The following is a 111,272-nucleotide window of genomic DNA, read 5'->3' as shown; positions in this document are numbered from 1 at the left end:
GGCCCTCTACGGGGCAGGGGCTGACGGCCGTCCGGGGCGGTCGGCCAGCGACCACCGGTACGGCTCAATCGTATAACCGTGCAACGGAAAAGAGCCGCCCTTTCGGACGGCTCAAACTGTAATGGGGCAGAAATAATCACTCTTCGAGCGCTTATTTCTATCCACCGTCCCGATAAAACCCTGATGCGATAGACCTCACTTGTAGAGGTAAGCGATGGCGGTGCCGGTGTGAACTTGGATCTTGGCCGTTTTTCTAACGACATTAGAGATGCCGGTGTCGGCCAACAGCCCCAGGGGGCTGTGATCTAGTTCCCACTCTAGTCCGTGTTCGCTTACCTCGGTGTTGGGGGCGATTGCGATTATGGAGAACGTCTTGCCTTCGGAGTCCTCGATGGTCCACGATTCGCCTGCGTGCAGGATGCGGGCCGTGGTCTCATCTTCAGCAATCCAGATAGAGGCATCCTCGTAGCCTGCGAGCAGGCCCAGTACGGAAAGCGCCATATCAGGACGGCCACCGGTGGCGCAGGTCGCAACCACTTCGGCACCCGGCCAGCGACGGCGGACGGAATCGAGCGCCAGCGCCAGATCGGTATAGTCCTTGTACGGGTCGTGGCGCTCAACTTCAAAGTCGGTGGCGGCATCGACCAGCGCGCGGCCCGCATCGCTTACCGTGTCGGCATCCCCAACATACACGTCGCAGCCCAGTCCCGCGCCCAGCAGTGCGTCGAGCCCGCGGTCCACGGCGATAATGTGGTCGCACTCCCCCGCTAGCCTACGCAACAGATCCGCGCTCGCCACCACGGGCGAGCCGCAGACTACAAGTACTTTGTAAGCCACGGCCCTCACCTAGCCCTCAAACGAAAGCACACAGTCAAGGTCCAGCTCCTCGTAGCTGTCGATAAAGATGTCGCAGTTGGCGCACACGTCATCGCGCTTCATGCGGCCGTGCGGGTCATAGATACCCACACGCTTAAAGCCTGCGGTGCCAGAGCTCTTTAGGCCAAAGACCGCGTCTTCGAACACCCATGCGCGCTCAAACTTGCACTCGTGGCGCTCTTCCAGGCGACGCAGCGCCAGCTCGTATACGTCGGGGAACTGTTTGGAGCGTCCCGCCTCGCCCGTCGTGGTAACAAACTCCATGTAAGCGTCGAGCCCGGCTCCCGCAAGCGCAGACCCAACAAGCTCGGCCGGCGTGGAAGTGGCAACGCACATGGCAATGCCCGCCGCCTTCGCCCGCTCCAAAAAAGCCAGGAGCCCCTCGCGCGGCGGCACCTTGGAGTACCCATCGATCAAAATCTCGCCCAGCTCGCGATACAACTCCTCGCCGTTCGCGCCAATGCCCCACGTGTCGTGGTAGGCCTGGCACTCGTCCTCCAGCGAAAGATGCTCAAACTGGGCAAAATCGTCGACAGTCACGTCGACACCGTGGCGGTGCAATAACTCGGGCTGGGCATAGGCCCAAACGGAGGTGCTATTAACCAGCGTGCCGTCGCAATCGAAAATAAAAGCAACCTTGGGAGCGGCGGTATGGGACATAAACGAACCTTTCGATATCAAATGGTAAACATCCTGCTAAAAACGTTTTACCAAACGTCAGCCTAACAATTTTGAAACCCAAATTGGTAAAACTGTCAAGAGTTTTACCACGGCAATTCTGCCAGTGGTATAAACATGTCGCTTACCGATTAAACGCCCCCGCAAATCCGCTTTCGTCCATAAAACTAACGCACAGGTGTTATCGTAGTTTCTGCCGAAAGTTCCACCGAGCACGCGAGGTGGAACGAATCACAGAAACTTCGCCGTCCCTTCGATTCGTGCAGCCTTGGACCTTTCGCATCTAGTCACCAAGGCAACACGCTGCCGCGTCATGATGGGATCAAACGTGAGCGATACAAAGCTAAAGCCAACGGCTAAAAAGCCCGCAACCCGCAAACCGGCTCCGCACGCACCGGAGCTCTCCAAGGACGATGTCTACCTGTTTGGCATTGGAATGTGGGAGCGCAGCTGGGAAAAGATGGGCGCGCATCCCGACACGCAGAACCGTACGCGCGGCTGGCGCTTTTGCGTTTGGGCGCCCGACGTAAAGAGTGTCCATGTCATTGGCGAATTTAACAATTGGGATGAAGAAGCCAACCCGCTGGTGCCCGTGCATACGAGCGCTATTTGGGAAGGCTTTATTCCTGGCGCCGAGCAGGGCCAGTTCTATAAATATCTCATCGAGACCAACGAGGGCGAGAAGCTCTATAAGGCCGATCCGTATGCCTTTAAGGCCGAGTGCCCTCCGGGTACCGCCAGTGTGCTGTGGACCCTCGATGGTTACAAGTGGAACGACGCCGCATGGCTCAAGCGCCGTGCCAGCCATAACCACATGTCGCAGCCCCTTAACATCTACGAGGTGCATATTGGCTCGTGGAAGCGCCACGGCGACGCGCCGCAGGGCGAGCCCGACGAGTACGGCAACTACCCCGGCCCCATGGATCCCTTCCCCGCGCAGCGAGGCGAGTTCTACACCTACGACGACCTGTCGGTGGAGCTCGTGGACTACGTGCGCGACATGGGCTATACGCATATCGAGGTCATGCCGCTTATGGAGCATCCCTTCGATGGCTCCTGGGGCTACCAGACGACCGGCTACTACGCCGCAACGTCGCGCTACGGCAACCCGCAGCAGCTCATGCACTTTATCGATGCATGCCACGAGGCAGGCATTGGCGTGATCATGGACTGGGTCCCCGGCGGTTTTTGCGCCGACTCCCACGGCCTTGCCACCTTTAACGGCCACATGCTGTTTGAGCACGAGATTCACCCCAACTGGGGCACGCACAAGTTTGACTTCGCCCGCGGCGAGGTCCGCTCTTTCCTGGTTTCCAACGTACTGTACTGGCTCGAGAACTTCCACGTGGACGGCATTCGCATGGACGGCGTGTCCAGCATGCTGTACCTCAACTTTGGCATCGACGATCCGGGCCAAAAGAAGTTCAACAAGTACGGTACCGAGGAGGACCTGGACGCCAGCGCGTTTATCCGTCAGGTCAACTGCGCTGTTGAGGCGCACTACCCCGACGTGATGATGATGGCCGAGGAGTCCACCGCGTGGCCGCTCGTGACCTACCCGCCGCAGGACGGCGGCCTGGGCTTCCACTACAAGTGGGATATGGGCTGGATGAACGACACCCTGCATTACATGCAGACCGATTTTCCGTGGCGCCCCGGCAACCACGGCCTGCTCACGTTCTCCATTATGTATGCCTTTACCGAGAACTTCATCTGCCCGCTGAGCCACGACGAGGTCGTGCACGGCAAGTGCTCGCTGATCGGCCGCATGCCGGGCGACTGGTGGCGCCAGTTTGCCGGCCTGCGCACGCTGGCCTTCTACCAGATGACGCACCCCGGTGCCAAGCTCAACTTTATGGGCAACGAGATCGGCCAGTTTATCGAGTGGCGCTACTACGAGTCCATTCAGTGGTTCCTGACAGAGGAATACGAGACTCACAAGCATCATCAGGCGTTTATCAAGGCGCTCAACCACCTGTACACCGCCGAGCCCGCCCTGTACGAGCGCGGCTACACCGACGACGGCTTTACCTGGATCGACGCAGATAACTCCAAGCAGTCCATCGTGAGCTTTGTGCGTCAGGGCGAGGACGTTGATGACGACCTGGTGATCCTGATCAACTTTGATCCGGCGAGTTACGAGAGCTTCCGCGTGGGCGTGCCCCGCGAGGGCGACTGGGAGGTCATCTTTGACTCCGACCGTCCCGAGTTTGGCGGCAGCGGATACGCCGGCGAGGAGCCCTATACCTGCTCGAGCGAACCCTATCCCTGGAACGGGCAGATGGACTCCATCGAGATGAAGGTGCCCGGCCTGGCAGGCGTGGTGCTTAAGCGCCGCGGTCCAAGTAGCTATAAGCCGCCGGTGATCGAGGAGCCCAAGAAGGCGACGCGCAAGCGCACGTCCTCGGTAAAGCCCAAGCCTGCGGCTGCTAAGAAGGCTCCGGCTAAGGCGAAGGCTGCCAAGGCTTCGGCCAAGTCCACCACGGCCAAGAAGGCAGCCACCAAAAAGGCTGCTCCCAAGGCCAAGGCAACTGCTGTTAAGGCTCCCGCCAAGAAAGCGTAACAAAGACGTTACCGCTGTAATCACCCGCCCCGCGGGGGCGTAGGATACATGTCATAACCGTTCCGGGAGAAACATCCCCGGGGGAAAGGAACGTATGAATAAGATCTTCGACAACAAGCAGGAGTTTACCGAGCTCTATCGCGATGCCGTCATGAGCATTAGCGGCAAGAGCATCGAGGCCGCCAGCGACCTTGACCGCTTTAACGCCCTGGCCAAGCTCGTGGCCGAGAAGGCACGCACCGTTGCCACCAAGAGTGACGCCCGCGTCACCGCTGAGGGCAAAAAGCGCGTGTACTACTTCTCGATCGAGTTTTTGATCGGCCGCCTGCTCGACAACTACCTGCTCAACTTTGGCGTGCGTGACATGGTCGCCGAGGCGCTCGACGACATGGGCTTTGACCTGTCCGTCATCGAGAATCAGGAGCCCGACCCGGCACTGGGCAACGGTGGCCTGGGCCGTCTGGCCGCGTGCTTCCTGGATTCCATGGCAGCCGAGGGCATTGCCGGATACGGCAACGGCATGCGCTACCGTTACGGCCTGTTTAAGCAGGAAATCGTCAACGGCAGCCAGGTCGAGGCCACCGACGAGTGGCTCACCCACGGCTATCCCTGGGAGGTTCGCCGTCAGGACAAGGCCGTGACCATTAAGTTTGGTGGCCGCGTCGAGGGCTTTGAGGAGAACGGCCGCACGTTCTACCGCACGGTGGACACGCAGGATATCCTGGCCGTCCCTTATGACATCCCCGTCGTGGGCTATGCCGGCGAGACCGTCAACAAGCTGCGTGTATGGGCCGCCGAGCCGGTCGAGGAGCACTTCGATCTGGAGGCCTTCAACCGCGGCGACTACGCCCTGGCAGACGCCGAGCGCGCCGAGGCCGAGGCCATCAGCGCCATCCTCTACCCCAATGACGCCGGCGAGCACGGCCGTCTTCTGCGCCTGAAGCAGGAGTACCTGTTTGTATCGGCAGGTATCTACAGCCTGCTTGACACCTTTGAGAAGGAGCACGGCGCTAACTGGGAGCTGCTGCCGCAGTTTGTGGCCATCCACACCAACGACACGCACCCTGCCATGTGCGGCCCCGAGCTCATGCGCATCCTCATCGACGAGAAGAAGCTCGAGTGGGATGACGCCTGGAGCATTGTGACGCAGGTCGTGAGCTACACCAACCACACCATCATGCCCGAGGCTCTGGAGAAGTGGCCCATCGGCACGTTCTCCAAGCTCCTCCCCCGCGTGTACCAGATCATCGACGAGATCAGCCGTCGTTGGCACGAGTCGTTCGACACCACGCAGGAAGGCTGGCAGGAGCGTCTGCGCCAGACCGCCATCCTGTGGGACGGCGAGATTCGCATGGCCAACCTGTCCGTGATCTGCAGCCACAGTGTCAACGGCGTGGCAAAGATCCACTCCGACATCATCAAGAACATCGTGCTCAAGGACTTCTACGCCCTGACGCCCGAGAAGTTCAACAACAAGACCAACGGCATCTCGCACCGTCGCTTCTTTGCCGAGGCCAACCCCACCTACGCCAAGCTCGTGACCGAGGCCATTGGCGACGGCTGGCTGAAGGACGCCTTTGAGCTGGAGAAGCTTAAAGGTTTCCAGAACGACACCGAGTTCCTGAAGGCCGTGGGTGCCTCCAAGCGCGCCAACAAGGAGCGTCTGGCCGCCTACGTTAAGGCCGAGACCGGGCTGGTCATTGACCCCAACACCGTCTTCGATGTTCAGGTTAAGCGCTTCCACGCCTACAAGCGCCAGCTCATGAACATCATGAAGGTAATGGACATCTACAACCGTCGCATCGCCGATCCCAACTTCCACGTGACGCCGACGACCTTCATCTTTAGCGGCAAGGCCGCCTCGAGCTACACCTTTGCCAAGGAGACCATCCGCCTCATTAACTCCGTGGCCGAAGTCATCAACAACGATGCCCGCGTCAACGAAGTCATGAAGGTCTGCTTTATCCCCAACTTCCGCGTGAGCAACGCCCAGCTCATCTATCCCGCCGCCGAGATCTCGGAGCAGATCTCTACAGCCGGCAAGGAGGCCTCGGGCACGTCCAACATGAAGCTCATGATGAACGGCGCCATTACGCTGGGTACCCTCGACGGCGCCAACATCGAGATCGCCGACCTCGCTGGCCGCGAGAACGAGGCCATCTTTGGCCTGACCGCTCCCGAGGTCGAGCAGCTCTGGGCATCCAACAGCTACTTTGCGTGGGATACCCTCAACGGCGACCGCGAGCGTCTGGGCCGCGTGATGGACGAGCTCAAGGACAACACGTTTGCCGGCCTTTCGGGCAACTTCGAGAGCATCTACAACGAGCTCATGAACAACAACGACCCCGACCTGGTCATGGCAGACTTCCGCAGCTACGTGGATGCGTGGGAGAAGCTCACAGGCAGCTATGGCGACCAGGGGACCTGGAACCGCAAGGCCCTGCTCAACACTGCCTCGAGCGGCTGGTTCTCGAGCGACCGCACCATTCGCGAGTACCGCGACGAGATCTGGCACGCATAAAGGCCGCGAGCTCCCCTATGCCAGCACGGCATTACTCGACGGGCGTGACGTTGCGCCACGCCCGTCGCTAATGGGTTTAGGAACATCGATGACAGAAGGAGAAATCGATGAGTAAGAAAGAATGCATCGCGATGCTCCTCGCAGGAGGACAGGGCAGCCGATTGGGGGCACTCACCCAAAAGATCGCTAAGCCGGCGGTTAGCTTTGGTGGCAAGTTCCGCATTATCGACTTTTCGCTCTCCAACTGCTCCAACTCGGGCATCGACACGGTGGGCGTTCTGACGCAGTATCGCCCCTACCTGCTGCATGCCTACGTGGGCTCCGGCGAGGCGTGGGATCTGGACAGCCGCGACGGCGGCGTGTCGATCCTGCCGCCGTACGAGACGCAGACCGGTGGCGCCTGGTATGCGGGCACAGCCGACGCCATTACGCAGAACCTCGACTACATCAAGGCCAACGACCCCAAGTATGTCCTGATTCTTTCGGGCGATCATCTGTATCGTATGGACTACCGCAAGATGCTCAAGACGCACATTGAGAACAACGCCGACCTCACGGTTAGCGTTATGCCCGTGCCGTGGGAGGAGGCCAGCCGTTTTGGCATCCTGACCACCGACCCCGAGGACGGCCGCATCACCAAGTTCACCGAGAAGCCCGATAAGCCCGATTCGAACCTCGCATCCATGGGCATCTACATCTTCTCGGCCGACGTCCTGATCGAGGCGCTCGAGCAGGACGCTCTGGACCAGCGTTCGAGCCACGACTTTGGCAAGGACATCATCCCCAAGCTGCTCGGCGAGGGCAAGCGCCTGTACAGCTACGAGTTCCACGGCTTTTGGAAGGACGTCGGCACCATCGCCAGCTTCCACGAGACCTCGATGGACCTGCTGGGCAACAACCCCGAGTTCGATCTGTTTGACAAGCACTTCCCCATCATGTCCAACATCACCACGCGTCCGCCGCACTACATTGGCCCGGACGGCCGCCTGGACGACTGCTTGGTCTCCAACGGCTGCAAGATCTACGGCACCGCTCGCCACTCGATCCTTTCGACCGATGTCATCATCGAGGAGCGCGCCGTGGTCGAGGACTCCGTGCTGCTGCCGGGTGCGCACGTTAAGAGCGGCGCGCACATCTGCCGCGCTATTTTGGGCGAGAACTCCACGGTCGAAGAGGGCGTGAAGCTCGGCTCTGTCGATACCACCAAGGATACGGCCGTCGTTGGAAATGACGTCGTTATCGGAAAGGGGGAATGATCCGATGATCAATCGCAAGGCCATCGGTTATATCACCGCTAACTACTCTTCGACCTACGGCAGCGTACTGCTCAAGGACCGCCCCATTGCGTCCGTTCCGTTTTTGGGCCGCTACCGCCTGATCGACTTCCCGCTGTCCAACATGATGAATGCCGGCATTAAGACCGTCGGCGTCGTCATGCCGGGCAACTACCGCTCGCTGATCGACCACGTGGGTTCGGGCAAGGACTGGGGCCTGGACCGCAAGAAGGGCGGCCTGTTCATGGTGCCCGGCAACGCGTATGGCACCACCAAGGGCGGCATGCGTTTCTTGCTGCGCGACATCATCTCCAACAAGACGCTGTTCCAGCGCTCGGACAAGCCCTATGTTGTGATGATGGGCACCAACATCATCTTTAACATGGACCTCAACACCATCATCGACGCGCACGAGAACTCCGGCGCCCAGATGACCGTGGTGTACTGCAAGGCCACGCGCAACGTCGATGACGAGACCAAGCTGCAGATCAACGAGAACGGCCGCCTGACGGGCGTGAGCGCCGGCGTCGTGTACGGCGACAACGCCTCTATGGACTGCTGCATCGTCAACCGCGAGACGCTGCTCGAGATCATCGACCACTACCAGGCCGCCGACTATCTGGACCTGCTCGAGGCGCTACAGGGCGACTTTGGCAACATCGACGTGTGCAGCTACGAGTACAAGGGCGAGATCGTGGGCGTGTTTAGCGAGAAGTCGCTGTATCGCCGCAGCATGGACCTGCTCGACCAGACCGTGGCCGACCAGCTCTTTGACCCCGAGCGCCCGATCCTGACCAAGGCTCACGACGTGCCGCCTTCGCGTTACGCGACCGGCAGCCACGCCTGCAACTCGATCATCTCGGCCGGCTGCATCATCAAGGGCACCGTGCGCAACTCGATCCTATCGCGCGGCGTTGTTGTTGAGGAAGGCGCCTCGGTGACCAACTCGATCATCAACCAGAGCTGCATCATCAAGAGCGGCGCCCGCGTTGAGAACGCCATCCTGGACAAGAACAACGTGGTTCCCACCAACACCGAGCTTCGCGGCACGCCCGAGAACATCCTGGTGTTGGGCAAGGCTCCGTTAACTTCCGATACCACGATCGTACGTTAACGTTGGCACCGCAACATCGCTCGTAACATGTAGAATAGCCGCCCGGTTTGCGCCAGGCGGCTATTCTCGAATAACAACATGGGAGACAATATGGCTGATTCCAGCAAAAAGATGCAGATCGTGTTTGCCTCGGCCGAGTGCGCACCGTTTGTGAAGACCGGTGGCCTGGGCGACGTGGCGGGCTCGCTGCCTGCGGCGCTTGTGCGCGCCGGCGCCGAGGTCATCGTGATGGTGCCCAAGTACGCCACCATCAAAGACGAGTACAAGGCGCAGATGGAGCACTTTTCCGACTTTTACGTGAGTCTGGGCTGGCGCAATGAGTACTGCGGGCTCGAGAAGCTCGAGCACGACGGCGTCACCTATATGTTCATCGACAACGAGCGCTACTTTGCGCGCGACTATCCGTACGGCTTCTTTGATGACGGCGAGCGCTTTGCGTTCTTCTCCAAGGCCATTACCGAGAGCCTGCAGCACCTGCCGGCCGGCTTTGAGTGCGACATCCTGCACTGCAATGACTGGCAGACGGCGCTGGCGCCCGTGTTTTTGCGCGAGTTCTACCAGGGCCTGCCGCTGTATGACCGCGTCAAGACCGTGTTCTCGATCCACAACGTGGCGTTCCAGGGCCAGTTTAGCGACACCGTGATGGAGGACATCCTGGGTGTGGCGCATATTCCCGCGGCCGCCTCGCAGCTGCGTTGCGACGCCTGCAGCATCAACTACATGCTGGGCGCCCTGCGCTATGCCGACGCCATCACTACGGTGAGCCCCACCTATGCCAACGAGATCCAGACGCCCGAGTTTGGCGAGGGCCTGGACGGCGTGCTGCGCGAGCGTTCGTACGCGCTGCAGGGCATTTTGAATGGCATCGACGTCGAGGGCTTTGACCCGGCAACCGACAAGCGCATTGCCGCCAACTACACCGTGGAGGACCGTTCTGGCAAGGCCGTGTGTAAGGCAAAGCTGCAGGAAGAGCTGGGTCTCGAGGTTCGCGACGACCGTCCGCTCATGGTGATGGTCACGCGTCTGACGCGCCAGAAGGGCATGGACCTGGTCATGTACGCGCTCGACCGCATCCTGGCCGGCGGCGTACAGGTGGCGGTGCTGGGCACCGGCGACCGCGACTATGAGGACGGCCTGCGCTACTTCCAGGACAAGTACCCCGGCACCATGGCCGCACGCATCGAGTTCGATCCGGCGCTGTCGCAGCGTATGTATGCTGCCGCCGACATGTTCCTGATGCCTTCGAAGTTTGAGCCCTGCGGCCTGTCGCAGATCATCGCCATGCGCTACGGTACCCTGCCCATCGTGCGCGAGACCGGCGGCCTGAAGGACACCGTGATCCCGTACAACGAGTTTACCGGCGAGGGCACGGGCTTCTCGTTTAGCAACTTTAACGGCGACGAGATGGGCGATGCGGTATTCCGCGCGGCGCGTCTGTTCTGGGATAACCGCGACGCATGGAACCAGCTGGTCACGCAGGCCATGAGCCAGGACTTTAGCTGGACGCGCTCGGCTGACAAGTATCTGGACCTGTACTTCTTTATGCACCCGGAGATTGAGAGGCCGGCGGCTGTTGTCGACGAGCCTGAGGCTGTTGCTGAGCCGGAGCCCAAGGCCGAGGAGAAGCCAGTTGAAGCTGAGCCCGTAAAGGCCGAGCTTGAGGTGAAGGCTGAGGCGGCTCCGGAGGCAAAGGCCGAAGTCAAGCCCGCTGCAAAGCCCGCAGTTAAGAAGACCACGACCCGCAAGACGACCGCTAAGAAGGCTACGACGACCAAGGCGGCGGCAACCAAAACCACCGCTACCAAGACAACGACCACGCGCAAGCGCACGACCGCCGCTGCCAAGAAGGCCGCCGAAGCCGAGGCTGCTCCCGAGGTAAAGGCCGAGGTCGCTGAGGCCAAGCCGGCCACCAAGGCTCCGGAAAAGACTACTGCAAAGAAGACGACCACGACCGCAAAGAAGACAACGGCAGCCAAGAAAACCACGGCAAGCAAGTCGACGACCACGAAGGCCGCCACGACCAAGTCAGCCGCAAAGCCCGCAGCCAAGGTCGAGGAGACGCCTGCAGAGCCCAAGGCGGAGGCAACCGTCGAGACCAAGCCCGCCGCCAAGACCGCCACGCGCAAGCGCACGACGACGGCCAAGAAGGCCACTACCAAAGCTGCAGCTCCCATGGCGGAAGCTAAGGTCGATGCCAAGCCTGCTGCCGCCAAAAAGGAGCCAAAGGCCGAGGTAAAGGCCAAGCCAGAACCCACCAAGGAGACTTCGGTCTCCCCCGCCGCTCCGGCAGAGAAAAAGGCCCCGTCCAAGAAGACGTCCGTCCGTAAGGCCACAGCCACTCGCAAGCGCCGCTAGCCCACAGGCGATCCAAAACCCAATCAAACCCTAAGTAAGGGGCGCTCCAATCGGGCGCCCCTTCTCTGTAGATAGTTGGTAAAACGATTTTCTAGGACAACCGTTCGCCGATGGTAAACGGATGTTGTTTATACAGCCTGTGTACAACAGATATACTTACATCCTGTGCGTAAAGCCCATGACCAGCAGGCCATGATTCTATTGAACTGGACCGTACTATGAGATTGATACACAACAGCCGTCTGCCGCAGTTTCGCACTCCGTTTGGCGCTGTGACCACAGGAACTACCCTTTCGCTCTCCGTGATTCTGGAGGATGCCGATCCCGCGCAGGCAACGCTTACGCTGCGCACCTGGGTCGATGAGATCGGTGAGTCTCGGTATCCCATGACGCACGAGGGCGATGGCATATTTACCGTAGAGCTTGAGTGCACTGAACCCTGTCTTATCTGGTACAGCTTTATCTGCAATATCGAGGGCCAGCCCGAGGTTCGCCTGGGCGCACCACAGGGCCGCACCGGCGGCGAAGGCGTAACCTACGATTACGCCGAGGTGCCGTCATTCCAGGTCACCGTCTACAAGCACCGCGAAGTTCGACCCGAGTGGTACGAGCGCGGTATGGTCTACCAGATCTTCCCCGATCGCTATGCCCGCGACGAGCACTGGCGCGAGCGCACGCTGGCTGAGGTCGAAAAACCGCGTAAGGGCATTCAGCGCCGCATGGTCGAGGACTGGAACGAGCCGCCTGTGTACGAGCGCGCCGAGGACGGCTCCATCAAGACCTGGGACTTTTACGGCGGATCGCTCAAGGGTATCCAGAATGACCTGCCTCGCATCGCCGAGCTGGGCTTTACAGCCATCTACCTCAACCCCATTTTTGAAGCCGCGAGCAACCATCGCTACGACACCGCCGATTACACCAAGATCGATCCGATTCTGGGCACCGAGCAGGACTTTACTGAGCTGTGCGAGGCGGCCGAGAAGCTGGGCATTTCCATCATTCTGGACGGCGTGTTCAACCACACGGGCGACGATTCGATCTACTTCAACCGCTACGGCAACTACCCCGGCGTGGGCGCGTGGCAAAGCGAAGATTCGCCGTGGCGCGATGCGTTTTATTTCCACGAGGACGGCTCGTACGACTGTTGGTGGGGCGTGGGCAATATGCCCGCCATCAATGAGAAGTCCGAGCTGGTGCGAGAGAAGCTCCTGGGCAAGGACGGCGTCATTCGTAAATGGCTGCGAGCCGGCGCTCACGGCTGGCGCCTGGATGTGGCCGACGAGCTTTCCGACGACTTCCTGGCCGAGATTAAAAAGGCCGTGCTCGCCGAGAAGCCCGACGCGCTGCTGCTCGGCGAGGTCTGGGAAGATGCCTCCAACAAGATCAGCTACGGCCATCTGCGTCGCTACCTGCAGGGCTCCGAGCTGGACTCTGCTATGGATTACCCCTTCCGCGACATGGTCATCGGCTTTTTGATGGGCTACAAAAACGCCTACCAAGCTGCCGAGGATATCGAGACCCTGCGCGAGAATTATCCGCGCGAGGCCCTGTCCTGCGCGCTCAACCTGCTGTCGAGCCACGACCGCCCGCGCATTATCTCGGTGCTCGGCGGTGGCCCCGACGAGTCGCAGCTGCCCGAGAGCGAGCGCAGCAAATGGCGCCTGGACGAGAACTCCATGGGCCTGGCCAAGAGCCGCTTTTGGCTGGCGACGCTCATGCAGATGACGTTCCCGGGCGTTCCCTCAATCTATTACGGTGACGAGTACGGCTTGGAGGGTCTCACCGATCCGGGAAATCGCCGCACCATGCCGACCAAGGAAAACCTGCACGACTTCGATACGTTCGCGATCGTCAAGAATGCCTCGGCCGTGCGCCGCGCGCTGCCGTTTATGATCGATGGCGAGATAAAGGCCTTCGCGCTCAATGACGAGGTGCTGGCCTACAACCGTACCGGTAAAGACGGCGAGTCCGCGACCGTCATCATCAACCGCAGCCTGCGCAATTCGCATCGTGTGACGATTCCGGCGCTCGGCGAATGCGCGAGCGATGTTATTAGCGGTCACGAGTGCGAGATCCACAACGGCACGGTCACGCTCGATCTTTATCCGCTGGGCTCGTCGATCATCTATCACCATGCCGAGCAGCGCCTGCAGGAGCCGCTCGATCACGGTGCGGGTGTTGTGTGTCATATCACATCGGTGCCGACCGACGACGGCAAGCCCGGTACAATCGGCGCGCCCACGCGTCGCTTTATCAATCATCTGGCCGCCATGGGCATGCGCTACTGGCAGGTTCTTCCCGTCAACCCCACGGACTTCTTCCGCTCCCCTTACGCTGGTCCTTCGGCCTTTGCAGGCAATATCGACCTGCTACCCGAGAGCCACGAGGAGCTGGCCGCCGACTTTAAGACCTGGAAGGCCCGCGGAGGCGAGGATGCCGATCCGCTGTACACCGCGTTTAAACATCGCAATGCCGATTGGCTCGAGAAATACTGCGTCTACATGGCCGTTAAGAAGTACTTTGAGGGCGAGTCGCGCCATGATTGGCCGGCAGATGTTGCGCGCTACAACGAGCATCTGATCGACGACAAGCGCTTCCACAACGAGGCCGAGCTTCAGGCGTACATGCAGTACCGCTTTGACCTGGCTTGGTGCGAGCTCATGAACTATGCGCACAAGAAGGGCATCGAGGTTATCGGCGATATTCCTATGTACGTGTCCGACGATTCGGCAGACGCGTGGAGCGAACCCGAGAACTTCTGGCTGTCCGATACCGGCAAGGCGATTGAGATTTCCGGTGCGCCGCCCGACAACTTTGCGCCCGAGGGCCAGGTGTGGGGCAACCCGACGTTCCGCTGGGACCACATGAAGCAGAACGGCTATAGCTGGTGGATGGATCGCCTGCGTCGCGCGTTCTCGCTTTACGACCGCGTGCGTCTGGATCACTTCCTGGGGTTCCACAGCTATTACAGCATTCCCGCGGGCAAGGCATGCGCCGACGGCCGCTGGCTGGCGGGCCCGGGCAAGGACCTGTTCCAGACCGCCTATGACGAGCTGGGTCCGCTCAACTTTATCGCTGAGGACTTGGGCTACCTGACGCCCGGTGTTCGCGCAATGGCTTCGACCTGCGGTTTCCCCGGCATGGACGTGCTGGAGTTTAGCGACTACGACGTTCGCTGCGGAATTCATCCCACACCGGGCAAGATCCTGTACACCTCGACGCACGACACCTCGACGCTTGCCGGCTGGTGCACGCACTCCTTTACGGGCGGCGACGCGCCGAGCGGCATTGAATTGGCAAACGAGCTCATGGGCAATGCCCTGGCAAGCGATGCTCCGCTCGTGATGATGCCGCTGCAGGACATACTGGGGCTGGGCGACGATGCACGTATGAACGTGCCGGGTGTGGCCACAGGCAACTGGACCTGGCAGGCTGACGAGGCGGACATTGCAGCCGCCGAGGGCAAAACCGCGCGGCTCCTGCGCAACAACCATAGATTCTGGGGCGAAGCGTGATAAAACCCCCGATATAGGGTACAGTTACAGACGTTTGAATTTTTGCGGGCAGAGTAATCTGCCCGCTTTGTGCTGAAAAGGAAGTATTTATGGCGCGCTACGATTACAAGTGCTCGAGCTGCGGCAACGTGTTTGAGGTTGAGCATCCCATGTCCGAGACCCCCGAGGTCGTGTGCCCCAGCTGCGGTGCCCCGGCGGCCAAGACGTTCTCGGCCAGCGGCATTAAATTTGAGGGCAGCGGTTTCTACAACACCGATCAACGAAGCGGCGGCTCCAGCACCAACGCCACGAGCGGCTGCTGCCCCAACTGCCCGCATAGCCACTAGAAACCAAACAGCCCCGCGATCAACGCCGATCGCGGGGCTGTTTCTTTAGCTACCCAGGTTTCCTTATGAGTTGCGGTGAAATAAGGACTGTTTGGCGGGCAGAAGCGGCTTTTTAATCCCTATTTCACCGCAACTTAGTCGTTACTTGCGGACCAGTCTGGCGCAGAAGTGGCCGTCGTAGGAATCGGCGTTTACGGGGACGCTTTGGAAGAGGCCTCGATCGTTTTGGCGTACGGATACGAGCTTCTTGGCCTGATCGAACTCAGGGAGTTGCAGAATCTGTGCCTCGGAAAGCGATGCCACGCTAAAGCCGGCGCCCTCAGGAGAAGCAAGGAAAGCATCCACCACCTGCGTGTTCTCCTCGTCGAAGACCGAGCACGTCGCATAGATGAGCTCGCCGCCGGCAGCCACGCGCGCGGCGGCTTCCTTGAGCATCGACAGCTGCAGTTTGGGCAGCTCAACCGTCACATCCTTTTCGGTCAGACGCCACGGGATCTCGGGATGACGACGCATGGTTCCGGTGCCTGAGCACGGCGCATCGATAAACACGGTATCGAACTTGACCCGCTCACCGCGCATGGCATCAAACGATGTGAGAACCTCATCGAGCTCGCAAGCATCACCCGAAACCGTACGAACGCCCTGAATACCGGCCTTATGCAGGCGAGCGAGATTCAGATCGCACTTGCGATCATGCAGGTCAAGCGCCGTATGCTGACGTTCATAGCCCGCACGCTTGGCCTGGCACATCATCACATAGGTCTTGGTGCCACGACCGGCACCAATCTCAAGGCAGCTTCCAGGGCGCGTGGCTGCCGTGGCGATAAGCTGCGCGTTGAGATCAGATGCCACCGCGGCAGCACGCTCAAACACACCCGAAGCAACGGTAACCTGGGCATCAACCGGGGCATGGCAGCCCGGGAAGACAGGCGCGACGAGCTGCGAGATATACGGATCGGGCTTGGTCGCAAAGGCGTTCTCATGCAGGGCCAGTGGCGCGGGGGCCAGATTGCCGGCAAAGTTAAGCGCACCCTCTGGCGTGTCGAACGATGCCATAATGCGAGCGCACAGCCAACGCGGCAGTCCCATCAGGCGCGACAGACGAACCAGGCGTCGCTCAGACTCATCTACATCGGACGCCGTGGCAAAGTCCTCAACGTTGTCCGCGACCTTATGCAGCACGGCATTGGCCAAACCGGCGGCAGACTTAGCTCCGCTGCGCACCAGCTCAACGCCCTGACTCACCGCAACGCGACCAGGCGTATGCAGATAGAGCATCTCGAAGGCCGAGATACGAAGCGCCATGCGAACACGCGGCGCAACCTTTTTAGGCTTATCGAGAAACTGATCGAGCAGTTCGTCCAAAATACCCTGCGTGGCGGCCACACCAAGCGCCAAGCGAGCTGCAAAAGCGGAATCGCGCTGGTCAATAGCCTTGGCCGATGCGCGAGAGGACAGCACGTCGCGCGCATACATGCCGCGGCGATCGGCCTCCATTAGCACATCGAGCGCAAGTTTGCGCGCGGGAGACAGCTTGCTCATGACAAAACACCCCATGCAAGATCGGCGCCTTGCAGCCCAGCAGCCCAAGCAGAAGCGGCCATGGCACGCTTGCCATCAGGCTTAACCTCGAGCAGTTCAACCGCACCATCGGAAAGGCCAAGGAAAACACGCTTATTCTTAACGTCAACGCCGCCCTTGCCAAGCGAAACATCGGCCAGCGCAGCATCGAGCACACGCACGGTCTTGCCGGCAATCACGCAACGAGCAGGCGCGGTATCGGACGAAGCGAGCACATGACGCACGCAATCGAGCGCAGCCATCTGCGGATCCAGACGCATCTCCAGCTTGGAAATCTTGGCAGCATGAGTGACGAGCGACTCATCCTGCTCAGTCCACACGGCGGTGCCATCGGCAAGAGAAGGAAGCGTATCGGCAAGCAGTTTGCCGCCAAGCTCACCAAGCTCCATGGTCAGCGCCTCAGCATGCTTACCGGCAACCGACGTGGAAGCCTGAGCACAATAAGCACCAGTATCCACGCCATGTCCAATGCGCATAATGGAAACGCCAGCAACCTCATCACCAGCAAGAATCGCACGCTGAATAGGAGCGGCGCCACGCCAACGAGGCAGCAAAGACGCATGAACATTCACAATACCAAGCGGCGCCATATGCAGCACCTCATCAGGCAAAATGCAGCCATAGGCAGCCACACAGAAAATGTCAGCCCGGGCAGCTTGGAGAGCCTCAACAACCTCGGCCGTTATACGATTAGCCTCAACAACCGGCAACCCCAGCTCAAGCGCCTTAGCCTTAACAGAAGACGGCTCCAGCTTCTTACCACGCCCACGAACAGCATCAGGACGAGTAACAACAAGCGCAATCTCATTCCCAGCCTCAACAAGCGAAGTCAGCGAAGGCACAGCAAAATCAGGCGTACCCATAAACACAATACGCATAAAGATCGTCTCCTCTCAACCAAAGCCGAGACGGCTACAAAGAACAGCGGAAAGCCAAGTACCAAGCCTATCCGCAAGAACAATTCAACAAGAACAAATATACCCAAAACCAAAGAAAGAGCCGCCATAAAAGCAGCTCTTTCAGTAAAGCACCTATCAGCGAAGACGCCCTTCCCTGGCCCGACGGCACCCGGGCGAACAGGAGCACGAAAACGCAGTCCCCTTCCGCCGCAGGGCTCAGGTTTTGCTCCACGCGCAGTTCCGCACGAGCCGAAGAGCACTTAATGTGCTCTTCGTGCGAGCAGGACTGTTTGAGCATGGAGCAAAACCTAAGCCCTGCGGCGGAAGGGGACGGTGGGACCTACTCCGTCTCGCCCGGTCGAGCGCCGCGGGCCAGGGCGTCCTGGTACTCCTTGACTGCTTTGATCCTCTGCATGGGCTTCAGTCGCTCGAACATGGTGTTGCCGTGCAAGTGATCGATCTCGTGCTGCAGGCACACGCAGAACAGATCGCCCGAGGCCTCGTAGCGAATCAGGTTAGCGTCCAAGTCGTACGCCTCGACGACGACATGGTCGGGACGCTCGATCTCGCAGCTAATGCCAGGGATGGACAGGCAGCCCTCGCTAAAGGGCACCAGATGGTCACTTTGCTCAACAATGACAGGGTTGATAAGCACGTACGGATCATAATCATTCTTGTCACTGTAGTCGCAGTCGATGGTGACGAGCTGAATGAGCTCGCCGATCTGCGGGGCAGCCAGGCCGCAACCGCCGTTCTCGAACATCATCTTCTTCATCTTCTCGGCAAGCGCCTCGATCGCCGGGGTGATCTCCTCGATGACGACGCACTCCTGGCGCAGACGAGGGTCGGGCGACAGTACGATTCCGTTGGCTTCCATGGCCATCCTTTCGGGTTGTTACATCAGGTCATAGGCGTCGACGTCAACGCTCACGCTCACGCCGCGCACGGAGCCCACCTCTTTGAGGCAGGCGTCGATATCATCAGAGACATGGTACCCCACGGGCGACTTCACAAGCAGATGGAAGCGGTAACGGTCCTTGGCTCTCTCGATTACACACGAAGCCGGGCCCAGCACCTGCGGCACGGCACTCCCCGCCCGCAAAAAGTCGGGCGCGGCGGCATGCCAGCGGCGCTTAAGAAGCTTTGCGATACGTCCGATGTAGTTCTGCGCGTCGTCTCGGTTCGCCGACCATACCAAGATGTTGACCAGGCGAACAAACGGCGGGTACAGCGCGTCGCGGCGCTGGTCCAGGTCGTAGTCGGTAAAGATCGAACGGTCATGCTCAGCGACGGCGCGAATGACCGGGTCCTCGGGCAGGTAGGTCTGGATGATCACCTCGCCGGGACGATCGCCGCGACCGGCACGGCCCGCCACCTGTTCCAGCAGATCGTAGGCGCGCTCCCCTGCGCGGAAGTCCGGCAGCTTAAGGGCGAAGTCGGCATTGACCACGCCTACCAGTGTGACCTCGGGAAAATCGAGACCCTTTGCGATCATTTGGGTGCCCAGCAACACGGCACAATCCGCCGCATCGAACTGCTCGAGCAACTTTTTGTGCGCGTCCTTGCCGCGCGTGGAATCGGCATCCATGCGAATAATGGCGACGTCGTCGGGCAGCATCTGGTGCAGCGCGTCCTCGATCTGCTGCGTACCCAGACCCATTTTTGCCAGGTAACGGCTGCCGCACTTGGGGCAGCGACTTGTGGGCGCCGGATAGGGCTGCACACGCCAGGAAGAACCACAGGTGTGGCACTGCAACGCATGGGTACGCTCGTGGTACGTAAGCGCCGTGGAGCAGTGGTTGCAGGTGGGGACGCAACCGCACTCGCGACACATCAAAAACGGCGCGAAGCCACGGCGGTTGTGCAACAGCACGGCCTTCTCGCGGCGCTCGACCACACGCTCCAAGCCCTCCATCAAGGGTTTTGAGAACATGCAGCGGCTGCCGTGCGAGAACTCGCGGCGCAGGTCGGCAATGCGGACTGTCGGCAGCACGGCGTGTCCCGGGCGCTCGGGCATCTCGACGCGCGTCCAGGTGGCACCGTTATACGTGCCACAGCGGCAGCGGTCGAGGGCCTCGGCCGAGGGCGTGGCGGAGCCCAACACGAGCGGGCAGCGGTAGCGCCGCGCCATCTCGGCCGCCACTTCACGCGCATGGTAGCGCGGGCTGGAACCCTGCTTGTAGCTGGTCTCGTGCTCCTCGTCGATGATGATGAGGCCCAAGTCGCTGAGCGGGCAAAAGAGCGCCGAGCGGGCGCCGACAACCACGCGGGCCGCACCGCTGGCGACCATATCCCACTGGTCCAGACGCTCGCCGGCCGAAAGGCGCGAATGGAACACGGCGACCGTCTCGCCAAAGCGCGAGCGGAAGCGGCCGACGGTCTGGGCCGTCAGCGAGATTTCGGGCACAAGCACGCACGCCGAGCGACCGGCCGCGAGCACGCGCTCGATGGCGGAGAGATAAACCTCGGTTTTGCCGGAGCCGGTGACGCCGTCGACCAGCACCACGTCGCCATGAGCGTCCAGACGGGCGCGCTCAATCTGCGCGAGCGCCTGCTGCTGACCGTTGGTGAGTGCGACCGGTGCCTTGCCGCTTGCCGAGGAGAGCGTGGTCTGTTCATTGCAGCCACGCCACGCACGGCGCTCCTCCACCACCACGACGCCGCGTTTTTCGAGCGCCTTGATGGTAGCCGACATGCTGTTATAGAGCAGGTTGAGGTCACGCGTCGTGACCGGGCCGCACCGCAGTGCCTCGATGAGCTGGCGCTGGCGGACCGCGGTCTTGGGCGGCGTATAGTCAAAGCCCTCGGGCGTGAGCATGACCCAGCGGTTTTGGATAGGCTTGACGGCGGGACGTTCAACCGTCCACACGCCGTCGTCGCCCTTGACCACGCGCGGGCTTCCACCCGGGGGCAAAAACAGGCGCAGGCACTCGGAAAGCGTCGCGACATACTCGCGGCTCATCCAGCGCGCGATACGGGCAGCCTCGGCGGTAAAGAGCGGTTTGCTGAGGATGGCTTCGACGGCTTTAATGCGCGCGGGGTCGAGCGCGCTATTGCCCTGCAGATCGCCCAGCTCGGGCGCAATGTCGACGATGTAGCCTGCGGCAGCACGGTTGCCAAAATGGACCAGGACCGTGGATCCGATCTGCGCGTCGCTAGCAAGGGGTTGAGGAATGCCATAGGCAAACGGCTCGGACAGCGCACGCGTCGGGATGTCGAGAACCACGCTCGCATAGGCGGCGATGGGCTCAGGTGCAGGCTTAGGCTGAGCCGAGGCAGCGGCAGACACTGGCTTCACCGGAACCTCCTCCGGTTCCGGCGAACCAAACAGCGACAGTTGCTCGGCCACGGCTCCAGCACCTCCTATCCCATACGTCTACAGAAACAAGAGCCCCGCTCGGGTGAACGGGGCTCGGATACATGCGTTTACACGGCTGCTACAGCGCCATCGTGCGGGCGCGGTCGATGCGCGCCAGGCAGTCGTCGCGGCCGACGAGCGCCATGGTCTCGCCCAGTGGAGGGCTCACCATGTTGCCGCAGACGGCGACGCGCACGGCCTGGAACACCACGCGCTTCTTAAGGTCCATCTGCTCGGGCAGCGGCTCAAGCGCGGCGTCGATGTTCGCGGCGGTCCACTCGTCCACGCCCTCGAGCGCGGCCTTGGCGGCATCCAGAATGGCGCCCATGCCTTCCTTGGCCAGGCCCTTGTTAACGGACCTCTCGTCATACTCGAGCGTCTTGGCCGTGGCAAAGATGGGAGCGGCGACGGTCACGGCGTCGGCCGGCATCTTGGTGCGCGGCTTGACGATGGCGGCAAGCGCATCGATCCAATCCTCGCCGTACTCGACATTACCCTCGATGAGACCCGCCTCGTGCAGCTCGGGGACCATGATCTCGTCGGCAAACTGAGCATCGGACATGCCGTTGATGTACTCGGCATTGACCCAATCGAGCTTCTTGGGGTCGAAGGTCGCCGGGTTCTTAGAGATGCGGTCGAGCGAGAACTTGCTGGCCAGGACATCGCGCGGGATGATCGTGGTCTCGCCGTCGAGCGACCAGCCGAGCAGCGCCAGGTAGTTGACGAAAGCGTCGGACAGGTAGCCGGCGTCGCGGTACTCCTCCACCGAGGTGGCGCCGTGACGCTTGGAGAGCTTCTTACCGTCGGCACCCAGGATCATGGAGATGTGGGCGAACGTGGGCACGGGCGCGCCGAGGGCCTCGTAGACCATGACCTGGCGCGGGGTGTTGGACAGGTGATCGTCGCCGCGGATGACGTGGGTGATCTTCATCATGGCGTCGTCGACGACGGTCGCGAAGTTGTACGTGGGCGTGCCGTCGGAGCGGAAGATAACAAAGTCGTCGAGCTCCTTGGCGTCGAAGGTTACCTCACCGTGGACGGCGTCGTGGATGACGACGTCGCCGCGGTCCTCAGGCACCTTGATGCGCAGGACGTAGGACTCGCCGGCCTCGATGCGACGGCGGGCCTCCTCGGGATCAAGATCGCGGCAACGGCGCTGATAGCCTTGGAAGGGGTGCTTGCGCTCCTGCGCGGCCTTGCGGTCGGCATCGAGCTGCTCCTTGGTGCAGAAGCAGGGATAGGCCTTGCCCTCATCCCAAAGCTTCTGGGCGGCCTGCTTGTACAGGTCCAGGCGCTCGGTCTGGGCGTAGGGGCCAAAATTGCCGCCCACCTCGGGACCCTCGTCCCAGTCCAGGCCCAGCCAACGCATGGCGCGCAGAATGATCTGTGTGTTCTCGTCGGTGGAGCGGGTGGGGTCGGTGTCGTCGATGCGCAGGATGAACGTGCCGCCGTTAGCACGGGCGAAAGCCCAGTTATAGATAGCGGTGCGGGCGCCGCCGATATGCAGCTTGCCCGTCGGTGAGGGTGCAAAGCGGACGCGAACGTCTGATGCCATGGAAATCTCCTCGATTGCAGGATGGATGTCTAACCGCACCAGTATAAAGCATCAAAGCAACCTCCGCACAAAGGGCACCGACCTACTCATTGGGGACAGACTTAAATGACCAGTCGTTGGAGACGTTCTTAGTTCAAGGCTGGTCATTTATGTCTGTCCCCAATGAGTAGGTGCGGAAAGGGTGTGAATGTTTGATTTACGCGCTATGATGTGCCCTTGCATAGAGAGCCCGGCGGAATGGTAACGGTCGCCGGGACACGTTTTTGAAAGGACAATCATGTCAGAAGAACTTCGTTCCATCCCGCCCCAACACGGGTCCTTTGTTTTTACGTCGGAGTCGGTGACCGAAGGTCATCCCGATAAGATCGCTGACCAGATCAGCGACGCCGTCCTCGACGCAATCCTCGCCAAAGAAATAGAGCTCCAGGAGCAGGGCTACATCGCCCCCAACGGCGTGCCTGCCAACGTGGAAAACGTCCGCTGCGCCTGCGAGACCCTCGTGACCACCGGCACCGTCATCGTCGCCGGCGAGATTCGCACCCAGGCCTACGTAGACGTTCAGGAAATCGCCCGTGGCGTTATCCGCCGCATTGGCTACAACCGTGCCAAGTTCGGTTTTGACTGCGACACCTGCGGCGTCATGAGCCTCATCCACGAGCAGTCGCCCGATATCGCCCAAGGCGTTGACGAGTCCTTCGAGACCCAGACCGGCGCTACCACCGACCCGATCGACCTGATCGGTGCCGGCGACCAGGGCATGATGTTCGGATATGCCTCCAACGAGACCAAGACCCTCATGCCCATGCCGCACTACCTGGCAAGCCGCCTGGCCGAGCGCCTGGCCGCCGTGCGCCACGACGGTACCCTCGCCTATCTGCGTCCCGACGGCAAGACCCAGGTCACCGTGCGCTACGAGGAAGGCAAGCCCGTCGAGGTCACGACCATCGTCATCTCCACGCAGCACGCTGCCGAGATCGAGGACATGGGCAAGATCAAGGCCGACCTCATCGAGCACGTCATCACTCCGGTCATGGCCACTGAGAACATGCCGTGGGATAACGCGGACATCTACGTGAACCCCACCGGTCGCTTTGTCGTGGGCGGCCCCATGGGCGACACGGGCCTCACCGGCCGCAAGATCATCGTCGACACCTACGGCGGCTACGGTCGTCACGGCGGCGGTGCCTTTAGCGGAAAGGACTGCACCAAGGTCGACCGCTCCGCCGCGTATGCCGCGCGCTGGGTCGCCAAGAACGTGGTCGCCGCCGGTCTGGCCGACCGCTGCGAAGTCGAGCTTGCCTACGCCATCGGCGTTTCCAAGCCCCTTTCAATCATGGTCGACACCTTCGGAACCGCCAAGGTTGCCGAGGACACGATCGTTGAGGCCGTAGAGAAGACCTTCGACCTGCGCCCGGGTGCAATCATCCGCGACCTAGACCTGCGTCGCCCCATCTACGAAAAGACGGCAGCCTACGGTCACTTCGGCCGCGAAGACCCCGACTTCACCTGGGAGAAAACCGACCGAGTCGAAGAACTCAAAGCAGCCTGCGGCCTGTAAGCTAACTCGAAAAGCTACAGCCAAATAACAACGCACCAAAAGAAGTACCGGCCCCAACCGGTACTTCTTTTTTATTTAAAGGTGGTGAAGATGAGCCTACCTGGGACATGGAATAAATCACAGGCCGATAAATTTTGCAGCAGAGCGACTCCAACCATGTATCCTAAGTTCCGAGGGCTTTAGTATTTGGTCGATCGCGAGTTCCGCACGAGCCGGAGGCCACTTAATGTGGCCTCCGTGGAGCAGGACTGTCCGAGCAGGCGACCAAATACTAAAGCCCTCTGAACGGTGGGACAGAGTATGCCCCGCCCCTCGGGACGACGGGATAGATAAGGAGCATCCATGGCAGGCAAGCCGCAAACACTAGCTACGACCTCGGCATTCGAGATCTTGGGCCCCGTCATGGTCGGCCCCAGCTCATCGCACACCGCCGGCGCCCTGCGCTGCGCCCAAGTTGCCGCCAGCCTGCTGGAAGGCCGCATCACCAAAGTCACCTTTGGCCTGTGGAACTCCTTCGCCCACACCTACCGCGGCCACGGCACAGACCGTGCGCTCGTCGCGGGCATACTGGGCCTCGACACCGATGACGAGAACATCAAGCAGGCCTTCGACCTCGCGCGCGAGCAGGGCCTCGAATATCACTTTGACATCAAGGGCGACGACGCCTCCATCCACCCCAACACCGTCGACATCGAAATGGTCGACGACACGGGCGCCACGGCACAGGTCCGCGGCGAGAGCCTGGGCGGCGGCAAGATGCGCATCAGCCGTATTAACGGCGTCGGCGTCGACATCTCGGGCATGTATTCCACGCTCTTCGTGGCGCACAAGGACGTCCCCGGCGTGCTCGCCGCGCTCACCAACCTGCTCGCCTACGCCCACGTGAACATCGCCTTCTGCCGCACCTACCGCACCGAAGTGGGCGGCCAGGCCTACTCCGTCTTTGAGACCGACGGCGCGCCCGACGACACCGTCGTCCCCATGCTGCGCAAGCTCGACAATGTCGATTACGCGACCTTTATCGAGCTCCCCGGTTCTGCCTCGTCGCTCTCTCCCGGCGTCTCGGCCAAGGAAATCTTCGACGACGGCGAGCAGCTGCTCGATGCGTGCGAGGAAATGGGGCTCAGCATCGGCGCCGTCATGGCCGTGCGCGAGGCGCGCCTGACCGGCGAGGCGCACGCCGTCGCCGCCATGCGCCGCGTGCTCGACGTCATGCGCGAGGAGACCACGGCCCCTATCGCCAATCCGCAGCGCTCGCTCGGCGGGCTTATCGGCGGCGAGGCGAAGCTCGTCGAAGCAACCCGCTGCAACGATTTGAGTGCAAGCCTGATGGGCGCCGTCCAGACCGACGCCGTTGCCCGCGCCATGGCCGTGCTCGAGCGCTCCGCTACCATGGGCGTGATTGTCGCCGCCCCCACGGCAGGCTCCGCGGGTGTTGTGCCCGGCTGCGTGCTGGCGCTCGCCGATCGCCTGCAGCTCGACGACGAGCAGGTCATGGACGCGCTCTACTGCGCAGCCGCAATCGGCCTCAACCTCACCACAAGCGCCTGTGTTGCCGGCGCCGAGGGCGGCTGCCAAGCGGAGGTGGGAAGCGCCGCTGCCATGGCAGCCGCCGCGTTGGTGCAGATGCTCGGCGGCACGCCCGAGCAGGCGCTCGACGCCAGTTCCATCGCGCTGAGTAACCTGCTGGGCCTCGTTTGTGACCCCGTCGGTGGCCTCGTGGAGGTGCCCTGCCAAAACCGCAACGCCATTGGCGTGGCAGCGGCCTTTAGCTCGGCACAACTCGCCCTCGCAGGCATTAAGAGCTTGGTGCCGTTTGACCAGATGGCACATGTCATGCTCTCGGTGGGCCACGCGTTGCCGGCCACGCTGCGCGAGACGGCAAAGGGCGGCATCGCGCAGGCTCCGGCCGCACTTTCGGCCTGTGCAAAATGCGGTGTGTGCGGATAGCGGCAAAGAACGACTCAAAGGTGGGACAAATGTCCCACCTCTTTTGAATGCCACCGTTTCCGTACCACAAACAGCAGGGCAATCGCTATAATGCAAGCCCAGTAAAAACACGATGAACCGCAAGGCGAAAATCGAAGGATATGCATACGATGTCGCAAAACGATCGAACTCAACTGATTCCCGATCCGCAGCAGCCGAGCAGGCACACCGGCGGCGTTCAGTCGCCGCGTCCTATCGCGCCGAGCCACGGTCAGCAGCGTAGTGCAGCAAACGCTTCCCAACGCCCGAACCAACAGCGACAGCAGCGTCAACAACGTCAGCAGCGCCGGGCAAACGGCAATGCGCCCAAGCAGCCCCCCACGCACGCTCGGGGCGATCGTGGCCCCGCGCGCAAACCCGCCGAGAACAAAAAGTCAGGCAAAAAGACGACGCTCTTTGTCGTCCTGGGTCTTATCGTCATTGTCTATATCGTAGGCATCGTAGCGTTTTCGCAGCTAGCATACCCCAACACCACCATCGCCGGCGTCGACGTCTCGTTCTCCAACGCTTCGTCTGCCGCCACCAAGGTCAACTCGGCATGGAAGCACTATAAGCTCACCGTGACAGGCGATGACTTTAGCTGGTCCTATCAGCCCGAGTCCGATGAACCCATTGTCGACGGCGAAGCTGCCTCAAAAGAGATCATCAGCCACAACGAGGCCTTTGTATGGCCGGTCCGCCTTGTGGAATCCTTAAGCGGCAAGACCAAAACAACTGCTACCTCCAACGAAGTCGATCTTGATCAAGACGTCGACCTGTCCATGCTCTCCGACACCTTTGACCAAAAGAAGTTTGAGAAGGATCTGGGCGCCGCCATCGACGAGTTTAACGAGGGCCGTTCGGGCACGTTCGAGGCCAATAGCTCCTATGACGAGCAGGCCGGCAAGTTTACCGTCGAGAAGGCGCGCTCCAACGAAAAACTCAACCGCGAGCATGTCATTAAGTATGCCGAGCTCGAGCTTGCCTCGCTGGCCGAGACCGTAGATCTCTCCAAGCTCGGCAACGATGCCTATGAGCCGCTCAATGGAACGCTGACCGATGATCAGATTCAGGCCGCATGTGATGCCGCCAACAACTTCCTGGGCGTCAACGTGACCCTCAAGCTCAACGGCGAGGACGCTGGCAAGGTTGATGGCAGCTCTGTGTTGCAGTGGATCAGCTTTGCCGATCCGGCCAACCCCACACTCGATACGTCGCAGATCAGTAGTTGGGCAGCCGAGCTCGCCAACGGCTTTAATACCGTGGGCTCCACTCGCTGGTGGACGCGCGCCGATGGCAAGCAGTGCGCCGTCGAAGGTGGCGACTTTGGTTGGTCCATCGACAGCAGCTCGCTCGCCAAGCAGGTCGAGGACGCCATTAACAACAAGCAGACCGGCGAGATCGAGATCAAGTACTCCCAGAAGGCCGACACCTTTACCGCAAAGGGAGAGCCCGACTGGAAGGCGTATATCGACGTCGACCTGTCCGAGCAGCACGCGCGCTACTATGACGAGAGCGGCAATATCGTGTGGGAGGCCAACTTTATTTCCGGCAAACCGGGCGAAGACGCCACCCCCGAGGGTGTGTGGCAGATCAACAGCAACGACGGCGGCAGCACCCTGATCGGAGCCAAGGACCCCGAGACCGGTAAACCCAAATATGAGAGCCCGGTGAGCTACTGGATGCCGTTTGAGGGCAACATGATCGGCTTCCACGACGCCACCTGGCAAAACGACAAGAGCTTCGATAACGCCGAGTCGTACAAGTGGTGCGGCAGCCACGGTTGCATCAACCTGCGCCTGGCCGACGCCAAGGCACTGCACGATTGCATCAAAGTCGGCCTGTGCGTGGTTGTCCACTCGTAGTGCAACGCGCGCATTCCTACAACGTGGAATCGCTGCGACCAATCTAACAGTTCCGAAAGAAACCATCCTATGCGCCCGCCCCAACCGGTGGGCGCATATAATTATCGAGGTTCTTTCTATAAAGGAGACGCTATGCCGAATGTCCCCACGATCACCCCGGGCCCAGATGATACCGAGCGCACGCCCGAAGGTGCCACCGAAACGTTTCCTCTGATTACAAACGTACATGCCGACAAGCAGAGCGGACGCGCGAACGATACGGCCGAGATTTCCGATGAAGAGGCATATGCCAAGCTCAAGGCAAAGCGTGCCGAACGTCGACGCAAAAAGCTGATTCGTCGCGGTATTGCCGCCGGCGTCGTGGGTGCCATCGCGCTCATTGCCATTGTCGCAACCCTGGTTATCAATGCGCAGCCACAGGGCGCTAGTGGGCCTGTGACTGACATGGTGACCGAGGGCACGTTTACCACAACGGTCGAGGCGAAAGGCCAGCTCAAACCCATTTCGTCCTCAGTGGTCTCCCCTTCTGTCGACGGCACGGTCGATTCTATCAACGTGCAGGCAGGCCAATCCGTCAACGAGGGCGACGTGCTTATGACCATTAAAAACGACGAGCTCGATCGCAACGTTGCCGAGGCGCAGCGTGCAGTTGCTGCCGCTCAAGAAGACCTCGCCAACGCGCAGAAAGCCGCAGCTGCCGCGCAGGCCACCCCAACGACGGACGTCGAGGGAGCTTCCGCAGCGGCTGGCGTCTCCGCCGCATCAGTAGACACGAACGCCGTATCGGCCGCGCAGCGCAGCCTCGCATCAGCCCAGGCAAACCTCGACCAGGCGAACGCCAAGGCCTCCAGTCGCACGGTCACGGCCCCGAGCTCGGGTAGCATCGTGGAGCTCAATGCCAAAGTGGGCGCCACGGTTACAGGCGGCATGATCATGGGCGAAAGCGATACGAGCGGCGGCAAGCAGTGCATGCAGATCGCCGACCTATCTAAGATGAAGGTGACCGTGCAGGTGGGCGAAAAGGACATCGCCAAGATCGCCGTTGGGCAGAGCGCCAACGTCACGTATCCCGCGTTTCCCGATATCGTGAGCCAGGGCACCGTCACGGCTATCGCGTCGGTGGCAAACTCCGACGCCGCCAACGGTGGCGGCGGCAGCGTAACCTTTAACGTCGACATTCTCATCGAGGCGCCCGACGCGCGCCTGAAGCCGGGCATGACGGCCGAGGTCTCGGTGGTGACCGAGCAGCTCGACGACGTGGTGATGGTGCCGACGATGGCGCTCATGACCGAAGACGGCGAACACTATTACGTCAACGTGGCGACTGATGAAGAGGGCAAGCAAACCCGTCGCGTGAAGGTGACCGTCGTGACGCAAAACGACAACGAAGCCGTAGTCGGCAAGACACAGGTCAAGCGCGACGACCAGGGCAACGAGATCAACCCCAACGTGCCGGTTACCAAGCTGCGCGATGGCGACACCCTCGTCATGGACACCGGAGCTGACGCAACAGCTGACGGCGGCTACAGCACGGATTCGGGCAGCATGTCTGACGACGAGGGCATGTAATGCGTCCCGTTATCGACATCCGCAACGTGCACCGCATCTTTGAGAGCGAGGCAGGTTGCGCCCACATCCTGCATAACGTGAGCCTGGCGGTAGATCCCGGCGAGTTCGTCGCCATTACCGGCCCTTCGGGCTCGGGCAAGTCAACGCTCATGAACATCCTGGGCTGCCTGGACAAACCGACGGCGGGCGACTATTACCTGCAAGGGCTCAACGTGGCCGAGCTCGATGATGACGAGCTCACCGAAGTCCGCGCCCTGAGCATTGGCTTTGTCTTTCAGAGCTTCAACCTGCTGCCGCGCCTGTCGGTTATCGAAAACGTCATGCTGCCGCTGGCCTACACCAATGTGCCCCGTAGCCAGCGCGAGATGCGCGCCGTGCACGCGCTGCAGGCCGTCACACTACCGGTCGACCACTGGGACCACCGCATATCCGAGCTCTCGGGCGGCCAGATGCAGCGTGTCGCCATCGCACGCGCCCTCGTCAATGACCCGCCCATCATTCTGGCCGATGAGCCAACGGGAAACCTAGACTCCGCCACTGGAGCGCTTGTGATGGAGACCTTCCATAGACTTCAGGAGCGCGGCAAAACCATCGTTCTTATCACACACGACCCCGGCATCGCCGCCGAAGCCGACCGTGCCGTGACCATCCGCGACGGTCGCATTCACGACGGCGCGTATATTCCACATGCACCGCGGACCCTGCGCAGCGCCGTAGATAGCCTGCCCATGATTTCCGCCTCCGCCAACCCGCCGAAAGGAGTGGTGGCATGAGCGCCCGCGATCTCATCCAGGAAGCCCTTCACTCGCTCGAGGCCAACAAGGGGCGCAGCCTGCTCACCATCCTGGGCATTGTCATCGGCATCGCCTCGGTTATTGCCATGACTTCGCTCATCGGCGGCATCCAAAATAGCTTGGTCAACAGCCTGGGCCTCAACGCAGCTCGTATGGTTCAGATCTATTCGTCCCAAGAACTCACCGATTCTGACGTTCAGAAGCTTCAAAAACTAGTGCCGCAGGTAGAGCAGATCGGAATTGTCGACAGCGCGTACACCGAGTACAAGACCGGCGATAAAAGCTATACCGTCATGGCACAGGGCGTCGATAGCGACATGCTCGACGCGGTGGGGGCCAGCAAGCTCGTTGCGGGGCGCACCTATTCCCAGGCCGAGTCTCAATCAGGCTCGCGTGTGGCGCTCATCAGTCGCGGCGGCGCCGATCAGCTTTACGGCAACGAACAGGACGCGGTGGGGAAAACCATCAAGGTGTCCAACGGCGAGGTGCAGATTGTAGGCGTGATTGATGGCGGCAACGACTCCATGGGCTCTCTCACGCTGTATATGCCACGCGAAACCATCTCAGGTCTGTTTGGCGACGAGAATCCCTCATTCCCCAGCGTGACGGCACTTGCCGCCGAGGGCACAGACATGGATGAGCTTTGTAAGACCATCGAGTCCAAGGTGCGCACGATGAAGGGCATCGCGGAGAATGATGAGTACGACAGTGTATCGGCGACCTCCATGAAAAGCGCCATCGATGCGCTCAACTCCTTTATGGGCGCGTTCTCACTCATCATGGGCTCTGTCGCCAGTATCTCGCTGCTTGTCGGCGGTATCGGCATTATGAATATGATGCTCACCAACGTGACTGAGCGCATCCGCGAGATCGGTATTCGCCGTGCCCTGGGCGCAAGTCGTCGCGATATCACCGCGCAGTTTTTGGCCGAGTCTTCGGCGCTGTGCGTCACCGGCGGACTGTTGGGTGTCCTGATTGGCTATCTGCTGGCCTGAGCTCTTGCGATGTTTGCCGCAGGATCAGGGGTTCTCGGCGAGCTCGGTGCCAGCGGGCAAATCACACCGAGCTTTTCAATCGCCACGGTATTGCTGGCCTTCGCCGTCTCCGTCGGCATCGGCGTAATCTTTGGCTTCTACCCCGCTCGCCGCGCGGCAAAGCTCGACCCGGTGGAGTGCCTACGCTACCAGTAAGCCACCACCAACAAGTTGCGGTGAATTAGGGACTGAATATGCTATCTAGTAGCAAAACAGACACTATTTCACCGCAACTTATTGAAGGGCTGCTTGCGCCAGTTCCGGGCGTCGTCCTCGAGCTATTGGCGGATGACGGGCTTGTACGGGTCGAGCTTGCTCGGGGCGCTCCTCCTCGCGGGCGGGAGGGCGCGCTAGGCGCGGCGAGCGCCTAGCGCGCGAACTCCCGTAAGAGCGCGTCTTCCACTTCCCGAAGCGAAAGGGCCCCGCCTCCCTCGGCGGGACGGGCGACCACGATACAGCGCGCTCCCACGTCGCGCGCGGAGGCGATCTTCTCGGCCGTGCCGCCTACGGTTCCCGAGTCCTTGGTCACAAGCCACTGGGCGCCCACCTGCCGAAGCATCGCCTCGTTGAGCTCGCGGGTGAAGGGCCCCTGCATGCCGATGACGTGCGACGGCGAAAACCCCGCGTCGATGCACTTCGTTATAGCACCGGGCAGCGGGAGCACACGCACGAAGAAGCGCTCCGCGTAATCGGCGACGCGCGTGTAGGGAGCAAGCTCCTTGCTCCCCGTCGTGAGAAGCGCGCGACCCGGGTTCTCGGAGAGAAAGCGCGCCGCGCAGGCGATCGACGCGACCGACACGACGCCTTTGGGAAGCGCCTCGACCGGGCGCGCAAGGCGCAGGAATCGTGTACCCACGGCGAGCGAAGCGGCCCGGATGTTGCCGCTTGCGAGCGTAGCGAAGGGATGCGTGGCGTCGACGACGATGCGCGCGCCGGAAAGTTCGCGCTCCATGTCGGCCTCGTCGAGCCTGCCCGCATGCACCTCGATGCCCGGAAGCTCGCCCAAAAGCTCGCCTCCGTACTCGGTTGCCGCGTAGGCACGGGCGGGGATGCCCACCCCGCTCGCCCATTCGCACAGAAGGCGGCCCTCGGTGGTGCCGGCGAAGATGCGCAGCGCCGGCGCGGATGCGGGCGCCGTCACTTCGGGCCGCCTGGGCGCGTGATCTGGTAGAGAAGCGCGTTCGTAATGGCGGCCGCCACGGTCGAGCCGCCCTTGCGACCCCTCGCGACGATGGCCGGCACGTGTCGCGCGAGTAGCTCCTCTTTCGCCTCGACCACGTTCACAAACCCGACCGGCACCCCAATGACGAGCGCGGGCGCGATCTTCCCCGCGTCCATGAGCTCGGCGAGGCGCAGAAGTGCTGTGGGAGCGTTGCCGACGGCCACGATGAGCGGACCCTCGATACCGCAAGCTTTGTCCATGCTCGCAACGGCGCGAGTCGTGCCCGCGGCGCGCGCAGCCGCGGCGACATCAGGGTCGGCCATGTAGCACACGGCCTTGCAGCCGAGCTTCGCGAGTGCGGGCTTGCTTATGCCTGCGAGCGCCATGTTCGTGTCGGTGAGCACCGTGGCCCCTGCGCGCAGTGCGTCGAGCGCACAGTGCGCGGCGTCATGGGTGAACACGAGGGAATCGGCGTACGAGAAGTCGGCAGTGGTGTGGATGACGCGCTTCACGACGGGCTCTTCGAGCGGCGGGAACGTGCGGCCGCCGAGCTCTTCGGTGATGATTTCAAAGCTGCGCCGCTCGATGTCGCCGGGCGCCATCTCCTTGGAATCCATCTAGTACTCCACTCCTTCCCTTGCACATATCCCCTGCTCGTAGGGGTGTTTCTCGCACCGCATCTCGGTTATGTAGTCGGCCTTCTCCACGATCTTGCGGGAAGGCGCGCGCCCGGTGAGCGCTACTTCGACGCCGCGCGCGGACATATCGAGCGCGCGGTCCACGAGCGCCTCGTCGACAAGCCCCTTCGAAAGCGCGTCGAGCGCCTCGTCGAGCACGAGCAGCCCCTCCTGCGCGCCCTCGAGCTCGGCGAGCGCGGAAGCGAGGTTCCCATCGTGCAACTCGCGCGTCGCGGCAAGTTCTTCCGACGTCATGGACCAGGTAAACTTGTCCGACGCCTTCCCCGCGAACACGGGCACGCCGAAATGCTCGGCGAGCAGGCGCGCCTCCCCGCTTTCGCCGTCTTTCAGGAACTGCACGACGACGACGCAGCGGCCTGCGGCGAGCATGCGAAGGGCGAGCCCCATCGCCGCCGTGGTCTTGCCTTTGCCGTCGCCATGATACACGTGGATCATACGCCCTCCTCGATAATGCGGTAGACATACTCCATGTCGAGCGCCCCGCGCACGGAGTCGGCCAGGCGGTCGAACTCGCGCGCACGGTGATCGGCCGCGGACACCGCGCCCTCAGCACCCACGACGCTCTCGGGCAGGCCGCGCATGCGCGCGAGCGAGCGCGCGAGGGCGAGTGCCACCCCCGGTTCGTCGAACAGGCCGTGGAGATAGGTTCCGAACACGTTTCCGCAGGCCGCGCCTTCTGGTTTGCCGCCAATCGTGCCCGCAGGGGCGCAGGAGACGGTCGTTTCGCCGTCGTGAATCTCGTACCCGCGCGCCGTCATGCCGTTCCACACCGAGAACGCGCCTTGGGCGCCCGTGATGCGCAGCTCCGACTGGGCGAGGCGCTTTTCCTCCTTGAACACCGTACTTGCAGGGATGAGCCCGAGCCCGCGCGCGGTGCCAGCGCCTTCCCTGCCGTGCGGGTCGGAAAGCTCGTCTCCCAAAAGCTGGTAGCCTCCGCATATGCCGAGCACCGGCGTGCCCGCGCCCGAAAGCGCGCGTACACAGGCTCCGATGCCGCTAGCCGCAAGCCAGCGCGCGTCGTCGACCGTGGACTTCGAGCCGGGAAGCACCACCAGGTCGGGTCGGCCCAGATCGGTCGTCGAGGAAACGTAGCGCACGCCCATGCCGGGCACGCGCGAAAGCGGGTCGAAGTCGGTGAAGTTCGAAAGATGCGGAAGGCGCACGACGGCGACGTCGATGACGCCGCGCGCATCGCGGGCAGATAGGCGCGGCGCGAGCGAGTCCTCGTCGTCCAGGTCGAGCGTAAGATACGGCACGACCCCCACGACGGGAACCCCGCACATCTTCTCGAGCGGAGCCAAACCCGGGCGCAGGATTTCCACATCGCCGCGGAACTTGTTCACCACAAGCCCCCGCAAAAGCGCGCGATCCTCGGGCGCAAAGAGCGCGACCGTGCCGTAGAGCTGGGCAAACACCCCGCCTGGGTCGATGTCGCCCGCGAGCAGCACGGGGGAGGACACGGCGCGCGCGAGCCCCATGTTGACGATGTCGTTTTCGGCAAGGTTGATTTCGACGGGGCTGCCGGCGCCCTCGATGACGATAACGTCGTTTTCCTCCGCGAGGGAATCGAACGCCTCCAAAATCTGCGGCATGAGCGCCTTCTTTCGCGCGAAGTAGTCCCTCGCAGCGAAGGCTCCCTGCGCCTTGCCGGCCACGATGAGCTGGCTTCGGTGGTCGCTTTCGGGCTTGAGCAGGATGGGGTTCATGCGCACGTCGGGCGCGATGCCGCACGCCTCGGCCTGCATGATCTGGGCGCGCCCCATCTCGAGCCCGTCGGCCGTGACACCGCTGTTGAGCGCCATGTTCTGGCTCTTGAAGGGAGCCACGCGCAGGCCGTCCTGCGAAAGCACACGGCACAGCCCCGCCGCAAGCAGGCTCTTCCCCGCGTTCGACATGGTGCCCTGGATCATGATGGGCTTCGCCCTACCCACGGGTATCGACCTCCTTCTCCGAGCCTCGGCCATCCGCGCCCGCCATAGCGCCGCTGCAAGAAGCGCCGCCCCGTTCGTCGGGTTCGCCTTCGCCCGATGCGCCTTCCGCCCGAAGCGCGCGACTGAACGCCATCGCAAGCCGGGCATTCTCCTTGTGCGTGCGCACGGCGACGCGGCACCAGAAACGGGACAGTATCGAAAACGAGTCGCACGTGCGGACCAAAACCCCCTGTTTATACAGGCGCTCGGGGATGTCTTTCGCCGGCGTGCGGACTAAAAGGAAGTTCGCATCCGACGGCACGACGGAAAGCCCGAGCGAGGAGAGCTCGTGGGAAAGCCACGCTCGCTCGCCCGCCAATACATCGCGCGTGCGCGAGACGTATTCGACGTCTTCCAGGGCGGCGATGCCCGCGGCCTCGGCGACCGAGGAGACGGGCCACGCCTGCCCCGCCCGACGAATCCCCTCGATGAGTTGGGCGTTTCCGCTGATCAGATACCCCAACCGCAACCCTGCCATTCCATAGAGCTTGGTGAACGCGGAGAGCACGGCCACATGGTGCGAACACGCGGCGCGTGCGGCCACGCTCCTTTCGCGGGCGTCGGGCGCAAATCCGAGGAAGCACTCGTCCACGACGAGCAGCGCGTCCACCTGCTCGCAGCGGAAAGCTGCGGCATCGATCACGCGGGGGTCGACGAGGCGCCCCGTCGGGTTGTTCGGATTGCAGAGGTACGCCACGTCTCCCGGCCCCTCGATCGCGCGGGCGAAGGAGGCGGGCACGTCGAAGTCATCCGCTTCGGAGAGCGGGAACTCCTGCACGCATGCGCCGTAGTACGATGCCGCCTCCGCATATTCAGAGAACGTCGGCGCGCACACGACGATGCGTTTCGGGCGTACCGCCGCGGCGAGCCGCCAGATGATGTCAGACGCGCCCGCGCCGCAGACGATAGTATCTTCGGGAATGCCCTGGGCGCGCCCTAGGGCGCGAACGAGTGCGAGGCTTTCCCTATCGGGGTAGGCGTCGATTCGAGAAAGCGCCTTGCAAGCTGCGGCGACGGCGCGCGGCGAGGGGCCTGCCGGATTCACGTTCACCGAGAAGTCAATGAGGTCGGAGGCGCCCCCTTCGCAAGCGATGCCGAGCGATTGCGAGCTGCCCCCATGCGTACGGGCGCGCAGGATTCCCCCGGCAGCCTGGGGCGCGGCGTGGTCTTCCCTCATGCCATCGCCCCCACGGCGAGCACGACCGCCGCGCGCGCGGCGCCGAAGACGACGAGCGCGCATACGGACGCGGCGAGCATGAGCCTTGTCGCCCGTGCGATGTCGCCCCACTCGATTTCGCGGGACGCGTTGCCTATCGTCGGTTTCTCAACGAGCTTGCCGAAATACACCGCGGGTCCCGCCAGGCGCAGCCCGAGCGCGCCCGCGCACGCTGACTCGGTCTGCGCCGAGTTGGGGCTCGCATGGCGACGCCTGTCGCGGCGCCAGATGCGCGCCGCCCCGCGCGCGTCGAGCCCGACAATCGGGCACACGGCGATCATGAGCAGGGCCGATAAGCGCGAGGGAATCCAGTTCACCGCATCGTCGAGGCGCGCCGAGGCGCAGCCGAAGTCGATGTAGCGCTCGTTTTTGTAGCCTACCATGCTGTCGAGCGTGTTCACCGCCTTGTACGCCATGCCCAAGGGCGCACCCCCGATCATAAGGTAGAAAAGCGGCGCGATGACGCCGTCGCTCGCGTTCTCCGCCACGGTTTCCACGGCGGCGCGCGCCACGCCCTGCTCGTCGAGAACAGACGTGTCGCGTCCAACGATGAGCCCGACGGCTTCGCGCGCCGCGACAAGGCCGCCCTTCGAGAACGCGCGGACCACGGCCAGGCTCTGGCGGCGAAGCTCGCATGCCGCGAGAATCTGATAGCTCGCCCATGCCTCGGCCACGAAGCGCAAGCCGGAGTGAACCATGCCGCAAAGATGCAGGATTCCCCAGGTCAAAAGTCCACACGCAAGCGGAAGCGCCACGGCGAGCACAAGCCCTGCGGCGCGCGTGCCCGCGGGCGTTTGCGGGAATGCGCCCCGCAGGCGGCCTTCGGCCCACGTGATCGCGCGCCCCATGGCGACGACGGGATGGGGAAGCCAGCGCGGGTCGCCGAAGGCAAGGTCGGCCGCGAACCCGGCGGCGACGGCAAGAATGGTCATCACCGGACATCGCCCCCCGAAGCGGGGCGAACGTCGAAAAGGCAGCGCCCATCCCAGGTGGCGGCCCATGCGCCGCCCGGCTCGGTATGCACGTCGAAGTATCCCATTTTCGGGACAGCTAGCTCGGAGAGCAGCGCTTTCACGGTACCCGCGTGAACGACGAAGACGGCGCGCCCGCTCCCCTGGGCACACTCCGATTCGCACGCCTCCCGAAACGCCGCGACGACGCGGCGGGTGAAATCGCTCTTGCCCTCGCCGTGCGGGCAGCGCGTCTCGCACCAGGAGTCTACCCAGGCGCGGTAGCGCGCATCCTCTTTAAGCTCGGCGGCGCTTTGCCCCTCGAAGTCGCCGAAATCCATCTCGCGCAGACCGGGGCACGCCATAAGCTCCGCGTTCGGGAAGAGGATGCGCGCTGTCTGGTCGGTGCGGGCCATGCCGCTCGTGATAACACTGAACACGTCACGATCGCACGCGAGGTCGCGCAAAGCGCGCTCGCCCGCGCTCGACAGGGGCTCGTCGGTGCCCGCCCCGCTGTAGCGATGGTCTTCCGTGCCCGCCGTGGCACCATGGCGCACGAAGACGACTTCCAAAGGCGCGCCCGCGCCCTGCGTCCCTCGAGGCGCATCGGCAAGGTTTCCTTTGATGACCTGGGGAATCCCGCACGTCATGCGCACGACGACGTCGGCGCGCGCAGCGAGCGCGCATCCCAGGCGCCCCGCGCGCTCGCGCCATTGGGCGTCTTCCGCACGCATGGGGACGACCCCCGAGCCGACCAAGGGCAGAATCACTGCGTCGAAGCCGATCAGCCGCTCGAGCGCCCGGTCAGCGTCGAGCGCGCGTACGAGTTCCTCAGCACGGTACGCGACGCGGCCGGCAAAAGCCGTGGGCACGCCGTCCTCCGCAAGCTGCGCCGCGTCGACGAAATCGTCCGCCGCGAAACCGAGCTTTTCGCGCACGAAGGCCCTCTTCCCCGAATGCGCGCCACCTACCACGAGCATCATAGGAGCATGCCCCCCGCCACCAGCATGGCAAGCATCGCGAGCTCGGCCCATTGCAGAAACCATCCGGCCAAATCCCCCGTCACCCCGCCGAAGCGGGACAGGGCAACATGGCGGTACCACGCGAGCGCCAAAAGCCCCGCCACCGCCATAAGGGCGCCGACGGCCTGAGCGCACGCGACCATCCCCGCAGCCGAAGCCGCAGCGAAAGCGCAAAGCGGCACGACGATCGCCGCGCGCTTCTTCGCAGGCGAGAGCCCTGCGACCATGCCGTCCGCCCGCGCGGCAGGCCAGCATTCAACGGCGAGCCCCGAAAGCGCGCGGGAGAACACGAGCGAGCACAGAAGCGCGAGGAACGTCCCCGCCGTAAGCGGCAGCGCGGTGAACAGGGAAAACTGCAGAATAAGGTACACGACAACACCGATGACCCCGAAGGCGCCCGCCCGCGGGTCGTGCATGATCTCGAGCTTTCGTTCGCGCGGGGCCCAACTTGCAAGCGCATCGGAGGTGTCGCAGAGCCCGTCTAGGTGGATGCCTCCCGTCACCGCCACAGGCAGCGCCACGAACACAGCCGCGACGATGGTCGCGGGCACGCCGAGCAGGTTCCCCACGTGCCCCCACGCCGTCATGAGTAAGCCTTCCGCAAGGCCCACCAGGGGAAACGCGGCAAGAGCATGGGTTGACCCGAAATCGGTCCAAGCCGATTTCGGGACGGGGATGCGCGAGAACGTTCCGAACGCCGCGCCGATTGCCTCTGCTATCTTCACCTTGTAGGTCCTTCGCCTTTCATCCACACGGGAATCCCGCATACCACTTCGACTGCGCGGTCGGCCAGCGCCGCCACGCCCGCGTTCACGCGCGCGAGCGCGCGCCTCCATGCCTCGGTCCCCTCATCGTAGCGCATCCCATCGGCGAACACGTCGACGGTGACCACCACCGTATACGCAGCGGCCTGAGCGAGCCGTTCGATGCCTCCGAGCACCTCGCGCGCCGCAGCGTCGGGGTCACGTGGGGACAAGCCGCCTTCCGCGAAAAGCTCGTTTGCAACCAGGTTGCCCACGTCCTCCAAAAGAAGCGTGCAGCCGCGCGGAAGCCCGGGCACTGCGGCGCCCACGTCACGCGTGCGCTCGAGGGTGGAAAACCCCTTGCCCTCGCGCAGCGCCCGATGGCGCGCGATGCGGCGGGCGCCCTCTTCCCCGAAGGGCTCCATCGTTGCCAGGTACACGCGAGGGCCGTCGTGCCCGAGGCACAGGGACTCGGCGTAGGCGCTCTTGCCGCTAGCGGCGGCGCCGATGACGAGCGTCACCGTCATTTTCCGGCCTCGAAATGCTCGTAAGCAGCCATGCCAGTCGCCGTGAACGTCTTCCCATCCCGGTACACACGCAGCGCCGAATCCAGAAGGGGCAGATACGCCATGGCGCCCGCGCCCTCGCCCAAATGCATGCCTGCGTCGAGGGGTGCCTTTATGCCGAGCTCGCGAAGGAGCTCCCGGCTTGCGGGTTCGCTTGATGCGTGGGTGCCCACGAGGTAACCCAAGGCGTTGGGGCACAGGCGCGCCGCGCACAGGGCCGCCGTGCAGGATATGACCCCGTCGAGGAGCGCCGGCGCCTTCGAGGCCGCGGCCCCCAGGTAGAAGCCGCACATCGCCGCGATGTCGAAGCCGCCCACCTTCGAGAGCACATCGATCGGGTCGGCGGGATCGGGCGAGTTCGCATCGATAGCGCGCTCGACCACGTCGCGCTTGCGCGCGAACGAGGCGTCCGAGAGCCCCGCGCCGCGCCCGACGAGGCTCCGCGCGTCCGCCCGGAGGAGCACTGCGGCCACCGCCGCCGAGGTGGTCGTGTTGCCAATGCCCATCTCGCCCGCGGCGAGAAGGCGCACGCCGGCGCGGACAAGTCCGCACGCGACGGCGATTCCGACCTCGATCGCGCGCACGGCCCCATCGCGAGACATAGCGGAGCCGTGCGCGATATTGTCGCTCCCCCGCCGCACGTTCGCGCGCACCATGCGCGCGTCTTCTATGCCCCGGGCCATACCCACGTCGACGGGCACGACCTCGGCACCCGCGAACGCCGCCATGCGGCAGGCGCTCGTGGCCCCCTCGCACATGTTGCGCGCGACAGCTCGCGTCACGTCTTGTCCGCTTTGCGACACGCCTTCGGCAACGACCCCGTTATCGGAGAAGAATACCGCAAGCGCACGGGGAAACTCGGCCACCTCGGCGCTCCCCTGAGCCGCGGCGATACACGCGACGGCGTCTTCAAAGTCGCCCAATCCCCCCAAAGGGTGCGCGATGGAGTCCCACGCGGCGTACGCGGCGGCGCGGGCGCACTCGTCTGCAGGCGCGATCCGGGAGAGCGCGGCTTCGAGCACGGCGCCCGGCGCCGACGAGAACGCGCGCTCGACTTCCTCACGGATGCAGGCAAGCGCGGTTTCGGTTGCTTCAGCCATGCCGTCTCCTCTCTGCGAACGACGCTGCGGCAGATGCAAACGCGCGCGCAACGTCGGGGTTCGCAGGATAGTACACATGCGGGAAGCCCGCAACCAAGGACGGGGTGGTCGTCATGCACGGCCAGCCCTTGTCGCGCCGGGGCTTCTGAGCCCAGAAGTCGCCGCCCGGGCAGGTGGACTGCCAGTAGTGGAACTCGTGCGCGCGGATGCGTGTGCCGCGCGGCCCGTAGAGCCCGTCGCGTTGAGAAGTGAGCTCCACGTACCCGAAATGGGACAGCCTTCCCCCGTTCTCGCTTGCGCCCTCAAGGGCGCCCGCAACAGGCCAGCGCCGCCCCTCGCTATCGGAGATTTCGCGCTGCAGGTACAGAAACCCACCGCATTCGGCGACCGTCGACATGCCGGATTCAACCGCGCGCCGCACCGCCTCGCGCATCGGCGCGTTCTCGGAGAGCTGCCGCGCATGGAGCTCCGGGTAGCCGCCTCCCAGATAGAGGGCGCTTGTCCCCCGGGGCAACTCGCTATCACACAGGGGGCTGAAAAAGGCCAACTCGCAACCCAGGTCCTCGAGCGCGCGCAGGTTCTCCTCGTAGTAGAACGAGAACGCCTCGTCACGCGCGACGGCGACGATGGGCCGCGCTCCCGCGATCGGCTCCAACCGGTAAGGATCCTCGCGGATATCGGGTGCCGTCGCCGCTATTTCGAGCAAGCGGTCGACATCGACGCTCTTTTCCACCAGCTCGGCCATCTTGTCGATGCGCGCGGAGAGCTGCTCGACCTCGTCGGCGGTCACAAGCCCCAGATGCCGGCTTTCGAGCGAGAACACCTCGTCGGCGGGGATATTCCCCAGAACCGCGACGCCCGTGTGCTTCTCGATCGCAGGCTTCGCGTAGGCGCAGGCAGCGGCGCTCGTCTTGTTGAGCACGACGCCGCGCACGTTCGCACAAGGCAGGAACTCGGCGATGCCGCGAATTACGGCGGCGAGCGATAAAGACGCCCCGCGCCCGTTCACCACTAAAACGACCGGCGTTTCCGTGTCGCGCGCAACCTGGTAGCTGCTCGCGTCGGCCACGCCGGGCGCCATGCCGTCATAGAAGCCCATGACCCCCTCGAGCACCGCGATATCCGCGCCCGCGGCGCCGCGTGCGAGCAGGGCGCGCAGCGTCGGGGCGTCGGTGAAGAAGCCGTCTAAGTTCCCCGAGCGCGCACCCACGACGCGGCGATGAAAGAGCGGATCAATGTAGTCGGGGCCGCATTTGAAGGCCGCGCATGCGAGGCCGCGGCGCGCGAGCGCGCGCAGGAGCGCGCACGTTACGACCGTCTTGCCGCTCCCGCTCGAGGGCGCAGCGACCATGAAGCGCGGGATGGACGTGCTCACCGGGCACCGCCTTCCCCACCTGCACCACGCGCGCTGACGAGGAACACGGGGTTTTGCGCCTTCATAAGATGATGCGAGCCTACAGCCTCGGCGCGGGCGGCCGACAACTGGCACGCCTCGAACCCCTTAAAGCGCGAACCCGAGAGGAGCGCGCACGCCTCAGTGAGTGTCTCAATGGTGACGCATGGCACACACAGGCGAACATGCGAATTCTTCTCGAGCGCCGCCTCCACGATGGAGGGAAGCTCGCCCGCGCTCCCGCCGACGAACACGGCGTCGGGGACGGGCAGTTTCGCGAGCGCTTCGGGAGCGACGCCGGGGACCGCATACACGTTGCCGCACCCGAATGCATCCGCGTTCTCTCGGATGAGCCGCACGCCGGCCGCGTTGCGCTCGACCGCCCATACCGACCCCGCTCGCGCGACGAGCGCCGCCTCGATCGACACGCTCCCCGTGCCGGCGCCGACGTCCCACACGGTGTCGGTCGCGGTAAGGCGCAGCTTCGCGAGCGCGACGGCTCGCACCTCCTGCTTGGTCATGGGAACGTCACCGCGGATGAAGAGCTCGTCGGGAATGCCCGAGGAAGCGTACGGCCAGCGGGAGCTCGCGGCGCGGGATGCGCCCGCAGAGTCCACCGCGGAAGAAGCCGCCGCGGGCGCAGACGCGCCGGCCGGCGCCTCGGAGGCTGCGCTAGAGCCCGCAGGCGACCCGGCGCCGCCTGCGAAATCGATAAGCATCACGTTCAAGTCGTCGAACGTCTGACCTGCGATTTCACTTGCGGTCGCACAGGTGATGCGCTCGTCGGGGTACGACAGGCGCTCGGCCACCGTCACGCGCGCGTCCCCGAAGCCCGCCTGCACAAGCTCGCCGGAAAGCCGCGAGGGGTCTTCCCCGCCCGACGTGACGAGGAAGAGCTCACCTGCGCGCTCGGCCTCGGCCACGATGTCGCACGCCACGCCGTGAGCGCTCGCAAAGCGCCAATCCTGCCATGGACGCGCGAGGCGCGCGGCGAGATACGACGCTGAGCTTATGCCGGGAATGACGCGCACGTCCACCTGCGCGTTGCCGGAGAGCGCCTCCACCAGGCGGCGCGCGCCGCTGAACAGCCCCACATCGCCCGTCATCACGACCACGGCGCGCTGCCACGACGCCGCATCGGTGAGCGCGGCGGCGATGTCCGCCGTCTTCACGAGCTCGCATCTCACCACGTCGGGCGGCACGTCGATGCCGGCAAGCGCGCGATGAGCGCCGATGACCACGTCGGCGATGTCGATCGCGTCGAGCGCCGCGCGCGAGAGCAAGTCGGGGTTTCCGGGCCCCGCCCCGATGATCGTTACCTTTCGCATGGAATCTCCCGATACCCGCGCGGCGTGACCATACGGCCGCCTACGAGCTTCGTGTCCGCGTTGCCGACGAACACGGTGGTGAACATGTCGGCGTCGATCTCCCCCAGCTCGGAGAGCCTGCACATGCCCGACTGCTGCCCCTCGCGCCCGATGTTGCGTACCCAGCCGCAGAGCGTGTCGGGGGCCTTCCATTCGAGCATAATCTTCGCCGCGCGTGAGAGCCTGTCGGCGCGCTTTCTGCTGCGCGGGTTGTACAAACAGATGCAGAAGTCGGCGCTCGCCACGGCGGCGAGCCTGCGCTCGATGACCTCCCATGGCGTGAGCAGGTCGGAGAGCGACACGACCGCGAAGTCGTGGGCAAGCGGGGCGCCGAGCACCGCCGACCCGCTCTGAGCCGCGGTGGCCCCGGCGATAACTTCCACGTCTACATCGGGGTAGTCCTCCGCAAGCTCCAGCACAGGGCTCGCCATGCCGTACACGCCCGCGTCACCGCTGCACACGAGCGCCACGGCTTCTCCGCTCTGCGCGCGCGAAAGCGCCAGGCGGCACCGTTCGACCTCGTGCATCATCGGCGTCGCGAGATGCGCCGCGTCGGGCACGGCGGCGAGCGCGAGCTCCACGTATTTCGTGTACCCCACAACGATGTCGGCCGCCTCCAGCGCGCGCCGAGCCGCAATCGTCATGCCGTCGGGGCCGCCCGGGCCGATCCCCACCACGAAGAGCTTTCCCATCACCGCTCCTTAAACGAAAGTTCGATAGTTACCCTGGAAAACGCGACGGTCACGCCGCCGTGAGCAAGCTTCGGGAAGATCAGTTTACCCCCGTCCGCGAGCGCCGCGCGCTCGCACACGTTGTCGACCCCCACCGTCGCGCGCACGAAATCAGATGGCGAAACGCTGCCTTCGACCTGCGACAACTCCTCTGCGGAATACGTCGTAAGCGGGATATTGCGCGCGCGGCAGAAGGCGAGCAGACCCTCCTCGTGCGCCTTCACGTCGATCGTCGCCGCCTCGCGCACGGCCGAAGGCGAGATGCCCGCCTGCCCGCACGCGAGAAGAAACGCCTCCCCGATCGCTTCGGCGCACGCACCGCGACGGCACCCTATGCCCGCAACGATGCAGGGCACGAAAAGGCGAAGCGGCTCGGGCGCAGGCGCCTGCGCCCGCACGCCCGCCGGCTTCCCCGTCTCACCGGCGGGCACGACCTCGCCCGTTGTCTCCGCCGCGCGAACGAACGCACCTGCATTCGCGCCAGCGAACGGTGACACGACGATATCGGCCCGAGCGCGGTCGGACGCAATGTCAACCCCCTCAGGCGGCTGTCCCGAAATCGGCATGTCGGAATAGAGCGCCACGCGCCCGCCCGAAAGCAGCCTCGCCGACACTCGCTTGATAGCCTCGGGATTCGAAACGGCGAGCCCCTCACAGCGCGCCCACGTATCCACCGCCCACACGCCGCGGACGTCGGTCGCCGTTGTGATGACGGGGATGGCCCCTGCCGCGCGTGCCACAGTTTGCGCAAGCTCGATCGCACCGCCCAAATGCCCCGACAAAAGCGGGACGGCAAAGCGCCCCGCCTCGTCGATCACCACAACCGCAGGATCTTTTGCCTTCGAAGCGACATGCGGCGCGATCGCCCGCACGGCGATGCCCGCCGCGCCGACGAACAGAAGCGCGTCCGACGCTTCCCACGCGAGCGCCGTCCATGCGCGCAGGTCGGCCTTCCCCTCGCCGAACCCGCGCGAAACGGAAACGTTCCAGCCAGGGTCATCTTCACCTGTCTGCGCGCAATCGGAAAGCGCGCGTGCGGTGCGCTCCGCCAACGCATACCCCCTCTCAGTGAACGCTATGCAGGAAATCCTCATCTAGCGCACTACCATCGTCGAGAAGTAGCTGCCCCGATCGGGCACATCGTCGAGCGAGCGGTACACGCGCTCGCCCGGAAGACCACAGTCCTCTACGAGCTCGGCACCGTCGAAGGCGCCCTCCTCGCGAAGGATGCGCTTCGTGTCCGCAAGCGAGCGGCGCGCCTTCATGACCACCTTCGTCCCCGACCAGCCGATCACGCGGCGCACCCCGTACAGAACGCCTTTACTCATACGTCGCCCCCAATTCCCCGATAACTGCATCGGCGCCCGACGTGCGGAAAAGCTCGCGGCGCTCGGCGTCGAACACGACCGCGGCGATGTCGCATGCGCCCGCCGCGCGGCGGCGCAACCTGTCCTCGATTGCCGCAGCGAGCGAGGCGCGCGCAGCGTCCCCCACGCCGGCGGCCTCGATTACCTCGAGCGCCGCCGTGGTCGTGACCGACGACAGGATCTCACGCACGGTCTTCGCGCCCGCGCCGGCCAAGGCCGCGTGGGCGGCCAGAATCTCCGCGCGGCAGTCGGCGGTACGCGAATGGGTGTCCATGATGCCGCCCGCGACCTTCACCAACTTGCCGATGTGTCCCACAAGAAGGACATTGGTGAATCCCTCGCGAACGCAGCAATCAATCGCATCGCCCACAAAGTTGGAGATAAAGACCACCGGCGCACCGTTTAGGTGGAAATGCCCCGAGATGAACTGCGCGCCGTAGTTGCCGGGCGTGAGCACGACTCCGCGCCGCCCCATAGCCGCATGCTGCCGAATCTCGAGCACGATGCTGTCGCGCAAGGCAGCGAGGCTGCGCGGCTCGACGATGCCCGTCGTGCCCAGGATGGAGATGCCGTCCTCTATCCCCAGGTGCGGGTTGAAGGTCTTTTCGGCAAGGGCAACGCCCTCGGGTACAGAAATCGTCACAGCAATATTTCCAGAAAAGCCGTGCGCGGCGCACACCTCGCGAACCGCCGAAGTGATCATCGCGCGCGGCGTCGCGTTGATGGCGGCCGCCCCCACCGGCTGCTCGAGCCCGGGCAACGTCACGCGCCCCACGCCCACGCCGCCATCGACGGAAACTTCCGATTCGCGCGCGGGCACGCCCTTGCTGCCCGCAGCACCCGTGCCCGACCCCGCATGTTCCACGCGCGCGTACACGAGCACGCCGTCGGTCACATCGGCATCGTCGCCTGCGTCCTTTCGCACGGCGCACTGGGCGCACCCCTCGCCGATGCATGCGTCGACCACGTTCGCTTCGACGGGCAGCCCGCCGGGGGTGACGATCGACACGAGGCCGACGGGCTTTCGTGACAAGAGCATCTCGCAGGCCGCCTTCGCCGCGAGCGCGGCGCAGCTCCCCGTGGTGTAGCCGCAGCGCAGGCGGGTCGTCCCGGTATATATGTAGTGCTCGAAGGCCACGCTAGCTGCTCGCCTTCCGATACCCCGTGGCAAAAGAAGGGTCGTAAAGCTTGCTGCGCTCGTACGACTCCGCTTGCGCGCCGTTGTGCGCAAGCCCGCCGCGAGCTCCGAGCACGCGGCCCACCACCACGAGCGCCGTGCGGTCGATGCCCTCTCGCGCGCCCGCATCGGCGAGCGTGCCCACTGTGCATCGCACCACGCGCTCCTCAGGCCAGGTCGCCTTGTACACGAGCGCCGCCGGCTCGTCGGAACTGCGGCCCGCGGCCAAAAGCTCGGCGGAAAGCTCGGCGAGCATACCCGAGCTCAGGAAGATGACCATGGTCGAGCCGCTTTCCGCCATGGTGCGCATGCCCTCGCCCGCGGGCATGGGGGTACGTCCGGAAAGCCGCGTGATCACGACCGACTGGCTGATTCCCGGCAGCGTGTATTCCTGGCGAAGCGCCGCCGCGGCACCGCAAAAGCTCGACACGCCGGGCACCACCTCGTAGTCCACGCCGCGCGCGTCGAGCGCGTCCATCTGCTCCTGGATGGCGCCGTACAGGCACGGGTCGCCCGTGTGCAGGCGCACCACTTCCTCGCCCCGCGCATCTGCAGCGCACATCACGTCGAGCACTTCCTCCAAGGTCATGTGCGCGCTGTCGTAGACGATGCAGGATTCCTTGCACTCAGCGAGCAACTCGGGGTTCACAAGGCTTCCCGCCCAAACGACCACGTCGGCCGCGCGCAGAAGGCGCGCCCCGCGCAGCGTGATAAGGTCGGCGGCGCCCGAGCCTGCGCCAACGATATGAATCATCCGAGCCTTCCCTTCCCGTTTCTCATCGAAACCGTTTACGCCGCCATTCGCGCAGCGGGCAAAACACGGCGCCTGCGGCGGCAATCGGCGCAAATACGCAGGCAGAAGGCGCAATGCCGCCCGCCCTGGCTTTGACACGTTCACAAGTGCCCACTATCATAGTAAAAGATTCGGCAACGAGCATATGACAATCGGATAAAAGGAAATGACCGGCGCGGCGCCCGCACAGCCCGCGCTGGCTTGCGGAGGGAACCAGGTGGGAATCCTGGGCAAGGGACATTACTGTATAGGACGCGCGGGCGAACCGCCTCGCGCCCCAAGCCAGACTGCTTCGCCTTTTCCTCACGGCATCGCCGTGGCGTTAGCTCCTTGTGAACCCCGAGGGGTGCGCTTTTCTTTCGCTTGTGCCGACAAGCAACTGTCGCCGGGGGACCGGCAAACCGAGGAAAGGAAAAACCATGTCCGACCAGATGTCACGCCGCGGCTTCATGGGCGCCGCAGCAACCGGAGCCGTCGCGCTCGCCGGAGTCGCGCTCGCGGGCTGCTCCAACACCTCCGCGAGTTCCGAGAAATCGAGTGAAAAGGAGAAGGCCGTGAAGCCGGTCATCCTCGTCACGAGCTTCGGCACGAGCTACAACGACTCGCGCCACATCACCATCGGCGCCATCGAAGACGCTATCCGCGAGAAGTACTGGCAGGACTACGACATCCGCCGCGCCTTCACCGCGCAGATCATCATCGACAAGCTGAAGAAGCGCGACGGCATCACGATCGACAACATGACCGAGGCACTCGACCGCTGCGTGGAAGACGGCGTGAAGGAAATCGTCGTGCAGCCGACGCATCTCATGGGTGGCCTGGAATACACCGACGTGAAAGACGAGCTCGACAAGTACGCCGACAAGTTCGACAAGATCTCGCTCGGCGACCCGCTGCTCACCTCCGACGACGACTACAAGAAGGTGGCCGCAGCCATTAAGGAGAACATGGCGTCCTTCGACGACGGCAAGACGGCGCTGTGCCTCATGGGTCACGGCACCGAAGCCGATTCCAACGCCGACTATGCCAAGATGCAGGAAGTGTTCAAGAACGAGGGCTTGACGCAGTTCTTCGTCGGCACCGTCGAGGCTGAACCGACCTGCGAGGATGTTATCGCCGCCGCGAGCGCCGCAGGCTACAAGAAGGCCGTGCTCGCGCCGTTCATGGTGGTCGCGGGCGACCACGCGAACAACGACATGGCAGACGAGACCGACCCCGACAGCTGGGCTGCGAAGTTCGTGGCCGCCGGCTTCGAAGTGACGTGCCTGCTCCAGGGTCTGGGACAGAACGTCGCGGTCGACGACATCTACGTCTCGCACGTGGACGACGCCATCGCCAAGCTGTAAACTCGCCGCGCACGGGGGCGCCGGTCGCGTCCCCGTGCAACGGGCATGCGCCTTCCCCGACTGACGGTGCATGCCCGTTGCATTCGCATCCCGCCCGCCCACCGCACGGCGCGGGCGGTCGAAGCGATTGAAAGGAACCCCTCCATGTTGAAGAAAACCCTCGCCTTCGCCCTGTCGGCGGCGCTTTTCGCGTTCTCGCTCGCCGGCTGCGGCGGAAATTCAATCGACAGCGCAAAGGCAAGCGATGCCGATTCCCAGGAAAAGACCGAACAGGCGGCCGATGCGCCCGAGGGCGCAAGCGCTGCCCCCATCACCGCCGACAAGGTGGCCGACGGCACCTATCCGATCACCGTAGATTCCAGCTCGAACATGTTCAGGATTGTGGACGCCCAGCTCATCGTGGAAAACGGCTCCATGCACTGCGTGATGACACTTTCCGGCACGGGCTACGGCAAGCTCTTCATGGGCACGGGTGACGAGGCTGCCGCCGCGAGCGAGGCCGACTTCATCCCCTATGTGGAAAACGCGGAAGGCAAGTACACCTACGACGTGCCCGTTGAAGCGCTCGACGAGGACACCGCCTGCGCCGCGTGGAGCATTAAAAGGGAGCGGTGGTACGACCGCACGCTCGTATTCGAATCCGCCGGCGTCGATCTGCGCGCCGACGCACTGAAGTAACGCCATGCGGTCGATTCTTCCCAAGGGGGAAAGCAGGAAGCGTCGCAGCATCGCGGTGCGCGCGATCGCCTGCGTTCTCGTCGCCCTGCTCGCGCTTCCCTTCGCGGGGTGCAGTGCGAGCCTGAACGCGACCGGTGGCACGGCAGGCTCTCAGGAATACACTGTGAGCGTCTCGCTCTCCGGCGGGTCAGGGCGCGCAAGCATCGCCTCACCCACCACAATTGTGAAGGATGGCGACACCTACACCGCGACCATCACCTGGTCGAGTTCGAACTACGACAAAATGACCGTCGACGGCGTGGACTACGCGCCCGTAAACGACGGCGGCAACTCCACGTTCGAGATACCCGTCACGCTCGACGAGGACATCGCCGTGTCGGCCGAGACCGTCGCCATGTCAACGCCGCACACCATCGACTACACGCTCCACTTCGATTCATCCACCATGAAGGAGAAATCGGGCGACGAAGCAAGCGGCGGCTCCCCTGCGGGAACGGCTTCAAACGCCGCGGCCGACTTCCACAACGCCGATTTGGGCTGCGGCTGGAAGCCGACGGGGACGCTTCAGCTTGAATACGCCGAGCACTTCACTGTCGACGAGTACGAAGGCGGCCTGCGGCTTATCTGCATTTCGAACGGGGAGCGCTTCCTCGTGGTGCCGCAAAATGCAAAGGTACCTGATGGGTTGAGCTCCGACATCGCGGTCATAAGGCGCCCCGCCGACAAGGTGTACCTCGTGTCGTCGGCGACGATGTGCCTGGTCGACGCGCTCGATGCGAACGACAATATCATTATGTCGGGCACGAAGGCCGACGATTGCTCGGTCGCGGGCTTCAAAAGCGCGCTCGAAAGTGGGGCGATCGCCTACGGCGGCAAGTACAGCGCGCCCGACTACGAGCGAATATCGGCCTCGGGCTGCACGCTCGCCATCGAGAACACTATGATCAACCACACGCCCGATGTGAAGGAAAAGCTGCAGAAGCTCGGACTCGTCGTGCTCACCGAACAGTCGTCGAGCGAGCCCGAAGCACTCGGGCGCGTCGAGTGGATTAAGCTTTTCGGCGTCCTATTCGACAAGGAAGACGAGGCCGCGCACCTGTTCAACGAGCAGAAGGCCCGCGTCGAGCAAACGTCGAGGCTTGCGTCGTCAGGTAAAACCGTGGCGTATTTCTACATTAACTCGAACGGGGCCGCCGTCACGCGGCGGGCGGGCGACTACGTGGCGCAGATGATCGAGCTTGCAGGCGGCAACTACGCGCTCGATGACGCGCAGACGGCGTCGACGTCAGGTTCGTCAGTAACGCTCGAAATGGAGCGCTTCTACGCGACGGCGAAGGATGCCGACATCATCGTCTACAACGGCACCATCGACGAATCGGTTGCCACCTTGAACGACTTCGTAGGCAAAAACGCGCTATTGTCGCAGTTCAAAGCCGTGAAGAACGGCAACGTCTGGGTCACAAGCGCCGACATGTACCAGCAGATGACTTCTACCGCCGACATTATCGACGAGCTGCACGGGGCGTTCACCGGCGATGACGCGAGCGACTTCCATTATCTGAGGAAGCTCGGCTAGCACCATGAGAAGCCGACTTTCCATGACATACGACGAATCGGGGCGCGCCGCGCGGTGTCGCGTCGTGACGGCGCTGCTCGCCGTTGCCCTCATCGTGCTCGTCGGGGCCAACCTGTGCATCGGGAGCGTGCTCGTGCCCGCAGACCACATCCCCGGCATCCTTTCGGGCGGCGCGGCCAATTCCATGGAAAGCCAAGTCATCTGGGAGATTCGCGTGCCGCGTGTGCTTTCAGCCGTGCTTCTCGGCGGGGCGCTTTCCCTCTCCGGGTTCCTGCTGCAGACGTTTTTCAACAACCCCATCGCCGACCCGTTCATCTTGGGCGTCTCCTCGGGCGCAAAGTTCGTCGTCGCGCTTACGATGATCGTACTTCTGGGCGCGAACCAGGCCATGTCCTCGCCGGCCATGGTGGTCGCAGCGTTTCTGGGCTCGCTTATCACCATCGGCTTCGTGCTCCTCATCGCACGGCGCATAAGTTCCATGGCCATGCTCATCGTGGCGGGCGTCATGGTGGGATACATCTGCTCGGCGGCGACGAACTTCCTCATCGCCTTCGCCGACGACCAGTCCATCGTGAACCTGCACAACTGGTCTTTGGGTAGCTTCTCGGGTTCGAGCTGGGACGACGTCGCGGTCATCGCGGTCGTGGTGATCACCGTGAGCGCATGCGTATTCGCGATATCGAAGCCCCTTTCCGCCTTCCAGCTGGGAGAAGCCTACGCGAAAAGCGTCGGCGTGAACGTCGCACGCTTCCGCGTGGTGCTCGTCCTTCTAGCGAGCATGCTCTCCGCCTGCGTGACCGCGTTCGCTGGTCCGGTGTCGTTCGTAGGCATCGCGGTTCCGCATCTCGTTAAGTCGGCGCTGAAGTCGTCGAAGCCCATCCGAGTGATTCCTGCGTGCTTCTTGGGAGGCGCCATCTTCTGCGCGGGCTGCGATTTGATCGCGCGCACGCTGTTTTCCCCCGTCGAGCTTTCCATCAGCGCCGTCACCGCCATCTTCGGCGCGCCGGTGGTTATCGCACTCATGTTGAAGAAGCGGGTGAGGTAGATGGGGAAATTCGTGCCGCAGCCCAAAACGCTCGGAGGGGACATTCCATGCTTAGACAATCCTGAGCTCGCACGAAAGCGCCAGAATGCATTTTCGGCTCGTGCGGAACTGCGCACGGGACGCCTCCTCCGAGCGGAGTCGAACCTCGAAACCCCGGTCGCAACGCAGGCTGACGGAGCGCCGCTTTTCCGCATAAGCGACCTGTCGGCGGGCTACGACAAGAAGGTCGTAGTCGAAGGCGTCGATCTGGAGGTTCGCGCGGGCGACGTCGTGGCACTCATCGGGCCGAACGGCTCGGGCAAGTCGACCATCTTGAAAACCATCACACGCCATCTGGCACCGCTTGCCGGCGCGGTCGAGCTCGACGGGCGGGAGATTTCCCGATGGAAGACGGCGGAGTTCGCAAGGAACCTTGCCGTTATGCTGACAGATCGCCCCCGGACCGAGCTCCTCACCTGCCGCGATATCGTAGAGGCGGGAAGGCATCCCTACACCGGGCGAATGGGCACACTCTCGCCCGACGACCATAGTCGGGTCGACGAGGCCATGAAAACCGCACATGTGGAAGAGCTCGCCGAGCGCGACTTCATGCAGATAAGCGACGGGCAACGCCAGCGCGTCATGCTCGCACGCGCCATCGCGCAGGATCCGCGTGTGCTCGTGCTCGACGAGCCCACATCGTATCTCGATATCCGCTACCAGATCGACCTGCTGCGAATACTTCGCCACCTTGCGAAATCGCGGAATGTGGCTGTCATCATGTCCATCCACGAACTCGAGCTCGCGCAGAAAAGCGCCGACAAAGTGATTTGCGTGAAGGACGGCCGGGTCTTCCGCGCCGGCGCACCCGAGGACATATTCACGCGCGAGACGATTGGCGAGCTCTACGGCCTTCAACATGGCACCTTCAACGAGCGCTTCGGCAGCGTGGAAATTGGGCGCCCACACGGCGATGCGCACACGTTCGTCATCGCCGGCGCAGGTACGGGGTCGGCTGTGTTTCGCCAGCTCATCCGGCAGGGCAAGGCGTTCTACGCGGGCGTTCTGCACGAAGGGGACATCGACTGCGAGCTCGCGCGCGACCTGGCGACGGAATGCGTGGCCGAGCGCGCCTTCGAGCCGATCGGGGATAAAACCATAGCCCGCGCCAAAGAGCTCCTCGTCCACTGCGCGCGCCTTATCGTGTGCCCCGCCGCCTTCGGCACCATAAACGCCCGCAACGCAGAGCTCGTCGAGTTCGCACGCTCACATGGCATCGAGGTCATGCGAGCGTGCGAAGGCGCATCGGAGGATTCCAATGGATACGCCTAGGCGCGGTCCAAGAAATCGTCCGCATCCCCATCTGACACTATTTCACCGCAACTTAGAAGGTGCCGGCGTATAACGCTTCACCCCAAATTAAATTGATTCGTTGAATAGACACATTACAAATCTTTAGACTTCGTTTAATCCACAAGTGGGTATTATCACACATTAAGCACACGTGAAAGGATATACCCATGTCGCTTACACAGTCAGCAGAGCGTGCAGCGCTCAACAAGCTCATCGATTATCTCGACGACAACCCGCAAGAAAACATCGACAAAATCATGGACCTCGTGAACAAGCTGGTCCCCAATCGCGTATTTCCTGTACAGCGAGAGGCATTCACCAATGTCATCAAGAGCCGCGGCAATTGGTATGACCTGATCATGCGTGTGTTCAGCCTTAATCCCCAGATGCGAACCAAGCTGCTTAAGACCCTCATTGTCGACGCTAACCTGCTTGCTTGGCCAGAGCAGGAAAAGAACCGCGAAAAGTACCAGTGCAACGTTCCGTGGGCCATCCTGCTCGATCCCACGAGCGCCTGCAACCTGCATTGCACGGGCTGCTGGGCCGCCGAGTACGGCTACAAGCAGAATCTCTCGTTCGAAGACATCGACTCTATCGTTACACAGGGCAAAGAGCTCGGTACGCATATCTACATCTATACCGGCGGCGAGCCGCTCGTCCGCAAGCACGACCTGATCAGAATTTGCGAAAAACATCAGGACTGCGTGTTTCTCTGCTTTACCAACTCCACGCTGATCGACGAGGCCTTCTGCGACGATATGATTCGCGTAGGTAATTTTGTCCCCGCCATCAGCGCCGAGGGCAATGAGCACACCACCGACGCCCGTCGCGGCGAGGGTACCTACGCAAAGATCGAGCACGCCATGAAACTCCTGCGCGAGCGCGACTTGCCGTTTGGTATCTCCACCTGTTGGACCAGCGCCAATGCCGATACGGTTGCTACCGAGGAGAACATGGACTGGATGATCGGCGAGGGAGCACTCTTCTGCTGGTACTTCCACTTTATGCCGGTTGGCCGCAATGCAACCCCCGAGCTCATGCCCACGCCCAAGCAGCGCGAGCACATGTATCACTTTATCCGCGAAATGCGTGAGAAGAAGCCGCTGTTTACGCTCGACTTCCAAAACGACGGCGAGTTTGTAGGCGGATGTATCGCCGGCGGCCGCCGCTACCTGCACATCAACGCCGCCGGAGACGTGGAGCCGTGCGTGTTCATCCACTACTCAAACGCCAACATCCACGATGTGAGCTTACTCGACGCGCTGCGCTCTCCCCTCTTTATGAAGTACTACGAGAACATGCCGTTTAACGACAACTACCTCAAACCATGCCCCATGCTCGAGAATCCCGACGTGCTGCCAAAACTGGTCGCCGAGAGTGGCGCAATGAGCACCGACCTAATCGAGAAGGAGTCACCCGAGCAGCTGCGCGAAAAGACCCAGGCTGCCGCCGAGGCATGGTCACCTGTCGCCGACCGCATCTGGAACGACTTCGACGATCCGTTATACGCCAAGCGTCACGAGGACAAGTCGCAGGGCATGGCCGATAGCGACATGCACAAGTTCGAAAAACAGGGCCGCATACTCAAAAACGGCGATTAATGCTGCCCTACACGACAAACGCTCAGAAATGAAGCGGAGCAGTCTCGAGGCTCATCTTCGAGGCTGCTCCGCCTTACCATCAAAACAGTTTTACTAAGTTGCGGTGAAATAGGGACCGGAACGGCCTTCCAATAACCAAAACAATCCCTATTCCACCGCAACTTCTTTAAGTTGTTGAATTATCGATGCTATTCGAAGCGAGATTCCAGACTCGACAGACCGTTGAGAGTCAGGTCGTTGGCGACCTCAGAGACGCGCTCGATAGGAACCGAGCCGTCAGACAGTGCCCACGTGCGATAGATACCGATAATACCCGACAGCAAAAACGCCAGATAATAGTCGAACATCTCGTCCTTGAGACCTTGGGGCAGCAGATCGCGCTCGGCAATCTCATGTTCGAGCGGCGCACGAAGACGAGCCATGAAATCATCGAGCGGAATATTCTCGATCAGCTGACGATTGAGCACTAAGTTGTTGCACAGCGCCTCATTAACGGTTTTAAAGAAGGTCGCCGCCGCGCCAAGAGCGCGCTCGCTGGTGTCACCGTCCATAGAAGCAAGCGTTTTCTCGACCGAGTCGACAATCATCTCCACCACATCGACGGCAATGGCATCGAGCAGGCCGTCAACCGTACCAAAGTGAACGTAAAAGGTCTTGCGGTCGACATTGGCCTCGCGCGCGATGGCACTCACCGTAATGTCTGCCAGCGGCTTTTCCATGAGCAGGCGCTCGAAAGCCGAAAGGATGGCATTACGGCTGCGAATGATGCGACGATCAAGACGCGGTTTGCTGGTTGCCATGGGCGTGTCCCTTCGATATGCGAGCATTCATCAACAGATGAGAGATAATCTACGTAAGAGGATTATCCCCCATACAGCACAAATATGCCCCGCATCATGAAGAACGCACGACTGCCCTACTGCGACTTGGGATGCTTCTTCTTATTGAGTGCCGACGGAGATACGCGAATACCATCACCTGTCTGGCGCACATAGGCTTTATGAGCCGGCTTAGCGGTCCCAGAAGCCTTCTGAGCGCGCTTCTTGGGATCAACGGTAACAGCATTCGTGGGGTGCGGCATAGTGGGCGCAGAGGGCGTCTGAGGCGTGCGGCCGAGCTTGCGCATCACACGATCCCAGCGTGCATGGATGCTCTCGTTGTGGGCGCTCTTAAGTCCCAGCAGGGGCGCAGCCAAAATGGTCGGCGCAATAAACGTAATGAGGCGCCACAGCAGATAGCCGGCGGTCGAAGCCGACCCAAAGAAATGACCAAAGAACAATGCAAAGCCGCCCTCAGCGCCACCAGTTCCACCGGGCAAGGGAACCGCAGAGCTCAGCAGCTGGACAAAGGCGCTCGCGGCCATGACCGAGAAAAAGTCGACCTCGTGATGGCCAAAGGCAAGCATCAGGAAATACGGAACCAGATAGAAAAACGCGAGCTGCAGCATGGTGATAAACACGGTGAGCAGCATGGAAGAAAAATGTCCGGCCGAAAGCTTGAACTTCTCGGAGAAGGAGTAGATCTCGCCATCGACAAACGTGCGCCATCCCTCGATCTTAGTGGCCGAGACACCAATACGCTCGAGCCAATTGATGATGCAATGGGCGACGCGCGTGACGGTCTTAGGCATCAGCGCGACGGCGAAGATGCCCAGCAAGATGCAGCAGTGCCCACCAAAGCTAAAGACGCACAGCAACGTCATGTCGCCATAGCGCTCGGCAAAAAACGGCATGCGAGCAAGCAGTAGGATAGCGCCCCAGGCAACGAGACCAAACTGGTACACGATAAAGCGCGTGAACTGCGTGGCTCCGGCCTCGCCGACGTTTTGGCCCGCTTTAGTCAGGCGGTAGATCTGGGCGGGAGTCGAGCCCATCATCATGGGCGTGAGGTTGCCAAAGAAGATGCCACTCGCCTCGACCGAAATCAGGTCGCGGATACCGACGGGCGAATATGGGTCGAGCCAGACGGCGATCGCATAGGCCACAATGCCAAAGAACAGATACATGAACATGCAAAGACACGCAACAACGAGCCATGGCGCCTGGACGCTCGACATTGCGGCCCAGAACTGCCCCATCTGCCCGGTTACCACCAGATAGACGATATAACCCACCAGCACGACGCCGATGAAGATGGCGCCGCGGCGTGCGCTCTTATTGTCATCTCCGCCCGAGGCCTCAACCTCGACCTGGGGCTTAGACGTATGCTGAGAGGACTCCGTCATGAGACTCCTTCTAACAGTCAAAATATCTTGGATATTGTACCCGCAAGGACCATGGACAGAACGCAAAGCTCTGGTTCAAACGGGAATTGCAGACGGTTGTTTGAAAATAAAAAACCCGGCCTTCCATGGGAAGCCCGGGTATCAAATGCGTGGTAGCCCGTACCAGATTCGAACTGGTGATCTCCGCCTTGAGAGGGCGGCGTCCTAAACCGCTAGACGAACGGGCCATAAGCCTCAGCAGAAAAGAAGTGGTAGCCCGTACCAGATTCGAACTGGTGATCTCCGCCTTGAGAGGGCGGCGTCCTAAACCGCTAGACGAACGGGCCACATGACATCTGCACTGCCGTGCTTCGAGGAAATATATTACGGGACAAAAAACGTCAGCGCAAGAAGAAATTCCAAATTGCCGAAAAATTGTCGGCAGGTTATGGAACACGCAGGTAAACTGGGTAGCTAATTCAAGTTGAGATGGACCAAAAGAGCTTCGCGATCGTTGGGGATGTTGTCATCGATCACGGCGTCGAGAGCGGCGTTGAGTAGCTGGCCTAGCTCGGGCCCCGGCTTCACACCGGCACGGATCAGGTCGCCGCCGTTGATGGCGAGCATCTTGAGCGTATAGGGCTCCCCTGCCTTCAGCAGCTCGTGCGCCATCGCGCGCATTTCCTCAATCGTCTCAACGTAATAGAAGCACGACGGGGCCTTGCCGAGCGTGTCAGCACGCTTAAGGTCCATGAGCTCGTCAATCAGACGGGCCGTGTCGACGCCCTCGCCAGAAAGCGCACACATCATATTGAGCAGGCAGGATCGCTCGGGACGCAGCGGTTTGTCGTGATATTTGATGAGCAGGCACACGTCGTGCACCAGGTCGTGCGAGAGAGCCAGGCGATCCATAGTGACGCGCGCTTTCTTGGCGCCGAGCTCGGGATGACCGTAGAAGTGTCCGCTGCCGGCGTGATCGACCGTAAAGCACTCGGGCTTGGAGACATCGTGCAAAAACGCCGCCCACATAAGGCTCGACGATGGCGCGACGCCGTCGCACAGCGCCAGCTCCCCTGCCACTGTCAGCACACGGGCGATATGCTCGTAGACGTTAAACGCATGGTAGACACTTCGCTGATCAAACCCGCGACCCGCTGCCAACTCGGGCACAGCGGCACAGATGAGCTCGGGATAGCGAAGCATCGCGTCTCCCCCATGACCGGTCGAAAGAATGCCCTCGAGCTCAATACCCACACGCTCGCGCGCCACGGCATCGAGCAGCGGCGCGCACTCGGCAAGCGCACGCTTAGTCTCGGGCTCAATCATAAAGTCCAGACGGCAGGCAAAGCGCACCGCACGCAGCATGCGCAGGGCGTCCTCGTTAAAGCGACGCTTGGGATCACCGACAGCGCGAATCAGCTTGCGCTCCAGATCACCCTGGCCGTCGTAGCGGTCGACAAGCCCGCGCTCGGGATGCCAGGCCATAGCGTTGACGGTAAAGTCGCGGCGCGCCAGATCGTCCTCGAGCGAGGCGGCACGCTCCACACTCTGAGGATGGCGCCCATCGGTGTAAAAGCCATCCAGGCGGTACGTGGTGACCTCGATACGCTCGCCATCGGAAATAGCCGTGATTCCGCCAAATTTAATGCCCGACTCCACGACCGCGATATCAGCGGCCTCGAGCGCCGCTTTGGACTCCTGCCACAGGCCGCTACAGCACATATCAACATCGTGGCTGGGGCGCCCCATCAGGGCGTCGCGCACCCAACCGCCTACGTACCAAGCCTCAAGACCAGCCGCCTCAAGCGCGCGCAGGACGCGCAGGGAGGCATCGGACGGTTGCGTACCGTTGAGCGAAACATTGCACATGCCTATGGCCTCCTGCACTTGTGAGCGTTAATCGATGGTTCTCAAAAAGTCTAACAAGAAACGAGAAAGCGCGCACACGCAATCGCGTCGTCAATTCGATAAAACGAGACAGCAGACGCCACATACGTTCAGCGCGCAAAAAACACCCGCCCTGGTAATCCAAAGCGGGTGTTCGGCAACGATGTATCGATGCGGCTAGCAAACCTGGCGAACCTCGATGTGCTTCTTATATTCGTCCACCTTGGCAAAATCGCCCAGACCGGGGCACTCGACCACGTTGGCGCCGGTGGCCATCGACAGGCGCAGGGCGTCCTCAACACGCTCGGGGGCGTCGTGCCACACGGACAGGAAGGCAGCGAGCGAGGAATCGCCGGCGCAGACGGTCGACAGCAGTTTGACCTCAAAGGTGCGGTTGGCAAACCAGATATGCTCGCCGTTGGAGAAGTACGCGCCATCGCCACCAAGGGTCAGCAGCACGTTCTTGGCGCCCTTGGCGTGCAGCGCGGCCATAGCGCCCTTGACAGACTCATCGTCGCCACCGCTCACCTTAATGCCAAAGATATCGAGCAGCTCATCGTCATTGGGCTTGATCAGCAGCGGCTCCATGGCAATGAGGTCTGCCAGCTGATGGCTCGAGATGTCGAGGACGAACTCGGCCCCCTTAGCCTTGACGCGGCGCAGGACCTCGGCCAGGAAGCCCTCGGAAGTGTTGGGGGGCAGCGAGCCGCTGATGACCAGGCAGGTCAGGTCATCGAGCGAATCGATGAGCTCAAACATCTCCTGCTCGTTGGCCTCGTTGATGGCGGCACCGGCGTTGACCATGTTGTACTCGGTGTCGGGGCCGGCATTGAGGAACACGTTGACGCGCGTGATGCCGTCGGTCCACACGGGCTTGACGGGCACGCCCAGGGCCTCGGCGCCCTTGACGATGAACTCGCCCGAGAAGCCAGCGAAGAAGCCCAGGATCGTGGTGTCGACACCGTAGTGATCGAGAGTGAACGAGACGTTAAGACCTTTGCCGTTGGGCGTGTAGACCGCGTTGCGGGTACGCGTGACTGTGTTGGCGGAAAGACCGTCGCAGGCAATGTTGTAGTCAATGGCGGGATTTGCAGTGAGCGTGTAAATCATGAATGTTCCTTTCACGAAGCAACGTGCTAATGAAAGTATATTCCACGCATCGGTAAAAGGCTACAACAACTCGGTGAACGGTGTGGAAGCGATGAAGCACGGCAGGACACCTCTCCCCCATGACGGAACAAAAAAGGCGCCCCGGCCGAAACCGGGGCGCCGCATACGCACGAATATGTCGCGTTTCGATTACTGACGATCGAGCTTGCGAACGGCAACGCGCTTGCTGTACTCGTCGACGTGACCGAAGTCGCCGATGCCGACGGACTCGGCAACGTTGGCGCCGGTGGCCATAGCAAGCTTCATGGCCTCCTCGACGTTGTCGCGATCCCTGTACCACTTGTGCAGGAACGCAGCGAGGGTGCAGTCGCCGGCGCAGACGGAAGAAACCAGTTTGATGTTGAACTCACGCTTGGCGTACCAGATGTCCTCACCGTTGGAGAAGTAAGCGTCACCGCGACTACCACGGGTGAGCAGCACGTTCTGAACGCCAGCGTCGTGAGCCATCTTCATGGCAACGCGAACCTCGTCGTCGGTGTCGACCGGCACGCCGAAGATGGCCTTCATCTCGTGATGGTTCGGCTTGATGAGCAGCGGCTTCTTGTGAGCGAGCTCCTTGAGCTTGTCGGAGGACAGGTCCAGGACGACGTCGGCGCCACGAGCCTGAGCGTGCTCCATGACCTGAGCCAGGAAGTCGGGCGTAGCTTTGGGAGGCACGGATCCGGAGACGATCAGGCACTCAAGATCGCCCGCGGTATCCAGGATGTTGTAGAGCTCCTCCTGGTGCTGCGGCGTAATAGGAGCACCCGGGTTCAGGATGCCGTACTCGTGCTGGCCATCGTTGACGTAGGTGTTAATGCGCGTGATACCGTCGGTCCAGACCGGGCGGCAGAGGCAACCCAGGTTCATGACCTCCTCGACGATAAACTTGCCCGTGAAGCCGGCGAAGAAGCCGAGCGCGACGGTGTCGACGCCCATCTTCTTAAAGGCGAAGGACACGTCGAGGCCCTTGCCGTTAGCCGTGTAGCTGGCCGAGCCGGTGCGGACGTTCTCGTCGGGCTCGAGCGGAGAGCTCGAAACCGTCATGTCGACAGCCGGGTTAGCGGTTAGCGTGTAGAACATTTACAGTACCCCCTGTATATGTGAGGGCCGCGTGGCCGGCCCATTCCAACCACGCGGTTACCTCTGATACCAAATTAGCGAGCTGCGGACTCGAGCAGTGCCTTGACCTCGGCGGCGGTGTTGCAGGCGAGCGCCTTCTCGGCGAGCTCGTCGCACTCGGCCTTGGTCCACTGGCTGATGGTCTTGCGGGCGCGCAGGATCGACGGAGCGCTCATCGAGAACTCCTCCAGGCCCCAGCTGATCAGCAGCGGCTCGAGCAGCGGATCGGCAGCGGCCTCGCCGCACATACCGACCATGATGCCGGCCTTCACGCCGCTCTCGATGATGTTCTTGAGCGAGCGGAGCACGGCGGGATAGTAAACCTGGTACAGGTTGGAGATGGTGTCGTTGCCACGGTCGGCGCACATGGTGTAGCCGATCAGGTCGTTGGTGCCGATGGAGAAGAAGTCGGCAACCTCGGCAAGACGGTCTGCGAGCAGCGAAGCGGCAGGCGTCTCAACCATGATGCCGACCTCGATGTTCTCGTTGAACTTGCGACCCTCTTCGGTCAGCTCGGCCTTGCACTGCTCGACGAGCTCCTTGACAGCCAAGACCTCCTCGACGCAGGTGACGAGCGGGATCATGATCTTGACGTCACCGAAGGCGCTAGCGCGCAGCAGAGCGCGGAGCTGGACCTTGTACTGGTCGGGATTGGCCAGGCAGTAACGCACGGCGCGGAAGCCCATGAAGGGGTTGTCTTCCTTGACCATATGCAGATACGGAATCTCCTTGTCGCCACCCACATCGAGCGTGCGGATGATGACCGGAGCACCCTTGAGCGCGCTGGCGACCTTACGGTAGGCGTTGAACTGCTCCTCCTCGGAAGGAAGCTCAGCGGAGTCCATGAACAGGAACTCGGAGCGGAACAGACCGATGGCCTCGGCGTCGTGATCGAGCGCGTTGGGCACGTCATCGGGGTTACCGATGTTGCAGGCGATGATCTTCTTGATGCCATCGGCAGTCACGGACGGCTTGCCACGGAAGGCCTCGAGGGCTGCCTTCTCGGCAGCGAAGGCCTCGGCCTTAGCGGTGTAGGCGGCGAGCGTCTCCTCGTCGGGATCGGCCTCGACGATACCCTTGCCACCGTCGACGACAACGGTCATACCGTTGCGCAGCGCGGTGCAGCTGTTGGAAACCGAAAGGACAGCCGGGATCTCGAGGGCGCGCGCAATGATCGCGGAGTGCGACGTGCGGCCACCGGTCTCGGTGACGATACCGGCAACGTGGGCCTTATCGATCGTGGCGGTCATGGACGGCGTGAGGTCGTGCACGACAACGACGGTGTTCTCGGGCAGGACGGAGAGGTCGACGACCTCCTTGCCCAGCAACTCGGCCAGAATACCGGTGCGGATGTCGGCGATGTCGGCCGCACGCAGACGGAACATCTCGTCGTCCATGGACAGGAACATGTTCTCGAACATGGTCGAGGTGTCCATGAGCGCCTGCTCGGCGCAGGTACCTCCGTCAATGGCGGCGTTGATGGCGTCGGTCATGCCCGGGTCCTGAGCCAGGACAATGTGTCCGCTCATGATCTCGGCCTCAGCCTCGCCCACCGTCTCCTTCATGTGGTCGGCCTGAGCCTGGGTCTTCTCGCAGAAGACCGAAAGAGCGGACTGATAGCGCTCCTTCTCTGCTGCCGAATCAGCAACCTCGTGCGGCTCAAACGTCAAGTCGGGATCGACGGCAACCATGACGGTGCCGATACCGATGCCCTCGGAAGCGTTGACTCCCTGATACATTCCCATTCCTCTCTCCGTGTCATGTGATAAAGCGTTTTGCCATATCCATGACAAAAGAGCGCAGCTACCTTACAACAGGTCACTGCGCCCCCAAATATGAACTTAGTTGTTCAACATGCGACCCGTTTGAGTTCTACTCGCCAAGACCGCTCTTGATGAGCTCGATGGCAGCAGCCAGAGCCTCGGCCTCGTCAGCGCCGTCGCACTTGACCTCGACCTCGGTGCCGCAGGGGATACCAGCAGCCATGAGGGCCATCGGGGACTTGCCGTTGACCTCCTTCTCGGGGGTGACGACCGTCACGTCACAGGCGTACTTGCCCATGGTGGAGGCGAACAGACCAGCCGGACGCATGTGCAGACCCTGAGGATTAACGAGGGTAGCCTTCTCAGAAACCATAGTTGACTCCTTTTTTGTGTTTAACCCCTGTCATGCATGTGGCAGGAGTCAGATTCACGACGTTGTTTATATTAACTCACATCAAACGGTTTTTCATTGTGTTTCAGACGAATTATTGGACAGATGTGTTTGTCGTCCGCTTGCTCGCCCACAGGGGCCCGTGCGCGGCCTGTGAGATTTCCTGCTCTACAGTCCTGCTCGCACGAAGAGCACATTAAGTGCTCTTCGGCTCGTGCGGAACTCGCGATAAATCTCACAGGCCGCGCGCGGGCCCCTGTGGGCGAGCAAGCTGCGGAAACTCAGTCGGTCCAAAGTAATGTCGGCTGAAAGGAATTCTGGCTGATGATCTGTTCGCGACAAGGACTCGATAGGCGGCCCCCTCTATGCCCTTTTATAAGTTGCGGTGAAATAGGGACTGAATTTGGGGTTGAATCGTTTAAACAGTCCTTATTTCACCGCAACTTATTTGGGGATGAAAAAGGCGGAGACCCTGGGGAGGGACTCCGCCTTATATACAGGGGGCGATGCTATTCGCGTGTTGTGGGATTAGACCAGGCGGGCGTTGATCGTCTTGGCGATCTTGGCGGCGTCGGTGGAACCCTTGACGGTGGCACGGAAGTCCTCGTCCATGAGCGCCTCGGCAACCTTGGACAGGATCTTGAGGTGCGTGGTGCCGGCCTGTGCACCCGGGATAAGCAGGGCAATAGCCACGTTGACGGGAGCGCCGTCCATGGTGTCCCAGCCGGTCACGCCGGACTCGTCCTTGACGACGATGACGGCAGCCTCGGTAATGGCGTCGGATTTGGCATGCGGGATGGCGAAGCCCTCCATCATGCCCGTGGTGCCCTCGGCCTCGCGGGCCAGGAAGGCGTTCATCACGGCGTCGGCGTCGCTTGCGATACCGGCCTTGACGGCCTGGTTGGAAACGAAGCTCAGAGCCTCGTCACGAGAAGCGAAGTCCTCGGCGACAAAGACATTCTCGACCTTCACGAAGTCGGCAGCCTCGGCCTTGGGGGCCTCAACGGGCTTGGCTACAGGAGCGGCCTTCTGGTTCTTCTCGAAGTCGTACTTCTTGAAGGCCACGAACAGGATACCACCGACCACAGCGCCGATGAGGATCGCGAGGACCCACAGCGGACCGTTCTCGACAACGGGCAGGACCAGGAAGCCACCGTGAGGCGCCGGATCGTGAACGTTGAACATAATGGTCAGGATCGAAGCGATAGAGGAACCGAGCATCATGATGGGCATGACGGGCCAGATGTTCTTGGTCATGAACGGAATGGCGCCCTCGGTGATGTGGGTGCAACCAAGGATGAGGTTGACTACACCGGCGTCGTGATCCTCCTGGCTGAAGTACTTCTTGCCGACAACGACGGCGAAGGTGGTGATCAGCGGCGGAACGATGCAGGCGGCGGAAACGGCAGCCATGAAGTTGGTGCCGAAGTTGTAGGTATCGGTGCCAACACCGGCGGCCAGTGCCTCGGTGAGCATAGCGGTCCCGGTAACGTAAGCAGCCTTGTTGACCGGGCCGCCCATGTCAAAGGCGCACATGCAGCCGATGGCAAGACCCAGCACAACGGCGCCAGAGGCGGACAGGCCCTTGAGGAAGTCCATCATGGCGGTGTTGATGGCAGCCATGGGGCCGGAAATGCCGAGCATGACCAGGCCGACGATAGCCGTCGAGAACAGCGGGTACAGGAAGATAGCCTTGAGGCCGTCCAGGTTCTTGGGCAGACCGGCAAAGACCTTCTCGAGCAGCAGGATGACATAACCGGCGAGGAAGCCGCCGACGATGCCGCCCAGGAAGCCGAAGCCCACGCCGGCGCCACCGGCGTCGATCATGCCGGTCTCGGCGTTAACAGGCAGGCCCTGGATGGCGATCATACCGGCAACAAAGCCGGGGACGAGCGCCGGGCGCTTGCCGATGGATTCGGCGATATAGGCTGAAAGCACCGGAACCATGAGGTTCATGGCGATGCCGCCGATGATCTTGAGCATCGCAGCAAAGCTGTTGTAGTCAGACGCCGTCGAATCGAAGGACGTAATGCCCCACAGGAACGAAACGGCGGTCAGAACACCACCGGCAACGACGAAGACCAGCATGTGGCTGACGCCGTTCATGAGGTGCTTGTAGATGATGTGGCCGATGGACTCCTTCTCCTCGACCTCGTCCTCGACATCGGCAGCAGCCGCAACCGTGTCGTCGCCCTTGGCGGCGAGCGCGCGGTCAATCAACTTACCGGCGGCCTCAACGGACAGGGCCTTGGAAACACCAACGGAAACCATGGGCTTGCCGGCGAAACGCTCAGCCTGGACATCCTTGTCGGCTGCGACGACGACGGCCTTGGCACCAGCGATCTCACTCTTGGTGAGCTCGTTCTCGACACCGACCTGGCCATGAGTCTCGACCTTAATGGTCAGACCGCGCTCGGCAGCTGCCTTCTCCAGCGCCTCCTTCGCCATGAAGGTGTGCGCAATGCCGGTCGGGCAACCGGTCGCGGCGATGATGTCAAACTTAGCCATGTGTCCCTCCTTCTTGAGTACAGCGCCCGCGGGCGCTCCCCTACACGCGCTTCGATGCGCGTTTTTCCACAACTGAAAGATACCAACCTACCGTCCGCGTGAGAAGAGACAAGGTGCAATTCTCCGGTGAAAGGTTCTTTCATAACTGTAAACGGTAAGTGAAAGTTTACCATCAACACTTGAAACGGCAAGGTGTATCTTGTAATTGAAAATGCCCGTATACTATGGCATTGCGAATCAAATTAGATTTTCATGCCAACCAGGAGCCATCCATGACCGATAGTAGCAAGAGCGCACTTTCCCTCATTAGTACCCATCAGGGATACAGCGAGTCCGAGCAGCGCATTGTCGACTATATATTGGAGCACCAGTCCGAGGCGCCACGCCTCACGGCCGCTCAGCTCTCGCGCGCCGCCGCCACGTCCGAGGCGACCGTTTCGCGCTTCTGCCGCAAGCTTGGCTTTGGTAGCTTCCGCAGCTTTCAGTTTTCGTTGGCGAGGGATTTGGAAAGCCAGCGTAACGAGGGCCTGACTGACGAGGTCTCGCTCGACAATATGGAGCAGAGCCTCAAGAACATCCTGGCTGCCAAGGTGAGCGAGCTTAATGCGACCATCGACGGCATCGACCACGATACGCTGGCGGCTGTTGTGCATGCCCTTAAGCATGCAGGGGTTATTGAGTTTGCAGCTGTGGGCAATACGAACGCGGTCGCGCTCGATGCGACGTTTAAGTTTTCGCAGCTGGGCCTGCGCTGCATGGCGAGCACCATCAGCGAGACATCAATCGGCTTTGCGCTCACGTTGCGCCCGGGTGACGTCATCGTGCTAATCTCAAACTCCGGCAAATCGCGCCGACTGAATCGCATGGCAAAAGCGGCTCGCAACTGCGGCGCAACCGTAGTCGTCATCAGCAGCGACAGTAAATCCCCGCTCGCGCGCCTGGCAGACTACACTTTTAATACCGTCAACCACGAAGCGCTGCTGACGACAGGCGACTTTGCGTTCTCCAAGATCAGTGCCACGATGATCATCGAAGTCATCTACAACTTCCTGCTGCCCGAGATTGAAGACGCGCGTGAGCATATCAGCTACTACGAGGAGCTCATCCAGCCGGATAAGGTCGTTGAGTAGGTAAATTGGGGAGCCGATAGACGCCCCTCGCCACGAAATCCGCCCATCTACTACGTTTTAACCTCAAGCGCCAACCATACACCCAAAATAGAGAAAACCGCAGGCGTTCTACCTGCGGTTTTCTTTTTGCAATTCTTGGCGTGGTTGCCGATGCCCTGCCAAACGTAGTAGATGGACCCGTTTCGTGGCGGCCGGATTGGACATACATGTGGCGGCTCGGCCTAGGCACGCGCCTCCGCAAGCATCTGTTTGGCGTGCGCCAGGCTTGCCTCGGACTGATCGCCGCTCAACATGCGGGCGATCTCGGCGGTACGCGCTTCGCCGGTTACCTCGTCCAAATGCGTCTGGGGAACATCGCCTGGTTCCTTGCTGACAACATAATGCTTGTCGGCCATGACGGCGACCTGCGCCAAGTGGGTTACGACAATCACCTGATGCGTAGAGGCGAGATCTGCCAGCACGCCCGCGAGTGCACGCGCCGTGGAGCCACCGACACCAGCATCGACCTCGTCAAACACCAGCGTATCGACACCGTCCGCGTTACCGAGGACAACCTTACTTGCCAGCATGACGCGGCTGAGCTCGCCGCCCGACGCAATGCGGCGCAGGGGACGTGGCGTCAAGCCGGCACCGCTGCGGTATAGCAGCTCGTAGCTCGAAGGACCAACGGGCGTCCACTCAGCACGGGGAAGATCGCGCGACTCCCAGACGAGCTCGGCACTACCCATCTCCAAGCGAGCCATCTGGCGGCCGACCTCGTGGCAGAAGCGCGGGGCCGCCGTATTGCGAGCACGCTTAAGTGCCTTGGCAGCGGCAAACAACTCGCGCTCGGCGCTCCCGAGTGCCTCACGCGCCTTTTTGATCTGCTCATCGCCATCATCGACCAGGGACAGCAGTTCTTGCGAGCGATCGCGCATGGCAAAAACATCGTCCATAGTGGGACCCCACTGACGCAACAGACCCTTGAGGTCGGAATACCGCTCACGCATGCGAGCGAGCTCGCGCGGGTCGAAGGCGACGCCATCGCGATAGGAACGAAGCTCGTTCGCGCAATCCTCAAGGGAGATACAGGCATCCGAAAGCGCATCGGCAATGTCGCCGAGTTTGCGATCGACGGTAGCCATGCGGGAAAGTTCTGCCACGGCGCTGTTCACGGCGTCGAGCGCTCCCCCTTCGGAGGCAAGCGATGCATGGGCATCGTTAGCTGTGGCAACCAGTACCTCGGCATGTTCGGAGCGCGGCAGCAGTTCCTCGAGTTCCTCATACTCGCCCGGTTTGGGGTCGACCTCGCCGATGCGCTCGAGGGCAAAGCGCGCCTCCTCGACGCGGCTCCCCTGCGCACGCGAGGCCTCTTCAACACGTCGAACCTCCTTGGCGGCAGCGCGCGATGCCTTAAAGCAGGCGCGGTACGCATCAAGCGCCTCGAGCGCAGAGCGTCCCGCCCACGCATCGACCATCGCAACGTGATGCACCGGATCGAGTAAGCGCTGGTGCTCGTGCTGGCCGCACAGATCCATCATCACGCCGACGCGCTCCGAAAGCTCGCGCACACTGGCGATGCGGCCGTCAATCTTCACACGGCTGCGGCCCTCGGCAGAAAGGCTGCGCTGCACGGTAAAACCCTCCGTGTCGTGCGGCCCGTCGAAGAGTCGTGCCTCGACGCTCGCGAGCGCCTCGCCCTCGCGCACCGTCGACGAATCCGCGCGCTCGCCCAAAATAAGTTTGAGGGCCGAGAGCAGCGCGGTCTTGCCGGCACCGGTCTCGCCGGTCAGGACAGTCAGGCCGGCACTCGGCACCAACGTCGCCTCGCGAATGAGTGCAATGTTAGAAACCTGCAGCTCATCGATCATGACGCACTCCGTAGAACACACGGCTCACCGAGTTATAGAAGCTCTCGGGGCCGTAATCCAGCAGCAGCACATCACCGGGACCGCGACGCACAGCCACGCTCTCGACCGTGCCATCGCAGGTAATAAACTGTCCATCGATGGCGATCGCCGGCACGCTCGGGCGATCATCGGACATAAAGATTTCGACGACATCACTCGGCGAAGTCAAGAAGGCACGGGCCTGAATGGTGTGCGGCGCAATGGGTACGCAGACCATGCCCGTATAGTCGGGGCTCACGATGGGGCCACCGGCACTGAGCGCGTAACCCGTAGAACCAGTCGCCGTGGACACGACCACGCCGTCGCCACGCAGTCGATCGATATGGTGGCCCGACACCGTGATGTCAAACTCGACCATATCGGACAGGGGGCCGCGCGTAAGCGCCATGTCGTTGAGGGCGAAGGTGCGCACGACATCCTTCGTACCGTCTTCGCGCACGGACACGATATCCGCGGCGATGGTGGCGCGACGGCTCACGTGCAGCTCGCCGGAAAGGGCGTCGCTCACGACCTGCAGAATGTCGCGCTCCTCGGGGCTCGCAGCAGTTAAAAAGCCCAGGTGACCATAGGAAAGACCGAGGATAGGAATCTCGCGATGGTTGAGGATGCGGGCAGCGCGCAGCAACGTACCGTCACCGCCGAGCGTAATGACCAGATCGGAGCCGTCAATATGAGGCGTGCTTTGAATCTTCGATCGCTGGTCGGCAGCCCATGCGACCTCATAGCCCTGGCGCGTCAGCCAAAGCTCGAGCATCAGGCCGCTCTCGACCGCCTCTTGCTTGTAGTAATTGGGAACCAGAAAGACCTTCATAGCGTTGCAGCTTTCTCGCTCAAAACCGATACCTTGGATTTCAGCTCGTCGTCGGTGCGTTCACCGGGGGCGAACCTCGTGCCGTACAGGAAAAACTCAACGTTGCCCTTGGCACCATGAATGGGTGACACGCACACATCGACCGGGAACAGCCCCTTGGCAGCAAAGAGTTCAACCGCCGCCACGAGCGTATCGCGGCGCACGGCGGGATCGGTCACAATGCCGCCCTCACCCACCAACGCCGCCGGAGCCTCAAACTGCGGCTTTACGAGCGTGCAGAATGCACCCGTAGGCGCCAGGCATGCCAGCACCGCATCGATAATATTCGCGATGCTGGTAAACGAGACATCACACACTGCCAGGTCGATGGCGCCGGCATAGCCAAGCTCAGGCAGCTGCGTCACGTTTGTGCGCTCATGCAGCGTCACGCGATCGTCCTGACGCAACGACCAATCGAACTGGGCGCGACCCACGTCCACCGAGACAACGGTCTCAGCTCCGCGCTTGAGCAGGCAATCGGTAAAGCCGCCGGTAGAGCAGCCCACATCCAGACAGGCAAGGCCCGTCGGATTGATACCAAACGCATCAAGCGCGCCTTCGAGCTTAAGACCGCCGCGGCCAACATATGGAATGCGCCCCTTCATGTGCAACGGCAGACCCGGGGTCACCTTAAGGCCCGGCGAAGTCAAGCGCTCACCGCCACTCGAGACCAAGCCGGCCATAAGAGTGCGAAGGGCATCCGCGCGATCGGCGCAGATGCCCTGTGAAATCAGTTCGTCATCAAGACGCACGCGTTTCATGAATGCCATCAACCATTCGTATCCGGAGATGCGGCCTAGCTATCCTGGGATTCGTTTGCTGCATCCTCATCGTATTCCTGCTCGAGCTTGTCGGCCTCACGCGGCGTCAACTCAAACTTGTCGACCATATCGACCGCGCGGGAGCCCAGCTCAATCGCTTCGTCAAACAAATCGAGTGAACGCTCCAAGGAGGTATCCTTGGAGCGAACGGTAGCGATGATCTGGTCCAAGCGGTCCGAGATCTCGTCGAAATTGCGGACGGAACCCTCTGGCATGGCTACTCCTCGACGGAGTCGACAACAGCCTCGGCGGCGTCCGCATCCTCGGCCAGCACGCCAGCCTCAGCCTGGGCAACCGCAACCTTGGCGGCAGCCTCGGCAGCCTGCGCCTCCTCGCGAGCGCGATCTTCGGCCAGCAGCTCCTGGTACAGGTCCTCGCCCGGCAGCTCCTCGCTGCGAGCGATCTTGCCCAGCACGCCGTTGACGAACGACGCGGACTGGTCGGTGCCATAGGCCTTGGCAAGCTCGACAGCCTCGTTGATCACGATGGCGTCCGAGACCTCCTCGTCGGTGAGGAAACGCATCTCGTAAACGGCGATACGCAGCAGGTTGCGGTCGGCGCCGGGCATGCGCATAAGATCCCAGTTCTTGGCAACAGAGCGCAGAGCACAGTCGATGCGGTCGATATGCTCGTAGGCACCGCGGCACAGCTCCAGCGCATAGGGGTCGAGGGGACCCTTCGAGATCAGGAAATCACCCTCGAGGACGCGCTCGAGCGGGCCGTCCGTGGCCTCGGCCTGGAACAGAAGCTGAAGCGCCTGACTGCGGGCAAGCGTGCGCCCGCGATAAACCTTAAGGCTCAAAGGTTACTCCTTGGGGAAAACGAGGCCGTCGATGCAAATGTCAACGCGCTCGACCTCAACGCCAACCTGGGCATCGATGGCGGCGACCACGGCGGCGCGAACGGCCTCGGCGAGTTTCTTGAACGGATAGCCAAAGAACACCACGACACGCACGGTGAGTACGAGCTTGTCGCCGATGACCTCGGCCTCGACCGCCGGCTCGGAAGCCGGGGCCTTGGACGAGAGCATCATGGAGACAAGGTTGGTGGCAAGGTCCTTGACGCCAACGGAGGCGATGCCCTCGACATCCGACACGGCGCGCGAAACGATGGCGGTCAGAACATCGGGCGAAATGCCGATGCCGTCAATCTTGATTTCCTGGGGCATGAGTCCTCCTAGAAGAGTTGGTGCTAGACGCGGGAGACGAACTTGCCGTCGCGGGTGTCAACCTTGATGACCTCGCCCTCGTTGAGGTACATGGGGACCTGGATGACAGCGCCGGTGTCGATCGTGGCCGGCTTGGTGGAACCCTGGACGGTGTCGCCCTTAAAGCCCGGGTCGGTCTGGACGATGGTGGTCTCGATGAACATCGGCGGGGTCACGCCCATGAGCTCATCGTCGGCAAAGAGCAGCTGGCAGATGTCGTTCTCGCGCAGCCACTTGGAGTTCTCGCCCACCATGTCCTCGGGAACGGGAACCTGCTCATAGGTCTCGTTGTCCATGAAGATGTAGTCGGCGCCATCGTTGTAGAGGTACTGGAACTCACGGGTGGTGAGCATGACGCTCTCGAACTTGGTGCCGGCGTTGCAGGTGTTCTCGACGACACGGCCGCTCTTGATGTCGCGGGTCTTGTAGCGCACAAACGCGCCGCCCTTGCCCGGCTTGACATGCTGGAACTCGACGATGGTGTAGACCTTGTCCTTGATGCGGAGACCGAGGCCGTTCTTGAAGTCGGCGGTAGAAATGGTAGGCATAGCGACCTTTCTTGTTATGGGCAGAACGCACAAGCGTCCAAATTACATACGACCGAAATTATACACTTGCTGACGGCGCCTGCAGCGAGCGCATAAAAAGAGAACGCGGGGCGTCCGAATCGATCCGGACGCCCCGCCCCAAAAATCTATCGAAATGGGCTAGCAATCGATGACGTGCAGGTCGTGCGGGGTCTTGGTGAAGGGCTCGTAGCCGTTCTCGGTGACCACGCCGTAGTCCTCCAGACGCACGCCGCCCACACCGGGCAGATACACGCCGGGCTCCATGGTGATAACCGAGCCGACCTCGATGGTGTTCTTGCTACGGTTGAAGTTGGGCAGCTCATGGATGTCGATGCCCACGCCGTGGCCCAGGCCATGGTTGTAGTAATCGCCATAGCCGGCATCGCCGATGATCTTCTTGGAAAGCTTGAAAATGTCGTTACCCTCGACGCCCGGATGGATGGCGGCGACGCACTCCTCGTGGGTGCGGCGCACGAGCGCGTACAGGTCGAGCTGCTCCTGGGTAGGCTCGCCCATCACGACGGTGCGCGTCATGTCGGAACGATAATCGCAGTAGCCCGCACCGTAATCCATGAGGACGAAGTCGCCCTTCTCGATCACGCGGTCACTCGGCACGGCATGCGGGTTGGCGGTATTGGGGCCGCTTGCCACGATGGAGCCGAAGGCCAAGCTGTCGGCGCCGTTGGCGAACATAAAGTTCTCGAGCTCGTTGCGAACCTGCTTCTCGGTCATACCAGGCTTAATAAAGCCGAGCATATGCTGGAAGGCGGCATCGGTGATCGACTGCGCATGGCGCATGAGCTCGATCTCCTCGGCGTCCTTGATGGCGCGCATCTTGCGGATGTCGTCATGCATCAGCGGCAACATGCAGGCGACGGAACGGTCCTCCAGACCACGCTGAATACCCTGGTAGAAGTTGATCTGCATGTCGTCCTCGACAGCGCAGACGCGGCACTTGTTGGCCGCAATCTTGCCGGCGACCCAACCGGGGATGGTGCCCTCGTCCATGTCGTAGACCCAGGGGCTGCCGGCGGGCGTGTTCTCCTCAAAGCTGTTGAGGTAGCGCGAGTCGGTATGGAACAGGCACTGGTCAGCCGTAATAAACGCCGCGTGCGGGAACTCGAAGGTGTAGTCGAAGACGCCCTTCACGCCCGTGAGCCAACGAAGATTGGCCTCGTCGCGTACCACGATGGCGTCGTAGCCGCGCTCGACCATCAGGGCACGGACACGTTCGATACGACCGGCAGGACCGGCAGCAAACTCAGACATGCAGATTCCTTTCTTATTGTCTCAAAAAGTGCGGGACGGGTCTCAACCGAACGACGGAATCGCATGCGATCCGCAACCGATTGAAAACCCGCCCCTCAACATGATACGAAAGACGATGGATGTCAATAAATCTTAGAGAAGTTCTTTGCGAGAAGCCAAGTAGGCGTGAACATGGCGCTCAAGAACCTCGTCCTCAACGCTCGTTAGACGAATGGCGCCGAGTGCCGCGGGCAGCGGCAACATGCTACGGTTTGAGCGGGCGAACTGCTGCCTGCGGAACTCCTCGATATATGCGGTAGGCTCCAGATCGAAGGCAAGTTCCTCGATACCAAAGTCCTCCAGGCAGTCATCGACCTCAAAGACGTAATCGATATCGAAGTCGCAGGCATCATGTGCTAGGCGCGCCTCAAAGCGCATGCCCTCGGATAACAGCTGATAGGCAGGGACCTGCGAAGCCGCATCGCCCAAGCAGGCGCGCAGGGTACGCTCCCCCGTCTTGCCAAAATCGAGCGCATGGCGAGCACTCGGGTTCGTGGCCATCAGTACGTCCTTGCGGGCAGTCTGAGACCATTGAACGGCATTGACGAGCGCGACCTCCTCGCCCGCGAGAATCTCGGGGACGGTCTCAGTAAACTGATTCCAGCGGGACTTACTGCTCGAAAGCATGGTGCCAACAAGTACCACATAGCCGAGCTTGAGGTCCTCGGGGTCCGCCTCGCGAACAAGGTCGAGGTCACACACGACCAAGCCCGGTTCGGGACGGAACGCGATGGCGGGAAGCGCATTGGCCGACGAGGCGACGAGCGGCTTCATGGTCGTCGCGACCGTGAGCATGGCGTCGAAGGTCGTCGGCAGCAGCGCGCACTCGGTGCGACCGCACCACTGGTTGGCGCACCAGCTAACAACCGAGCAGGTTGCGGCATCGCCAACGGCGACAACCAGATCGTCGCAGGTAACGCCGTTGGCAGACAGGGCGCCAAAGATCGCATCGGCATCGGCCAGCGTGGCACCAGCAGGCGAAACCTCGAGGACTAGCAGCGACACGGCAAAACCGGCGTCGACCAGCGCATGCTCGACGACCTCACCAAAACGCTCGGATGTGGCGTCGTTCCAAACGACCATCGCGCGCTTAGGCTTGCCCACAGCCGAGGCAAACATGCGCGACAACTCCTCGAACGCGCCCAATCCGACACGGACATCGACGCTGCGGTTTTGGAAATTGATCAGTTGACGGCGAATCATAGCAGCCCACGCTCCAAAAGCATCTCGGCACAAAGGTAGGAAACGTCCTCGAAGGACTTGTTGCGAATATCAAGGGTAAGGTCGGCGGCCTGGCGATACAGCGGACGGCGATGCTCAAACAGGCGCGCGGCATGCTCGGGCGAGCGGAAATCGGGGCGCGTATCGGACCGACGAATCTGGCGAATCGAATCCTCAAAGTCGCCCTCGAGGTAAACGCACGTACCCATTTCGTGCATCAGTTCAATATTCACCGGCGTTTCGACGATACCGCCCCCGCACGAAACCAACAGGCTGCGCTCACTTTGGAGCGAACGGAGCGCCGAGGTCTCGAGCTCGCGAAAACGATCCTCGCCCTCGGTCTCAAAAATCTCGGTTACCGACTTGCCGCAACGACGCACGACCAGGCGGTCGGTATCGATAAAACGCCGCTTGAACATGGTGCCCACGTTGCGCGCGAGCGTCGATTTGCCCGCGCCCAAAAAGCCGATAAAGAAGATATGGTCGCAGCCGTGTTTGGTGTGCTGGGACATGACGAGACCTATTCCTCGCAGGGAAGGTCGCGCAGGGCCCGGCGCTCAAAGATACGAAAGATCTGCGTATACCACAGGTCCTGCGTCGCCTGCGGCTTAACCAAGATGGTATCGACGCCGGCGAAGTTGCCGCTCCACACGTCCGTGTAGAGCTGATCACCGATCAGCACCGCCTCGTCGGCTGTGGCGCAGAGGCGCTTAAGGCCCGCCTTGAGGGCAAACGGCGCCGGCTTCATGGCGTGGCTGATGGCCTCGAGTCCCAGCTCGCGCGCAGAGCTCATGACCTGGTCGCGATGCCAGTTGTTGGACACCATGCACAGCTTAAAGCCTTTGGCGCGGGCGGCATCGAGCCAAGCGGAAACCGCGGCGGGAACCTGCTCGGTGTCGCGCGGCACCAAGGTGTTATCGCGATCGAGCAGAATGGCGCGTTTGCCGTCGGCCCACAGGGTATTAAGGTCGATGCGATCGACCGAGGCAACGTATCGTTTGGGGCTAAAAATCCTCATGCTAATTCCAAGACTGTTGATGCTCTTCGTAGGTTTGCGAGAAGTACTCCTCGTCCTGCGTAATGTAGAAATACAGGTCATCAGAGTCGGTCGGCTCAAGGGTGGCCTTGAGCGCCTCGAGCGACGGAGAGCAGATGGGCGTGGGCGGCAGGCCCTCATGCTTATAGGTGTTATACGGACTATCGCTCTGCAGGTCGTCGGCGGTAACCTCGTCACCGGTGACATACATCATAGTCGCATCGCTATTGAGATAGCGCAGGCCATCGAGCTTGCCGGCAAGGCGGTTGTAGAAAACCGAGGCCACATGCGCACGTTGATCGGCGTTGAGGCCCTCGCGCTCAACGATAGAGGCCAAGTTGACGATGTCGTAGTCGGACATCTCCACACCGTAGCGTTCCTTGATCTTGGCTTCGCAGCTCGCAAAGTCAAGCGACTTGTACTCGGTCTTAAACTGATCGAGCATAGCGCGAATCACGCCATCGGCCGTCGGCGAATCACCCAACGAATAGGTCTTGGGGAACAAGAAACCCTCGAGCGAGTCGTTAGCGGCACCCTTAAGGAAGCTATAGTCGTCCACGTAGTTGGAGGCCTTGGCCTGGTTGAGGAAGTCTTCCTTAGAGATGCTGTCGTAGGCCTGGGCCACACGGTCGGCGACTTGATCGACCGTCAAGCCCTCAGGGATAGTCAGCGCATTGGAGCCCGCATTGGGGCCTTCCATGAGCTGCTGAACAACCTTGGTCGCATCCATGAGTGTGGTGAACGAATAATCACCTGGCTTGAGCGACATATCGGCGTTGAGCTTTTTCACCGCCGCATAGTAATCCTTGGGATTTTCTACGATATGGTTCTCGGAGAGAATCGAGGCGATGCTGTCACCCGAGGCACCATCGGGAATGGTCACCGTAACCTGCTGACCAGCCGTAACCTTCGTATCCTCACCGGCAAAGAAACCCTTGACGGCCGGCACGACAAAGAAAGCGATCGCGGCAAGCGCGAGCACCGCCAACACAACGCCGATGATCATGGGAACCGGAGAACTCTTCTTTTGAGCACCGCGACGAGCATGCGTGTTGTAGCTCGAGCGGGTCGCCGGAGCAACGCCATGCGAACCACGAGCGTGATGCGAATGCGATTGGGGGGCCTGCGTTCGCTGGGTAGGTGCCTGCTGCTTAAAGCGGGTGCCGCCTGCACGCTGGGCCGTACGAGCAGTGGGCTGCTGAGCCGCGTGAGAAGCCGAATGCTGAACCGAACGAGCAGAAGGCTGCTGACCCGTCCGTTGAACAGGTTGGGCCGAACGAGAGAAGGACTGCGCCGGGCGCGCGGCAGGCTGAGCTGCGCGCTGCGTCGGCTGTGCCGGACGCTGGCCAGGCTGGGCAGGGCGCGACGCCGGCTGCTGTGTACGATTCGGCTGGCGCGGATCGGAAGCACTAGGCATGCGAAACCTCCTCGTTTTTACGATCGAGCCACGTCTGCAAAAACAGGCTGGCGGCAATCATGTCGATCTTGCCCCTCATCTGCTTTTCGTTGAGTCCCTGCTCGCGCAGGATACGCTTGGCCTCTTGCGAGGACAGACGCTCGTCCTCAAACTCCAACGGAAGATCGAGCTCGTCGGCAATCTTTTGCGCCACAGCGGCAACGCGCTCGGCCTGAGGGCCGGGCTCACCGGCCATGGTCAGGGGACGTCCGCTTACCAGGATGTCGGGCTCATAGTCCTCAACCAGGTAGCGGAACGTCTTGGCCATACCGGTGACCTCGGCAGCCGGAAGCACCTTGACAGGCATCGCCATCTTGCCATCACGGCTCGAGACGGCGATTCCAATCCTGGTCTCCCCTATGTCCAGCGCAAGCGCAACCACAGCGACTTCTTAGATTCTTAGGCGCCGAGCGCGGTCTTAGCGGCCGCGAGGGCATCGGCGATGCCGGCGGCGTTCTTGCCACCGGCCTGGGCCATGTTGGGACGACCGCCACCGCGACCGTCGACCAGACCCGCGATCTGCTTGATCACGTTACCGGCGTGGAAACCGGCCTTGACGGCGTCATCGGAGCCGGCAGCGAGCAGGGCCGGAGTGCCCTTCTCAGTCACGCTGGCGACGACACAAGCAACAGGGCCGGCGACCTTCTGATGCACGGTATCCCATACGTTGCGCAGGTCGGCAGCCTCAAGGCCCTGGAGCTCAGCGACAACGAGCTTATAGCCGTCGAGCTCGACGGCGCCCTCGATGGCGCTGGAGATGGCGTCGGAGGAGCCACCGGTCAGAGCCTTCTTGAGCTTATTGGACGTCTCGCGCAGCTCGGCCTGCAGGTTCTCCACGCGGGCGGGAACCTCGTCTACGCGGCACTTGAGCGCAGCGGCGGCGGCGTCGACGAGCGCCAGGCGGTCGGCCATATAGTCGAGAGCACCCTTAGAGGTCACGGCCTCGATACGGCGGACATTGGAGCCCGTAGAGGACTCGGAAATGATCTTGAACAGGCCAATCTCAGCAGTGTTGCCAGCGTGCGTGCCACCGCAGAGCTCGCGGGAGAACGGCTGGTCCTCGGCGCCCACGGAGACGACGCGGACGACATCGCCGTACTTCTCGCCAAACAGAGCGACAGCGCCGGCGGCCTTAGCCTCGTCGATGCCCATGACACGGGTCACGACCGGCTTGGAAGCGAAGATCTGCTGGTTAACCAGGTCCTCGACAGCCTTGAGCTGCTCGGAGGACAGAGCCTCGAAGTGCGTGAAGTCAAAGCGCAGGTGCTCGGGCGTCACCAGCGAGCCGGCCTGGGAGACGTGCTCGCCCAGGACCTGCTTAAGGGCGGCGTCGAGCAGGTGCGTGGCGGTGTGGTTGCGGCGCAGGAAGCCACGGCGCTCGGCGTCGAGCGCGGCGGTAACAGCGGCACCGACAGTCAGCGTGCCATCGGCAACGTGCGCGACGTGGGCATACAGGCCGTTGTGGTTCTTGGTATCGGAAACGGTCAGCAAAACGCCCTCGGCGGAAAGCTCGCCGGTATCGCCCTGCTGGCCACCCATCTCGGCATAGAACGGAGTGCGGTCGAGCACGACCTCGACGTCCTCGCCGGCGGCAGCGGACTCGACGGACTCGCCGTTGCGCACGATGGCAACAACCTTGGCGCCCTCGATCACATCGTTGTCATAGCCGTCGAACTCAGTCGCGGCGACCTTGTCGGAAAGCTCGACCCAAACGTCGTTGAAGCTGCCCCAGGCGTCGCCTTTGGCATTGGCGCGGGCGCGGGCCTTCTGGTCCTCCATGCAGGCAGTGAAGCCGTCCATATCGACATCGTGGCCAGCGGTGCCGGCGATCTCGACGGTCAGGTCGATGGGGAAACCAAAGGTGTCGTGCAGCTTAAAGGCAACGTCGCCCGGAAGCACAGCGCCCTCGGCAAGCGCTGCCAGGGCCTCGTCCAGATAGACGCGGCCGTTGTCGAGCGTCGTGGAGAAGCGCTCCTCCTCGGAGGCGACGATACCCTTGACGAGCGCGACATTCTTGAGCAGCTCGGGATAAGCCTCGCCCATCTGAGCGTTAACCTCGTCGATGAACTTGGTCAGGAAGGCGCCCTCGATGCCCAGCAGGCGACCGTGGAACACGGCACGACGGAGCAGGCGGCGAAGGACGTACTCGCGACCCTCGTTACCGGGAAGGATGCCGTCCGAGATCATAAAGTCGACGGCACGGGAGTGGTCGGCGATGATACGCAGGGAGCGGCTGGCGCCAGAGTAATCGTCGGCGTCATAGGTCTTGCCGCTAATCTTCTCGCCCAGCTTGATGAGATGCTGCATCAGATCGCCGTCGTAGTTGGCGGTCTTGTGCTGCATGATGGCGGCCATGCGCTCCAGGCCCATGCCCGTATCGAGGTTGCGGTGCGGCAGCTCCGGCATGGAGCCGTCCTCCTGGCGGTCATACTGGGTAAAGACGAGGTTCCAGAACTCCAGGAAGCGGTCGCAGTCGCAACCGGGCTTGCAGTCGGGGCTGCCGCAACCGACCTCCTCGCCCATGTCAAAGTAGATCTCGGAGCACGGACCGCAGGGGCCGGTGGGGCCAGCGGCCCAGAAGTTGTCATCCTCGCCCAGGCGGGAGATGTGGTCCTCGGCAACGCCCAGAGAGCGCCACACATCGTGAGTCTCGTCGTCCTCGGTAAAGACGGTGAAGTACAGGCGGTCGAGCGGCAGCTTGAACTCCTTGGTGATGAGCTCAAAGGCCCAGGCGCAAGCCTGCTCCTTGGAGACGCCGCCAAAAGAGAAATCGCCGAGCATCTCGAAGAACGACAGGTGACGGCCGTCCTCGCCGATGCAATCGATGTCGTTGGTGCGGACGCACTTCTGGCAGGAGATCGCGCCGATCTCCTTCATGGTCTTCTTGCCCTGGTAGTACTCCTTAAACTGGTTCATGCCGGCGTTGGCAAGCAGCAGCGAAGGATCGTCGGGAACAAGAGACGAAGAAGGATAGAGCTTAAGACCGCGCTCCTCAAAGAAGTTGAGGAACTTGGAGCGGATCTCGGCCGTAGTCATTGACGGGTAGTCAGCACTCATAGAGGGAATCTCCTCGGTTTCACATCGAAACAGTTCAAACGTAACGATATTACCATCCCGCCGCGTAAGTGCAAAAAAGAGGGCCGCCAAACAGCGACCCTCCAGCGAAAGTGCACGTTATTCAGTACTGTGCGATCCTTTGAAAAAGGACTGCTGTAGAATTACATATAAGAGTCACCCGGAAGGAGCGATCGATGAAAAGTAAACGATTTGTCCTGAATGCACTTCTGGTACTAGCACTTTTAGCGCTCTTGGCCTTCTCCTGCTGGTACGCAAACCAACCAGCATTTGGCTACGTATTGTATGCAGTAATGTCCGGCGATAAGGCTTATTACACTCTACGCGCAATTGACGTTCTCTTTTTCTATGTAGCCGGCCCCTTATCAATCGCTTTGCTCGCGTTTATTGTCATTTACAACTTCAAGAAACGTTAATAGGGCCTATTTAGAATCCGAATCGTCCATGGAGCCGTCGATGCCGGTTTTGGTATCGTCGTCCGAGTTGGAGTCATCGTCCTTGGCGAAGGGATTCTTGAAGAAGCCCGTGGCATCGGGTTGCAAACCCGAGAGCTTAATCCAGGGATTATCGAGTTCGGGCTTGGGCATGGCCTTGGCCTCGGGCGCAGTCTCGTTGCCGATGAGCTCGGACTCGTAAATGAAGGTGTCGTCGCCGAGCGCGTCGTAGGCGGCGACCGGGTTGCCATCGGCATCGCGGTACGGCGTGCCCTTAAACACGGCGCCGTCATAGGCCACAAGCTGGCGGCCGGTCTCATTCTCGAAGTAGTACACGAAGATACCCTTGAGGGCCGCACAAAGCGGGATGGCAATAATCATGCCGATGGGACCCATGAGTGCCGAGCCAATAACGAGCGCCGTGAGGCTCATGATGGGATGCACCTGTACCGAGCTCTGCATGACCTTAGGCGAAATCACGTTATCGGTGACGTTTTGCGCGACCATCGTCACGATAAGCGTCCATAACGCCAACATGGGGCTGAACATGAAACCGAGTACCGTGGCGATTGCTGCGCTCACCCAAGGACCGACGACCGGAACCAAATGCATGATGCCGGTAAAGATAGCCATGAGTGCCGCATACGGATGGCCGATGATCATAAAACCGATAAAGGCGAGGAAACCACCGCAGATGGACGTCACGACCATACCGCGCATGTAGCCGCCGACAGAGCGAGAAAGGATGGCGACCATAAAGCGGTACGAGGTCTCCTTCTCCTGACCGATGATGGTGCAAATCTCGTGGTGCATGCGAGGGTAGTCGCAGGCCATCCAGTACGCAAGCACCAGACCAAGGAAGATCACGAACAACTGCGAGGCCGTATTGGTGATGAGCGGGAACACACCGCGGCCAAGCTCGGCAGCGATCTGAGACACATACCTCGATGCCACGGCAACCAGCGACGAAAGATTATCGTCCAGATACTCCTTGAGCGGCGTGTTGTTGAGCGTCTTGGCATGCGAGATCATCTCGTTGAGGTCGCCACCCGCAACACGAAGCTGCTCGGGCAGGCGGCTCAGGACTTCCATGATCTGACCAAAGAGAATCGGCGACAAGATACAAACGACACCGACGAGCACGGCAACAACAATAAGCGCGATAAGCGAACCGATGCCGCGATTCACGCCATGATGCTCGAGCCAGTTGGTGATCGGGGACATCACAAAGGCAATGATGGAACCAACAGCGAGAAACTCGATAACCGGCGCCAGGATGCCCATAAGGTTAAAGATGACAGCGGCGATGACAATGCAGCCGACAACAGCCCAAATGCGCAGCGTCAGAATGCGGGTGTCGCGCAGCACGCGATCGGTTTGTTGGGGGTGCTCACTCATGAACGAATCATCACTCCGTCGGGGTCGATCTTGTCCTGAATCTTCTTAAGCGTGCGGCGAAGCAGACGCGAAACCTGCACCTGAGAAATACCCAGCTTCTTGGCGATCTCGATCTGGGTCATGCCCTTCACAAAGCGCAGCTCGATCACCTCGCGCTCGCGCGGCGAGAAATCACGGATGGCTTCCTCGATCACTAGGCGGTCATCGGTAAAGTCGAGCTCGTTGTCGTCGTCGGCGTAACGGTCGAGAATCGAGGGGGCATCGTCGGAATCGGACGCACCAGGAGCCTCGATGGGCACCGAGGTATAAGCCGAAGACGATTCCATAGCCTCGAGGACCTCATCGACAGTCACATCTAGATACTCAGCGATCTCCTCAACCTTGGGCGAACGCTGCAGCTCGTTGGTAAGTTTGTCAGTAGCTTGGTTGACCTTGGCCGAGAGCTCCTGCAGACGACGCGGTACGCGCACGCTCCAGCCCTTGTCGCGGAAGTGGCGTTTGATCTCGCCCAGGATAGTGGGTGTTGCAAACGTTGTGAACTCGAGCCCGCGCTCAGGGTCAAAGCGGTCGATAGCCTTGAGCAAACCCAGATAGCCGACCTGCATGAGGTCGTCGAGCGGCTCGCCGCGATTCTTAAATTTGTTGGCAAGAAACCTTACCAGGTTCATATGGGACATGACGAGCTGCTCGCGGGCGTCCGGATCACCGGTCTCCTTGTAGCGACGAAACAGCTCGCGGGTTTTCTCCTTGTCCCAAGCGGTCTTGCCGCTCCGGGAACGTTCGGTCATTTTAAATATCCGCCTTGAGGTCGAGGGAAAGCGTCAGGGGCGCCGCAGTCTTTTCGTAGGAGTCGCACACGCTCGCGAGGATGAGCTCGGCATACACCGCAGCCTGGTCGTCTTCATCGACCGTAGCCTGATCGCCAAAGGTAATAGTCATGCCAACGTGGGTCTCATCGACATCGAATTTGATGGTGATGTCATCGCAGTCGACCGCGGTACAACCAAAGATGAAAGCCTCCTCGGCAGCCATGCGGATGTCCTCGATGCGATCGACAGACATGGAACACAGGGCACCAACGTTGGCTGCCGTCATGCGCACAAGGCGAGCGAGACACGGGTCGCCGGCAACGGTCAGCGTGATGGGGCAGGTTGCTTCGCTACTCATCGCAGGACTCCTCAGAGGTCTCGGAAGGTGTATAGGTGTAATACTGAGCCGGCTTGGATGCAGACTTCTGAGCCACATCTGCGCCATCGGCGGCCTCGTCCTCCGCCTTACCAATCAAGACGCGCTCGGTCGGCTGCTCGGCTTCTTCGGCGGCAGCGGAAAGCTTGCGCTCGGCTTCAGCTGCAGGAGCCTTCACCTTATTGAAGAGCTTCTGCACAGCACCGGCGGCAGAGTCGGTCACGCTCGACACAGCATTGCTGGCCTCGGCCATGCTGCCCGTAACCTCGGAAATGTCGCGAACCACGGCTTCGACCTCTACGAGATTGGAGGTAAGGGCATCAACTGCCGTCTTGCTCGACTTAAGCAGCGGCTCCATCTGGACAAGCGCCGGCGTAAGCTCATCGACAGCGCCATCGAGCTTTGCCACCACAGGCTGAGCCTCGGCGATGGTGTTGTTGAGGTCGTTCACGGTCTTATCGAGCGAGTCAACAACATTGCGGGTCTTGCGCAGGGTAAGCGCGAGCTCAACGATGGCCCACACGCCGGCAACGGCGAGCAGCAGCAGGGCGATTTGAATGGGACTCATACAAGCCTCCCGGAAGAATCGAAATACAGACGGTTTCCATGGTACCCCAAAGGAGACCGAACATGCCAAGAGCAGCAACGTGGGACAAAATTATCAGCAGCTACTTCGGTGCATTCCCGCTGCGGTCGCGTTCGCTTTGCTCTACGCGCCACTCTTCCCAGCCGCGCCCGGCAGGCTGCCAAAATGCACCGCGTTCCAAGCCTTCGGGCAAATAGCGCTGATCGACCCAGCCTTCGGGATAATCATGTGGATACTTATACACACCGTATTCATCGCTGCCCGGGCGATGGCGATCGCGCAGATAACTCGGCACCTCGCGAAGCCCACTAGAATGGATATCGGCCAGCGCCGCATCGATCGAAGCCTCACACGCGTTGGATTTTGGCGCCAAGCACACATAGAGTGCAGCCTGAGCCAGGTTAATGCGGCACTCGGGATAGCCAATGACCTCGGCAGACTTAAACGCGGCATGCGCCACCAAAAGCGCCTGCGGGTCGGCGTTGCCGACGTCCTCAGAAGCATGAATCATAATGCGACGGGCGATAAACTTAGGATCCTCCCCCGCATCGATCATTCGGGCAAGCCAATAGACGGTGGCATCTGGATCGCTGCCACGCATGGATTTAATAAACGCACTGATAACGTCGTAGTGCATGTCGCCGTTTTTGTCATACGTAAAGCCGCGACGCGGGTTGGCAATCTTTACGTCATCCACGGTGATGGGATAGCGCTCCCCCGCCGCAGACGCTGGCGTCCCCTCGGTATCGGGACGCGTGACGGCAATCTCGCTCGCCAGCTCAAGTGTCGTCAAGGCCGAGCGTGCATCACCCGCGGCCAACGTACAAATGGTCTTGACCGTATCCTCATCGGCCGAGAACTTACCGTTCAGACCATGTGGTGCCTCAAGCGCACGTTCAATAAGCGTGGCGATATCCTCATCCTTCAGATGCTCAAGCTCCACCACGCGCCCACGCGACAACAGTGCCGAGTTGACCTCGAAGTACGGATTCTCCGTCGTAGCGCCAATCATAATGACGGTACGGTTCTCAACTGCATGCAGCAGGGCATCCTGCTGCGACTTAGAGAAGCGGTGAATCTCATCGATGAATAGAATGGTGCGGCGGTCGTAGGTATTCAGGCGCGTCTTGGCCTCGTCAATCACGCGGCGCAAGTCCTTCACGGTGCCCGTCACAGCGCTGACCTCGACAAACTCGCTCTTGGTATGGTTGGCGATGATGTGGGCCAGCGTCGTCTTGCCCGTACCGGCCGGCCCATACAGAATCACACTCGACAGAACGTCATGCTCAATCGCAGCACGTAGCCACGAGCCCTTACCGACGGCCTTTTGCTGGCCCACGTACTCGTCGAGCGAATTGGGTCGCATGCGTACCGCGAGCGGCGCATTTTTAAAGGAACGCTCGCGCGTCGAGGCAGAAAAAAGGTCGTCCATAGCCATCCCGTGCATCAATCAAAAACGTTTTCCACTAACAGTATACCGAATATATACGAACTACCGTTCGTTAATATAGGTACGTTGCGGAAACTTCAATCCCGGGAACAACTTACTCGTGAGCTCGCAGAAGTAGCCATCCGTCATGCTCGAAATGTAATCCACTACGGTCTGATCTTTATCGTCCTGCCAGGCATAGGCGCGATCGTAGTAGGAAAGCTGCTGCTCGATGCGAGAAATGTGGTGCTTAAAGATGTACGAGGACTCGTCACCACAGTTTAGATCCCGCAGGCAACGGTCGTAGAGCTTTACGAACGCCTCGCGCAGCTCCGCCTCGGAATCGCCTTCGATACCACCCTTGCTATAGATCTTCTCGTAGTTCTCGCGCTTGGCTCGGCGAATTTCCTCAAACAGGTCCTCGCTCATCTCGATACGAGGCTTACCATAGCTGTGCTCAACGATATCGATGGAGGCATGCGTGAGGATCCAACTGTTGTAGGCACCGCCAAGGTCATCGTCAAAGGCGTCGGGTGACAGCAGGCCCGCCGCAATGGCGTCTTGGCGATCACGCCCCACGTAGGCAAGGATATCCGAGATGCGGACCACGCAGCCTTCGAGCGTCATGGGACGCAGGTGCTCAATTGCGCCGTAACCCGCGGCAATGCAATCCTCAACCGTCTGATCAAACTGTTCAAAAGAGCCCATGTCCGAAAGCTCAAAAACACGCTGTTCGTACTCGCCGTTGTGGCACAGCACGCCATCGAGCGTCTGGAGCGACACGTTGCGGCCATACAACGCGTCGAGCACGCGGACCGACTGCACGTTATGGAAAAAATAACGCCCCGTACGCTCGTGATAGATATCGTTGAGGAAGCGCTCGCCGGCATGGCCGAAAGGCGTGTGTCCCAAGTCGTGGCCCAGGCCAATCGCCTCGATCAGATCGCAATTGAGCCCCAGGGCGCGACCGATATCGCGCGCAATGCGCGAGACAAGCTGCACGTGCAAACCGCGGCGTGACAGATCGTCATTGCTACGGAAGCTAAAGACCTGCGTTTTACCTGCATAACGGGTATACGCCGGAAGATGAAGTATCTTTTCGGTATCGCGCATAAACGCCGGACGCATAAGCGTGCCTTTGTCGGCGGCGCGATCAATACGACGAATAGCCTGATTGTCGTTGCAACGATACGAGTTGACATAGCCCGAAGCACGATCGGCGGCAATGCGTTCGACAAGTTCGGGCGACAACGCCGAGGGGATACGGTCCATGCGCGCCTTAATGACGGCCGTTTCTTGATTAGATGCCATGGCATGCTCCTTAAGAAGGATGCGCAATCGGTTACAAAGTGCAGCCCACGACCTCGATTATGGCAAAAATCGGCACTAAAAACGGGAGCAATGGCAGGGAGCGCGATTTTGTGAAGAGACAGGAGAGGACCAGGGCCAGGAGTGCGACGGCAAATGCCACGATGCCACCCATAGGGTCGAGCGTGCAAAGCGCGAAGAGTGCCTTGGCATCCCCCATACCGATGCCCGGGATTTGGCGAAGACGACGCCAGAGGGACTCAGTCAGCACGAGAGCAAGATAAACAATGACGGCAAGACCCGCGTGGTCAAGCGCTGTGTTCAAACCGAGGTCGAGCCAAACACCCGCCAACGCCGCCACGGCACATGCGCCGGCAAGCCCATTGGGAAACCGTCGCTCTCGGGCATCAATTGCCACGCCGGCAAAGATGCAAATCCAAAACGGGATATAGACCATCGGACGCCTCCTCGAGCTGCATCGCAAAAGCAAAAACCACCACAAAGGTGCCTGTCCCCTTTGCGGTGGTTTTGGTGGTGGTTATTTGGCGCCTTGCATGACCTCGTCAAGGGTAACGTTGACGGCGTGCTGCGTCGGCACCCAGTCGACCTTCAGGAACAGCGCGGCCACCGTGATGGGGATATAGCTGAACATAAAGATCGGGAAGGTAAACAGGTTAGTCACCAGACGCCACTTTTGCGCGCAGTGAATGTGCTTGTACTCAAAGATAGTCGTGAGCAGCGCCAGGATAAAGAAGGTCTGATACATCATGGCGAAGGTCATAATGAGCGAAGCGGCGCACGCCTGCATCTCGACTTCGGTAGCCAAGAAGCCGTGCGAAAGACCGCCCACGATCAGGAACGTCGCATTGGCGAGCATCGAGATCAGCGATAGCAGCATACCCGGGGCGATGGTCATAAACATGTCGTAGGCAGCAAAGCGATGATAGCGGAAGGTCGATTTGACCAGGTGCTTGCCATAGGTAAAAAAGACCTGATAGAAGCCCTTGGTCCAGCGCATGCGCTGTTTCCAGGACGCCTTAAACGTCACCGGCTGCTCGTCAAAGAACTCCGCCGGCGCATAGCCAATGCGAATGCCGTGAATGGCGCAGAACGTGGTGAACTGGATGTCCTCGGTCAGCGTGTGGAACTGCCAACCGTGCATGCCCTCGATGACACTGGCGGAGATGAGGTAGCCCGAACCCGAGACGGCGCAAGACGTCTTGCAGATGTTGCGCGCGTTGTTGAGAAAGCGCGCCTCGCGCAGATACCACGTGGCATTAGCCGCCGAGATCCACGAGCTGCCGAAGTTCTTGGAATTGCGATAGCTCGTGACCACATGGAAGCCCTGGTCAAAGGCATCGTTCATTTTGGACACGTAATCGCGGGAGATAACGTTATCGGCATCGAAGATAAAGTAGCCTTCAAACGTGTCGGGATACTCGTTAAGGATGCGGTCGAAGCCAAAGTCCATGACCCAGCTCTTACCCTTACGGGCAAGATCATTGCGCTCGTAAACAATGGCACCTGCCTCGCGCGCGAGCTGTGCGGTGTTGTCGGTGCAGGCATCGGCGACCACGAAGACCTCGATAAGCTCGGACGGATAATCCTGATCCTTGATGGAGCGAACGAGGTTGGCGATCACGGCCTCCTCGTTATGCGCCGCGATAAAGAAGGCATAGCGGTGAAGTTTTTTGGCCTTGGGAGGCGCGACCTCGCCACGAAGAGCGCCAATGACAAAGAAGATCACCTGGTACAGAAAGCAGACCGTGAGCAGCGTAACCACAATCTGGTTAAAGATCACGATGGGCGTGTTAGTTTGTAAAAAGGCGAGCATGCAGGCTCCCGAGAACGCGTTACGTAAACAATCGTATATCATACCGCAGGCTTACCGAGTTCAAGAAACCACCTAATACCGGCTAAGCTTCGAGAAGGCCAAGCTGCGGGACGATGTCGTCGCCGGCGGCGGTGCGGCCAAGCGAGCGCGGGGCCAGGTCGTCAAGAACCGCAGCGAGATCCCACGGCAACTCGTCGCGGCACTCAATGCGCTCCCCCGTCACGGGATGATCGAACGCCACGCGCCAGGAATGAAGGAACTGCCTGGTCAGGCCCTGGTCGGCGCGAGCATCGCACTTACCGTAGAGCGGATCGCCCACGCAGGCGTGGTTGATATGACGCATATGCACGCGAATCTGATGTGTACGGCCGGTAAACAGGTGGCACTCGACGAGCGTATAGCCATCGTCAAAGCGCGTGGAATCAAAGCGCTCGAGGACTTTAAAGGTCGTAATGGCCTGACGGGCAAAGGGGTCGTCCGAAACCGCCATCTTGACGCGGTCGCGCGTGGAACGGGCAATACCGGTGTTAATGGTTCCCTCGTCCATGGCGATGTGCCCGTGGACAAGCGTGATATAGCGACGATCGAGCGTGCGCGTGCGAATGAGATTTTGAAGCGCGCGTTGCGTGTCGTCGTCCTTTGCCGCAAGCATGAGGCCCGAGGTATCGCGATCCAGGCGATGCACGATGCCGGGGCGGTCCTCACCCTGCACGGTACCAAGATGATCGATACCGCAGTGGTAGACCAAGGCGTTCGCAAGCGTGCCGCTCTCGTGGCCGTGGGCGGGATGGCACACCAGCCCGCGCTGCTTGGAGAGCACAATGAGATAGTCGTCCTCATAGCGAATGTCGAGCGGGATGGCCTCGGGAATCACATCGGTGGGATCGTGCGGCTCGGGCAGGTCGACCGAGATGCGGTCACCGGCGCGTACGGCGTACTTTTTTGACAGACAGGTCTCGCCGTTCACGATTACGGCGCCGCCCTCGATCAGATGCGCGCAGGCAGAGCGCGTGGGGCAGCCGTCGTTGGCACCCAGAAAGGCGTCGAGACGCTGGCCAGAGCAATCGTCGGCAACAAGAATATGGATGTCGGCCATTAACGCTCATTCCTTTCGCGAATCTTGCGGGCACGCTCCCCACGCTGCTTGGCTTTGCGCTTGGCGCGGGCCTCATCACGGGCATTGAGCTCGGCAGTCGCATCGACTTCGCGGGCCGCAGGGCTCAAGAACATGTAGCCGATGAGGGCAAGCACGACGCCTACGGTGATACCGATATCGGCCACATTGAAGACGGGAAAGTCGATGAAGGTGGTGGCAATAAAATCGGTCACGAAGCCAAAGGCCAAACGATCGATAGCGTTGCCGATAGCACCGCCCGCAACCATCGCCATGCCCACAACCTCAAGATGGGCGAGCTGGGGTGCACGAATGAGGTACACGTCAATAGCGACAATGACCGCCAGCGCCAGCACGGCAAACGCGATGCCATGCCCCTCGCCCATGCTAAAGGCAGCGCCGATATTGCGGACAAACAGGAAGTCGATCACGCCGGGGATGACGGTCACATGCAGTGCATCGCCCACGGCACGAACCGCAAGCTTGGTCAACTGGTCAACAAGCAGCACAACGAGCGCCACCCCACCAGCAACACCCAACCGCCAACGCAAAGGCGGCGTCATATCCCCAGCACGACCCAAAGAAATCCCCTACCCTCAAGAACATCGAATTACGTTTAACGCAAATCAATATCTTATATTGACCAGCAACGAAATAGCCGATGATTCGTTACCGACAGCGAAAACCCGCCAGAGCGAGCAAGGTGCCTTGAAGCAAGGCGGCATAGACCTTGTGGTCATGCCGCCGAAGCTGAAAGGCAGATTGCCGCTCTGGCGGGTTTGCAGCGTCGAGCCGTTACGCGGTTTGGTAAAACCGCGTAACTACAGCGCCTCCGCGCAGCGTTTACAGATATGCGCGTGGCCGTTGTACTCGCCGACGGTGGTGCGGTAGTTCCAGCAACGGTCGCAGCACTCGCCCTCGGCAGCCTCGATAGCAACGGAGAGCTCCTCGCCCTGGGTCAGCTCAACATCGGAGACGATGTAGAACTCGGCCAGGTCGACAGCCTTGTCGCCGGTCAGCAGCGCGTACATCTCGGCGGGAACGACCGCCTTGACGCGGACCTGCTGGCTCTTGGTGAAGGTGCCGGCAGAGCGGGCATCCTCAAGGGACTTGGTCACGGCGCTACGGAGTTCGAGCGAAGCCTCGAGCACGCCCTCAAACTCATTGGCCTCGTCAACCGTGATGGGCGACTTGTACCAATCGAGCAGCGCGGCGTACTTCTGGTGATCGACGCAGCCGGCGGGCGCATAGGCCATGGCCTCATCGACCGTGTAGGACAGGATCGGCTGCAGGTCGCGCATGAGCATCGAGAAGAGCTCGGCAAGCACGGTCTGGGCGCTGCGGCGCTCGAGCGAGCCGGGCTTGTCGCAGTACAGACGGTCCTTCAGGGCGTCGAGATACACGTTGGAAAGCTCGGTAACCACAAAGTCGTAGAGTGCGCGGTAGGCGCGCGGGAACTCGTAGCTGGCGTAGGCGTCGTCGACCTCGGCCTGGACCTGGGTCAGGCGGGCAACCATGAGCTTGTCGAGCGGCAGCAGGTCGGCAAAGGCGACGCCGTCGGTCTCGGGCTCAAACTGACCCTCGAGCTCGGAGAGCAGGAAGCGCAGCGTGTTGCGGAAACGACGGTAGGCATCGGACGTACGAGCGAGAATCTCGTGGTCGATGGAAACGTCGGAGCTGGTGTCGACGGAGGCAACCCACAGGCGGATGATGTCGGCGCCCATCTCGTCGCAGACCTTGTTGGGGTCGATGACGTTGCCGAGCGACTTGGACATCTTACGGCCCTGGCCATCGAGGGTGAAGCCCTGCGAGACAACCGCCTTGTACGGAGCGTGGCCGTTGGCGCCCACCGAGGTGAGCAGCGAGCTTTGGAACCAACCGCGGTGCTGGTCGGAGCCCTCGAGGTACACATCCGCCGGATACTCCAGCTCGGGACGGTACTCGCAGACGGCCTTCCAAGAGACGCCGGAGTCCCACCACACGTCGAGGATGTCCTTATCGGCCTTGAGGTGATGGCCGCCGCACTTGGGGCAGACGCAGGCCTCGCCCAGGTAGCTCTCGGGAGCGTCGGTGAACCAGGCGTCGGAGCCCTTCTCGTGGAAGAGCTTGATGACGGCGTCGAGCGTGGCGTCGTTCATGACCTTCTCGCCGCAGTCGGCACAGGTGTAGCTGGGGATAGGCACGCCCCAGTTGCGCTGACGGCTGATGCACCAGTCGGGACGCTGCTCGACCATGGCGCCGATGCGGTTGGCGGCGTGAGCCGGATACCACTTGACGTTCTCGCGAACCTCCTTGCCAGCCTGCTCACGCAAACCGGTCTTGTCCATAGAGACAAACCACTGGTCAGTAGCACGGAAGAGCACCGGGTGCTTGCAGCGCCAGCAGTGCGGATAGCTGTGCGTGATCTTCTTCTCGAGGACCAGGGTGCCGCGCTCGCGCAGGAACTCGATGATGTGCGGGTTGGCCTCATCGGTATCCATACCGCTGAAGGGGCCACCGGTGCCAAACTCCTCGCCGGTGTAGAACTTGCCGTCGTCATCGACCGGCATGCAGATGTCGGTGATGCCCTCCTTGAGGCAGGCAAAGTAGTCGTCGACGCCGTGGCCGGGCGAGTTGTGGACGATACCGGTACCGTCATCGACACCGACGTAATCGGCCAGCAGCGCCACGCCCTCAACACCGTCAAAGATTGGCTGCTTGTAGTGGATGTGGTGGAAGGTCTCGGCGGGAACCACATAGGGCTTGCCGTCGACCATAACCGGAGTGTACTCCCAGCCAAACTCCTCGCAGCACTTGGGAGCCAGGTCCTCGAGCATGACCTCGGCACGACCATCGTGCTCAACGGCGACGTAGGCGGCGCCGGGCTTGAGGGAAACTGCCTGGTCGGAGGGGATGGTCCACGGCGTGGTCGTCCAGATGATAAAGTCGACCGGGCCGTTGAAGTTCTCGAGGCCGGCGGGCTTGGAGGTCATCTCAAAGCGCACGAAGATGGACGGGCTCGTCTCGTCGGAGTACTCGATCTCGGCCTCAGCGAGTGCGGTGTGGCAGTGCTTGCACCAATGGACGGGCTTGTGACCGCGATAGATCATACCCTTATCGAACATGGCCTTGAAGACCTCGATGTCGGCAGCGTCATGCTGGTGATAGAGCGTCAGGTAGGGGTTGTCCCAGTCGCCAAGCACGCCCAGGCGACGGAAGCCGGCCTTCTGCAGCTCGATGTTCGCGACAGCGAACTTGTTGCAAAGCTCGCGGATCTTAGCCGTGGAGGTCTGGTTGAACTTCTCGGTGCCGAGCTTCTCCTCGACCTTATGCTCGATCGGCTGGCCATGGCAGTCCCAACCGGGGACATAGGGAACCTCATAGCCCTGCATCATCCAGTAACGGTTGATCATGTCCTTGGAGATCTTGTTCATGGCGTGGCCGATGTGGATCGGGCCGTTGGCGTACGGAGGGCCGTCGTGCAGCACGAACTTCTTGTGACCCTCGTTCTTCTTCAGAACCTGCTCGTAGACCTTGTTGTCCTGCCAGTCCTTGAGTCGCTTGGGCTCGGACTTGGAAAGACCGGCACGCATGGGAAAACCGGTCTTGGGCAGATTCATCGTCTGCTTGTACTCGTTTGCCACGGTACCCCTTTCATGTCGTGGGCGCGCACGCCCGTTGGGCACCAAAAAAGCGCCCCTCCCTACAAGCTGGGACGAAGCGCCACAAAACGGACTGTACGCCCGCAAAAGCTCTTCGTTTAACCACCCAGCTTAGATGCCCTCGCCCGCGTATTCGCGCGCTCGCATCCGTTACTCGGCTGGCCTGTATCGACGACCATCTCGGCGATATCTACTAAGACGAGCCTGTGCGACGCGTCCGTTGGGACCGCAGCTCCGGGGTGATTTTCATCGGTCGCATGCACGGGTTCTCAGCGCTCCCCGCTCTCTGTAACATGCGGACGGCCGACTACTCGTCCCCATCAACGCTTATGCGGAGTATGCTAGCACGTTCCGCGCCGGCGAAAAACCCTCAACACTGGTTTTATACGTTCGAAATTTCTCGCTATTACAGCCCTTCTCTAGGAGCAAAATACCTGAAAGCACTTTATCGAACGAAAGAAGGTTGCTATGCGCACGATTGGAATGAGCGACTACACCGTTGGCGAGGATTGCTTTGACGAGCTGCCCGGCGCGCTGGCCGAATACGGAGCGACCAAGGTCGCCATCATTGGCGGCAAGCGAGCACTGGCCGCAGCCCTTCCCGGTATCGAAGCCGCGCTGGCAGGCACCGGCGTCGAGGTTCTGGAGACGCGCGTCTACGGCACCAACAGCACGCGGGCCAATATCGCCAAGGTCGTGAACTCCCCTGCCTGCCAGGAAGCTGACGTGCTTATCGCATGCGGCGGCGGCAAGGCGCTCGACACCGTGAAGACCGCAGCTATCGAGCTCAAGAAGATCGTCTTTACGGTCCCCACGATCTGTTCCAACTGCTCCGCCGCGACCGCCATTGCCGTCGTGTACAACGACGATGGCTCGCTCGAGGGCTATTCGTACCCCAACCGACCGGCGCACATCTTCATCAACCCCAAGATCATCGCCGAGGCACCGGCAGAGTACTTCTGGGCCGGCGTGGGCGATGCCCTGTCTAAGCAGCCCGAGGTCGAGTACGCCACGAACGCCGGTAATTTGGAGCACACCGCCGGTCTTGGCCTGGCACTCGCCCACACCTGCTCCGAGCCGCTGTTTACCTATGGCGTCCAGGGTCTTGAGGACGTGCGCCAGGACCTGTCGAGCGAGGCCGTCAAGCAGATCGCGCTCGATATCGTGGTCAACACGGGCTATGTCTCGAACCTGACCAACCAGAACGATTACTACTACAACTCGAGCGTGGCACATGCGTTCTACAACGCCACGTGCAGCATTCCGCGTGAGGGCACCTACCTGCACGGCGAGGTCGTGAGTCTGGGCGTGCTCGTGCTGTTTGCCTATACGGGAGACACCGAGAACCTTGAGCGCTACGCCGCCTTTAACAAGCAGATGGGGCTGCCCGTGACGCTGGAGCAGGTCGGGCTTTCCGTGGCCGACATCCCGGCCCTGTGCGAGTACGCGCACGCCACCAACGAGTGGAAACAGGGAAACCCTGAGCCCTTCACCGACGAGAAGTTCGCCGCCGCCATCAAGGCAGCCAACGCCTACGGCCACTCTATCCTGGCCTAACCGACCAAAACCGCCACAAAGGGGACAGTACCTTTGTGGCGGTTTTTTATTGACGTAACATGCTCGAGTCAAATTCGCTTGCCGGGATAACGCGGTAGCCGTGGCGGAGCAGTAAATCAACGAAGACGCCGTTGCCCGCCGTAAGGGTGCCGCTGAATGTTCCGTCGTAGATGTGACCCGCACCGCACGAGGGGCTGCGGTCCTGAAGGATGCACGCGACTATCTCTTCCGGTCCGCCTGCCTGCTCGCACATATCGAGCGCACGTTGGGCACGCAGGCGAAATTCGCGATCAACCGAGATGCCCTCGCAGGTACGAACCTCGCCGTTCACAATCTCGGACGGCTTGCGCGGCGTGAGCAGGCCGCCAAAGACCTCGGGGCACACGAGGAGGACCTCGGTCCCCGTGCGCTCGCAAGCCTCGACCAACGCGCGGTGGTAGTTATCGAGCCCGTTATACTTGCAGCTCTCGCCCATCAAGCAGGCGCTCACCACGATCTTCATTTCCATCCCTCTCAAGCAAAACGCCCCATTTGAGAAAGCTGCTCAAATGGGGCGTCGGCGTTTACTGGCTCGGCCGCGGCGTTACTGCTGCTTGGGCATCAGCGGGTTCTCGCGCGTGAGGAGATTCATGAACTCCTCGCCCGTGATCGTCTCCTTCTTGTACAGATAACGAGCCAGCTCGTGGAGCTTGAACTTGTTTTCCTTGAGGATCTGCAGGGCGCGGTCGTGCGCATCCTCAATCAACTTGGCGACAATTGCGTCCACACGCTCGGCCGTACCGGGGGCGCAGGTGAGCGACGTATCCTGGTTGAGGTACGCATTCTGGACGGTACCGAGCGCCATCATGCCAAACTCGTCGGACATACCAAAGCGCGTCACCATGTTGCGGGCGAGCTTGGTGGCCTGCTCGATATCGTTGGCGGCGCCGGTCGTCATCTCACCAAAAATGAGCTCCTCGGCCGCACGGCCACCGCAATAGACGGCGAGCTTGTCCAGGACCTCCTGGCGTGTGGTCAGGAAGCGCTCGTCCTCCTCCACCTGCATGGTGTAGCCCAGAGCACCGCTCGTGCGCGGCACGATGGTGATCTTCGTGACCGGCGCAGAGCCCTTCTGGCGGGCGGCAACAATAGCATGGCCGATCTCGTGATAAGAAACGACCTGCTTCTCGTGGTCGGACAGCACCGTGGACTTGCGCTGCTGACCGGCGATGACGACCTCCACCGACTCCTCAAAGTCATCCTGGGTTGCACGCTTGCGACCCTCGCGAACGGCGCGCAGAGCGCCCTCGTTGATGATATTGGCCAGGTCGGCGCCCGAGGCACCGGGCGTGGCGCGGGCAATCGCGGTCAGGTCGATCGGCGGCTGCGTCTTCACGCTCTTGGCATGCAGCTCGAGGATGTTCTTGCGGCCGGTCAGATCGGGCAGCTCAACGGGGATGCGGCGGTCAAAACGACCGGGGCGCAGCAGGGCCGGATCGAGGCTGTCGGGACGGTTGGTGGCAGCGAGGACAACGATACCCTTGTGGTTATCGAAGCCATCCATCTCGGTCAGCAACTGATTGAGCGTCTGCTCGCGCTCGTCGTTGCCGCTAAAGCCGCCGCCATCGCGCTTCTTACCGATCGTGTCGATCTCGTCGATAAACACGATGCACGGGGCCTTTTCCTTGGCCTGCTTAAACAGGTCACGAACCTTAGCAGCGCCGCGACCAACAAACATCTCAACGAACTCAGAGCCCGAAATGCTAAAGAACGGAACGCCCGCCTCGCCGGCAACAGCCTTGGCAAGCAGGGTCTTACCGGTACCCGGAGGGCCGACAAGGAGAGCACCGCGCGGCAGCTTGGCGCCAATCTCCTCGTAGCGCTGCGGCTTCTCCAGAAAGTCGACGACCTCCTTGAGAGACTCCTTGGCCTCTTCCTGGCCGGCGACATCCTTAAAGGTAACGCCCACGTCCTTGGAGGCGATCACGCGCGCGCCGGACTTGCCCAGTCCACCGCCGCCAAAGCCACCGCCGCCAAAGTTCATCGAAGGACCGTCATCACCCATGGCCTTCTTCATGCGGCGGTTGAGCCACCAGCCGATCAGGAAGAAAATCGCCATGGGAAGGATGAGCGTAAGCAGGTAGTAGGTCATCAAACCCGAGTTTTTATCGGGAACGACCGACTCCAGCGAAGCGCCAGACTCAAGCACGCGATCGGTAAAGCCCGCATCGTTCGGCACACCGGTCGTCTTATAGGCGATGTTCTCGTCCTCGCCCTTCTTGGTGTAATAAATCGAGTAATCGTCCGTGTTGTACTCGACCTTGTCGACACTCTTCTTATCGAGCGCTTTGACAAACGTCGAGTAATCGGTCTTCGTAATCTGCTGCGTGTGACCGATGTTGGGGAACAGAACGGTCGAGAGCACGAGGTAGACGACGAAGGCGATGAGCACGTAGAGGATCATATTCCGTCTACGCTTGTTGTCATCCATCTCCATCTGCTTGAACTCCATCTACTGGGGTTAATAATGCTTTCTAGAATACCCAACCCGGACGGCGATAAACCGACGCCGGGCACGAAAAGACAGAGATGGCATCACTGGAAGTCGGCAAGGTTCAAATCTATACGGGCGACGGCAAGGGCAAGACGACGGCTGCGTTGGGGCGCGAGAGGATGTCGAGGAACTGATTGCGATAAAGCCCGCCACCACGGAGCTCGTGCTCACCGGCCGCGGGCTGCTGCCGTTGGCCGACCTTGCGGACTTAGTCACCGAAATGCGCCCCGTCAAACACTACTTCGACGAAGGCCTCCTAGCCCGCCAAGGCATCGAATACTAGCCATTGGGGACGTCCCGAATGGCTAGGCGGTGGCGCGGCCGAGCCAGTTGCCGCTGTGATGGTAGACGGTGAACATCATGGCGGTGATTACCCAGGTTACGGGGTAGACAAGCAGCAGGTGCTCAAGCGACGGATCGAACGGCATAATCGCAAACACCCAGATCACCCTGAGCACGACAGTGCCAAAAATCGTGAGCAGCATGGGCTGCAAGCTCACGCCGGCACCGCGAATGGAGCCCGACGCGTTTTCGATAATCGAGAAGATCGCGTAGAACGGCGCGATGAAATGAAGAATCGTCGTGGTGTACGCCGAAATCGATACATCGTCGACAAACAGACGCGACAACGGACCCGAGAACACCAGCAGCACGGCAGACAGGCCACCAATGAGCATAAACGACAGCACGAGCGACGTATGGTAGCCCTTGCGCATGCGCTCATAGTTGCGCGCGCCAAAGTTCTGTGCCGAGAACGTGGTGATTGACACGCCGAGCGCCTCGGTAACCATCCAGACAATGCCATCTAAGCGGCCCGAAAGACCCCACGCCGTGGTGACATCGGCACCAAACGAGTTGACCGACACCTGAATCAAAACGTTGGAAATCGAATACGCAGCAGACTGAAAGCCAAGCGGCAGACCACACGAGATCATGCTCTTACAAATGCCAGGATCAATGCCGAGTTTGGACAGCGAAAGCCGCCACGCACCCGGTGCGTGCATCATGCGAATCACGATCATCATGGCGTTGGAGCAAATGGTCAGCGCCACCGCGATGCCGCAGCCCAGCGCCTCCATATGAAGCACGGCAACAAAGATGACATCCAGCACCGCATTAACAAGGCAGCCGGAAGCGATGATCACAGCAGGCCCGCGCGTGTCGCCCACGGCGCGCAGCAGTGCCGTTCCCATATTGAGCAGCAGCGCTGCAACCATGGCGGCAAAATAACAACGAGCATAGGCCACGCCCTCGGCCAATAGTTCATGCGGCGTGTTCATAAGCACCAGCATGGGCTCAACGAACACTATGCCAAGAATCGAGAAAACGATACCGCCCACCAGCGCGAGCGTCATGGCTGTATGGACCGAACGACTCAGTCGCTCATCATCGTGCTGGCCAAAATACTGACCGGTAATGACCGCGCAGCCGGCGCCGACGCCAACGCAAAAGCCAATGCAGAGCTCGGTGAGCACCATCGTGGCTTGAATGCCACCCAGCGCGAGCTTGCCGCCAAACTGACCGACGATATAGGTACCGATAAGCGTGTAGGCCTGCTGAAAAAACGAACTAAAAAAGATGGGAACGCACAGCGAAAGCAGCTGCTGCCAAATAACACCCTGCGTTACATCGATAGCCGTAGATTTCTTAGCCACACGCCCTCCCCAAAAGCGTACGTCAACCGACAAAACAGTAATTAAAGACCTAAGCTAATAGCAGCTTAGCACCGACCGACGTCGACCGAAACACCCCGAGTCAGAGCCCGGTGCAAACTATCTGCCTAGTGATACAGCCCCGGCTGGTAGTGATACTCGTTGCTCACGTGCGGGCACAGCTGCCAAAAGGCGACGGCGCTCGCCGCGGCAACGTTGAGTGAATCGACCCCGTGCGCCATCGGAATGCGCACGGCCCGGTCGCAGCCCGCGATGGTCTTGGCGCCCAAGCCGGCACCCTCGGTGCCCATAAAGATCGCCAGGCGATCAACCTCCTGCAGCGCAGGATCGTCCAGCGAAACGGAGTCGTCCGTCAGCGCCATCGCAGCGCACGAAAAACCGGCTTCGTGCAGTGCCGCCAGGCCATCGTGCGGCCACACACGAGCCTCGCTGCCAATACGCGTCCACGGCACCTGAAACACCGTGCCCATGCTCACGCGGGCCGAGCGACGGTACAGCGGGTCGCAGCACGTCGGACTGACCAAAATACCGTCGACATTGAGCGCGGCGGCCGAGCGGAAAATCGCACCCACGTTCGTGTGGTCGACAATACCCTCGAGCACGCACACGCGCACCGGGCGCTCCCCCGCCGCCTCGACGACGCCACCCAAGAACTCATCAACCGGAATCTGCCGCGGGCGACGAAACGCCGCGAGCGCACCGCGCGTCACGTTAAAGCCCGTCAGCTGCTCCATGAGTTCCATGGAAGCCACGAACACAGGAACCGGACCTGCGCCCTCGCGCACAACCAGGCGCTCAAACAGCGGCATCATCTGGTCGAGCCAGCGTTCGCCCAAAAGAAAGCTCACCGGCTCGTATCCGGCACGCACCGCGCGCTCAATAACCTTGGCACTCTCGGCGATAAAGATGCCCTTTTGCGGCTCTAGCACGCAGCGCAGCTCACGCTCGGTCAGTCGCACGTAGGCATCGAGCCGCTCGTCCTCGAGCGAATCAATTCGCAGAACCTCAACGGCATCAGTCATAGCAGCCTGCCCGCACCCTTCTTTACAGCACATCTATACCAAACGAGGCGACGCTAAGCGCCGCCCCATACATTCAATCAACCCGATAATACCGTTCACGCCAGGCGATTTACGCCCCAACGCGACGATACGTCACGAACTCATAATCGACACCCTCGTCGCCCTCGCTCGAGGCAATCGTGGCAACACCGCCACGCCACGCAATCTCCCACGCGGGATCGGCGTCCAAATCGGGAAAGTACGTGTCCACGGGATGGACGCAGCGGTCATGCGTGACCTCGGCCTCGGCGCAATACGGCAAAAACTGCCGATACACCTCGCCGCCACCGATCACCCAGGCAACGGGCTCATCGGCAACCGCGGCGAGCGCCTCGTCGATGCTATGCACCACGTCGACGCCCTCGACAGCAAAATCCTCGTCGCGGGTAAGCACGATATTGCGACGGTTCTTGAGTGGACGCCCACCGGGAAAACTCAGCAGCGTCTTGCGTCCCATGATAACCGGGCAGCCCTTGGTGCAGGCCACAAAATGGCGCATATCGGCGCGATTGGACACCACCATGTCGCCCTCGCACCCAATGCCCCAATCGTCACACACGGCGACGATAGCAGATAGCTTACACGTCATGAGCACCACCTACACCGCAATGGGAATGTTCTTGACCTGCGGGCCGTGCTCATAGCCCTCGACGATCAGGTCATCGGTCGTAAACGCATAGAAGTCATGCACATCGGGGTTGAGCGTTACCTTGGGTGCCGCAAACTGCGGACGCTCGATAAGCTCGCGGACGATATCGACATGACGATCATAGATATGGGCGTCGGCGATCACGTGCAGCAGCTCACCGGGAATCATATCGACCGACTGCGCGACCATCATCAGCAAAATGGCGTACTGGCACACGTTCCAGTTGTTCGCGGCCAAAATGTCCTGGCTGCGCTGGTTGAGAATCATGTTGAGCGTCGGCTTGTCGTCCTGAGGACGCTGCGTCACGTTATAGGTCACGCTATAGGCGCACGGATAAAGGTGCATCTCGGACAGATCGCTAAACACGTACGTATTGGTCATAATGCGGCGACTATACGGCGTGTGCTTAAGGTCGTACAGCACACGGTCCATCTGGTCGAAGTCGCCCTCGGCGTAATGGCTCTTCTGACCAATCTGATAGCCGTAGGCTTTACCGATGGAACCGGTCTCATCGGCCCACTCATCCCAGATATGGCTGTTGAGATCATGCACGTTATTGGACTTCTTTTGATAGATCCACAGAATCTCGTCCATGGCAGACTTAAGCGCCGTACGACGCAGGGTGAGCGCGGGGAACTCCTCGCGCAGATCATAGCGCGCCGTGACACCAAAGTTTTTAATGGTATAGGCAGGGGTGCCGTCCTCCCACACCGGACGGACCTTTTGGCCCTCGGTGGTGGTGCCATGATCCAAGATATCGCGGCACATGGTTACAAACTGCTGATCAGCTTTGCTCATTGACCCTCCTGTCAGTCGCCTATAAGCGAGATTTATTGTAGCCCAGGCGCGCGAGTGTCGAATTGGACACTTAGTCCGGCACACGCAATGCACGGCAGCGCGGCTCCGCAAGCGGCAACGAGGCATCTTAGCCTTTTTCTGACATATGCCAGAAATGCCTTGCGCCCAACGACTAACGCGTTATCCTATTGTTGACATATGTCAGATAAGGAGTGTGCATGGCAGGAAGACGCGAAAAACTGCGCCGCGTCGGGATCATCCCCGAATACCGCGGCTTCACCCCCGATGGCCTGGCCAGCGGTGATGCCATCGACATGACCGTCGACGAGCTTGAGGTGCTGCGCCTGTGCGACCTGGAAGGTCTCAACCAAGAGGCAGTCGCCCAGCAGATGGGCATCGCCCGTGCAACGGTGGCGGCCATTTGCAGCCGCGCGCATCGCAAGGTGGCCGATGCGCTGGTCAACGGACGAGCGCTCGTCATCGAGGGCGGCAATATCGCGTACTCCCCCATCGCCTCGACGACGGCCGCATGGCCAGCAAAGGAGGTCGGCACCATGAGGGTGGCAACGACGTACGACAACGGCAACATCTTTATGCACTTTGGCCGCAGCGAGCAGTTCAAGATCTACGACATCCAGGATGGCAAGGTGCTCAACGAGCAGGTCGTAGGCACCGGCGGCACCGGCCACGGCGCCTTGGCGGGCCTGCTCGCCAACGGTGGCGTTGACACGCTCATTTGCGGCGGTATTGGCGGCGGCGCTATCAACGCGCTTGCCCAAGCCGGCATCACGGTCTATGCGGGCGCCCAGGGCAGCTGCGATGCCTGCGTCGAGGCCCTCATTGCCGGCACGCTCGCACAGAACGGCGAGGCCACCTGCGACTGCCATGGACATGATCACGAGCACATCCACGAGCATGGCGAGTCCTGCGGCTGCCACGGTCACCACGACCATGACGGGCACGAAGGCTGCGGCTGCCACTAGCGGCAAGCACCTCGTCGAGAACGCGCTTCCACGCGTGCGACAACCAGCGAACAAACGGCGAAGGCCGTCTGGAATACCATCCAGGCGGCCTTCGCCATACACGACTCAACTAGTCGTTACTTCTTGTTGCGCATCTGCGCTTCCATCTGGCGCAGCAGGTCCATATCGGACTTGGGGCCGCCCGTACCCAGGCCGCCCATGCCGCCCAGACCCATAGCGTCCAGGCCAGGGATATTGGGCATGCGCATCCTCTTGCCCTTCTTGCCCTTTTTGCCCTTCTTGCCGCCGGCCTGCGCCTGATTGGCCATCGTGCGCATGCGGCCCATCATCTTGTTCATCTCGCCCCACTGCTTCATAAGGCTATTGACCTCGGTGGGGGTCACGCCGGCGCCCTTGGCAATGCGGGCACGGCGCTGGCCGTTGATGATGGAGGGACGCAGGCGCTCCTCCTTGGTCATCGACATGATGATGGCCTCGTTCTTGTCGAAGATGCCCTCGTCCAAATTGCCGCCCATCTGGTTGAGCGCGCGCTGGCCGCCGGGGAGCATACCCAGGATGCCCTTCATGCCGCCCATCTTCTTGACAGCCTTCATCTGGTCGAGCATGTCGTTCATGGTAAAGCCCTCGCGCAGCATACGCTCGGCAGCCTCGAGCTGCTCGGCGTCGGCCGCCTCCTGGGCCTTCTCGATGATGCCGACAACATCGCCCATGCCCAAGATTCGCTTGGCCATTCGGTCGGGATAGAACGGCTCCAGCGAATCGGGCTTCTCGCCCATGCTCACGAACTTGATGGGCTTGCCGGTCACCTGGCGCACGGAAAGCGCGCCGCCGCCACGGGCATCGCCGTCGAGCTTGGAGATGATCACGCCGTCAAAGTCGGTGCGCTCGGCGAAGGTCGAGACGACGTTGACGATATCCTGGCCGGTCATGGCATCGACGACCATCAGCACCTGATCGGGCTTGACGGCCTTCTTGATATCCACGGCCTCCTGCATCATCTGCTCGTCGATCTGCAGACGACCGGCGGTATCGACGATGACTACATCGCGCAGGTGGTCGACTGCCTCCTGGATGGCACCCTTGGCGATATCAACCGGGTGCTCGCCGTCGCCGCGGAAGACCGGCACGCCGATCTCTCCACCGAGTGTGGCCAGCTGGTCGGCAGCGGCGGGACGGTAGACGTCGCACGCGGCGAGCAGCGGCGAGCGACCCTGCTTCTTGAGCAGGTATGCCAGCTTTACGGCCGCCGTGGTCTTACCGGAGCCCTGCAGGCCCACGAGCATGATGACATTGGGGATGCGGTTGCTAAAGACGAGCTTGCTCTCGGTGGAACCGAGCATCTCGGTGAGCTCATCGAGCACGATCTTGACGACGTTTTGCGCCGGCGACAGCGACTCCATGACCTCGGCGGTCATGCAGCGCTCCTTGGTCTTGGCGACAAACTCCTTGACGACCTTAAAGTTGACGTCGGCCTCGAGCAACGCCATGCGAATGTCGCGCATGGCAGAGGTGATATCGGCCTCGGTCAGTTTACCCTTGCCGCGCAGGCGGTCAAATGTGTCGTTGAGGCGATCGCTCAGAGAATCAAACACTAGTCACTCCTTAGTTGGACTCGCCCACCAGGGCGCGGCAGAAATCTTTGGCATTAAACTCCTGCAGGTCATCGACCTGCTCGCCCACGCCGATGCGCAGGATGGGAAGCTTGAGCTTCTCGGCCACGGCCATGGCGATACCGCCCTTTGCCGTGCCGTCGAGCTTTGTCATGATAATACCGTCCAGGCCAAGCGCCTCGTTAAACTCGAGCGCCTGGTTCAGACCGTTTTGGCCAGTGGCGGCATCGATCACAAGCACGACCGAGACCGGCATGGGACCGGCGGCCATATTGGCGGCGCGCTTACGCGTCACATTGACCACCTTGGCGAGCTCGCGCATGAGCTCGGGGCTCGTGTGCAGACGGCCGGCGGTATCGATAAGCACCAGGTCGCTGCCGCGCTTATCGGCCTCGTCGAGCACGTCATAGCACACACTAGCCGGATCGGAGCCGCGATCGCGCTTAATGACGGGGACGCCGGCGCGCTGGCCCCACACATCGAGCTGCTCGATGGCGGCGGCGCGGAAGGTGTCGGCCGAACCGATCACCACGTTCTTGCCGCGGGCAGCCATGGCGCTCGCAATCTTGCCAACCGTCGTGGTCTTGCCGGCACCGTTAATGCCCACAAACAGCACGCAGCTCGGCGTATCGGAGAACGGATCGTGCTCGATGGGCACAAAGTGCTGCTCGAGCTGCTTGGCCAAGGCGCGACGGAGTTGCGGGGCAGTCTTGAGGTTCTTCTTAGCCGCGGCATCGCGCAGATCATCGGAAACCTTGATGGCGACCTCGGCGCCCATGTCACCCATGACGAGGGTGTCCTCCAGGTCCTCCCAAAAATCCTCGTCGACCTCGCCGCCAAAGTAGAAGACCTCGTTGAGGGCCTCGCGGCTGCGCTCAAGTCCGCGCGAGAGAACATCGAAGAATCCCATTATGCATTCACGACCTTTCCGGTTTCGCGATCGAGTTTTTGCGAGACGACGCGGCTAACGCCGTCGGCTTGCATCGAGACGCCATAGAGAACGTCAGCGTCCTCCATAGTACGGCGCTGATGCGAAATGACCAAGAGCTGCGTGTCGGAACGCAGCACATCGAGGGCACCGATGAGCTTGGACAGGTTGGCGTCATCAAGTGCCGCCTCGACCTCGTCCAGCACATAGAACGGCACCGTACGCGTGCGATACACGGCAAAGAGCAGGGCGAGCGCCGTCAGACTCTTCTCGCCGCCCGACATGAGCATCATCTTGGTGATGCGCTTGCCGCGCGGTTGCGCCACGACCTCGATACCCGTCTCGGCAGGATGCTCGGGATCGGTCATCTCCAGATGAGCCTGACCGCCCGGGAAGAGCATAGCGAAGATCTCGCGGAAGTTCGCGTCGACCTTCTCAAACGTCACCAGGAACGCCTTCCGCATCTTGCGGTCGATGGCCACCGTGATCTTGGTGAGCGCCTTGCGCGCGCCCTCCAGATCGGCCAGCTGCTCCTCGATGTAGTCGGCGCGGCGCTTGAGCTGCTCGTACTCCTCCATGGCAACTTGGTTAACGGGACCAAGGTTGTTGATCTGGCGCACGAGCTGGTTGAGCTCACGTTCGGCGGCGTCGCGGTCGGTGGGAGCAGGAAGCATGAGCGCTTCCTCGAGCACCGTGGTGCCATCGGCGGTAATGGCCTTGATGGCCGCCTCTACCTGCACCTCGAGCTTGCCACGTGCGACCTTGAACTCGTTTTGCGTGGCGGAGGCGGTATCGGCTCGCTCCTTAGCGCGGGTAACCTCTGCCTTGGCATCCTCGATGGTCTTCTTGAGCGAAGCGGAGTCCGCCTCCTCCAGAGAGGCCTGGTCACGCAAGCGCGCGGCCCAATCCGACGCGCGCTCCAGCAGGGCCGAATAGCGCTCGTGCATGGGATCGACGCGCAGGCGCAGCAACTCGAGCGAGCGCGAGGCCTGGCGTGTTCCGCGGATACGGCGGTCGATGCCCTCCAGGCGATGCTCCAGGTCAGGCACACGGCCCTTCAGCGAACGCAGACGCTCGCTCGTCTGGGCCAGGCGGACCTTGGCATCGGCGAGCTTACCGGCTGCCTCGGAGTCGTCACGGCGCACGCGATCGAGCTCGTCGTTGGCTTCGGCAATCTGGAGACCCAGGTCGCTTGCCTGCGCGCGGGCCTCGTCACGCGAACGGGTGAGCTCGTCAACGCGTGGGCGCGCAGCGCGAACGGCTTCGGAGGCCTGCTCGCGGCGCTTGGAGATGCGCACGCGCTCGACCTCGGCATTGTTGGCGCTTTGCTCCAAGCGGCCGATCTCGGAGAGCAACGAGCGGCGCTCGCCCTCAAGACGGGCGATCTCGCCGGCGGCATCGCCCTCGGCGGCACGCGCCTCCTCGACGGCCGCATTGGCCTCGACGACCTGATCCGACACATGCTCAAACACAGCAGCCAGATCGGGCTCCAGGCCCTCCAGCTCGCGAATTCGACGCTTGCGCTCCAAGACACCCGAAGCCTCGCCGGCATCGAGGCCCACGCGCACCAGGCCGCCACAGCTTACGCGGGCGCCATCGGGGGTCACATAGGTCACACCGTCAACGACAGGCGCAGCCAGCGCGGCAGCCAAGTCATCGACCACGTAATAGCCGCCGAGCAGGGCCTCGACAACCGGACCATACCCGGCGCGCACGGACAGGCGATCGACCAGACGCGAACCGGCAGCGCCCTCGGCGGCAGCAGAGCCGCTCACGCCGCGCGCCATCAGCAGTGCCTCGCCCGAGGCCTTCTTTTGGTCCAGAGCCGCACGACCGGCACGCTCAAGCGTAGCGGCGTCATCAAACAGCAGGGCATCGATATCGCCTGCAAGCAGCTGCTCGACCAGGCCCTCGAGCTCACGAGGGGCCTCGAGCACGTCGCCCAGACGACCCGAGACATCATCGCCCAGCGCACCCACCAGACGGCTCACGAGCGGCGAGCTGTCGGCCATGCGGGCATCAAGCTTCTTTTGGCTGGCAAGCTCCGAGCGCACCTCGGACAGCTTGTTGCGCGCCTCGCTCTCGCGGGCACGCAAGTCCTTCAGCGCCGCACGGGCGACCTCGGTGGCCTCACGCGCATCGACCTGGGCCTGGCGCGCTTCCTCAAGAGCACCCTCAAGCTCCTCTGCGCGGTTGCGACGGCTCTCGAGCGAGGCCGTGACCTCCTCGAGCTGCTCGTCAATCTGCTCCAGGCGCGAGACATACATGTTGTCCTCGACCTCGGCATTGCTCAAGGAATCCTTCACCTTAGCGAGCTCGAGCGCGGCGTTATCGGCCACGCGCTGCACATCGCGTTGCTCACGCGTAAGCTGCGAAATCTGATTGTCGAGCGCCACGCGCCGCTCGTGGAGCTCAGCGGCAGCAGGACCAGCGGCGTCAACGTCCTCCTGGGCCTGCATGTGCGCACCGGTCACTTCCTCAAGCTGCGCACGCGCGTCCTCGAGCTCCTCGACCACGCGACGACGCTGATGCTCGGAGCTCGAAATCTGCCCGCGCATGTCAGACAGGCGCGACACCATGTTGTGGCCCTTTTCCTCGAGCAGGCGCATGTCGGAGTTAATGCGGCCGACCACATCTTGCATATGGCGGCGCTGCTCGCCTAGGTCGCCCACAAACAGGCCCTTTTCCTCGAGCATGACCTGAAGCTTCTCGAGCTCGCGCTCCTTTTCGCCCATGCGGTACTGCGCAAGCTCCAGCTCGGCGGCACCTTCCTTGGAACGGCTCTCCAGGTCGTTCCACTGCGACTGCAGCGAACGCAGCTCGTCGACGGCCAGCATCTGCGTAAGCTCGTTCGCGCGCGAGGACAGCTCTTTGTACTTGCGCGCGCGATCGACCTGACGCTCCAACGGTCGCAGCTGACGGGCGATTTCCTTATTGATGTCGCGGGCACGCGTCAGGTGCTCGTCCATCGACTTAATTTTTTTGAGCGCACGCTCCTTGCGACGCTTGTGCTTGGAGATGCCGGCGGCCTCCTCGATAAGGGCGCGGCGCTCCTCGGGGCGGCTCTGCAAAATGGCGTCGAGCTTGCCCTGGCTGATGATGGAATGCGTATCCTTGCCCAGGCCCGAATCGTGCAGGATGTCCTGAATGTCCATCAGACGGCACGGACTCGAGTTAATGAGGTACTCGCTCTCGCCCGAGCGATACATGCGACGGGTGATGGCGACTTCGTCAAAGTCGACGGGCAGCATATGGTCCGAGTTATCGAGCACCAGCGTGACCTCGGCCACACCCACCGGCTTGCGCGCCGACGAGCCCGAGAAGATGACGTCCTCCATGGCCTGGCCGCGCAGCTGCTTGGCGCTCTGCTCGCCCAGGACCCATAGGATGGAGTCAGAGATGTTCGATTTTCCCGAGCCGTTGGGACCGACGATGACGGTCAGGCCCGGCTCAAACGTCATATGGGCGCGGTCGGCAAACGACTTGAACCCTTTGAGCGTGAGGGACTTGAGATACACGGCTCCTCGCTTAAACAGGCTTCTTGTTGAGAATCACGCCATTGGTGGTGTAACCCATACGGTCAAGCGCCTCGAGCGCAGCGGCTCCCTCGGCCTCCTTCTTGGAGGAACCAGTGCCGCGGCCTTGACGAATACCGTCGATGAGCACCACAGCGGTAAAGGTGGGCGCATGCGCGGGGCCCTCGGAGCCGACCAGCTTATACGCCGGAGGCTCGTGTCCGTCGGCCTGCACGCACTCCTGCAAAAACGACTTGGGGTTCGCAGGATGCTCGGCACGCTCGGTAGCCAGGTGCGGCTTAAGCGTACGGTGAATGAACTCCGCCGCGGCATCCCAGCCGGCATCCAGGTATAGCGCGCCCACGAGCGACTCATAGACGTTCTCGAGCGCAGAATGCAGGCCGCGCGCACCGGTACCGGTCTCGGAGGCACCAAAGATGATGATGTCGTCGATGCCCAGCTCGTGAGAAACCTCGGACAGCGTGGCGCCCGAGACGAGCGACACCTTCAAGCGGGTGAGCTTGCCCTCGTCAAACTCGGGATAGGACTCAAACAGGGAGCGTGCGACCACGGCGCCCAAAATGGAATCGCCCAAGAACTCAAGGCGCTCATAGCTGGCAGAAACCGGCTGGCCCTCGACAGCCGAGGGATGCGTAAGCGCCGCGCGCAGCAGCACCTTATTGTTGAACTCGTGGCCCAAGATTTCCTGGGCGCGCGTAAGTCGGTCGGATAAAGCCAAGACTTAGGCCTCCTTGGCAGCTTCGATAGCGTCGACGGCGTCGGCGACAGAGTTGAGCGAGAGCAGGGTCTCGTCATCGATCTCGAGGTTGAACTCGTCCTCGATAGCCGTAACCAGCTGCAGGCGCTCGAGCGAGTTGGCATCGAGGTCGTCAAAGGTGGTCTCATCGCTAATTTCGGCAACATCGACGCCCAGAACGTCAGCAGCGACCTCGGCGATCTTGTCGAAGATTTCGGAGCGGTCCATAGCGCTTCCTCTCATAGTGCATGAATACCAAAAGAATGGTACCGCCCGGGCGGTACCAAGACACGGTTCTGATTCTACCCCACGACGTGCGCCGCGAAGCACATAACAGCACTCTAACTCGCTCTTATAAAACGATACCGTCCATAGAGTTGGCGACATTCTCGACCAGCCCGGCGCGCACGGCTTCGGCCGCCGCAAGCGTACCGTTTTTAACAGCCTCGACCGAGGTGGCACCATGGCCGATCAGGACCACGCCGCGCAGGCCCAAAAGAATCGCGCCGCCCTTGGCGTCGCCCGAAAGCTTGGCTTTAATCTCGCGCATCTGCTTTTTAATGAGCAGCGCGGCGATCTTGGTGCCGAGCGAGGCCATAAAGGCACCCTTGAGTTCCTGCAGCAAAAACTTGGCAGCGCCCTCGGTGGCCTTGAGCGCGATGTTGCCCGACATGCCGTCGGCGACCACGACGTCAAAATTGCCCGACGTAAGATCGGTGCCCTCGCAGTTACCAACAAAGCCGGGAACGGCGGCTTTCATGGCCGGGAAGCAGGCCTTGGTAAAGTTGGAGCCCTTCTCGTCCTCGGTGCCGTTGGCAAGCAGGCCCACGCGGGGATGCTCGATGCCCAGGACGACGCGAGCATAGGCGCTACCCATCTGAGCAAAACGCACCATGTCATCGACCTCGACATCGGGGTTGGCGCCCATATCGCACAGCACCGTCAGACCGCCGGCACGATTGGGCAGCGCATTGGTCAGACAGGGACGCACCGGCTGCTTCTTGCCTTCGGCCTGATACCTAAACGGCGTCACATAGGCGGTGGCGGCAGCGGTCATGGCACCGGTGGAACCGGCGGAGAAGAACGCATCCGCGTTGCCCTTCTTAATGGCGCGGCAAGAAAGCACGATCGACGACTTACGCTTGGTCATCACGGCGCGAATGGGATCGTCATCCATGGCGATAACGTCAGGTGCCTCAAGGGCCTCAACACGTGCATGGGAAGCGGCAAAGGGATTGACGATTTCGGCGGGGCCAGCTGCCAAGACCTCGATATCGGGATCGGCAGCAAGTGCAGCCTCGATACCATCGAGAACAACCTGAGGTTTCTCGTCTCCGCCCACAACGTCTACACAAACGCGAACGTTACTCATATACATGCTCCTTATACAAAAATGGCCGACTCATTGAGCCGGCCATTGTGGTTCCATTTGGAACGGCATCGCATCCAGAGTATACC

General features: G+C 61.5%; 95 protein-coding genes and 2 tRNA genes. 26 read left to right on the top strand and 71 right to left on the bottom strand.

Annotated elements, in window-relative coordinates; translation table 11 throughout:
- Nucleotides 1-195: 195 nt before the first annotated feature.
- Together AAAV44_RS03895 and AAAV44_RS03890 are read right to left on the bottom strand one after the other, a co-directional pair.
- A complete protein-coding gene (locus tag AAAV44_RS03895; protein WP_349114650.1) occupies nt 196-837 on the bottom strand; it encodes a thiamine diphosphokinase in 642 nt (213 codons plus the stop codon).
- A 9-nt stretch (nt 838-846) separates the two neighbouring features.
- The gene (locus AAAV44_RS03890) at nt 847-1,536 is read right to left on the bottom strand and encodes an HAD family phosphatase (RefSeq protein WP_349114648.1); all 690 of its coding nucleotides are present in this window, start codon (nt 1,534-1,536) and stop codon (nt 847-849) included.
- 331 nt (nt 1,537-1,867) lie between these two features.
- On the opposite strand from AAAV44_RS03890, the gene glgB reads away from it, so the two are divergent.
- From glgB to AAAV44_RS03855, 7 genes are all read left to right on the top strand, one after another.
- Complete coding sequence (gene glgB, locus AAAV44_RS03885) at nt 1,868-4,117, top strand: 1,4-alpha-glucan branching protein GlgB (protein WP_349114658.1); 2,250 nt, start codon at nt 1,868-1,870, stop codon at nt 4,115-4,117.
- 94 nt (nt 4,118-4,211) lie between these two features.
- Nucleotides 4,212-6,638, top strand: coding sequence for a glycogen/starch/alpha-glucan phosphorylase (locus AAAV44_RS03880; RefSeq protein ID WP_349114646.1), 2,427 nt, complete (start codon nt 4,212-4,214; stop codon nt 6,636-6,638).
- A 107-nt stretch (nt 6,639-6,745) separates the two neighbouring features.
- Nucleotides 6,746-7,894 (top strand): glucose-1-phosphate adenylyltransferase, encoded by a 1,149-nt coding sequence (locus AAAV44_RS03875; RefSeq protein WP_349114644.1) that lies wholly within the window; start codon nt 6,746-6,748, stop codon nt 7,892-7,894.
- Between the two features lie 4 nt (nt 7,895-7,898).
- A complete protein-coding gene (gene glgD / locus AAAV44_RS03870; protein WP_349114642.1) occupies nt 7,899-9,026 on the top strand; it encodes a glucose-1-phosphate adenylyltransferase subunit GlgD in 1,128 nt (375 codons plus the stop codon).
- Nucleotides 9,027-9,116: 90 nt separating this feature from the next.
- The gene (gene glgA, locus AAAV44_RS03865) at nt 9,117-11,381 is read left to right on the top strand and encodes a glycogen synthase GlgA (protein ID WP_349114641.1); all 2,265 of its coding nucleotides are present in this window, start codon (nt 9,117-9,119) and stop codon (nt 11,379-11,381) included.
- Nucleotides 11,382-11,599: 218 nt separating this feature from the next.
- Nucleotides 11,600-14,896: a 4-alpha-glucanotransferase gene (locus tag AAAV44_RS03860; RefSeq protein WP_349114639.1), complete on the top strand. Its 3,297-nt coding sequence runs from the start codon at nt 11,600-11,602 to the stop codon at nt 14,894-14,896.
- A gap of 89 nt (nt 14,897-14,985) precedes the next feature.
- Nucleotides 14,986-15,222, top strand: a complete 237-nt coding sequence (locus AAAV44_RS03855) for an FmdB family zinc ribbon protein (protein ID WP_349114637.1) — start codon at nt 14,986-14,988, stop codon at nt 15,220-15,222.
- A gap of 141 nt (nt 15,223-15,363) precedes the next feature.
- Here the strand turns inward: AAAV44_RS03855 and AAAV44_RS03850 are convergent, their stop codons facing one another.
- The 5 genes from AAAV44_RS03850 to gltX all read right to left on the bottom strand — a co-directional run bounded on the left by AAAV44_RS03850 (nt 15,364) and on the right by gltX (nt 22,615).
- Nucleotides 15,364-16,764, bottom strand: a complete 1,401-nt coding sequence (locus AAAV44_RS03850) for a transcription antitermination factor NusB (protein WP_349114636.1) — start codon at nt 16,762-16,764, stop codon at nt 15,364-15,366.
- A complete protein-coding gene (gene fmt, locus AAAV44_RS03845; protein ID WP_349114634.1) occupies nt 16,761-17,681 on the bottom strand; it encodes a methionyl-tRNA formyltransferase in 921 nt (306 codons plus the stop codon). The genes AAAV44_RS03850 and fmt overlap by 4 nt, the downstream gene beginning before the upstream one ends.
- Nucleotides 17,682-18,042: 361 nt before the next feature.
- On the bottom strand, nt 18,043-18,579 hold the full coding sequence (gene def / locus AAAV44_RS03840; protein WP_349114633.1) for a peptide deformylase: 537 nt from the start codon (nt 18,577-18,579) through the stop codon (nt 18,043-18,045).
- Between the two features lie 18 nt (nt 18,580-18,597).
- Complete coding sequence (gene priA, locus AAAV44_RS03835; protein WP_349114656.1) at nt 18,598-20,991, bottom strand: primosomal protein N'; 2,394 nt, start codon at nt 20,989-20,991, stop codon at nt 18,598-18,600.
- 148 nt (nt 20,992-21,139) lie between these two features.
- The gene (gene gltX / locus AAAV44_RS03830; RefSeq protein WP_349114632.1) at nt 21,140-22,615 is read right to left on the bottom strand and encodes a glutamate--tRNA ligase; all 1,476 of its coding nucleotides are present in this window, start codon (nt 22,613-22,615) and stop codon (nt 21,140-21,142) included.
- 277 nt (nt 22,616-22,892) lie between these two features.
- Here gltX and metK point away from each other — a divergent pair, with 277 nt between their 5' ends.
- The 7 genes from metK (at nt 22,893) to AAAV44_RS03795 (ending at nt 31,559) form a co-directional block, all read left to right on the top strand.
- On the top strand, nt 22,893-24,173 hold the full coding sequence (gene metK / locus AAAV44_RS03825) for a methionine adenosyltransferase (protein ID WP_349114631.1): 1,281 nt from the start codon (nt 22,893-22,895) through the stop codon (nt 24,171-24,173).
- 342 nt (nt 24,174-24,515) lie between these two features.
- Nucleotides 24,516-26,123, top strand: coding sequence for an L-serine ammonia-lyase, iron-sulfur-dependent, subunit alpha (sdaAA, locus tag AAAV44_RS03820; protein ID WP_349114630.1), 1,608 nt, complete (start codon nt 24,516-24,518; stop codon nt 26,121-26,123).
- A 149-nt stretch (nt 26,124-26,272) separates the two neighbouring features.
- Nucleotides 26,273-28,006, top strand: coding sequence for a L,D-transpeptidase (locus tag AAAV44_RS03815; RefSeq protein ID WP_349114628.1), 1,734 nt, complete (start codon nt 26,273-26,275; stop codon nt 28,004-28,006).
- 132 nt (nt 28,007-28,138) lie between these two features.
- On the top strand, nt 28,139-29,575 hold the full coding sequence (locus AAAV44_RS03810) for an efflux RND transporter periplasmic adaptor subunit (protein ID WP_349114627.1): 1,437 nt from the start codon (nt 28,139-28,141) through the stop codon (nt 29,573-29,575).
- Nucleotides 29,575-30,348 (top strand): ABC transporter ATP-binding protein, encoded by a 774-nt coding sequence (locus tag AAAV44_RS03805; protein ID WP_349091719.1) that lies wholly within the window; start codon nt 29,575-29,577, stop codon nt 30,346-30,348. Before AAAV44_RS03810 ends, AAAV44_RS03805 begins: the two co-directional genes overlap by 1 nt.
- A complete protein-coding gene (locus tag AAAV44_RS03800) occupies nt 30,345-31,364 on the top strand; it encodes an ABC transporter permease (protein ID WP_349114625.1) in 1,020 nt (339 codons plus the stop codon). Before AAAV44_RS03805 ends, AAAV44_RS03800 begins: the two co-directional genes overlap by 4 nt.
- A gap of 9 nt (nt 31,365-31,373) precedes the next feature.
- Nucleotides 31,374-31,559 carry a hypothetical protein gene (locus AAAV44_RS03795; protein WP_349114624.1) on the top strand — a complete coding sequence of 62 codons (186 nt, stop codon included), beginning with the start codon at nt 31,374-31,376 and terminating at the stop codon, nt 31,557-31,559.
- A gap of 211 nt (nt 31,560-31,770) precedes the next feature.
- Here AAAV44_RS03795 and cobK read toward each other — a convergent pair whose 3' ends face one another.
- From cobK to cobM, 17 genes are read right to left on the bottom strand one after another with little or no spacing between them, the layout of a single operon-like run.
- Nucleotides 31,771-32,544, bottom strand: a complete 774-nt coding sequence (gene cobK / locus AAAV44_RS03790; protein WP_349114622.1) for a precorrin-6A reductase — start codon at nt 32,542-32,544, stop codon at nt 31,771-31,773.
- Nucleotides 32,541-33,182 carry a precorrin-8X methylmutase gene (locus AAAV44_RS03785; protein ID WP_349114621.1) on the bottom strand — a complete coding sequence of 214 codons (642 nt, stop codon included), beginning with the start codon at nt 33,180-33,182 and terminating at the stop codon, nt 32,541-32,543. Before AAAV44_RS03785 ends, cobK begins: the two co-directional genes overlap by 4 nt.
- Nucleotides 33,183-33,698: a cob(I)yrinic acid a,c-diamide adenosyltransferase gene (locus AAAV44_RS03780; RefSeq protein WP_349114619.1), complete on the bottom strand. Its 516-nt coding sequence runs from the start codon at nt 33,696-33,698 to the stop codon at nt 33,183-33,185. It lies immediately after the preceding gene.
- The gene (locus AAAV44_RS03775) at nt 33,695-35,194 is read right to left on the bottom strand and encodes a cobyric acid synthase (RefSeq protein WP_349114618.1); all 1,500 of its coding nucleotides are present in this window, start codon (nt 35,192-35,194) and stop codon (nt 33,695-33,697) included. Before AAAV44_RS03775 ends, AAAV44_RS03780 begins: the two co-directional genes overlap by 4 nt.
- On the bottom strand, nt 35,187-36,410 hold the full coding sequence (locus tag AAAV44_RS03770) for a histidinol-phosphate transaminase (protein WP_349114617.1): 1,224 nt from the start codon (nt 36,408-36,410) through the stop codon (nt 35,187-35,189). The genes AAAV44_RS03775 and AAAV44_RS03770 overlap by 8 nt, the downstream gene beginning before the upstream one ends.
- Complete coding sequence (cbiB, locus tag AAAV44_RS03765) at nt 36,407-37,381, bottom strand: adenosylcobinamide-phosphate synthase CbiB (RefSeq protein WP_349114655.1); 975 nt, start codon at nt 37,379-37,381, stop codon at nt 36,407-36,409. The genes AAAV44_RS03770 and cbiB overlap by 4 nt, the downstream gene beginning before the upstream one ends.
- A complete protein-coding gene (locus AAAV44_RS03760) occupies nt 37,381-38,337 on the bottom strand; it encodes a histidine phosphatase family protein (RefSeq protein WP_349114615.1) in 957 nt (318 codons plus the stop codon). The genes cbiB and AAAV44_RS03760 overlap by 1 nt, the downstream gene beginning before the upstream one ends.
- A gap of 41 nt (nt 38,338-38,378) precedes the next feature.
- Nucleotides 38,379-39,146 (bottom strand): adenosylcobinamide-GDP ribazoletransferase, encoded by a 768-nt coding sequence (locus AAAV44_RS03755; protein WP_349114613.1) that lies wholly within the window; start codon nt 39,144-39,146, stop codon nt 38,379-38,381.
- On the bottom strand, nt 39,143-39,691 hold the full coding sequence (locus AAAV44_RS03750; RefSeq protein WP_055250409.1) for a bifunctional adenosylcobinamide kinase/adenosylcobinamide-phosphate guanylyltransferase: 549 nt from the start codon (nt 39,689-39,691) through the stop codon (nt 39,143-39,145). The genes AAAV44_RS03755 and AAAV44_RS03750 overlap by 4 nt, the downstream gene beginning before the upstream one ends.
- Nucleotides 39,688-40,830, bottom strand: coding sequence for a nicotinate-nucleotide--dimethylbenzimidazole phosphoribosyltransferase (gene cobT / locus AAAV44_RS03745; protein WP_349114612.1), 1,143 nt, complete (start codon nt 40,828-40,830; stop codon nt 39,688-39,690). The genes AAAV44_RS03750 and cobT overlap by 4 nt, the downstream gene beginning before the upstream one ends.
- The gene (locus tag AAAV44_RS03740; RefSeq protein WP_349114610.1) at nt 40,823-42,205 is read right to left on the bottom strand and encodes a cobyrinate a,c-diamide synthase; all 1,383 of its coding nucleotides are present in this window, start codon (nt 42,203-42,205) and stop codon (nt 40,823-40,825) included. The genes cobT and AAAV44_RS03740 overlap by 8 nt, the downstream gene beginning before the upstream one ends.
- Entirely contained in the window at nt 42,202-43,551 is a 1,350-nt protein-coding gene (gene cbiE, locus AAAV44_RS03735) for a precorrin-6y C5,15-methyltransferase (decarboxylating) subunit CbiE (protein WP_349114608.1), read from the bottom strand. Before cbiE ends, AAAV44_RS03740 begins: the two co-directional genes overlap by 4 nt.
- Nucleotides 43,539-44,282 (bottom strand): precorrin-3B C(17)-methyltransferase, encoded by a 744-nt coding sequence (cobJ, locus tag AAAV44_RS03730; protein ID WP_117769633.1) that lies wholly within the window; start codon nt 44,280-44,282, stop codon nt 43,539-43,541. The genes cbiE and cobJ overlap by 13 nt, the downstream gene beginning before the upstream one ends.
- Nucleotides 44,282-45,373, bottom strand: a complete 1,092-nt coding sequence (locus AAAV44_RS03725; RefSeq protein ID WP_349114607.1) for a cobalamin biosynthesis protein — start codon at nt 45,371-45,373, stop codon at nt 44,282-44,284. Before AAAV44_RS03725 ends, cobJ begins: the two co-directional genes overlap by 1 nt.
- A gap of 42 nt (nt 45,374-45,415) precedes the next feature.
- The gene (locus tag AAAV44_RS03720) at nt 45,416-45,649 is read right to left on the bottom strand and encodes a hypothetical protein (RefSeq protein WP_342996255.1); all 234 of its coding nucleotides are present in this window, start codon (nt 45,647-45,649) and stop codon (nt 45,416-45,418) included.
- Complete coding sequence (gene cbiD / locus AAAV44_RS03715) at nt 45,642-46,826, bottom strand: cobalt-precorrin-5B (C(1))-methyltransferase CbiD (protein ID WP_349114654.1); 1,185 nt, start codon at nt 46,824-46,826, stop codon at nt 45,642-45,644. Before cbiD ends, AAAV44_RS03720 begins: the two co-directional genes overlap by 8 nt.
- A gap of 1 nt (nt 46,827) precedes the next feature.
- Entirely contained in the window at nt 46,828-47,619 is a 792-nt protein-coding gene (gene cobM, locus AAAV44_RS03710) for a precorrin-4 C(11)-methyltransferase (RefSeq protein WP_138112457.1), read from the bottom strand.
- A 458-nt stretch (nt 47,620-48,077) separates the two neighbouring features.
- Here cobM and AAAV44_RS03705 point away from each other — a divergent pair, with 458 nt between their 5' ends.
- From AAAV44_RS03705 to AAAV44_RS03680, 6 genes are all read left to right on the top strand, one after another.
- Nucleotides 48,078-49,004 carry a sirohydrochlorin cobaltochelatase gene (locus AAAV44_RS03705; protein ID WP_022094564.1) on the top strand — a complete coding sequence of 309 codons (927 nt, stop codon included), beginning with the start codon at nt 48,078-48,080 and terminating at the stop codon, nt 49,002-49,004.
- Between the two features lie 144 nt (nt 49,005-49,148).
- Nucleotides 49,149-49,682, top strand: coding sequence for a hypothetical protein (locus tag AAAV44_RS03700; RefSeq protein ID WP_022094565.1), 534 nt, complete (start codon nt 49,149-49,151; stop codon nt 49,680-49,682).
- Between the two features lie 4 nt (nt 49,683-49,686).
- On the top strand, nt 49,687-51,258 hold the full coding sequence (locus tag AAAV44_RS03695; RefSeq protein WP_349114605.1) for an ABC transporter substrate-binding protein: 1,572 nt from the start codon (nt 49,687-49,689) through the stop codon (nt 51,256-51,258).
- Nucleotides 51,259-51,280: 22 nt separating this feature from the next.
- Nucleotides 51,281-52,303: an iron ABC transporter permease gene (locus AAAV44_RS03690; protein ID WP_349114604.1), complete on the top strand. Its 1,023-nt coding sequence runs from the start codon at nt 51,281-51,283 to the stop codon at nt 52,301-52,303.
- Nucleotides 52,304-53,614 carry an ABC transporter ATP-binding protein gene (locus AAAV44_RS03685; RefSeq protein WP_349114603.1) on the top strand — a complete coding sequence of 437 codons (1,311 nt, stop codon included), beginning with the start codon at nt 52,304-52,306 and terminating at the stop codon, nt 53,612-53,614. It abuts the gene before it with no gap.
- A gap of 188 nt (nt 53,615-53,802) precedes the next feature.
- On the top strand, nt 53,803-55,236 hold the full coding sequence (locus tag AAAV44_RS03680; RefSeq protein WP_117837195.1) for a radical SAM protein: 1,434 nt from the start codon (nt 53,803-53,805) through the stop codon (nt 55,234-55,236).
- A 188-nt stretch (nt 55,237-55,424) separates the two neighbouring features.
- On the opposite strand, the gene AAAV44_RS03675 is transcribed toward AAAV44_RS03680, so the two are convergent.
- From AAAV44_RS03675 to AAAV44_RS03630, 10 genes are all read right to left on the bottom strand, one after another.
- Nucleotides 55,425-56,036, bottom strand: coding sequence for a TetR/AcrR family transcriptional regulator (locus AAAV44_RS03675; RefSeq protein WP_158558596.1), 612 nt, complete (start codon nt 56,034-56,036; stop codon nt 55,425-55,427).
- 116 nt (nt 56,037-56,152) lie between these two features.
- Entirely contained in the window at nt 56,153-57,460 is a 1,308-nt protein-coding gene (locus tag AAAV44_RS03670; RefSeq protein WP_349114602.1) for a lysylphosphatidylglycerol synthase transmembrane domain-containing protein, read from the bottom strand.
- Nucleotides 57,461-57,610: 150 nt separating this feature from the next.
- Nucleotides 57,611-57,687: transfer RNA gene (locus AAAV44_RS03665), tRNA-Glu, on the bottom strand.
- 22 nt (nt 57,688-57,709) lie between these two features.
- Nucleotides 57,710-57,786 (bottom strand) — tRNA-Glu (locus AAAV44_RS03660).
- 127 nt (nt 57,787-57,913) lie between these two features.
- The gene (locus tag AAAV44_RS03655) at nt 57,914-59,308 is read right to left on the bottom strand and encodes an HD domain-containing protein (protein ID WP_349114601.1); all 1,395 of its coding nucleotides are present in this window, start codon (nt 59,306-59,308) and stop codon (nt 57,914-57,916) included.
- Between the two features lie 195 nt (nt 59,309-59,503).
- Nucleotides 59,504-60,436 (bottom strand): 1-phosphofructokinase, encoded by a 933-nt coding sequence (locus AAAV44_RS03650; protein ID WP_349114600.1) that lies wholly within the window; start codon nt 60,434-60,436, stop codon nt 59,504-59,506.
- Nucleotides 60,437-60,625: 189 nt separating this feature from the next.
- Nucleotides 60,626-61,558 (bottom strand): 1-phosphofructokinase family hexose kinase, encoded by a 933-nt coding sequence (locus AAAV44_RS03645; protein ID WP_006233969.1) that lies wholly within the window; start codon nt 61,556-61,558, stop codon nt 60,626-60,628.
- Nucleotides 61,559-61,632: 74 nt separating this feature from the next.
- The gene (ptsP, locus tag AAAV44_RS03640) at nt 61,633-63,336 is read right to left on the bottom strand and encodes a phosphoenolpyruvate--protein phosphotransferase (RefSeq protein WP_035138206.1); all 1,704 of its coding nucleotides are present in this window, start codon (nt 63,334-63,336) and stop codon (nt 61,633-61,635) included.
- Nucleotides 63,337-63,469: 133 nt separating this feature from the next.
- Nucleotides 63,470-63,733 (bottom strand): HPr family phosphocarrier protein, encoded by a 264-nt coding sequence (locus AAAV44_RS03635; RefSeq protein WP_022094575.1) that lies wholly within the window; start codon nt 63,731-63,733, stop codon nt 63,470-63,472.
- Nucleotides 63,734-64,279: 546 nt separating this feature from the next.
- A complete protein-coding gene (locus AAAV44_RS03630; protein ID WP_349114599.1) occupies nt 64,280-66,259 on the bottom strand; it encodes a fructose-specific PTS transporter subunit EIIC in 1,980 nt (659 codons plus the stop codon).
- A gap of 272 nt (nt 66,260-66,531) precedes the next feature.
- Here AAAV44_RS03630 and AAAV44_RS03625 point away from each other — a divergent pair, with 272 nt between their 5' ends.
- Nucleotides 66,532-67,389, top strand: coding sequence for a MurR/RpiR family transcriptional regulator (locus AAAV44_RS03625; RefSeq protein ID WP_226790721.1), 858 nt, complete (start codon nt 66,532-66,534; stop codon nt 67,387-67,389).
- A gap of 221 nt (nt 67,390-67,610) precedes the next feature.
- Here AAAV44_RS03625 and AAAV44_RS03620 read toward each other — a convergent pair whose 3' ends face one another.
- The 14 genes from AAAV44_RS03620 to alaS all read right to left on the bottom strand — a co-directional run bounded on the left by AAAV44_RS03620 (nt 67,611) and on the right by alaS (nt 80,803).
- Nucleotides 67,611-69,239, bottom strand: coding sequence for a DNA repair protein RecN (locus tag AAAV44_RS03620; protein WP_349114597.1), 1,629 nt, complete (start codon nt 69,237-69,239; stop codon nt 67,611-67,613).
- Nucleotides 69,229-70,089, bottom strand: a complete 861-nt coding sequence (locus AAAV44_RS03615; protein ID WP_349114596.1) for an NAD(+)/NADH kinase — start codon at nt 70,087-70,089, stop codon at nt 69,229-69,231. The genes AAAV44_RS03620 and AAAV44_RS03615 overlap by 11 nt, the downstream gene beginning before the upstream one ends.
- The gene (locus tag AAAV44_RS03610; RefSeq protein WP_349114653.1) at nt 70,086-70,889 is read right to left on the bottom strand and encodes a TlyA family RNA methyltransferase; all 804 of its coding nucleotides are present in this window, start codon (nt 70,887-70,889) and stop codon (nt 70,086-70,088) included. Before AAAV44_RS03610 ends, AAAV44_RS03615 begins: the two co-directional genes overlap by 4 nt.
- Nucleotides 70,890-70,924: 35 nt before the next feature.
- Nucleotides 70,925-71,164 carry an exodeoxyribonuclease VII small subunit gene (locus AAAV44_RS03605; protein ID WP_006233978.1) on the bottom strand — a complete coding sequence of 80 codons (240 nt, stop codon included), beginning with the start codon at nt 71,162-71,164 and terminating at the stop codon, nt 70,925-70,927.
- Between the two features lie 2 nt (nt 71,165-71,166).
- Complete coding sequence (nusB, locus tag AAAV44_RS03600) at nt 71,167-71,751, bottom strand: transcription antitermination factor NusB (RefSeq protein WP_349114594.1); 585 nt, start codon at nt 71,749-71,751, stop codon at nt 71,167-71,169.
- 3 nt (nt 71,752-71,754) lie between these two features.
- Nucleotides 71,755-72,117 (bottom strand): Asp23/Gls24 family envelope stress response protein, encoded by a 363-nt coding sequence (locus AAAV44_RS03595; RefSeq protein ID WP_349114593.1) that lies wholly within the window; start codon nt 72,115-72,117, stop codon nt 71,755-71,757.
- A gap of 23 nt (nt 72,118-72,140) precedes the next feature.
- Nucleotides 72,141-72,704 (bottom strand): elongation factor P, encoded by a 564-nt coding sequence (gene efp / locus AAAV44_RS03590; RefSeq protein ID WP_117806186.1) that lies wholly within the window; start codon nt 72,702-72,704, stop codon nt 72,141-72,143.
- A 159-nt stretch (nt 72,705-72,863) separates the two neighbouring features.
- Complete coding sequence (locus tag AAAV44_RS03585; RefSeq protein WP_117769618.1) at nt 72,864-73,994, bottom strand: Xaa-Pro peptidase family protein; 1,131 nt, start codon at nt 73,992-73,994, stop codon at nt 72,864-72,866.
- A 132-nt stretch (nt 73,995-74,126) separates the two neighbouring features.
- Nucleotides 74,127-75,236 carry a hypothetical protein gene (locus AAAV44_RS03580; protein ID WP_347486468.1) on the bottom strand — a complete coding sequence of 370 codons (1,110 nt, stop codon included), beginning with the start codon at nt 75,234-75,236 and terminating at the stop codon, nt 74,127-74,129.
- Entirely contained in the window at nt 75,233-75,766 is a 534-nt protein-coding gene (locus AAAV44_RS03575) for a shikimate kinase (RefSeq protein WP_006233986.1), read from the bottom strand. Before AAAV44_RS03575 ends, AAAV44_RS03580 begins: the two co-directional genes overlap by 4 nt.
- 8 nt (nt 75,767-75,774) lie before the next feature.
- Nucleotides 75,775-76,272, bottom strand: coding sequence for a YqeG family HAD IIIA-type phosphatase (locus tag AAAV44_RS03570; protein ID WP_349114592.1), 498 nt, complete (start codon nt 76,270-76,272; stop codon nt 75,775-75,777).
- Nucleotide 76,273: 1 nt separating this feature from the next.
- Nucleotides 76,274-77,707 (bottom strand): endolytic transglycosylase MltG, encoded by a 1,434-nt coding sequence (gene mltG / locus AAAV44_RS03565; protein ID WP_349114591.1) that lies wholly within the window; start codon nt 77,705-77,707, stop codon nt 76,274-76,276.
- Nucleotides 77,700-78,128: a Holliday junction resolvase RuvX gene (ruvX, locus tag AAAV44_RS03560; protein ID WP_035138185.1), complete on the bottom strand. Its 429-nt coding sequence runs from the start codon at nt 78,126-78,128 to the stop codon at nt 77,700-77,702. Before ruvX ends, mltG begins: the two co-directional genes overlap by 8 nt.
- A gap of 17 nt (nt 78,129-78,145) precedes the next feature.
- Nucleotides 78,146-80,803 (bottom strand): alanine--tRNA ligase, encoded by a 2,658-nt coding sequence (gene alaS / locus AAAV44_RS03555; RefSeq protein WP_349114590.1) that lies wholly within the window; start codon nt 80,801-80,803, stop codon nt 78,146-78,148.
- A 194-nt stretch (nt 80,804-80,997) separates the two neighbouring features.
- Here alaS and AAAV44_RS03550 point away from each other — a divergent pair, with 194 nt between their 5' ends.
- The gene (locus tag AAAV44_RS03550; protein WP_055250466.1) at nt 80,998-81,237 is read left to right on the top strand and encodes a hypothetical protein; all 240 of its coding nucleotides are present in this window, start codon (nt 80,998-81,000) and stop codon (nt 81,235-81,237) included.
- Between the two features lie 6 nt (nt 81,238-81,243).
- On the opposite strand, the gene AAAV44_RS03545 is transcribed toward AAAV44_RS03550, so the two are convergent.
- The 11 genes from AAAV44_RS03545 to ileS form a co-directional block, all read right to left on the bottom strand.
- The gene (locus tag AAAV44_RS03545; RefSeq protein WP_349114588.1) at nt 81,244-82,653 is read right to left on the bottom strand and encodes an AI-2E family transporter; all 1,410 of its coding nucleotides are present in this window, start codon (nt 82,651-82,653) and stop codon (nt 81,244-81,246) included.
- Nucleotides 82,650-83,441: an RNA polymerase sigma factor SigF gene (locus AAAV44_RS03540; protein ID WP_022094589.1), complete on the bottom strand. Its 792-nt coding sequence runs from the start codon at nt 83,439-83,441 to the stop codon at nt 82,650-82,652. The genes AAAV44_RS03545 and AAAV44_RS03540 overlap by 4 nt, the downstream gene beginning before the upstream one ends.
- Nucleotide 83,442: 1 nt before the next feature.
- Nucleotides 83,443-83,820, bottom strand: coding sequence for an ATP-binding protein (locus AAAV44_RS03535; RefSeq protein ID WP_349114587.1), 378 nt, complete (start codon nt 83,818-83,820; stop codon nt 83,443-83,445).
- A complete protein-coding gene (locus AAAV44_RS03530) occupies nt 83,813-84,406 on the bottom strand; it encodes a hypothetical protein (protein WP_349114586.1) in 594 nt (197 codons plus the stop codon). Before AAAV44_RS03530 ends, AAAV44_RS03535 begins: the two co-directional genes overlap by 8 nt.
- Nucleotides 84,407-84,506: 100 nt before the next feature.
- Nucleotides 84,507-85,856: a replication-associated recombination protein A gene (locus tag AAAV44_RS03525; protein WP_349114585.1), complete on the bottom strand. Its 1,350-nt coding sequence runs from the start codon at nt 85,854-85,856 to the stop codon at nt 84,507-84,509.
- Nucleotides 85,857-85,916: 60 nt separating this feature from the next.
- On the bottom strand, nt 85,917-87,164 hold the full coding sequence (locus AAAV44_RS03520; protein ID WP_349114584.1) for an HD domain-containing protein: 1,248 nt from the start codon (nt 87,162-87,164) through the stop codon (nt 85,917-85,919).
- 31 nt (nt 87,165-87,195) lie between these two features.
- Nucleotides 87,196-87,618 carry a prepilin peptidase gene (locus tag AAAV44_RS03515; RefSeq protein WP_349091969.1) on the bottom strand — a complete coding sequence of 141 codons (423 nt, stop codon included), beginning with the start codon at nt 87,616-87,618 and terminating at the stop codon, nt 87,196-87,198.
- 81 nt (nt 87,619-87,699) lie between these two features.
- Nucleotides 87,700-88,995 carry a glycosyltransferase family 2 protein gene (locus AAAV44_RS03510; RefSeq protein WP_349114583.1) on the bottom strand — a complete coding sequence of 432 codons (1,296 nt, stop codon included), beginning with the start codon at nt 88,993-88,995 and terminating at the stop codon, nt 87,700-87,702.
- Nucleotides 88,996-89,077: 82 nt separating this feature from the next.
- Nucleotides 89,078-90,091, bottom strand: a complete 1,014-nt coding sequence (locus AAAV44_RS03505; protein WP_349114582.1) for an RluA family pseudouridine synthase — start codon at nt 90,089-90,091, stop codon at nt 89,078-89,080.
- Nucleotides 90,091-90,618: a signal peptidase II gene (gene lspA / locus AAAV44_RS03500; protein ID WP_349114580.1), complete on the bottom strand. Its 528-nt coding sequence runs from the start codon at nt 90,616-90,618 to the stop codon at nt 90,091-90,093. Before lspA ends, AAAV44_RS03505 begins: the two co-directional genes overlap by 1 nt.
- Nucleotides 90,619-90,930: 312 nt before the next feature.
- Entirely contained in the window at nt 90,931-93,708 is a 2,778-nt protein-coding gene (gene ileS, locus AAAV44_RS03495) for an isoleucine--tRNA ligase (RefSeq protein WP_349114652.1), read from the bottom strand.
- 510 nt (nt 93,709-94,218) lie between these two features.
- Between ileS and AAAV44_RS03490 the strand changes: the two genes are divergently transcribed.
- A complete protein-coding gene (locus AAAV44_RS03490) occupies nt 94,219-95,307 on the top strand; it encodes an iron-containing alcohol dehydrogenase family protein (protein WP_349114579.1) in 1,089 nt (362 codons plus the stop codon).
- Nucleotides 95,308-95,353: 46 nt separating this feature from the next.
- Here AAAV44_RS03490 and AAAV44_RS03485 read toward each other — a convergent pair whose 3' ends face one another.
- Nucleotides 95,354-95,809 carry a DUF523 domain-containing protein gene (locus AAAV44_RS03485; RefSeq protein WP_349114578.1) on the bottom strand — a complete coding sequence of 152 codons (456 nt, stop codon included), beginning with the start codon at nt 95,807-95,809 and terminating at the stop codon, nt 95,354-95,356.
- 81 nt (nt 95,810-95,890) lie between these two features.
- Nucleotides 95,891-97,783: an ATP-dependent zinc metalloprotease FtsH gene (ftsH, locus tag AAAV44_RS03480; protein WP_172544932.1), complete on the bottom strand. Its 1,893-nt coding sequence runs from the start codon at nt 97,781-97,783 to the stop codon at nt 95,891-95,893.
- 92 nt (nt 97,784-97,875) lie between these two features.
- On the opposite strand from ftsH, the gene AAAV44_RS03475 reads away from it, so the two are divergent.
- Both AAAV44_RS03475 and AAAV44_RS03470 read left to right on the top strand, forming a co-directional pair.
- Nucleotides 97,876-97,974, top strand: a complete 99-nt coding sequence (locus tag AAAV44_RS03475) for a cob(I)yrinic acid a,c-diamide adenosyltransferase (protein ID WP_229042206.1) — start codon at nt 97,876-97,878, stop codon at nt 97,972-97,974.
- A gap of 29 nt (nt 97,975-98,003) precedes the next feature.
- On the top strand, nt 98,004-98,123 hold the full coding sequence (locus tag AAAV44_RS03470) for a cob(I)yrinic acid a,c-diamide adenosyltransferase (RefSeq protein ID WP_253279132.1): 120 nt from the start codon (nt 98,004-98,006) through the stop codon (nt 98,121-98,123).
- Between the two features lie 22 nt (nt 98,124-98,145).
- On the opposite strand, the gene AAAV44_RS03465 is transcribed toward AAAV44_RS03470, so the two are convergent.
- From AAAV44_RS03465 to thyA, 4 genes are all read right to left on the bottom strand, one after another.
- Complete coding sequence (locus AAAV44_RS03465) at nt 98,146-99,495, bottom strand: MATE family efflux transporter (protein ID WP_349114577.1); 1,350 nt, start codon at nt 99,493-99,495, stop codon at nt 98,146-98,148.
- Between the two features lie 125 nt (nt 99,496-99,620).
- Nucleotides 99,621-100,535: an RNA methyltransferase gene (locus AAAV44_RS03460; protein WP_195503179.1), complete on the bottom strand. Its 915-nt coding sequence runs from the start codon at nt 100,533-100,535 to the stop codon at nt 99,621-99,623.
- Nucleotides 100,536-100,644: 109 nt separating this feature from the next.
- Nucleotides 100,645-101,163 carry a dihydrofolate reductase gene (locus AAAV44_RS03455; RefSeq protein WP_349114576.1) on the bottom strand — a complete coding sequence of 173 codons (519 nt, stop codon included), beginning with the start codon at nt 101,161-101,163 and terminating at the stop codon, nt 100,645-100,647.
- Between the two features lie 9 nt (nt 101,164-101,172).
- On the bottom strand, nt 101,173-102,021 hold the full coding sequence (gene thyA, locus AAAV44_RS03450) for a thymidylate synthase (protein ID WP_055309513.1): 849 nt from the start codon (nt 102,019-102,021) through the stop codon (nt 101,173-101,175).
- 218 nt (nt 102,022-102,239) lie between these two features.
- On the opposite strand from thyA, the gene AAAV44_RS03445 reads away from it, so the two are divergent.
- On the top strand, nt 102,240-103,004 hold the full coding sequence (locus tag AAAV44_RS03445) for a DUF134 domain-containing protein (protein ID WP_349114575.1): 765 nt from the start codon (nt 102,240-102,242) through the stop codon (nt 103,002-103,004).
- A 116-nt stretch (nt 103,005-103,120) separates the two neighbouring features.
- Here AAAV44_RS03445 and ffh read toward each other — a convergent pair whose 3' ends face one another.
- The 6 genes from ffh to plsX all read right to left on the bottom strand — a co-directional run bounded on the left by ffh (nt 103,121) and on the right by plsX (nt 111,186).
- Entirely contained in the window at nt 103,121-104,596 is a 1,476-nt protein-coding gene (ffh, locus tag AAAV44_RS03440) for a signal recognition particle protein (RefSeq protein ID WP_349114574.1), read from the bottom strand.
- A gap of 10 nt (nt 104,597-104,606) precedes the next feature.
- Nucleotides 104,607-105,524, bottom strand: a complete 918-nt coding sequence (gene ftsY / locus AAAV44_RS03435) for a signal recognition particle-docking protein FtsY (RefSeq protein ID WP_349114573.1) — start codon at nt 105,522-105,524, stop codon at nt 104,607-104,609.
- Nucleotides 105,524-109,060, bottom strand: coding sequence for a chromosome segregation protein SMC (gene smc / locus AAAV44_RS03430; RefSeq protein WP_349114572.1), 3,537 nt, complete (start codon nt 109,058-109,060; stop codon nt 105,524-105,526). Before smc ends, ftsY begins: the two co-directional genes overlap by 1 nt.
- A gap of 10 nt (nt 109,061-109,070) precedes the next feature.
- Nucleotides 109,071-109,796 carry a ribonuclease III gene (gene rnc / locus AAAV44_RS03425; RefSeq protein ID WP_349114570.1) on the bottom strand — a complete coding sequence of 242 codons (726 nt, stop codon included), beginning with the start codon at nt 109,794-109,796 and terminating at the stop codon, nt 109,071-109,073.
- Between the two features lie 3 nt (nt 109,797-109,799).
- Nucleotides 109,800-110,042, bottom strand: coding sequence for an acyl carrier protein (locus AAAV44_RS03420; protein WP_006234023.1), 243 nt, complete (start codon nt 110,040-110,042; stop codon nt 109,800-109,802).
- Between the two features lie 124 nt (nt 110,043-110,166).
- Nucleotides 110,167-111,186: a phosphate acyltransferase PlsX gene (gene plsX / locus AAAV44_RS03415; protein WP_117847658.1), complete on the bottom strand. Its 1,020-nt coding sequence runs from the start codon at nt 111,184-111,186 to the stop codon at nt 110,167-110,169.
- Nucleotides 111,187-111,272: the final 86 nt, after the last annotated feature.

The organism is Collinsella sp. CLA-AP-H1, assembly GCF_040092945.1.
Classification (GTDB): Bacteria; Actinomycetota; Coriobacteriia; order Coriobacteriales; family Coriobacteriaceae; genus Collinsella.
This window is presented reverse-complemented; position numbering and strand designations above follow the sequence as displayed.

Excerpts from the sequence above, each read along its gene's own strand:
- AAAV44_RS03890 (WP_349114648.1), bottom strand. The coding sequence starts at position 1,536 with ATGTCCCATACCGCCGCTCCCAAGGTTGCTTTTATTTTCGATTGCGAC.
- glgB (WP_349114658.1), top strand. The coding sequence starts at position 1,868 with ATGATGGGATCAAACGTGAGCGATACAAAGCTAAAGCCAACGGCTAAA.
- AAAV44_RS03880 (WP_349114646.1), top strand. The coding sequence starts at position 4,212 with ATGAATAAGATCTTCGACAACAAGCAGGAGTTTACCGAGCTCTATCGC.
- AAAV44_RS03875 (WP_349114644.1), top strand. The coding sequence starts at position 6,746 with ATGAGTAAGAAAGAATGCATCGCGATGCTCCTCGCAGGAGGACAGGGC.
- glgD (WP_349114642.1), top strand. The coding sequence starts at position 7,899 with ATGATCAATCGCAAGGCCATCGGTTATATCACCGCTAACTACTCTTCG.
- glgA (WP_349114641.1), top strand. The coding sequence starts at position 9,117 with ATGGCTGATTCCAGCAAAAAGATGCAGATCGTGTTTGCCTCGGCCGAG.
- AAAV44_RS03860 (WP_349114639.1), top strand. The coding sequence starts at position 11,600 with ATGAGATTGATACACAACAGCCGTCTGCCGCAGTTTCGCACTCCGTTT.
- AAAV44_RS03855 (WP_349114637.1), top strand. The coding sequence starts at position 14,986 with ATGGCGCGCTACGATTACAAGTGCTCGAGCTGCGGCAACGTGTTTGAG.
- AAAV44_RS03850 (WP_349114636.1), bottom strand. The coding sequence starts at position 16,764 with ATGAGCAAGCTGTCTCCCGCGCGCAAACTTGCGCTCGATGTGCTAATG.
- fmt (WP_349114634.1), bottom strand. The coding sequence starts at position 17,681 with ATGCGTATTGTGTTTATGGGTACGCCTGATTTTGCTGTGCCTTCGCTG.
- def (WP_349114633.1), bottom strand. The coding sequence starts at position 18,579 with ATGGAAGCCAACGGAATCGTACTGTCGCCCGACCCTCGTCTGCGCCAG.
- gltX (WP_349114632.1), bottom strand. The coding sequence starts at position 22,615 with ATGGCATCAGACGTTCGCGTCCGCTTTGCACCCTCACCGACGGGCAAG.
- metK (WP_349114631.1), top strand. The coding sequence starts at position 22,893 with ATGTCAGAAGAACTTCGTTCCATCCCGCCCCAACACGGGTCCTTTGTT.
- sdaAA (WP_349114630.1), top strand. The coding sequence starts at position 24,516 with ATGGCAGGCAAGCCGCAAACACTAGCTACGACCTCGGCATTCGAGATC.
- AAAV44_RS03815 (WP_349114628.1), top strand. The coding sequence starts at position 26,273 with ATGTCGCAAAACGATCGAACTCAACTGATTCCCGATCCGCAGCAGCCG.
- AAAV44_RS03810 (WP_349114627.1), top strand. The coding sequence starts at position 28,139 with ATGCCGAATGTCCCCACGATCACCCCGGGCCCAGATGATACCGAGCGC.
- AAAV44_RS03805 (WP_349091719.1), top strand. The coding sequence starts at position 29,575 with ATGCGTCCCGTTATCGACATCCGCAACGTGCACCGCATCTTTGAGAGC.
- AAAV44_RS03800 (WP_349114625.1), top strand. The coding sequence starts at position 30,345 with ATGAGCGCCCGCGATCTCATCCAGGAAGCCCTTCACTCGCTCGAGGCC.
- AAAV44_RS03795 (WP_349114624.1), top strand. The coding sequence starts at position 31,374 with ATGTTTGCCGCAGGATCAGGGGTTCTCGGCGAGCTCGGTGCCAGCGGG.
- AAAV44_RS03785 (WP_349114621.1), bottom strand. The coding sequence starts at position 33,182 with ATGGATTCCAAGGAGATGGCGCCCGGCGACATCGAGCGGCGCAGCTTT.
- AAAV44_RS03780 (WP_349114619.1), bottom strand. The coding sequence starts at position 33,698 with ATGATCCACGTGTATCATGGCGACGGCAAAGGCAAGACCACGGCGGCG.
- AAAV44_RS03770 (WP_349114617.1), bottom strand. The coding sequence starts at position 36,410 with ATGAGGGAAGACCACGCCGCGCCCCAGGCTGCCGGGGGAATCCTGCGC.
- cbiB (WP_349114655.1), bottom strand. The coding sequence starts at position 37,381 with ATGACCATTCTTGCCGTCGCCGCCGGGTTCGCGGCCGACCTTGCCTTC.
- AAAV44_RS03750 (WP_055250409.1), bottom strand. The coding sequence starts at position 39,691 with ATGACGGTGACGCTCGTCATCGGCGCCGCCGCTAGCGGCAAGAGCGCC.
- cobT (WP_349114612.1), bottom strand. The coding sequence starts at position 40,830 with ATGGCTGAAGCAACCGAAACCGCGCTTGCCTGCATCCGTGAGGAAGTC.
- cbiE (WP_349114608.1), bottom strand. The coding sequence starts at position 43,551 with ATGCGAAAGGTAACGATCATCGGGGCGGGGCCCGGAAACCCCGACTTG.
- cobJ (WP_117769633.1), bottom strand. The coding sequence starts at position 44,282 with ATGGGAAAGCTCTTCGTGGTGGGGATCGGCCCGGGCGGCCCCGACGGC.
- AAAV44_RS03720 (WP_342996255.1), bottom strand. The coding sequence starts at position 45,649 with ATGAGTAAAGGCGTTCTGTACGGGGTGCGCCGCGTGATCGGCTGGTCG.
- cobM (WP_138112457.1), bottom strand. The coding sequence starts at position 47,619 with ATGATTCATATCGTTGGCGCAGGCTCGGGCGCCGCCGACCTTATCACG.
- AAAV44_RS03705 (WP_022094564.1), top strand. The coding sequence starts at position 48,078 with ATGTCCGACCAGATGTCACGCCGCGGCTTCATGGGCGCCGCAGCAACC.
- AAAV44_RS03700 (WP_022094565.1), top strand. The coding sequence starts at position 49,149 with ATGTTGAAGAAAACCCTCGCCTTCGCCCTGTCGGCGGCGCTTTTCGCG.
- AAAV44_RS03695 (WP_349114605.1), top strand. The coding sequence starts at position 49,687 with ATGCGGTCGATTCTTCCCAAGGGGGAAAGCAGGAAGCGTCGCAGCATC.
- AAAV44_RS03690 (WP_349114604.1), top strand. The coding sequence starts at position 51,281 with ATGACATACGACGAATCGGGGCGCGCCGCGCGGTGTCGCGTCGTGACG.
- AAAV44_RS03685 (WP_349114603.1), top strand. The coding sequence starts at position 52,304 with ATGGGGAAATTCGTGCCGCAGCCCAAAACGCTCGGAGGGGACATTCCA.
- AAAV44_RS03680 (WP_117837195.1), top strand. The coding sequence starts at position 53,803 with ATGTCGCTTACACAGTCAGCAGAGCGTGCAGCGCTCAACAAGCTCATC.
- AAAV44_RS03675 (WP_158558596.1), bottom strand. The coding sequence starts at position 56,036 with ATGGCAACCAGCAAACCGCGTCTTGATCGTCGCATCATTCGCAGCCGT.
- AAAV44_RS03670 (WP_349114602.1), bottom strand. The coding sequence starts at position 57,460 with ATGACGGAGTCCTCTCAGCATACGTCTAAGCCCCAGGTCGAGGTTGAG.
- AAAV44_RS03655 (WP_349114601.1), bottom strand. The coding sequence starts at position 59,308 with ATGTGCAATGTTTCGCTCAACGGTACGCAACCGTCCGATGCCTCCCTG.
- AAAV44_RS03650 (WP_349114600.1), bottom strand. The coding sequence starts at position 60,436 with ATGATTTACACGCTCACTGCAAATCCCGCCATTGACTACAACATTGCC.
- AAAV44_RS03645 (WP_006233969.1), bottom strand. The coding sequence starts at position 61,558 with ATGTTCTACACGCTAACCGCTAACCCGGCTGTCGACATGACGGTTTCG.
- ptsP (WP_035138206.1), bottom strand. The coding sequence starts at position 63,336 with ATGTATCAGGGAGTCAACGCTTCCGAGGGCATCGGTATCGGCACCGTC.
- AAAV44_RS03635 (WP_022094575.1), bottom strand. The coding sequence starts at position 63,733 with ATGGTTTCTGAGAAGGCTACCCTCGTTAATCCTCAGGGTCTGCACATG.
- AAAV44_RS03630 (WP_349114599.1), bottom strand. The coding sequence starts at position 66,259 with ATGGCTAAGTTTGACATCATCGCCGCGACCGGTTGCCCGACCGGCATT.
- AAAV44_RS03625 (WP_226790721.1), top strand. The coding sequence starts at position 66,532 with ATGACCGATAGTAGCAAGAGCGCACTTTCCCTCATTAGTACCCATCAG.
- AAAV44_RS03620 (WP_349114597.1), bottom strand. The coding sequence starts at position 69,239 with ATGATCGATGAGCTGCAGGTTTCTAACATTGCACTCATTCGCGAGGCG.
- AAAV44_RS03615 (WP_349114596.1), bottom strand. The coding sequence starts at position 70,089 with ATGAAGGTCTTTCTGGTTCCCAATTACTACAAGCAAGAGGCGGTCGAG.
- AAAV44_RS03610 (WP_349114653.1), bottom strand. The coding sequence starts at position 70,889 with ATGAAACGCGTGCGTCTTGATGACGAACTGATTTCACAGGGCATCTGC.
- AAAV44_RS03605 (WP_006233978.1), bottom strand. The coding sequence starts at position 71,164 with ATGCCAGAGGGTTCCGTCCGCAATTTCGACGAGATCTCGGACCGCTTG.
- AAAV44_RS03595 (WP_349114593.1), bottom strand. The coding sequence starts at position 72,117 with ATGCCCCAGGAAATCAAGATTGACGGCATCGGCATTTCGCCCGATGTT.
- efp (WP_117806186.1), bottom strand. The coding sequence starts at position 72,704 with ATGCCTACCATTTCTACCGCCGACTTCAAGAACGGCCTCGGTCTCCGC.
- AAAV44_RS03585 (WP_117769618.1), bottom strand. The coding sequence starts at position 73,994 with ATGTCTGAGTTTGCTGCCGGTCCTGCCGGTCGTATCGAACGTGTCCGT.
- AAAV44_RS03580 (WP_347486468.1), bottom strand. The coding sequence starts at position 75,236 with ATGATTCGCCGTCAACTGATCAATTTCCAAAACCGCAGCGTCGATGTC.
- AAAV44_RS03575 (WP_006233986.1), bottom strand. The coding sequence starts at position 75,766 with ATGTCCCAGCACACCAAACACGGCTGCGACCATATCTTCTTTATCGGC.
- AAAV44_RS03570 (WP_349114592.1), bottom strand. The coding sequence starts at position 76,272 with ATGAGGATTTTTAGCCCCAAACGATACGTTGCCTCGGTCGATCGCATC.
- mltG (WP_349114591.1), bottom strand. The coding sequence starts at position 77,707 with ATGCCTAGTGCTTCCGATCCGCGCCAGCCGAATCGTACACAGCAGCCG.
- alaS (WP_349114590.1), bottom strand. The coding sequence starts at position 80,803 with ATGAGTGCTGACTACCCGTCAATGACTACGGCCGAGATCCGCTCCAAG.
- AAAV44_RS03550 (WP_055250466.1), top strand. The coding sequence starts at position 80,998 with ATGAAAAGTAAACGATTTGTCCTGAATGCACTTCTGGTACTAGCACTT.
- AAAV44_RS03545 (WP_349114588.1), bottom strand. The coding sequence starts at position 82,653 with ATGAGTGAGCACCCCCAACAAACCGATCGCGTGCTGCGCGACACCCGC.
- AAAV44_RS03540 (WP_022094589.1), bottom strand. The coding sequence starts at position 83,441 with ATGACCGAACGTTCCCGGAGCGGCAAGACCGCTTGGGACAAGGAGAAA.
- AAAV44_RS03535 (WP_349114587.1), bottom strand. The coding sequence starts at position 83,820 with ATGAGTAGCGAAGCAACCTGCCCCATCACGCTGACCGTTGCCGGCGAC.
- AAAV44_RS03530 (WP_349114586.1), bottom strand. The coding sequence starts at position 84,406 with ATGAGTCCCATTCAAATCGCCCTGCTGCTGCTCGCCGTTGCCGGCGTG.
- AAAV44_RS03525 (WP_349114585.1), bottom strand. The coding sequence starts at position 85,856 with ATGGACGACCTTTTTTCTGCCTCGACGCGCGAGCGTTCCTTTAAAAAT.
- AAAV44_RS03520 (WP_349114584.1), bottom strand. The coding sequence starts at position 87,164 with ATGGCATCTAATCAAGAAACGGCCGTCATTAAGGCGCGCATGGACCGT.
- AAAV44_RS03515 (WP_349091969.1), bottom strand. The coding sequence starts at position 87,618 with ATGGTCTATATCCCGTTTTGGATTTGCATCTTTGCCGGCGTGGCAATT.
- AAAV44_RS03510 (WP_349114583.1), bottom strand. The coding sequence starts at position 88,995 with ATGCTCGCCTTTTTACAAACTAACACGCCCATCGTGATCTTTAACCAG.
- AAAV44_RS03505 (WP_349114582.1), bottom strand. The coding sequence starts at position 90,091 with ATGGCCGACATCCATATTCTTGTTGCCGACGATTGCTCTGGCCAGCGT.
- ileS (WP_349114652.1), bottom strand. The coding sequence starts at position 93,708 with ATGAATCTGCCCAAGACCGGTTTTCCCATGCGTGCCGGTCTTTCCAAG.
- AAAV44_RS03490 (WP_349114579.1), top strand. The coding sequence starts at position 94,219 with ATGCGCACGATTGGAATGAGCGACTACACCGTTGGCGAGGATTGCTTT.
- AAAV44_RS03485 (WP_349114578.1), bottom strand. The coding sequence starts at position 95,809 with ATGAAGATCGTGGTGAGCGCCTGCTTGATGGGCGAGAGCTGCAAGTAT.
- ftsH (WP_172544932.1), bottom strand. The coding sequence starts at position 97,783 with ATGGAGATGGATGACAACAAGCGTAGACGGAATATGATCCTCTACGTG.
- AAAV44_RS03475 (WP_229042206.1), top strand. The coding sequence starts at position 97,876 with ATGGCATCACTGGAAGTCGGCAAGGTTCAAATCTATACGGGCGACGGC.
- AAAV44_RS03460 (WP_195503179.1), bottom strand. The coding sequence starts at position 100,535 with ATGACTGATGCCGTTGAGGTTCTGCGAATTGATTCGCTCGAGGACGAG.
- AAAV44_RS03455 (WP_349114576.1), bottom strand. The coding sequence starts at position 101,163 with ATGACGTGTAAGCTATCTGCTATCGTCGCCGTGTGTGACGATTGGGGC.
- thyA (WP_055309513.1), bottom strand. The coding sequence starts at position 102,021 with ATGAGCAAAGCTGATCAGCAGTTTGTAACCATGTGCCGCGATATCTTG.
- AAAV44_RS03445 (WP_349114575.1), top strand. The coding sequence starts at position 102,240 with ATGGCAGGAAGACGCGAAAAACTGCGCCGCGTCGGGATCATCCCCGAA.
- ftsY (WP_349114573.1), bottom strand. The coding sequence starts at position 105,524 with ATGGGATTCTTCGATGTTCTCTCGCGCGGACTTGAGCGCAGCCGCGAG.
- AAAV44_RS03420 (WP_006234023.1), bottom strand. The coding sequence starts at position 110,042 with ATGGACCGCTCCGAAATCTTCGACAAGATCGCCGAGGTCGCTGCTGAC.
- plsX (WP_117847658.1), bottom strand. The coding sequence starts at position 111,186 with ATGAGTAACGTTCGCGTTTGTGTAGACGTTGTGGGCGGAGACGAGAAA.